Source organism: Persicobacter diffluens (assembly GCF_036244895.1).
Taxonomy (GTDB): domain Bacteria; phylum Bacteroidota; class Bacteroidia; order Cytophagales; family Cyclobacteriaceae; genus Persicobacter; species Persicobacter diffluens.
Genome location: NZ_BQKE01000001.1, coordinates 1,960,830 through 2,076,172 on the forward strand (window position 1 = coordinate 1,960,830; position 115,343 = coordinate 2,076,172).

General features: G+C 42.7%; 95 protein-coding genes and 1 riboswitch (2 of these 96 cut by a window edge). Of the genes, 52 read left to right on the forward strand and 43 right to left on the reverse strand.

Annotated features, from left to right (window positions below):
* The 10 genes from trpB to sdaAB all read right to left on the reverse strand — a co-directional run.
* A protein-coding gene (gene trpB, locus AAA970_RS08155) for a tryptophan synthase subunit beta (protein ID WP_338236702.1) crosses the window boundary here: on the reverse strand, window positions 1-371 show its beginning. 817 nt of this gene lie to the left of the window's left edge; only the first 371 of its 1,188 coding nucleotides appear in the window; its start codon is at window positions 369-371; its stop codon lies off the left edge, out of view.
* 1 nt (window position 372) lies between these two features.
* Window positions 373-1,020, reverse strand: a complete 648-nt coding sequence (locus AAA970_RS08160) for a phosphoribosylanthranilate isomerase (RefSeq protein ID WP_338236703.1) — start codon at window positions 1,018-1,020, stop codon at window positions 373-375.
* 6 nt (window positions 1,021-1,026) lie between these two features.
* On the reverse strand, window positions 1,027-1,812 hold the full coding sequence (gene trpC, locus AAA970_RS08165) for an indole-3-glycerol phosphate synthase TrpC (RefSeq protein ID WP_338236704.1): 786 nt from the start codon (window positions 1,810-1,812) through the stop codon (window positions 1,027-1,029).
* Window positions 1,813-1,884: 72 nt separating this feature from the next.
* Window positions 1,885-2,880, reverse strand: a complete 996-nt coding sequence (trpD, locus tag AAA970_RS08170; protein WP_338236705.1) for an anthranilate phosphoribosyltransferase — start codon at window positions 2,878-2,880, stop codon at window positions 1,885-1,887.
* 213 nt (window positions 2,881-3,093) lie between these two features.
* Entirely contained in the window at window positions 3,094-3,666 is a 573-nt protein-coding gene (locus AAA970_RS08175) for an anthranilate synthase component II (protein ID WP_338236706.1), read from the reverse strand.
* A gap of 38 nt (window positions 3,667-3,704) precedes the next feature.
* The gene (locus AAA970_RS08180) at window positions 3,705-5,126 is read right to left on the reverse strand and encodes an anthranilate synthase component I family protein (protein WP_338236707.1); all 1,422 of its coding nucleotides are present in this window, start codon (window positions 5,124-5,126) and stop codon (window positions 3,705-3,707) included.
* Between the two features lie 332 nt (window positions 5,127-5,458).
* Window positions 5,459-5,869 carry an META domain-containing protein gene (locus tag AAA970_RS08185; protein ID WP_338236708.1) on the reverse strand — a complete coding sequence of 137 codons (411 nt, stop codon included), beginning with the start codon at window positions 5,867-5,869 and terminating at the stop codon, window positions 5,459-5,461.
* Between the two features lie 249 nt (window positions 5,870-6,118).
* Window positions 6,119-7,447 carry an efflux RND transporter periplasmic adaptor subunit gene (locus AAA970_RS08190; RefSeq protein ID WP_338236709.1) on the reverse strand — a complete coding sequence of 443 codons (1,329 nt, stop codon included), beginning with the start codon at window positions 7,445-7,447 and terminating at the stop codon, window positions 6,119-6,121.
* A 24-nt stretch (window positions 7,448-7,471) separates the two neighbouring features.
* The gene (locus AAA970_RS08195) at window positions 7,472-8,971 is read right to left on the reverse strand and encodes a TolC family protein (RefSeq protein WP_338236710.1); all 1,500 of its coding nucleotides are present in this window, start codon (window positions 8,969-8,971) and stop codon (window positions 7,472-7,474) included.
* 19 nt (window positions 8,972-8,990) lie between these two features.
* The gene (gene sdaAB, locus AAA970_RS08200; protein ID WP_338236711.1) at window positions 8,991-9,665 is read right to left on the reverse strand and encodes an L-serine ammonia-lyase, iron-sulfur-dependent subunit beta; all 675 of its coding nucleotides are present in this window, start codon (window positions 9,663-9,665) and stop codon (window positions 8,991-8,993) included.
* A gap of 69 nt (window positions 9,666-9,734) precedes the next feature.
* Here sdaAB and AAA970_RS08205 point away from each other — a divergent pair, with 69 nt between their 5' ends.
* The 3 genes from AAA970_RS08205 (at window position 9,735) to AAA970_RS08215 (ending at window position 13,440) form a co-directional block, all read left to right on the forward strand.
* The gene (locus tag AAA970_RS08205) at window positions 9,735-10,541 is read left to right on the forward strand and encodes an aminotransferase class IV (RefSeq protein WP_338236712.1); all 807 of its coding nucleotides are present in this window, start codon (window positions 9,735-9,737) and stop codon (window positions 10,539-10,541) included.
* Between the two features lie 81 nt (window positions 10,542-10,622).
* Window positions 10,623-10,907 carry a hypothetical protein gene (locus AAA970_RS08210; RefSeq protein ID WP_338236713.1) on the forward strand — a complete coding sequence of 95 codons (285 nt, stop codon included), beginning with the start codon at window positions 10,623-10,625 and terminating at the stop codon, window positions 10,905-10,907.
* A 226-nt stretch (window positions 10,908-11,133) separates the two neighbouring features.
* A complete protein-coding gene (locus tag AAA970_RS08215) occupies window positions 11,134-13,440 on the forward strand; it encodes a patatin-like phospholipase family protein (protein ID WP_338236714.1) in 2,307 nt (768 codons plus the stop codon).
* Between the two features lie 257 nt (window positions 13,441-13,697).
* Here the strand turns inward: AAA970_RS08215 and AAA970_RS08220 are convergent, their stop codons facing one another.
* The 7 genes from AAA970_RS08220 to AAA970_RS08250 form a co-directional block, all read right to left on the reverse strand.
* Window positions 13,698-13,844, reverse strand: a complete 147-nt coding sequence (locus AAA970_RS08220; protein ID WP_338236715.1) for a hypothetical protein — start codon at window positions 13,842-13,844, stop codon at window positions 13,698-13,700.
* A gap of 72 nt (window positions 13,845-13,916) precedes the next feature.
* On the reverse strand, window positions 13,917-16,523 hold the full coding sequence (locus AAA970_RS08225; RefSeq protein WP_338236716.1) for a malectin domain-containing carbohydrate-binding protein: 2,607 nt from the start codon (window positions 16,521-16,523) through the stop codon (window positions 13,917-13,919).
* Window positions 16,524-16,633: 110 nt separating this feature from the next.
* Entirely contained in the window at window positions 16,634-17,875 is a 1,242-nt protein-coding gene (locus tag AAA970_RS08230) for a hypothetical protein (protein WP_338236717.1), read from the reverse strand.
* Window positions 17,872-18,492: a hypothetical protein gene (locus AAA970_RS08235; protein WP_338236718.1), complete on the reverse strand. Its 621-nt coding sequence runs from the start codon at window positions 18,490-18,492 to the stop codon at window positions 17,872-17,874. Before AAA970_RS08235 ends, AAA970_RS08230 begins: the two co-directional genes overlap by 4 nt.
* 705 nt (window positions 18,493-19,197) lie before the next feature.
* The gene (locus AAA970_RS08240) at window positions 19,198-19,683 is read right to left on the reverse strand and encodes a DUF4494 family protein (RefSeq protein WP_060686428.1); all 486 of its coding nucleotides are present in this window, start codon (window positions 19,681-19,683) and stop codon (window positions 19,198-19,200) included.
* Between the two features lie 69 nt (window positions 19,684-19,752).
* On the reverse strand, window positions 19,753-20,175 hold the full coding sequence (locus AAA970_RS08245; protein ID WP_338236719.1) for a DUF1573 domain-containing protein: 423 nt from the start codon (window positions 20,173-20,175) through the stop codon (window positions 19,753-19,755).
* Window positions 20,159-21,556, reverse strand: a complete 1,398-nt coding sequence (locus tag AAA970_RS08250) for an ATP-dependent DNA helicase (RefSeq protein ID WP_338236720.1) — start codon at window positions 21,554-21,556, stop codon at window positions 20,159-20,161. The genes AAA970_RS08245 and AAA970_RS08250 overlap by 17 nt, the downstream gene beginning before the upstream one ends.
* A 72-nt stretch (window positions 21,557-21,628) precedes the next feature.
* Here AAA970_RS08250 and AAA970_RS08255 point away from each other — a divergent pair, with 72 nt between their 5' ends.
* The 5 genes from AAA970_RS08255 (at window position 21,629) to AAA970_RS08275 (ending at window position 24,618) form a co-directional block, all read left to right on the forward strand.
* Window positions 21,629-22,120: an NUDIX domain-containing protein gene (locus AAA970_RS08255; RefSeq protein ID WP_338236721.1), complete on the forward strand. Its 492-nt coding sequence runs from the start codon at window positions 21,629-21,631 to the stop codon at window positions 22,118-22,120.
* 77 nt (window positions 22,121-22,197) lie between these two features.
* Complete coding sequence (locus AAA970_RS08260; RefSeq protein WP_338236722.1) at window positions 22,198-22,785, forward strand: hypothetical protein; 588 nt, start codon at window positions 22,198-22,200, stop codon at window positions 22,783-22,785.
* Between the two features lie 4 nt (window positions 22,786-22,789).
* A complete protein-coding gene (locus AAA970_RS08265) occupies window positions 22,790-23,683 on the forward strand; it encodes a DUF3822 family protein (RefSeq protein ID WP_338236723.1) in 894 nt (297 codons plus the stop codon).
* Window positions 23,684-23,716: 33 nt separating this feature from the next.
* Complete coding sequence (gene coaD, locus AAA970_RS08270) at window positions 23,717-24,172, forward strand: pantetheine-phosphate adenylyltransferase (protein WP_053405083.1); 456 nt, start codon at window positions 23,717-23,719, stop codon at window positions 24,170-24,172.
* Window positions 24,173-24,177: 5 nt separating this feature from the next.
* Entirely contained in the window at window positions 24,178-24,618 is a 441-nt protein-coding gene (locus AAA970_RS08275; RefSeq protein WP_053405084.1) for a hypothetical protein, read from the forward strand.
* Between the two features lie 270 nt (window positions 24,619-24,888).
* Here AAA970_RS08275 and AAA970_RS08280 read toward each other — a convergent pair whose 3' ends face one another.
* The 5 genes from AAA970_RS08280 to AAA970_RS08300 form a co-directional block, all read right to left on the reverse strand.
* Window positions 24,889-26,178, reverse strand: a complete 1,290-nt coding sequence (locus AAA970_RS08280; RefSeq protein WP_338236724.1) for a metallophosphoesterase — start codon at window positions 26,176-26,178, stop codon at window positions 24,889-24,891.
* Between the two features lie 268 nt (window positions 26,179-26,446).
* Window positions 26,447-29,893: an efflux RND transporter permease subunit gene (locus AAA970_RS08285; protein ID WP_338236725.1), complete on the reverse strand. Its 3,447-nt coding sequence runs from the start codon at window positions 29,891-29,893 to the stop codon at window positions 26,447-26,449.
* A 12-nt stretch (window positions 29,894-29,905) separates the two neighbouring features.
* On the reverse strand, window positions 29,906-31,069 hold the full coding sequence (locus AAA970_RS08290) for an efflux RND transporter periplasmic adaptor subunit (RefSeq protein ID WP_338236726.1): 1,164 nt from the start codon (window positions 31,067-31,069) through the stop codon (window positions 29,906-29,908).
* A gap of 17 nt (window positions 31,070-31,086) precedes the next feature.
* Window positions 31,087-32,454, reverse strand: a complete 1,368-nt coding sequence (locus tag AAA970_RS08295; protein ID WP_072159048.1) for a TolC family protein — start codon at window positions 32,452-32,454, stop codon at window positions 31,087-31,089.
* Window positions 32,451-33,071, reverse strand: a complete 621-nt coding sequence (locus AAA970_RS08300) for a TetR/AcrR family transcriptional regulator (RefSeq protein WP_338236727.1) — start codon at window positions 33,069-33,071, stop codon at window positions 32,451-32,453. The genes AAA970_RS08295 and AAA970_RS08300 overlap by 4 nt, the downstream gene beginning before the upstream one ends.
* A 348-nt stretch (window positions 33,072-33,419) precedes the next feature.
* Between AAA970_RS08300 and AAA970_RS08305 the strand changes: the two genes are divergently transcribed.
* The 7 genes from AAA970_RS08305 (at window position 33,420) to AAA970_RS08335 (ending at window position 44,695) form a co-directional block, all read left to right on the forward strand.
* Complete coding sequence (locus tag AAA970_RS08305) at window positions 33,420-34,205, forward strand: alpha/beta fold hydrolase (RefSeq protein ID WP_338236728.1); 786 nt, start codon at window positions 33,420-33,422, stop codon at window positions 34,203-34,205.
* A gap of 207 nt (window positions 34,206-34,412) precedes the next feature.
* Window positions 34,413-35,354: a ribose-phosphate pyrophosphokinase gene (locus AAA970_RS08310; RefSeq protein ID WP_053405091.1), complete on the forward strand. Its 942-nt coding sequence runs from the start codon at window positions 34,413-34,415 to the stop codon at window positions 35,352-35,354.
* 149 nt (window positions 35,355-35,503) lie between these two features.
* Window positions 35,504-36,082, forward strand: coding sequence for a 50S ribosomal protein L25/general stress protein Ctc (locus AAA970_RS08315; protein WP_338236729.1), 579 nt, complete (start codon window positions 35,504-35,506; stop codon window positions 36,080-36,082).
* A 125-nt stretch (window positions 36,083-36,207) separates the two neighbouring features.
* The gene (gene pth, locus AAA970_RS08320) at window positions 36,208-36,768 is read left to right on the forward strand and encodes an aminoacyl-tRNA hydrolase (RefSeq protein WP_053405093.1); all 561 of its coding nucleotides are present in this window, start codon (window positions 36,208-36,210) and stop codon (window positions 36,766-36,768) included.
* A gap of 311 nt (window positions 36,769-37,079) precedes the next feature.
* The gene (locus tag AAA970_RS08325) at window positions 37,080-41,648 is read left to right on the forward strand and encodes an Ig-like domain-containing protein (protein ID WP_338236730.1); all 4,569 of its coding nucleotides are present in this window, start codon (window positions 37,080-37,082) and stop codon (window positions 41,646-41,648) included.
* Between the two features lies 1 nt (window position 41,649).
* Window positions 41,650-42,561, forward strand: a complete 912-nt coding sequence (locus AAA970_RS08330; RefSeq protein WP_338236731.1) for a PorP/SprF family type IX secretion system membrane protein — start codon at window positions 41,650-41,652, stop codon at window positions 42,559-42,561.
* 1 nt (window position 42,562) lies between these two features.
* Window positions 42,563-44,695: an OmpA family protein gene (locus tag AAA970_RS08335; RefSeq protein ID WP_338236732.1), complete on the forward strand. Its 2,133-nt coding sequence runs from the start codon at window positions 42,563-42,565 to the stop codon at window positions 44,693-44,695.
* 79 nt (window positions 44,696-44,774) lie between these two features.
* Here the strand turns inward: AAA970_RS08335 and thiH are convergent, their stop codons facing one another.
* From thiH to AAA970_RS08375, 8 genes are all read right to left on the reverse strand, one after another.
* Window positions 44,775-45,893: a 2-iminoacetate synthase ThiH gene (gene thiH / locus AAA970_RS08340; RefSeq protein ID WP_338236733.1), complete on the reverse strand. Its 1,119-nt coding sequence runs from the start codon at window positions 45,891-45,893 to the stop codon at window positions 44,775-44,777.
* A gap of 3 nt (window positions 45,894-45,896) precedes the next feature.
* The gene (locus tag AAA970_RS08345; RefSeq protein WP_338236734.1) at window positions 45,897-46,664 is read right to left on the reverse strand and encodes a thiazole synthase; all 768 of its coding nucleotides are present in this window, start codon (window positions 46,662-46,664) and stop codon (window positions 45,897-45,899) included.
* Window positions 46,665-46,666: 2 nt separating this feature from the next.
* Window positions 46,667-47,317: a thiamine phosphate synthase gene (locus AAA970_RS08350; protein ID WP_338236735.1), complete on the reverse strand. Its 651-nt coding sequence runs from the start codon at window positions 47,315-47,317 to the stop codon at window positions 46,667-46,669.
* Window positions 47,314-48,057, reverse strand: a complete 744-nt coding sequence (locus AAA970_RS08355; RefSeq protein WP_338236736.1) for a hydroxymethylpyrimidine/phosphomethylpyrimidine kinase — start codon at window positions 48,055-48,057, stop codon at window positions 47,314-47,316. Before AAA970_RS08355 ends, AAA970_RS08350 begins: the two co-directional genes overlap by 4 nt.
* On the reverse strand, window positions 48,050-48,649 hold the full coding sequence (locus AAA970_RS08360; protein ID WP_338236737.1) for a thiamine phosphate synthase: 600 nt from the start codon (window positions 48,647-48,649) through the stop codon (window positions 48,050-48,052). The genes AAA970_RS08355 and AAA970_RS08360 overlap by 8 nt, the downstream gene beginning before the upstream one ends.
* A gap of 3 nt (window positions 48,650-48,652) precedes the next feature.
* Entirely contained in the window at window positions 48,653-50,515 is a 1,863-nt protein-coding gene (gene thiC / locus AAA970_RS08365; RefSeq protein WP_338236738.1) for a phosphomethylpyrimidine synthase ThiC, read from the reverse strand.
* A gap of 3 nt (window positions 50,516-50,518) precedes the next feature.
* A complete protein-coding gene (gene thiS, locus AAA970_RS08370; protein WP_053405101.1) occupies window positions 50,519-50,722 on the reverse strand; it encodes a sulfur carrier protein ThiS in 204 nt (67 codons plus the stop codon).
* Window positions 50,723-50,851: 129 nt separating this feature from the next.
* Window positions 50,852-50,944, reverse strand: a riboswitch (TPP riboswitch).
* 138 nt (window positions 50,945-51,082) lie between these two features.
* Window positions 51,083-51,826: a peptidoglycan recognition protein family protein gene (locus tag AAA970_RS08375; RefSeq protein WP_338236739.1), complete on the reverse strand. Its 744-nt coding sequence runs from the start codon at window positions 51,824-51,826 to the stop codon at window positions 51,083-51,085.
* 549 nt (window positions 51,827-52,375) lie between these two features.
* Between AAA970_RS08375 and AAA970_RS08380 the strand changes: the two genes are divergently transcribed.
* From AAA970_RS08380 to priA, 7 genes are all read left to right on the forward strand, one after another.
* Window positions 52,376-52,771 (forward strand): hypothetical protein, encoded by a 396-nt coding sequence (locus AAA970_RS08380; protein WP_338236740.1) that lies wholly within the window; start codon window positions 52,376-52,378, stop codon window positions 52,769-52,771.
* Between the two features lie 286 nt (window positions 52,772-53,057).
* Complete coding sequence (locus AAA970_RS08385; protein ID WP_338236741.1) at window positions 53,058-54,689, forward strand: S41 family peptidase; 1,632 nt, start codon at window positions 53,058-53,060, stop codon at window positions 54,687-54,689.
* Window positions 54,690-54,825: 136 nt separating this feature from the next.
* Window positions 54,826-55,812, forward strand: a complete 987-nt coding sequence (hutG, locus tag AAA970_RS08390) for a formimidoylglutamase (RefSeq protein ID WP_060686456.1) — start codon at window positions 54,826-54,828, stop codon at window positions 55,810-55,812.
* A 208-nt stretch (window positions 55,813-56,020) separates the two neighbouring features.
* The gene (locus AAA970_RS08395) at window positions 56,021-56,995 is read left to right on the forward strand and encodes a GSCFA domain-containing protein (protein WP_338236742.1); all 975 of its coding nucleotides are present in this window, start codon (window positions 56,021-56,023) and stop codon (window positions 56,993-56,995) included.
* A gap of 166 nt (window positions 56,996-57,161) precedes the next feature.
* Window positions 57,162-59,189: a thioredoxin domain-containing protein gene (locus tag AAA970_RS08400; RefSeq protein ID WP_338236743.1), complete on the forward strand. Its 2,028-nt coding sequence runs from the start codon at window positions 57,162-57,164 to the stop codon at window positions 59,187-59,189.
* Between the two features lie 267 nt (window positions 59,190-59,456).
* Window positions 59,457-60,146, forward strand: a complete 690-nt coding sequence (locus tag AAA970_RS08405) for a hypothetical protein (RefSeq protein ID WP_338236744.1) — start codon at window positions 59,457-59,459, stop codon at window positions 60,144-60,146.
* A gap of 68 nt (window positions 60,147-60,214) precedes the next feature.
* On the forward strand, window positions 60,215-62,713 hold the full coding sequence (gene priA, locus AAA970_RS08410; RefSeq protein WP_338236745.1) for a replication restart helicase PriA: 2,499 nt from the start codon (window positions 60,215-60,217) through the stop codon (window positions 62,711-62,713).
* 16 nt (window positions 62,714-62,729) lie between these two features.
* Here priA and AAA970_RS08415 read toward each other — a convergent pair whose 3' ends face one another.
* The 5 genes from AAA970_RS08415 to dnaG all read right to left on the reverse strand — a co-directional run bounded on the left by AAA970_RS08415 (window position 62,730) and on the right by dnaG (window position 69,102).
* A complete protein-coding gene (locus tag AAA970_RS08415) occupies window positions 62,730-63,158 on the reverse strand; it encodes a hypothetical protein (protein WP_338236746.1) in 429 nt (142 codons plus the stop codon).
* A 950-nt stretch (window positions 63,159-64,108) separates the two neighbouring features.
* Window positions 64,109-64,882, reverse strand: coding sequence for a 5'/3'-nucleotidase SurE (gene surE / locus AAA970_RS08420; protein WP_053405111.1), 774 nt, complete (start codon window positions 64,880-64,882; stop codon window positions 64,109-64,111).
* Window positions 64,883-64,981: 99 nt separating this feature from the next.
* The gene (locus AAA970_RS08425) at window positions 64,982-65,641 is read right to left on the reverse strand and encodes a hypothetical protein (protein ID WP_053405112.1); all 660 of its coding nucleotides are present in this window, start codon (window positions 65,639-65,641) and stop codon (window positions 64,982-64,984) included.
* 181 nt (window positions 65,642-65,822) lie between these two features.
* Window positions 65,823-67,043: a bifunctional 3,4-dihydroxy-2-butanone-4-phosphate synthase/GTP cyclohydrolase II gene (locus AAA970_RS08430; RefSeq protein WP_053405113.1), complete on the reverse strand. Its 1,221-nt coding sequence runs from the start codon at window positions 67,041-67,043 to the stop codon at window positions 65,823-65,825.
* Window positions 67,044-67,080: 37 nt separating this feature from the next.
* Window positions 67,081-69,102: a DNA primase gene (dnaG, locus tag AAA970_RS08435; RefSeq protein ID WP_338236747.1), complete on the reverse strand. Its 2,022-nt coding sequence runs from the start codon at window positions 69,100-69,102 to the stop codon at window positions 67,081-67,083.
* Between the two features lie 925 nt (window positions 69,103-70,027).
* On the opposite strand from dnaG, the gene AAA970_RS08440 reads away from it, so the two are divergent.
* The 6 genes from AAA970_RS08440 to AAA970_RS08465 all read left to right on the forward strand — a co-directional run bounded on the left by AAA970_RS08440 (window position 70,028) and on the right by AAA970_RS08465 (window position 77,868).
* On the forward strand, window positions 70,028-71,125 hold the full coding sequence (locus tag AAA970_RS08440; RefSeq protein ID WP_053406900.1) for an Mrp/NBP35 family ATP-binding protein: 1,098 nt from the start codon (window positions 70,028-70,030) through the stop codon (window positions 71,123-71,125).
* A 3-nt stretch (window positions 71,126-71,128) separates the two neighbouring features.
* The gene (locus AAA970_RS08445; protein ID WP_053405115.1) at window positions 71,129-71,386 is read left to right on the forward strand and encodes a NifU family protein; all 258 of its coding nucleotides are present in this window, start codon (window positions 71,129-71,131) and stop codon (window positions 71,384-71,386) included.
* 256 nt (window positions 71,387-71,642) lie between these two features.
* Complete coding sequence (locus AAA970_RS08450) at window positions 71,643-73,784, forward strand: M43 family zinc metalloprotease (protein WP_338236748.1); 2,142 nt, start codon at window positions 71,643-71,645, stop codon at window positions 73,782-73,784.
* Between the two features lie 109 nt (window positions 73,785-73,893).
* On the forward strand, window positions 73,894-74,979 hold the full coding sequence (locus tag AAA970_RS08455) for a D-alanine--D-alanine ligase family protein (protein WP_053405117.1): 1,086 nt from the start codon (window positions 73,894-73,896) through the stop codon (window positions 74,977-74,979).
* Between the two features lie 31 nt (window positions 74,980-75,010).
* Window positions 75,011-75,811, forward strand: a complete 801-nt coding sequence (locus AAA970_RS08460; protein WP_053405118.1) for a PASTA domain-containing protein — start codon at window positions 75,011-75,013, stop codon at window positions 75,809-75,811.
* A 140-nt stretch (window positions 75,812-75,951) separates the two neighbouring features.
* Entirely contained in the window at window positions 75,952-77,868 is a 1,917-nt protein-coding gene (locus AAA970_RS08465) for a T9SS type A sorting domain-containing protein (protein WP_338236749.1), read from the forward strand.
* A gap of 186 nt (window positions 77,869-78,054) precedes the next feature.
* Here the strand turns inward: AAA970_RS08465 and AAA970_RS08470 are convergent, their stop codons facing one another.
* Window positions 78,055-78,621, reverse strand: coding sequence for a DUF255 domain-containing protein (locus AAA970_RS08470; protein WP_063790803.1), 567 nt, complete (start codon window positions 78,619-78,621; stop codon window positions 78,055-78,057).
* A 103-nt stretch (window positions 78,622-78,724) separates the two neighbouring features.
* On the opposite strand from AAA970_RS08470, the gene AAA970_RS08475 reads away from it, so the two are divergent.
* Window positions 78,725-79,375 (forward strand): class I SAM-dependent methyltransferase, encoded by a 651-nt coding sequence (locus AAA970_RS08475; RefSeq protein ID WP_338236750.1) that lies wholly within the window; start codon window positions 78,725-78,727, stop codon window positions 79,373-79,375.
* Here the strand turns inward: AAA970_RS08475 and AAA970_RS08480 are convergent, their stop codons facing one another.
* Window positions 79,376-80,158, reverse strand: coding sequence for an SAM hydrolase/SAM-dependent halogenase family protein (locus AAA970_RS08480; RefSeq protein ID WP_053405121.1), 783 nt, complete (start codon window positions 80,156-80,158; stop codon window positions 79,376-79,378). It lies immediately after the preceding gene.
* 86 nt (window positions 80,159-80,244) lie between these two features.
* Between AAA970_RS08480 and AAA970_RS08485 the strand changes: the two genes are divergently transcribed.
* Complete coding sequence (locus tag AAA970_RS08485; protein ID WP_338236751.1) at window positions 80,245-81,201, forward strand: PhoH family protein; 957 nt, start codon at window positions 80,245-80,247, stop codon at window positions 81,199-81,201.
* A gap of 105 nt (window positions 81,202-81,306) precedes the next feature.
* On the forward strand, window positions 81,307-81,741 hold the full coding sequence (locus AAA970_RS08490; RefSeq protein WP_053405122.1) for a GNAT family N-acetyltransferase: 435 nt from the start codon (window positions 81,307-81,309) through the stop codon (window positions 81,739-81,741).
* A 27-nt stretch (window positions 81,742-81,768) separates the two neighbouring features.
* Here AAA970_RS08490 and AAA970_RS08495 read toward each other — a convergent pair whose 3' ends face one another.
* A complete protein-coding gene (locus AAA970_RS08495; RefSeq protein ID WP_338236752.1) occupies window positions 81,769-85,263 on the reverse strand; it encodes a PAS domain-containing hybrid sensor histidine kinase/response regulator in 3,495 nt (1,164 codons plus the stop codon).
* Between the two features lie 503 nt (window positions 85,264-85,766).
* Between AAA970_RS08495 and AAA970_RS08500 the strand changes: the two genes are divergently transcribed.
* A complete protein-coding gene (locus AAA970_RS08500) occupies window positions 85,767-86,969 on the forward strand; it encodes a ComEC/Rec2 family competence protein (RefSeq protein ID WP_338236753.1) in 1,203 nt (400 codons plus the stop codon).
* 637 nt (window positions 86,970-87,606) lie between these two features.
* Here AAA970_RS08500 and AAA970_RS08505 read toward each other — a convergent pair.
* Together AAA970_RS08505 and AAA970_RS08510 are read right to left on the reverse strand one after the other, a co-directional pair.
* Window positions 87,607-89,034, reverse strand: a complete 1,428-nt coding sequence (locus AAA970_RS08505; RefSeq protein ID WP_338236754.1) for a VWA domain-containing protein — start codon at window positions 89,032-89,034, stop codon at window positions 87,607-87,609.
* A complete protein-coding gene (locus AAA970_RS08510) occupies window positions 89,027-90,550 on the reverse strand; it encodes an AAA family ATPase (protein WP_053405126.1) in 1,524 nt (507 codons plus the stop codon). The genes AAA970_RS08505 and AAA970_RS08510 overlap by 8 nt, the downstream gene beginning before the upstream one ends.
* Before the next feature lie 421 nt (window positions 90,551-90,971).
* Between AAA970_RS08510 and AAA970_RS08515 the strand changes: the two genes are divergently transcribed.
* The 12 genes from AAA970_RS08515 to AAA970_RS08570 all read left to right on the forward strand — a co-directional run bounded on the left by AAA970_RS08515 (window position 90,972) and on the right by AAA970_RS08570 (window position 103,894).
* Window positions 90,972-91,631, forward strand: a complete 660-nt coding sequence (locus tag AAA970_RS08515; RefSeq protein ID WP_338236755.1) for a metal-dependent transcriptional regulator — start codon at window positions 90,972-90,974, stop codon at window positions 91,629-91,631.
* The gene (locus AAA970_RS08520) at window positions 91,615-92,541 is read left to right on the forward strand and encodes a metal ABC transporter solute-binding protein, Zn/Mn family (protein WP_338236756.1); all 927 of its coding nucleotides are present in this window, start codon (window positions 91,615-91,617) and stop codon (window positions 92,539-92,541) included. The genes AAA970_RS08515 and AAA970_RS08520 overlap by 17 nt, the downstream gene beginning before the upstream one ends.
* Window positions 92,541-93,338: a metal ABC transporter ATP-binding protein gene (locus AAA970_RS08525; protein WP_053405129.1), complete on the forward strand. Its 798-nt coding sequence runs from the start codon at window positions 92,541-92,543 to the stop codon at window positions 93,336-93,338. Before AAA970_RS08520 ends, AAA970_RS08525 begins: the two co-directional genes overlap by 1 nt.
* Window position 93,339: 1 nt before the next feature.
* Window positions 93,340-94,632 carry a metal ABC transporter permease gene (locus AAA970_RS08530; RefSeq protein ID WP_338236757.1) on the forward strand — a complete coding sequence of 431 codons (1,293 nt, stop codon included), beginning with the start codon at window positions 93,340-93,342 and terminating at the stop codon, window positions 94,630-94,632.
* A gap of 8 nt (window positions 94,633-94,640) precedes the next feature.
* Entirely contained in the window at window positions 94,641-95,540 is a 900-nt protein-coding gene (locus AAA970_RS08535) for a metal ABC transporter permease (protein ID WP_060686482.1), read from the forward strand.
* A gap of 156 nt (window positions 95,541-95,696) precedes the next feature.
* The gene (locus tag AAA970_RS08540) at window positions 95,697-96,125 is read left to right on the forward strand and encodes a thioredoxin family protein (protein WP_338236759.1); all 429 of its coding nucleotides are present in this window, start codon (window positions 95,697-95,699) and stop codon (window positions 96,123-96,125) included.
* A gap of 517 nt (window positions 96,126-96,642) precedes the next feature.
* Window positions 96,643-96,861 (forward strand): hypothetical protein, encoded by a 219-nt coding sequence (locus AAA970_RS08545; protein ID WP_338236760.1) that lies wholly within the window; start codon window positions 96,643-96,645, stop codon window positions 96,859-96,861.
* Between the two features lie 508 nt (window positions 96,862-97,369).
* Window positions 97,370-98,548, forward strand: a complete 1,179-nt coding sequence (locus AAA970_RS08550) for an RHS repeat domain-containing protein (RefSeq protein WP_338236761.1) — start codon at window positions 97,370-97,372, stop codon at window positions 98,546-98,548.
* Complete coding sequence (locus AAA970_RS08555) at window positions 98,545-99,294, forward strand: hypothetical protein (RefSeq protein WP_338236762.1); 750 nt, start codon at window positions 98,545-98,547, stop codon at window positions 99,292-99,294. The genes AAA970_RS08550 and AAA970_RS08555 overlap by 4 nt, the downstream gene beginning before the upstream one ends.
* A gap of 1,200 nt (window positions 99,295-100,494) precedes the next feature.
* Complete coding sequence (locus tag AAA970_RS08560; protein ID WP_338236763.1) at window positions 100,495-101,703, forward strand: RHS repeat-associated core domain-containing protein; 1,209 nt, start codon at window positions 100,495-100,497, stop codon at window positions 101,701-101,703.
* A 792-nt stretch (window positions 101,704-102,495) separates the two neighbouring features.
* Window positions 102,496-102,792 (forward strand): OmpH/Skp family outer membrane protein, encoded by a 297-nt coding sequence (locus AAA970_RS08565; RefSeq protein WP_338236764.1) that lies wholly within the window; start codon window positions 102,496-102,498, stop codon window positions 102,790-102,792.
* 388 nt (window positions 102,793-103,180) lie between these two features.
* Entirely contained in the window at window positions 103,181-103,894 is a 714-nt protein-coding gene (locus tag AAA970_RS08570) for a pseudouridine synthase (protein ID WP_338236765.1), read from the forward strand.
* Between the two features lie 370 nt (window positions 103,895-104,264).
* Here the strand turns inward: AAA970_RS08570 and AAA970_RS08575 are convergent, their stop codons facing one another.
* Window positions 104,265-104,873, reverse strand: a complete 609-nt coding sequence (locus tag AAA970_RS08575) for a tetratricopeptide repeat protein (protein WP_338236766.1) — start codon at window positions 104,871-104,873, stop codon at window positions 104,265-104,267.
* Between the two features lie 325 nt (window positions 104,874-105,198).
* Here AAA970_RS08575 and mnmE point away from each other — a divergent pair, with 325 nt between their 5' ends.
* From mnmE to AAA970_RS08610, 7 genes are all read left to right on the forward strand, one after another.
* Window positions 105,199-106,575 (forward strand): tRNA uridine-5-carboxymethylaminomethyl(34) synthesis GTPase MnmE, encoded by a 1,377-nt coding sequence (mnmE, locus tag AAA970_RS08580; protein ID WP_338237711.1) that lies wholly within the window; start codon window positions 105,199-105,201, stop codon window positions 106,573-106,575.
* 278 nt (window positions 106,576-106,853) lie between these two features.
* On the forward strand, window positions 106,854-107,228 hold the full coding sequence (locus AAA970_RS08585; protein ID WP_338236767.1) for a helix-turn-helix domain-containing protein: 375 nt from the start codon (window positions 106,854-106,856) through the stop codon (window positions 107,226-107,228).
* Window positions 107,218-108,135 carry a hypothetical protein gene (locus AAA970_RS08590; RefSeq protein WP_338236768.1) on the forward strand — a complete coding sequence of 306 codons (918 nt, stop codon included), beginning with the start codon at window positions 107,218-107,220 and terminating at the stop codon, window positions 108,133-108,135. The genes AAA970_RS08585 and AAA970_RS08590 overlap by 11 nt, the downstream gene beginning before the upstream one ends.
* Before the next feature lie 100 nt (window positions 108,136-108,235).
* Window positions 108,236-109,357 carry a tyrosine-type recombinase/integrase gene (locus AAA970_RS08595; RefSeq protein ID WP_338236769.1) on the forward strand — a complete coding sequence of 374 codons (1,122 nt, stop codon included), beginning with the start codon at window positions 108,236-108,238 and terminating at the stop codon, window positions 109,355-109,357.
* 8 nt (window positions 109,358-109,365) lie between these two features.
* Window positions 109,366-109,776 carry a helix-turn-helix domain-containing protein gene (locus AAA970_RS08600; protein ID WP_338236770.1) on the forward strand — a complete coding sequence of 137 codons (411 nt, stop codon included), beginning with the start codon at window positions 109,366-109,368 and terminating at the stop codon, window positions 109,774-109,776.
* A 173-nt stretch (window positions 109,777-109,949) separates the two neighbouring features.
* A complete protein-coding gene (locus AAA970_RS08605; protein WP_338236771.1) occupies window positions 109,950-111,305 on the forward strand; it encodes a DUF3987 domain-containing protein in 1,356 nt (451 codons plus the stop codon).
* A gap of 254 nt (window positions 111,306-111,559) precedes the next feature.
* Window positions 111,560-112,675 carry a DUF6371 domain-containing protein gene (locus AAA970_RS08610; protein WP_338236772.1) on the forward strand — a complete coding sequence of 372 codons (1,116 nt, stop codon included), beginning with the start codon at window positions 111,560-111,562 and terminating at the stop codon, window positions 112,673-112,675.
* Window positions 112,676-112,703: 28 nt separating this feature from the next.
* On the opposite strand, the gene AAA970_RS08615 is transcribed toward AAA970_RS08610, so the two are convergent.
* Window positions 112,704-113,129 carry a hypothetical protein gene (locus tag AAA970_RS08615; RefSeq protein WP_338236773.1) on the reverse strand — a complete coding sequence of 142 codons (426 nt, stop codon included), beginning with the start codon at window positions 113,127-113,129 and terminating at the stop codon, window positions 112,704-112,706.
* Between the two features lie 104 nt (window positions 113,130-113,233).
* On the opposite strand from AAA970_RS08615, the gene AAA970_RS08620 reads away from it, so the two are divergent.
* On the forward strand, window positions 113,234-114,148 hold the full coding sequence (locus tag AAA970_RS08620; RefSeq protein WP_338236774.1) for a restriction endonuclease: 915 nt from the start codon (window positions 113,234-113,236) through the stop codon (window positions 114,146-114,148).
* 86 nt (window positions 114,149-114,234) lie between these two features.
* Here AAA970_RS08620 and AAA970_RS08625 read toward each other — a convergent pair whose 3' ends face one another.
* Window positions 114,235-115,343: the 3' portion of a KAP family P-loop NTPase fold protein gene (locus AAA970_RS08625; RefSeq protein WP_338236775.1), read on the reverse strand. It continues 1,084 nt past the right edge of the window; 1,109 of the gene's 2,193 nt are visible here — the last part of the coding sequence; its start codon lies beyond the right edge, outside the window; it ends in the stop codon at window positions 114,235-114,237.

Sequence of the window (115,343 nt, forward strand, 5' to 3'; positions counted from 1 at the left end):
GCTGTCGCCACCCCATGCTGACCAGCACCGGTTTCGGCAATGATTTTTTGCTTACCCAAACGCTTCGCCAGCAAAATCTGCCCGATCGTATTATTCACCTTATGTGCGCCGGTATGATTCAAATCCTCCCGCTTTAAATAAACCTTTGCCCCCACCGACTCGGACAATCGCTTCGCGAAATACAGCGGTGTCGGACGGCCTACATAGTTTTTCAATAAATCCTTAAAGTCTGCCTGAAAATCAGGATCTGCCATAATCTGCAAATACGACTGCCGCAACTCCTCCACATTCGGATACAGCATTTCGGGAATATAGGCTCCGCCAAATTTGCCGTAATAGCCCTTCTCGCTCACTTCAAATGAAACTGCCATTTTATATATTTTCTTTATGTCTTAAAATCGTTTTTAACTCCATCAGCTTCCGCACATCTTTCATGGCCGGACTTAATTCAAACTTACTGTTGACGTCCAGCCCCACTGGTTTTGGCGTATTTATGCGTTTGGCGCGCTTAATATTTTTTAAACTCAGTCCACCGCTCAGCATATAGGGAATATCCTCCGGAATACGCTCCAGCAAATTCCAATCGAAAGTTTCCCCGCTACCGCCATGTTCCTTGGTTTTGGTATCGAAAAGGAATAGATCCACCACCTTGCGATAAGGCTCCAGCACCTCCGGATTGAAATTTTCATCCATCGGAAAATTCTTGATCACCTTCAGGCCTTTGGCTTTAATGGAAGCGCAGAATTCCGGTGTTTCCTTTCCATGCAATTGCAGATAATCAAATCTTCCGGTATCAATCAGTCGAACGGCCTCTTCAATGGTCGGATTCACCATTACGCCCACCGTGTAAGTATCTTCCTCCAGATAGCGGAAGCTTTCCAGCACCGCCTCCAAATCACTTACATGTCGTGGCGAAGGCTCATAAAAAATGAAGCCCATCAAATCCGGTTTCAAGGCCGCCACCTCCCGAATATTCTCAGGATCCCGCATGCCACAAACTTTCCAAAGTAATTTTCCCATGCTGTCCTATTCTTTTAGTTGTTGCATAAAATCCTGAATGGCTTGGCCCGGATTTTCGGTTTTCATAAAATTCTCCCCGATCAGGAAGCCGTCAAAACCGGCTGCCTTCAATTCCTTCAACTGGCTGACCTCATGCAATCCGCTTTCGGAAATTTTCACCGTCCCCGAAGGGAAGAAAGGCAATAGCTCCAGACTTTGGCGATAATCGGTGACAAAGGTTTTCAAGTTGCGGTTGTTTACGCCCACCACATCCATATCCTCATTCTGATACTTTAACAACTCCTCTTTATCATGAACCTCCAACAGCGTATTCAGTCCCAGACTTTTTGCAAAAGCGGCAAACTGATGACATTCCTCCACACTCAAAGCGGACGCAATCAGCAGGATAATATCCGCTCCATAGCCCTTGGCTTCCAAAATCTGATACTCATCAACGATGAATTCCTTTCTCAATACCGGAATATCCACCGCCCCGCGCACTGCCGACAAATCCGCTAAAGTTCCGCCGAAGAATGGCTCATCGGTCAGGCAGGAAATCGCCGCCGCACCCGCCGCCTCATAACCTTTAGCCGTTTCCACGGGCTTGGCCGAACCATTGATCAGTCCCTTGGAAGGCGACTGTCTTTTAAATTCTGAAATGATGCCATAAGGATGGCTTTTCAGTGAATCCGCCAGGGAAGGACAAACCCGCTCAAACAGCGGCATTTGCTCAATAGCCGTCGTACTGACTTTCGCCTTGGCCGCGGCCACTTCTTCCTTTTTGGCTAATATGATTTTATCTAAAATATTCACGTCGATTGCTTATTGTTAAAGGTGTTTTGGATTATAGCGTGCCGTTACGAAATTTGGCTTTTTAATGCGCGCTTACTGCGACAGCTCCACGAACTTTTTGAAGGAAGCCAGCGCCTTGCCCGACTCCAAAGATTCCCTCGCTTCGGCCATCGCCGTCTCCATGGATTTCTCCGGTGCCGCACATTTCAAACTCACCCCCGCATTGGCAATCACCACATCGGACTGCGCTTCCGTGCCACGACCTTCCAAAATATTCATGAAAATTGTCGCCGCATCTTTCACCGAATTCCCCCCATAAAGCGCCTCCGCCGGATGCTGATTAAAGCCCAACTGCTGTGCACTCAAGGTCTGCTCGCCCTGCTGATCAATTAGCTTCACCGCACCGGTCAGCGAGATTTCATCATAACCATCCAAAGCATGTAAAATGGTGAAATTCCGGTCACTGTTCTGATACAAATAGCCGTACAAACGCGCCAATCCCAGATTAAACACCCCATTCACCATATTTTTCGGAAATGCCGGATTCGTCAATGGCCCCAAAATATTGAAGAACGTTCTCACGCCCAGCTCCTTGCGCACCGGCGCCACATTCGCCATCGCAGGGTGAAACAAAGGCGCATGCAAAAAGCAAATCCCCGCCTCTTCCAGCAGTTGCTTCAGCTTGTCCTCCTCATTGGTAAACTTCACGCCCGCCTGCACCAGCACATTGGACGATCCACTCACCGAACTCACCGAATTGTTCCCGTGCTTGGCCACCCGCTGTCCGGCACCCGCCACCACAAAGGAACTCAAAGTCGAAATGTTGAAGGTATTTTTGCCGTCGCCACCCGTCCCTACAATATCAATAGGGTTAAATTCCGACAGCTCCACGCGGTTACACATCTCCAGCATAGCATCACGAAAACCCGCCAATTCCTCCACCGTAATCGGTCGCATCAGGTACACCGTCATAAAGGCCGCCATCTGCGAAGTATTGATTTCTCCCTTGGCAATCTGCGTCAGAATATGCTTTGCCGTCTCCTGATCCAATGCCTTATGGTCAAAAAGTCTGTTGAGAATCGATTTCATTATCTTTAAAAATTTTGATCGTTAATGATTTTTTGGGGCTTCCCTCCCATACGGTCGGTCGGGCTCGCGCCACTCGCTCTTTGGCCCCTGTCCTGAAATTTCATGGCCTTGGTCCTCATGCATTTCGCCAAAAGCATCCGAAGAAATTTGGAAGGAACCGGCCAAAGGAGCTCAGACAATGGCTTCATCCCTAAGCCTCCACTAGCACGAAGTTTACTTTACACCCAACCAGTTTTTCATCATGGCCATGCCGTGCTCAGTCAGGATCGATTCCGGATGGAACTGCACGCCCTGCACATCATGTTCCAGATGTCGAACCCCCATCACGCGCCCCTGCTCATCGGTAGCGGTTACGGCTAATGGCGCTTTCACCGTCTCGGGTTTCACTGTCCAGCTGTGATAACGACAAACCTTAAAGTCCTGTGGCAATCCGTCAAAAATGCCTTCCGCTGTTCCTACTTTAATCGGGTGGTCAATACCATGATACACTTCCGACATATTTTCCAGCTCCGCGCCATACACCTCGCTGATCGCCTGATGCCCCAAGCAAACCCCAAAAATGGATTTGCTGGCGCCATAGGTTTTGATCACCTCCAACAGGATGCCTGCTTCTTCCGGAATGCCCGGCCCCGGACTCAACAAAATTTTATCAAACTTTTCAATTTCCTCCAAAGCAATCTGATCATTGCGGTGCACTTCCAGCTGACCGGCAAAGCCCAACTCGCGAATCATATGCACCAAATTATAGGTGAAGGAATCGTAATTATCGAATACTAATATTTTCATCTGCTCGTTTCTTTTTCAAAACCCGAAGGTTATACTGCTTATCGTCCTACTTGCTCTGCCGTCTTAATCGCCTTTCTCAAAGCCGCCAGTTTATTATTCACCTCCTGCAATTCCGACTCCGGCACCGACTTGGCCACCACACCGGCTCCTGCCTGATAATACAGACGGTTCGCCTTAGACATAAAAGAGCGGATCATGATCGCATGGTTGAAATCCCCATTGAAGCCCATAAACCCGATCGCGCCACCGTAATAACCTCTTCGGTTCGGCTCATATTCGTTGATCAGCTTCATGGCCATATGCTTGGGCGCTCCGGAAAGTGTGCCCGCCGGAAAAGTATCCGCCGCCATCTGATAGCCTTCGCCCTGATCCTCCAATTTGCCCGTCACCTTAGAAACCAAGTGAATCACATGACTATAAAACTGTATTTCTTTAAAAACTTCTACCTTCACCTCATCCCCGTGACGGCTCAAATCGTTTCTGGCCAAATCCACCAGCATCACGTGTTCGGAATTTTCTTTAGGGTCGGCAAAAAGCTTGGTCGCCAATTCGGCATCGCTTTTATCATCTCCGGTACGGCGGAAAGTCCCGGCAATCGGGAAGATGGAAGCCTGCTGATCTTTAATCACCAACTGGGCCTCGGGCGAGGAACCAAAAATTTTAAAGCTTCCGAAATCAAAAAAGAATAAATAAGGAGAAGGGTTGATCGATCTCAACGCACGATACACATTAAATTCATCGCCCTGAAATCCGGTGCTGAATCTTCTGGATAATACAATCTGGAAAACATCGCCCCGCATGCAGTGACCAATTCCTTTCTTCACTACCTCCACATATTCCTCATCGGTGAAATTGGATTCCTCATCATGCTCCGAATTGAATAAGTAGGTCGGCAATGCCTGCGCCTTCATGATCGCAATGATGTTGTCCAGGCCAGCGCCATCATACATGCCTTCCGGCTCATGCTCGAAGACATACAAGTCGTTATTGAAATGGTTGATGGCGATCACATAACGATAAACACGGTAGATCATCTCCGGCGCATCGTAACCCGAAGGCTCATTTTCACTGAAATCCAAATCCTCATACAGCGTCACGGCATCATAGGCCATATAGCCGAATAGGCCATTGGAAATAAATTTCTGATCCTCCTGCTCCTCCACCTCAAAACCGGCCGCAAATTCTTTCAATTTAGCAATGGCTTCGCCCTTATTGCTGACATTAAATTCCTGTAAGGGACGATTGGGCTGCTGAACCGTGGCTATCCCATTCTGAACCTTAAATTCCGCCACAGGATCACAACACACATAGGAAAAACTGTTGTCCGTTCCGCGATAATCGGAACTCTCCAACAAAATACTTTCTGCATACACATCTCGCAGACGAAGATAAACACTCACCGGAGTTACGGTGTCTGCCAACAAGTGGCGATAACGGGTATTGAGCTTTATTCTCTCCATGGAAAAAATCCGGATTTTAGATCCTTATAATATTGCTTAATAATTTATTCAATTTTCATAGCACTACGGCCAAACCTTTCAAAAATTCGCATAAAAAAAAGGCTTACCGTTCTGATGAACAGCAAGCCTCTTTATATCGATTGGTTTAGTTTAGTACTAAGCGAGCGAAAACTTTGGCAATACACGGCTGTTCATCTTTCTTTCGTAAAGATGCCACCACCATGCTGTATGTACCATTGTTGTTTTCATATGTCGCTAAGGTATTGAATATTCTTTTATTTCAAAAAATATTTACAAAAAAATACGCAATTCCGATACTAAGCTCAAATTAATTATTGCTTTTCGAAGATCATTTCAACACCTTCTTCCGCATTGGTCAAAACCAATTTTCCTTTTTTCATCTCCAACTGATTGATTTTATACCAGTTTTTCAGGAAAATCACCTCTTCCGGTGGTTGTGCCATCATGGTAGAAGGCCCCATGCCGAATTTAATTTCAGCCCCCTTTAATTCGTAAGGACCGGAAACAGAATTCGCAGGACGTACCTGAAATTTATTCCCTTCACGGAAAATTAAAGGCACTGGTGGTACCGTTTCCAATTTATCAGCATCCTCTCCTTTGAAGGCTACCATTACCCACTCGCCTTCCAAAGCCGGAGCTTCGGCACTTTTACTTTGCTTTCCTGTGGTGCAGGCCATCATGACCACACCCAGCATCATCAACATCAAAAAGTTTCTCATCATGCTTATTTAATTATATATGCAGTTATGGATTACCCTTTACAAAAACTGTTCCAGCTGATCTAATAATAATGCTATAAATCCACTAAATATAACAGGGCTCACTTTTAAAATCTTTAAGTATCAAAAGATGAAACAGATATGGTAGACTTAAATTTTTAAAATAATGGAAATAAATTTTTCACGGGCCAAATCAGCATAAAAAAAGACGTCTCAATTAAGAAACGTCTTTTTTTAATGATTCAAGCGCGATTAAGATTCACCCTTTTTATCTTTATTTTCTTCTTTTAACCGGACGGCCTGCCCATCATTTAAACGACGCGCCACTAACTGATAAGGACCGGAAATCACCTCATCTCCCTCTTCCAGCCCTTCTAAAATTTCAATATAGTCAAAATCCGAAATGCCGGTTTTCACTTTAACTTTCACGGCTTTACCCTCTCTCATAACGAATACTACTTCTTCCACTTCCGTATTTTTCTTACTTCCGGAAGAGGCCTCAATCGTATCTTTGGCGGAACGTGTAGTGACTGCCGCTAGCGGGGCTATCACGATATTTTCCTTCACTGAAGTAATGATTTCCACCGAGGCGGTCATTCCGGGACGAAAAGGAAATTCCGCATCCTCTCCTTCCATCAAATCGGCATAGGAATCGTTCAACACCCGTATTTTAACTTCAAATTCTGTAATGGCATCTGCCGAAATTTTATCCTTGGCGGTATTGGCAATAGAAGTCACGATCCCCTCAAATTTCTTCCCCAAATAGGTATAAGAATCCACCGTGATGATGGCCGTATCCCCTTTATGCACCCGGATAATATCATTTTCATTCACATCTACTCGCGCTTCCATAGAAGAAAGATCCGCGATTCGCAGCATCTCCGTACCCGCCATGGTTTGGGTACCCACTACCCGCTCTCCTTTTTCAACATCCAGCTTGGTCACTTTCCCATGCATTGGAGAAACAATTTTGGTCAATCGCAAATTCTCCATGGCTTCATCCAAAGAAGCCTTGGAAGATTTAACGATAAACTGAGAAGCTTTCACATTTTCCTCACTGGCAATAAGATCTTCTTTAGCGGCCAAAAATTCTGCCTCCGCCCGCTGGAAATCGGCATCCGAAGCCACCTCTTCCTCATGCAGCTGTTTCTGACGTCCGAATTCCGCCTCTGAACGAACAAAATTGGCTTTGGACTTTGCCAGATTGGCCCTGGCCACCGCCAGATTAGCCATTTGCTGATTATAAGAAGCTCTCGCACGATCTACGGCAGAGATAAAGTTATCCGGACGAATTCTCAATAAAGGTTGGTCCTTTTTAACAGAATCTCCCTCCTGAATATCCAATTCAATAATTTCACCCGAAACTTCAGGGGAGATTTTCACTTCCACCACCGGCTGAATCATGCCTGAGGCACTCACCACTTCGGTTATCCGACCTAATTTCACCTTTCCGGTTTCCACCTCAAGGCCTTCTTCACTTCCAATCAAACCTGCTTGTTTCAGGCCCAGGACGCCAAGTACCAATACAACCACTATCAGGGAGAGGAAGCGCCAATCTGTAAATATTTTATTAATTTTCATGATGTTCGATTAATGTTGGAGTGATTAAAGGACGATGGGTTGACCAAGATAAAATTCTAAAAGCTTTAATTTATAGATATAGTCATATTTTGCACGCACCATTTCGGTATTGGCGGTAAAAAGACTATTGGAGGCAATTTGAAACTCTACACTGTTGGCGGCCCCGGTTTCAAATCTTGTCTCCACCACACGAAGATTTTCTTCCAGTGCCATCACGGATTTTTGGGCTGCATCATAAATTTTGACGGCAGAATAGGCCTCATTATAGGCTTGTTCAATATCCTGACGTAATTGTGTTTCTACTTCTACCACATTCAATGCGGCGATATTTTTCTGAATTTTCGCCCTTTGGTAATCGCCAGAGCGCTTGAATCCTTCGAAGATGGGAACGCTCAAATTTAATAAAACCTCATTAGACCAGTTGTTTCGGTATTGAGTTCCTAGATTAATCGTTCGAAATTCCCCTCGTTCAAAGGAGACTTCCTGTATGGGAATAACGGACGGCAAACCTACTTCGTCAGGAAGACCACTGGCATCAATAAAATACTGCTCAGATTCTTTAAAAGAAAACTCTCCTGATCCTTCAATGAGTTCTGTATTCTGATCGGAATAGTTCGTGTAGGAGCTTCCAGAAAGCGTAAGCAGAGGTAACATATTTCCTTTAGCGACTTTCATTCCCAGAATTGCACTCTCTTCTCGCTCTCGGGCGGCGCTTATCTGAGGTTGCGTTCCTAAAGCAATCCCATACACCTCTTCCACCGTTTTTTTAATCCATGGATATTTATTGGCGTCCAATTCCGGAATATCAATATCAAAACCCGTCTCAACAGGTTTTTGCATAGCCTGTTGCAATTGTAAAAGGGCAAAGCGCACGTTATTTTCTTGCTGGATCAATTCCGCTTCGTTACTTGCCAGAGTGGATTGCATCTGCAAAAGCTCCGTTCGGGCAATCGCTCCGACTTTCACTTGTTTTTCTAATTGTTCGACCTGAGTTTGGGTGGTGGCTACTTTATCTTGCGAATTACGTAAAACCTCTTTATTAAAAATAACATTCATGTAAAGCTGTGCCACCATCAGGGCTACATCATTTTTAGCGGTGGCCAATTCGCTATCTGCCACCTCCACATTGTTGCGTGCCTGCTTGATGCTATTATTGACCTGAAATCCGGCATAAATCGGAATGCTGGCATTAAAAAACAAACCGTTAGTCTGAATTCGTTGTTGCGTTGGAACGAACTGGTTGGTCGTCCGGTCAATCGAACGCCCCCAGGCATTACCATAGCGTCCTCCACCGGTGACCGAAGGCAATCGACTTCCTTTGGCCTGTTTCAAACCAATTTCTGCATCCTGCCTGTTGAGCATCTGCTGCTTAATGGACAAGCTGTTCGTCAACGCGTAATCCAAACATTGCTGCAAATCCCAGATGGAATTTTCCACCGCCGAATCTTTCAGCGGTTGGGCTTGCAGGAAAAGCGCACTACATGAAAGTAATAAAAGTAAAGGCAAACATTTCCAGGTCATCATATAATAGGTAGTTAAGAGTCTAATCAATGATCGGTACGTAAAGTACCTCTTTCACCCAATCCAGGCTCGCCAGATATTGGGTGGTCAACTCCCGCAGCGGGGAATCCATTTCAATCACCTGACAGGCCAGATCAGATTTCCCTCTTCGGGAGACCGTCATATTGGCAATGTTACAGTGATCATGCGATAAAACATTGGAGATAAAAGCAATGGATCCCGGCACGTCATCCGCCAAAATGATCAGCGTATGCAGGTTGGCGGAGAAATTAGCGGAAAATCCATTCACCTGTACGATGGTGATCACACCACCTCCACGGCTTTCTCCTACTACTTCCACTTCCTGTCCTCCGACACGCAGCAATAATTTGATGGTATTCGGGTGCATGGTGGAAGCATTCCCCACTGACTTAAAATGATACTCCAAACCAGCTGTCTCTGCATGGTCAAAAGCATTTTTTATGCGTTTATCATCGGTTTTAAAATCCAATAAACCTGCAATAATGGCACGATCGGAACCGTGGCCTTCATAAGTGCGGGCAAATGAATTATAAAAGGTGATCTCTGCATATTCAGGTTTTTCACCCAAAACACGGATTGCAGCACGGGCAATTCTCACAACGCCAGCGGTGTGGCTACTAGATGGCCCAATCATTACCGGGCCAATCATATCAAAAACACTACTTCTTTCTGCCATAATATCAATGAAAATCTTATTAATTTGGCCGATCTAAAACCTTTTTTATATAATCGGTAAAATAACGCTATGAAAGTCCTTTTTAATCATCAAATACTGGAAGCCCATCAAGTCAAAATTCCCTGGTACGACAGAGGGTTCCAGTATGCGGATGGCATTTTTGAAACAATCATCGTAAAAGGAGGAATAATTCAATTCTGGGATTACCATTTAGAAAGGTTAAAAAATGGACTTCAATGTTTGAAATTAGAAAATTCCCCTCAATCTACGCCCATTGATTGGAAGGAAAAAACCTTAGAATTATTAAAAAATAATCGATTGGAGGATGCGCGAATCAAGATCATGGTTTGGAGAAAATCAGGCGGTCTTTATACGCCTCAATCCATGGACTTTGATTTCCTGATCAGCAGCCAGCAATACAACGATTTATCAAACTCCTCCATTAACCAATGCGGCATCAGCCAGGAAGTACGGTTAGGCAGAAGCTCTTTCTCTCATTGCAAAACCATAAATGCCCTTCCCTATGTCATCGCAGGTATGGAACGAAAAGAAAATCAGTGGCAAGAAATTATCCTTTTAGACTACTTTGGCCACATCAGCGAATGTGGAAGTGCTAATATTTTCTGGATGAAAAACCAAACGGTATACACGCCCTCTTTGGAAAGTGGTTGTATCTCAGGGGTGAGACGAGCGGCCTTGGTGGATCAATTGCGAAAGGCAGATATCCCGGTAGTTGAAGGGCTGTTTGCTCCGGAAAGCCTGTTTGGTGCGGATGCCGTCTGGAAAACCAATGTGACCGGAATTGTCGCTATCACACAAATTGAAAACCACCTTTTCCAGCAAAACCTTCCCACCGTTATTAAAAACTTGTATTAATCCAAGGCCTTTCATTTCCGGCAAACGAATCGCGACAGGCATCGTTATTACTGATAGGAAAGGAAACTAACGCTAAGTATTATGCTCAATAAAGAAACTGCTTTAGTCTGGAAACTGGTCTGCATGGATGAAAAAACCATTCAGGACTGGAAAAAACAAGCCGCGGCTGTGGACAATGATGCGGAATTGTTAAGTAGCAAAATCCGGGACTGGCTGACCAATATGAGTCAGAAAGTAGACCGGGAAGCGGAAGATGTCGAACATCAATTTGTAGAAGAAATGGCACAGGTGGTAGACTGGGATTTAATTTCCCGATCTATTATTTATTCTTTACAACCTCCTGTACCCAAAGAAGAAATCAACTAAGCGGATTAAAGTGTATAAGATAAGTCTATCCCATTTTGGACTATAAAAAATGGAACCAATATACTGTTATTTTATCCCCTTGGATAGATTTATTGAACCTGTAAGTACATGCTAGGGGTGAAATAGGCAAGCCTGTTGTTCATTCAGCAGGCTTTTATTTTTTTTCTATTTTTTTGTAAAGCATTGGGAAAGCTTCGATATTTAAAAATGCAATCGAATAGCCCATATGCCAAAATATTATACCCTCCTTGTTTATTTCCTTTTCCTCCCCTTTATTCTTTTTGGAAAGGATAAAAACACCGCTGAGCGACCTAAAATAGGCCTGGTTTTAAGTGGCGGTGGCGCCAAAGGCCTCGCGCATATCGGTATCCTAAAGGCGATGGAAAATGCCGGTATCCGCCCGGATTACATCACCGGCACTTCTATGGGCTCACTAGTCGGTGGATTATACGCCATCGGTTACAGTGCAGATGAAATTGAAACGATCGTAAGTGGCGTAGACTGGGAAAAAGTACTTTCTAATAAAATTCCTTTTCGAAATGTGGTGGTGGAGGAAAAGCCCTATTACAATCGTTTTATGATTGACTTGGTTTTTGATGGAAAAAAACTCAGTCTTCCGGCAGGAGTGCTCCAAAGCCAACAAATCAACCAATTGCTTTCCACGCTCACACGAGGCGTTCACAATATTGAGTCCTTTGATGATTTCCCCATCCCCTTTCGCTGTGTCGCCTCGGATATTGTGAAAGGCGAAAAGGTCGTCCTGGACTCCGGTAACCTGGCGCTTTCCATGCGTGCTTCCATGGCGATACCGTCTATATTTACGCCCATTGAAATGGGAGACCGTATTTTAGTGGACGGTGGACTTATCCGGAATTTTCCGGTGGATGAGGTACTGGAAATGGGAGCAGACTATGTTATTGGGGTATTGGTAGCCCAGGATCTACTTGATCGAAAGAATTTAAAATCTGCCACCGGCATCCTTTACCAATCTGCCTGGATGAACGGCGTGTATGATACCCGGGAACAAACCAAAAAATGTGATATTTTAATCACTCCGGACCTTATGGCCTTCTCAGCGGCTTCCTTTAGCAAAACGCCTGAAATTCTGGAAATAGGCAAGGAATATGGCGCTTTATACGAGGATCAATTTCAGGCCCTAGCGGATAGTTTGGCAAAATTCCCTGAGCAAAATACTTTGAAAAAACCTCTACTGAAGGACGAATATAAAATTACCGAATTGGATTTGGGGCCAAATTTGAATCGTAATCAGGACTTATTGGAATCGACCATTAAAATGAAAAAATCTAATGAATGGTCCATTAATGAAATCAATAATGAGCTTACACGTCTGTATGGAACCCTGAAGTTCTCCAATCTGAATTTTGAAATTGAAGACACCGAAAAAAAAGATGGTGATGCGATAAAAATCATTGGGCAGGAAAGTCCTCCCGGTCGTTTATCTTTTAGCCCGAATTATTCCTCGGAATATCGCACCGGACTGGTGTTTAATTTTGCCATATACGATTTTCTGGCCCCTTCTTCCCGCTGGCTGGGGGAGCTCAATCTGTCAGAAAACCCCTATATCCATTTAAACTTCCTGAAGAATATTGGAAAAAGTAATCGCTTTGCTCTTTACGCTGACATTAATGCCATCCAAAACCCCCTTCCCCGATATAATGAAAAAGGCAATAAAACAGCCCTGATGACGGAAGCCATTTTTCAACCACGGGTGGGATTAAGGACGACCGGCACATTTAGACATACTTTTGGATTGGATTTTGGCGCGAAACTGGCCAATCAATCTCCCACCATTGCAGATGAAGCCCTTCGTATTGTCAATACACTGAGTTACACCAATATGGAGTATCGTTTTACCTACAGCTACAACAGTATAAACCGAAGGTACTACCCTACCTCCGGGGCCTGGGTAAACTTTAATACCATAGTGGGGGAAGGGGTCGAGCGGATTAAGTTTGACAATGAGGCGGTTAGTGATATAGTGGAAGAACAAGTCAATCTAAGCGAATTTGTCACCCTTTCTGAAATTGCTGTTTCAACTTTTGGATTTGACCAATATGTGCAATTCAATGATAACCTTTCGCTTCAAATTGGAGGGAATTTGGGCTTCTCCTACAATACCAATCAAAATTTATTGAATTCCCTTTACGTTGGAGGCTTTTACCCCAGAGAAGAGAACTCCATTCCTTTTTGGGGATTAAGCCTAAGAGAAATCCCGGTGGAGAACCTGGGAATTGCACGGCTGGGGATTCAATATGGTTTCCAGAACAAATTATTCCTCAAACTGATGGCTAATTATGGGAAGATGAAGCTGGTGGATTCCTTTTTAGTCTCAGACCTTAACCCACAGCCCGACCCATTTATTTTGGAACCTAATTCACAGGAATTTGAAGCTTTTGGGGTAGGTGGAGAAATTGGGTATTTAACGCCTTTTGGGCCGATCTCGTTTCAAAGTGGAAAAGTGATTGGCAACCGCCGCATCACCAGTAATATTATTATTGGTTTTTGGTTGTAAAGATAAAGAGCCACCTCCCCTTGGAAGGCAGCCCACCCTTAATCGACAATCATTAATCTTTGAGATTCCGGTTCTTTTCCATCGATCCGATACCGCACCATATAGGTACCATTTTCCTAACCATAGGGAAATAAGTTGACCCGAAGCAAGATATCCACCATTGAAGTGATTGGCAACCGCCGCATCACCAGCAATATTATTAATGGTTTTTGGTTGTAAAGATAAAGGGCCACCTTCCCTTGGAAGGCAGCCCACCCTTAATCGACAATCATTAATCTTTGAGATTCCGGTTCTTTCCCATCAATCCGGTACCGCACCATATAGGTGTCATTTCCCAGACCATAAGGAAATAAATTGACCTGGAGCTGGTTAGCCTCTATTGATGTGATTGGTAACCGCCGCATCACCAGCAATATTATTATTGGTTTTTGGCAGTAAAGATAAAGGGCCACCTCCCCTTGGAAGGCAGCCCACCCTTAATCGACAATCATTAATCTTTGAGATTCCTGTTCTTTCCCATCGATCCAGTACCGCACCATATAAGTGCCATTTTCCAGACCATAGGGAAATAAATTGACCTGGAGCAGGTTGTCCACCATTGAAAACAGGGAGGAATCCACTATTCGTACTTTACCATCCATGGACAGAATCTGCATAGCAAATTCGGATGGATCATTGATCTCTATATTAAAGTTTACATAATCCTTGGTAGGATTAGGGAACATAATGGCCTGATCTTCCAGAGAAAATTCCGCATTAATGGTTTGCAAAAAACCCAGGGTCCACAATTCATTCACAGGACTGGCATTGGTCACTCTGATCGCAGAAATCTTAGCATTATCCGCACAAAGGTTTGTTTCACCCCCATCTACATAAAAACGTAAATTCAATTCCTGGTCCTTTGCCTGCACAATGAACCTTTTCACCAGCGCCTGATGACTTCCCCCAGCTTCTCTGAAAATATCCAGGGCCTGAATAACCTGTTCGCCTTCAATGTCAACGTTAAAAAATCGGTTACCGGGCGCATCCCAGTACACTTCCGTAAAGTGCAACTCTACCTGATAAAAACGGTTTGTTTCAGCCGGAATCACATAAGAAAAATCTTTACCAAAACGTTCCGTCAAATACAATTGAGGGTCCTCCGTACCTTGAATCGCCACATTTCCTCCCAAACTAAATGGCCTCCCTCCTTCGAAATATTTATCCGCAGAAAACAAATCTCCGGAAGAAGCAATGTATCCATCCACCGCATTAGCATTGATCAAAGTACCTGATTGAGGCGGATCCTGATTGAAGCTTTTCACAAATTTCATAGCGGAAAGCTTTGGATTACCATCCACTCCAGAGGGAAGATTTACCGGTTTTTTAAATTTTATTCTCGTAATCCCCTCGGTGGCTTTGAAATTGAAATTTTCCACGGCAGCTTCAAAGGGCTTACCCGCCTTGCCGATAATATCATAATTTTCAAGAATCCTTTGATCGTTGAGGTATACATCAAACAATCTCTTCCCCACGGCTTGATGAAAGATCTCCGCAAAATAGAGCGTCAGCTCATAATTTTGCCCCACTTCCGTATTTAATCGGTATTCGAATTCACCGTAGCGCTCTGACCAAAACAGCTCATCCAAGTCCGTATTGCCAATCTCCGGCCTGGACATATCAGTATAACTCCCTCCCCCGCGCGCGAAATTGTCCGGTTCAAATAGTTCGAAATCATCCGTTAAAACAGGCTCAACGCCACTGGCATTTAGAAAGACTCCCTCCCTGATTTGTTCCGGAATGACCGTCACCGCATTGACCATGGCCAAGCCTGGGCTCCCCTCTTCCTGCACAAATCGAATGTCTAGCATATCATCCTCCGAAACCACTTCCAGCACTACCTGATGAGCAATCGCCCTACCTCCGGCCTCTTGAACTACATCAAAATTTTCATAAACCTCAAAGCCATCCAACCAAATATCAAAGACACGCTCTCCCACCGCATCATATTCTAACTCTGCAAATTCCAGAACAATCCGGTACCGAAGACCCGCTTCAACCGGGATTTTATAAGAAAAATCTTCCCCTTCCCGAAATTCCCGCAAAATACGATCCTCTATGGTTCCGGATATCAGCCGATAAGGGAGTTCTTTCAATGCTCCACCATAAAAAAATCGATCTTCCTCAAAGTGCTTTCCTTCGTCGGAGAAAAAATTCTGCAAAGAACCGGCATTCAGGTATAAGGGGGTTCTTAAATTCCGACTGTTACTTTCTTGAATTACCTCTATGGTGAAAGTATCTTCTATTACCTGATTACACTCACTCACCATCCGCATGGCGACTTCATGGGTTCCAATTCCAAATTTACTTCCGGATGGAATGGACGTCTCCACTATGGCTTCTTCAATGCCCCAATAGGCTTCCGCATCGTAGAAAACTGCTGTGCCTGAAGCGTCTCGGGTATATACTTTATAACCGCGAGGATAATAGGGTTCAAAGATTTTTTCTCCGATCACCTGTATGATCTGCACCCGCTCCGTGGTATTCCCATCATAATCATAGGCGGTCCAGGTGCGAAAAACGCGGGTGGTGTTGCAATCAACTTCCTCGGCTTTATCGGTATAACAAAGTCCACGAATCTCTGTACATTCATCCTCAGCAGTGGGCTTAAGGGTAACATCCGGTGAAACCGACAAATTCCAATGCTTGGGATCCAAGCGGGGAACATCAATATCTTCAGGAAAGGAGGTAAACACCGGTCCGGTATTATCATCAGAGGAAAAAATCTGAACGGTATAGTCCCCTTCAAGGTCTAATTGATCGGTAACTTTAAGGAAGTAATAACCATATGACAGGCCATCAAGGGAAGTCGTTCCCTCCAGGGGGTTACCCATTTCATCCACCCAATCATATTGATAGGGAGGCAATCCTCCTTTGACTTCTACTTCCACAAAACCGGATGCTTTTCCACAGGAAGAATTGCCAAAGGCTACCTGCTTAATGGTAATGGGTTCAATGCCTGCATAGGAGTGATAACTAAATGCAGGCCAACTAATGACGACAAAAAGAAATCGTACAAAAAACGAGCGTAAACTATTTTTCATGATGTCGATAAGTAATGATGCGATTAGGGTTATATGTATATAGACATTTATTCGCCTCCTTAAGATTATGCTTTAGGATAAAGGATAAATCTCCAATACAAAGTCTATTATTACCTGACCAAAAGAGTGATCTGCTCCCGTGGGGCGTAAACCAAAGTTCCTTTTGGAATAAAAAGGAAATCCCCGGGGATGACGTTAGAATAGAAAGTATCATCCACCAAATCTTCCTGATCAAAAAGAATTTTCCTTTTGCCCTGCCAAAAATCATAACAATAGAATCCACCGTTATCTTCCTTATTGATGACCTCCAGCAATACAGACGCATTTTTGAAATAGGAAAATACGCATTGCCCATCTTCAACCATCAAAAATGCTTTATGGGATTCACCGGAAAGATTATGGACGGATTGAAAATCCACCTGCATAGCCGACTCCTGATTACTGAAGGGTTGAGGAGGATAATAAGAAGGAAATAAAAAGCTTCCCTTAATCTGCTCCATACAAACATTAAAAAGGGCATTGAATTCAGTTGGGCTTATTCCCTGGCCAAAATAATGCAGAACCTGATGAACCAACATTTGATTAAGCTTAAGAGTAAAGCTTCCCAAATCTATCTGGCGCTGATGGTATTGCGCGAAAAAGCGTTCATAGACCAAACTACGCATAATCACTTTTCGGGCATACTTTTCCGCATGTTCCCCAATTCCATTATAGGCGCGAATTCCTTCAAATTTATTGTCAGCTCCATATTCTTTTTCAAGTTTCAAAAAATCAAAAGTAAAGCGAACCATATCGCGGACAGAACGAAAATGATGCTGCCCCTTGCGGTCAAAATAAAAATATTTGCTCCAAAAGGCCTTATCTTGTTGCAATAGAATACGAGCGGTGGGCTTGTACAATTGCCCAAGGCCAATACTATTCCCCCTATCACCTAAACTTTTAGGATTAAAAGCAGATTCGGTATAATGCATGGCCAGCACCACACTCAAAGGTGGTGCATCCTTTCCATATTGCTGATATGCGCGCCAGGCCTCTTCTTCATACAATTGCACTAAATCTGAAGGAACCATACCGACGCTGAAAGGATAATTCCGGTTCTTAAGTGCGTAGCAATGTCCTTCTCCTGATTCCCGGTAAAAAATCATTTTATTCGGAATAGTAAATTCCTGAGGAACACCATTTTCCTTAAGGGATTCATGCCTTTTTTTTAATGACTTTTCAAGGGCCCACTGTTGCTCTTCCTCTAATAATTCAAAGCGAAAGGTTTCCCCGGCAAACTTAAAGGCATTCGCCTTGGCCACCGGATAGCAACTTACTACAATTGATATTAAAAGTAGAAAACACCGCATCATTTTAAATTTGGAGTGAAAACAAAACTTAAACTAATGGCATTCTGATGACGATGCAGCGCATGCCCACTTACGGACTGTAATGCATTGGAATATATTTGTTGTTGATAAGTGAGTTCTACCGCTGATAATCCACTGAAAGCCCAACCCAGCCCCATATGGGAAAAAGCAGTCGCTGCCCAGGCCGCTGTATGACTATCCGGTGCAATGGCACGCATTTCATAGCCAGCTAAAAAATAAAGGGGCTGATCCGGAATAGGATGAATAACCAGTGTTAAAGGGACCCCAAACTGAAAGCTATTTTGGGTGATAGGCTTTTCGAAATTATCCACCACCAGAGGAATAATTTCATAGGACCGATAGGCCCCAAAACCAAAAAAACCTCCCGTTCTCAAAGCAAGCCGATCAGCCACATTCCACTGGTTCCCCATGGCAATGCCCATTCTTAATTGCCCCACCTGCCCTGCCAGGGATTCTGTCCAGGCAAAAGAATTGGCCACTGAAATCGCTCCCCAGGCACCTGAAGTGCTCCGGCAGAAGCCCTTTTGAAATTTGGCCCCACCTGCCATAAGCGGGCTACTCAAAAGAATAAGTAAGAAAAGTGGTAAATATTTCTTCATACGGCTAGGTTAGGTTGGTTTTCGAGCTAAAAACTACACACCTAACCACCTGAATGCGAATCAGTTTGACCCCTGATTTAGAAATTGACGAACAAGTAGGATTTCTTTATAAACGTTCATTTTTTCAAGAGTCTCTTTAAATAAAAGACGCTTGAGAACACCAATTTCACCATTCTATTGGTTTACCCCTATTATAAACACCAAATACGCATGTAAGCTATCGCCACCAACTTCATTCATTTACAGTTGATAACCTCCAAAAAACTATCAGGAACACTCTATTTCTTACCTTAAAATTGCTTTGTGGAAAAAAATCCATTTCTTAGCCTGAATTATTCATCGCTAAATTGAGAGCCCCTACTTGAAATACTTATCCTCCTTTTATTACAGGTATTTTTCTTTCATTTTAAAATGTCCAAATATGGGTATGCTTGCTTTCTCCTCTTTCATAAGCTACTTTGAAAAAAAATGGAAATAGGAAAAATTCCTTCATTTTTCCCGCCTTGCAGCTAAACGAGGATTGAAGCATGAATAATCCGGGTTAAAGCCTCAATAATCCTGGCTAATTTTAAGGACAAGAATTTTGGGCATAAAAAAAAAAGCTGCCAACTTTCTGTTGACAGCCTTTTTTGTAGTATTTCAAAGCCTGCATTCGGCTCTAAAAACGATATGTTTTAAAAACGCTCATCATTTTGAGCACCGGTTTTATTCCGCCTCTTCTGTTTTTTCCACAGGTTTAAAACCCTCAGGCACTCTTTGATCCGGACTTTTGTATTTGAATATTTCTACAATCGGAGTTTCTGCAATTTCCGGAATTTGAAAGGGCACCAACATAGAGGAAAGGCTCTCCTGAATACGCTCATAGGCCTCTTTTACGTTGGCTGCCGAAACGATCATCAAATTGGAAACTTTCTTCTCTTTTTTTGCTTCCTCATCAATCATCACATAGGTCACCTTACATTTGTGCCAATTGTCCGTATCCGGGTATTCAAAAACGTCCACAATTCTACTTTTGGACATATTGGTCACCTGAAACTCTCCACGAATCACAGAACCCAGCTCCTCATGGATACGAGATTCCGCTTCAGTAAAAGACAGGGCATCTACCAAATAGGCCTCAGAAATGTTTTTCAAAATACCTTTATCGTCTTCCTTGCGATATTTTACCTTACAAAGAAACCAGTTATTCATAAATATCTTTAATTAAAATGTATGCTTATTCAAGGGCATGCAAGATAGAAATTTTTCCCATCAATGAATTTAATTTTCCATTTCTTTCGGGACCACCTGTCCACTTAACCGCAAAACCTTATAGCCCTCCACCACATTACAAACCACCCGAATCAATTTATTTTGCCGCCCCACTTTGCCGGTTGAATTAAACTTCACTACAATTTTCGACTTCTCTCCGGAATAAATGGGGTCATGCGGCCATTCCGGAATGGTGCAACCGCAGGTACTCATCACCTTGGAAATAATGAGCGGCTCCCCGCCCTCATTCACCACCGCGAAGGCCACTTCTATTTCCTCTCCCTCGGTTATTTCACCGAAATCCACCACCTCATTTTCCCACTTGACTATTGGATGCTGCTGGGCAAAAACCGCCGAGCTGAAGACTAGCATCCAGAAAATAATCCATGCACTTTTCATGATGATCTTCTTTTGGTTAAAAGAACTTTTCATTAAAATTCATCAAAAACAATTCCTCACTGGCGCGGGTAACAGCCGTATAGAGCCAGCGTAGCCATTCTGCATTTACCTGATCTTCCCGCAGGTAGCCCTGGTCCACGAAAATGGCCGGCCATTGCCCACCCTGTGCCTTGTGACAGGTCAGGGCATAGGCAAATTTCACCTGCAGGGCATTCAAATAAGGATCCTTCCGAAGGGCCTCTCGGAATTTTATTTCAGAACTTTCGTCTTGATAATCCAACTTTACCGCTTGCTGCAATTGCTGAAATTGTTCCTCGGTCAATGCCGGGCTATGCGTATACAAGGTATCCAAACATACCATAGCATCAAAGGGTAATTGCCTCTCTACATCCAATAATCTTAACTGCAAAAGGGCAAATTTGAATCCGTATCGCTCCTCCAGGTTGATCACCTTCATCACTTCCACAAAATCCCCATTGGCCAGAAAACCGGCGGGCGCATCATCCGGAAGAATGGAATAATTGTTTTTAACAATCATCAGGAAATCACCCGCCTCAATCTCCTCCTCCGCGAAGCGGATCGCCCTTCGAATATATTGATTATACTGAACCGCCGAACGGTTGGACCGGCAAATAATGGCCGTTCCCTCCACCCCAAATTTGTCATAGGCGTATCGAAGACCATCCTCCAGCCGCTCGCCCGTCATTCGATAAATATCCTCATAGCCTCCCACCTGCAATTTTGGCTGGGCACTGGCCCTTTGAATTTCATAGCGTAAACGGGTGGCATTAGTCAAAATACCCGATCCCTCAGCCTGTCGTACTACCTCTGTCAACTCAAAACTATTGACTTTCAGTCCGTATTTCCCTTCCAGATGAAATGGCTTCAGTGCCGGGCTCTCCTGAAAGCCCACCGGAGGCAGCTGGGCTACATCTCCAACCAGCAAAAGCTTATTAGAGGGGTCCGCAAAAACAAATTGCAACAAATCAGCAAAAACACTGCTCCCACTGTAGTTCCCTTCATCACTTAGCATGGAAGCCTCATCTACTATGAACACGGTGCGCTTGGCATTATTTTTTTGAAGATCAAAACTTAACAGGCCACTCATTTCATCCACCACCTGTTTATAAATTAAACGGTGAATGGTAAAAGCACGACGGCCGGAATAATTGGCCATCACCTTAGCTGCCCGGCCCGTGGGTGCCATTAATAAGGAGCGATAGGCTATATAAGTGAGACTTTTGGTAATGGCAGACACCACCGAAGTCTTACCGGTACCGGCATAGCCTCTCAGGATAAACACCTGCTGTTGTTCATTGCTCATAAACTCATCCAGCAACTCAAAAACCAATTGCTGGCCGGAGGTAGGCTCATGCTGAAAATGGGTGGATAATAAGGAAGCGAATTTTGCCAAGGAAGAGGTATTTAATTAGTTTCACACAAATTTAGCGCAGAGCGCCGGCAAAACTAAAGATCCTGAAAAAAAATGACCACAGAAGAAGCTATTGTTAAAACCTTTGGAGGAAAGTTGCGCATTCGAGTGAGCGGACTGTTGATAGAAAATGATAAATGCCTGATGGTAGAACACCATAGCATCAATGAAGCAGGCAATTTTTGGGGGCCTCCGGGTGGCGGATTAAATTATGCCCAAAGCATAGATCAAGCACTCAAACAAGAATTCCTGGAAGAATGTGGAATTGAAATTAGCGTGAATCGATTTTTGTTTTTTAATGAATTTTTGGAACCACCTCTTCACGCCATCGAATTATTTTATGAAGTCAAAAAACTGTCTAGCAATATCAGAATGGGCTTCGACCCGGAATTAAGCGCTGATAATCAGATTATAAAAAAATTGGATTTTCTTAGGCTACAGCAAATACAACAACTACCAAAAGGATGTCGGCATTCGTTTTTCGACCAGGCTAACGACTGGTCAGGCATCCTTGGATTAAATGGTCATTTAAAAAATGATCTTTAAACGCCAAATAAATTGTTTTGTTCGTTGCCTTGTGACCGAATAAACCTTATAATTGCATAAAAAATTAGAGAATAATAATGAACGCGACTAGGATTTTAACACTTGTTTTTGGAGCTGTGGCCATTGGTCTTGCATACTTTCTTTTCTCAGATATCAAGGCCGATATCGATCTACAGAAAAAAATCAAGGTAACAGAAAAAGCGGTTATCGAACGTTTGAAAACCATTCGAGAGGCTGAAATCGCTTACCAATCCGTATACGGTGAGTATAGCGGTAACTGGGACACTTTGAAAGCTTTTGCGGATACTGGTTCTGTATTTATCATTCAGAAGACGGAGCACATTAAGCAATTGGCTTATGGTGCGGAAGAAGTAACCATTGAAGTGGATACTTTAGATAAAATTGCTTTGCGTGATACTATCTTCACTCCATCTAAATTCCCTAACTTCGATCCATCTAAATTGAACCGTATTCCTGGTTCTTCAAAAGATTTCTCTATTTGGGCTGGTCATGTAAAAAAGGGTAACAACGAAGTAGCGGTTTTCGAGGTGAAAGACATCGATCCGGTAGACCCTACTCGTAAAGAAAGCAACCAGATTTACAGCCGTAAGCCGTTAAGAATCGGTTCTAGAACTGACGTAACAACTGCAGGTAACTTCGAATAATAAATTGACTGCTATCAGTACACTGAATTACCAAGAAGTTCATCATATTCAAGACAGCGAGAAACTCGTTATTGATGACTTGCATCACTATGACCTGCTACTGCAGATTGGTCAGCGTGACGTGCAGGCGTGCATCATTGACAGCAGAGATTCTCGCTGTCTTCTTCTTGATGACTTCATTTTACAGGAAAGTGCGACGGAGGAAGATCATGTGGAGAAGATCCGTCAACTAATCGAGGCGCATCACTTATTGCCCGCCGGATTTTGGAAGCGTATTAAAGTGGCCTTTAAGACCAATACTTTTGCTTTAGTCCCTTCTAAGTTTTTCATCCCGGATCAGGCGCAAAATTACCTCTCTTTAGTAGCGCCGGTAGATCATCAAAAAAACCTGACTTTTAGTGCCGCCTGCATGGCCAATCAGGAGGTCATCAATGTTTTCTCTGCCTCACAATTATTGGTTGACTTTCTAAGAAACCAATATCCCCTGAAGGAATTAGAATTTTACCATCAGGGAAATGCAGTGATAAACGGAATTTTTGAAGGGTCGGAAGATCAACAGGATCAATTTCACCTTTTTGTGGATCGCTTTTATCTGCATATTGTTTACGTGAACAACCGTAAGCTGAAGTTCTATAACCAGTTCCCCATCAAAAGCTTTGACGATTACGGGCAATATGCTTATATGGTGATGCAGGAGCAGGAATTGAACCGCCAAGATACAGAAGTACAAATTCACGGATTTATTTCAGCAAATAGTGCTCACTTTGAGAAATTGAAACAAATATTCCCAAAACTAATTGCGGGGAAACGACCGAAAAACTTGTTTTACCCCTTTTATTTTGATGAATTAGCCGAGAACGCCTATTTCGATATTTTATCGATGAGCCTTTGCAAATAGTAAATTTGCAAAGGCTTTTTATTATTATTGAATATGAAAAAAATCGCCCTATTCCCTGGTTCTTTTGACCCTTTCACCAAAGGACATGAAGATATTGTCAGAAGAGGCTTAGGACTTTTTGATGAAGTGCATATCGCCATTGGGCATAACACCAAAAAGCAAAGACACTTTTCTCTGGATAAAATGATCCCAAAGATGGAGGCTCTTTTTGAAAAAGAACCTCGGATAAAAATCTTCGCTTATGAGGAATTAACGGCCAATTACGCCAAAAAAATCAAGGCGAATTTTATTTTAAGGGGCCTTCGGAACACCACAGATTTCGAATACGAGAACAGTATCGCCCAAGTCAACAAACACTTGAATGATCAGCTGGAAACGGTATTCCTGATTACCTCTCCAGAATTTGCGGCGATTAGCTCCAGCATCATCCGGGAAGTACACAAATACAATGGGGATGTTAGCGATTTTGTCCCATTTCCACTAGATTAGTTTTTATGAAATATTTACTCATCTCAACCTTATTCCTATTCACCGCTTTTTCTGTACCCAAAAACGACAAAGCTTTCGAAATTCATGGCAAACGCATTCAGGTGAATCATGAAATTGGACAAAAGTTTGTAGGGAAATACCAGGGAAAAACCGGAGGTTATTTAATTCTAAATGCCGATGGAAGCGGAACTTATAAATATGATTACGCCTTTGGTTCTTGCTCCAATGAACCCATTCAGATTTCCTGGGGCATGATCAAATCTGAAAATGGAAGCCCGGTGAGTTTCACCCGAAAATACGGAAAGTCCTACCCTATTTTCTTTCAAAGTCAGGATGGAAAAAGATTCAGAGGTTGCCAGGAGGAAGTACTGGAAGATTATTTACTGGTCTATAAAGATGGAAGCATTGAAGTTTCTACTTCTGATGACTGGAAAAAAATAAATTAAAAAAATCCCCAGCCAGCAATGGTTGGGGATTTCTTTTTTGCGCCGGTTTAAGCCGAATTATTCACCGCCAGATTCAGGCATTTTCTTTAATCAGCTAATTATCAGTATAGTACATTTGCGCCGACTGAATTATTTTTTTAAACCTAAATTTGGGCAAGTTTACTAACTCCTCATTCATCTGCTTCGCTGGAAAAAACTCGAAATAGAAAACTATTCCTTCATTTCTCCCGCCTTGCAGCTAAACGAAGATTGAAGCATAAATGATCCGGCTTAAGCCTGCTCACGCTTCAATTCCAAAATGGTAATTTCAGGCAATATCCCGATTCTTCCCGGGTAACCGATATAGCCAAAACCACGATTAACATATAAATACTGGTCTTTTTCCTGATAAAGATCCGCCCACTGTTTATAACGCCACTGCGCCGGGCTCCATCGGAAGTCGCCAATCTCCACCCCAAACTGAAAACCGTGGGTGTGCCCACTCAGGGTAAGGTCGATAGCGCTATAAGCTGGGCGCACCTGAGCATCCCAATGACTGGGATCGTGGGACAATAAAATTTTAGCCTCTGTTTCTTCCATTCCCCGATAAGCCTTTTCCAGATTACCGTATTGAGCAAAACCACCAGTTCCCCAATTCTGGACGCCGATCACACCGACTTCCGCCCCATCTACCTGAATGGTCCTATTTTCATCTAATAATAAATCCCAGCCCATTTCATGATGCGCGGTATGAAGTGCTTTCAGGTTTTCCTGTTTGGATTTTGGACTGGCCCAGCGATGGTAATCGCCATAATCGTGATTACCCATCACCGAATATACACCTAAATCTGCCTTTACTTTTTCAAAAATCGGCACATATTCCCTGGCTTCCCTGGCCTCATTATTAACTAAATCACCGGTAAAGAAAACCATATCGGGTTTTTCGGCCATAAGCATCTCCACGCCACCTTTTACAGCCGTTTTATTGAAGAAGGATCCGGTGTGAATATCTGACAATTGCGCCACCTTAATCCCATCAAATGCGGGAGGCAAGTTTTTAAGAACAACCGTCTTTTTCCGTACGCGATAGTCATGAGCGCCGGAGATAATCCCAAAACTCATTGTCGCGACGGGCACCCCTACGCCCACCAGACCTGCTTTGGAGAGAAACTCCCCTCGACTAATTCCCTGGCTATCAGACTCCTTTATTGGCGATGTCGATTCTCCTGATCCTGATAATTCGGGGGTGGATTGCAAAAACTGAGTCATCCAGCGAACCCCACGCAACACATCATCAAGTACTAAAAACAACGAACCGATCATTTTCGAAAAATAAGTGATGGACAGAACGGTTAAAAATGGCTGGCGGTTTTTAGCAACCCATAGCGGATCAGCAGTGGCCATAAGCACCACACTCCCAAGACAGAGAAAAGAAAACGCCCAATAAACGCCTTTTATCCATTTGGCCGCTTGTGCGGAAAAGGAATCAGATACCACTTTTACGGCCTGATAAATATAGAGATCTAAAAGTAGCATCACGCCCATAAACACTATCATGGGGAAAAACTTTGCTAAACTCATGGTGATAAATTTTAATTACAGGTCGATTGTCAACAAAATCTTACGTAAGGTACGGCTAAAAAATGCCATAAATGAGGTTATTTTACAGATGGAGCCAATCTTTTTTGGAGGGTAGAAAAAAAGGCCAGCGCACGCTTTCATAAAATTAAAACTGCAATAATCTACCTAAAACTACTCCAAAGTGCCCGGGATTAACCGAAGACATAAAAAAAGGGAGGGAATCTTTACGACTCCTCCCCTTACAATTTAATCAATCAACCTTTACAATCTAATATACTGTTGATTTAAGCTTTAGTTTAATATCCTCAATAATAATATACATTACAGGCACAATTACCAATGTAAGAAAGGTCGCGAAAGTCAATCCAAAAATGATCGTCCATGACATAGGCCCCCAAAAGATAACATTGTCCCCACCAATATAGAAGTCGGCATTAAAGTTGGATATCCAACCTAGGAAGTCAATATTAATACCTACTGCAAGAGGAATCAAACCTAAAACGGTGGTAATCGCAGTTAAAAGTACCGGACGTAAACGCGTTTTACCCGCCTCCACGACAGCTTCTCTCAATTGATCGCTTCGTAAGCTTTCGCCCTCTTTTAAACCAATTAATCTTTCCTGCTTTTTCAGGCCGATGAAATCAATCAATACGATCGCATTATTCACCACAATCCCTGCCAGGGAAATGATCCCAATCATCGTCATGATAATAATGAAATCCATTTGAAAGACTACCAGCCCCAGGAATACGCCAATGGTAGAAAATACCACAGAGGTGATGATAATAAACGGTGCAGTAACCTGATTAAACTGTGCCACAATGATCAAAAAGATCATAAACACCGCAATCATTAAAGCGCCGGAAAGAAATCCCATCTCTTCCGCCTGCTTTTCCTGTTCTCCCCCAAATTTCACTTCATAGCCTTCCGGAATATACATATCCGCCACCAAGGCCCGGATCTGATCATTTATTTTGGTCGCATTATAACCATCCAAAACATTGGAGGACAAGGTCACCACCCGATCCAAATCCTTTCGCTTAATGGAGCCATAAGTAGAGCTCAATTCAATGGTGGCCACCGCAGATATGGGTACCTGGCGGATTTTTCCATCGGATTGATTCCGGAAAGTGATGTTTTGATTCATCAAAGCCTCAATATCATAACGATAATTTTTATCCAGTCTGAGCTGAATCTCATAATCGTCCTCGCCCTGTTTGTATTTGGAAATTTCCTTTCCAAACAAAGCCGTCCTGATTTCAGAAGCAATGGAGACCGTCGACAAGCCAAAACGGCGTGCTTTTTCGCGGTCAATGTTCACTAATAATTCAGGCTTACCACGCTCTAAATCTGACTTTAACTTTTCAATGCCCATAATGCCCGCCGTGGCAATTTCATTGGTCAGATCATCGGACAAGCCAATAAGCTTTTCAAACTTAGGGCCTGAAATTTCAATACTGATCGGCTTACCTGTCGGTGGACCATTCTGATCCTGATCTACCGTAATGGAAACTCCCGGAGCACCATCAATTCCATCCCTGATGTCATTCATAATCGTTCTGGTGCTCACCCCTCCTCGATCAGCAAAATCCACAAAATTGATCGTGATACGTGCCTTATGCGGAGTAGATGCACCACCAACCGACATTTCGCCGGGATCACTGGTTCCCTCCCCCACATTGGAAATAATCGACTCCACAATTGCGCCATAAGGTTTCACCAAAGCCGCAACCTGTTTTTCAATCTTCTTGCCGGTAACATTGGTGGTTTCAATGTCTGTCCCTACCGGATATTCGATAAATACATTGACATATTTAGGATCGCCGGTCGGGAAGAATTCCACATTGGGTGTAAAAACCCCCATCAGTGCAAAAGAGAAAATCAACATGCCGACGGTTCCAAAGAAGAAAGCGTAGGGACCTCTGCCCGTTACCGCTTTTCGTAAAGTACCTTCATACAAATTCTCCAGCCAAGGAAGGAATATCGCCTGAAAACGTTCACTTAAAGGAGTTAAAACATAAACATTTAAAAGCAGTACACCACCGGCCATTCCTAAAAGATTCCCAAGGGTATTGAAGAATTTGCCATCCGCATCGGAACCATGCATGGCCACCATTTTTAAAGCGAAAACAGCCAAACCGGCCACTATTAACCCCACTCCCCAAAAGTTCACTTTACGATAATTCAGTTGCATGCCTTCTCCCTGCACTTTCATAAAATGGGCAATGAATACCGGGTTAATGACCAAAGCCACAAAAAGGGATGAGCCCAGGGTGATCATCAGGGTGATCGGCAAATACTTCATAAATTCCCCCATCATGCCCGGCCAGAAAGCCAAAGGCAGGAAGGCCGCTAAGGTAGTGGCCGTAGAAGAAATAATTGGCAAAGCCACCTCTCCCACTCCTTTTTTAGCAGCATCAAAGGGCTGTAGCCCTTCTTCCATCATCCGGTAAACATTTTCCACCACCACGATACCATTATCCACCAACATTCCCAATGCCATAATCAGGGAGAATAACACAATCATATTGATCGTTACGCCCATGATACCGAGAATCAAAAAAGATAAAAACATGGAAAGTGGAATGGCCATTCCCACAAATAACGCATTACGCGTACCCAGGAAAAACAATAGCACCAAGACCACCAGAATTACCCCGGAAATGATATTGTTCTCCAGACTATTCACCTGCGTACGGGTCTCTTTGGACTGGTCTCCCGTCATGACAATGTTTAAGTCCTCCGGAAAAACATTTTTTTGCGCATAGGCCAGAACTTTATTGATCTTTTCGGTCGCGGCTAACAGGTTCTCTCCGGAACGTTTCACCACGTCAACCATCACCACCGACTCCTCGCCCAAGCGCGCAAAAGACTCCGGATCTTTATAATCAAATTCCACGGTGGCCACATCTCGCAGATAAACTATATTTCCGTTTTCCGCTTTCACCACTACATCCAGTAAATTTTCCGGTTCCGAGAATTCCCCTAAAATCCGAATATTCCGGCGCACACCATCGGAAAGGGCATCTCCCCCGGAAATATTGACATTTTCATTCGCCACCGCCATTTCGATGTCTCCAAAGGACACCATGCGGGCAGCCATCAGATAAGGATTACAGTTAATCTTAACCTCGCGCTCCCCTACACCACGAATTTCAACTTTAGAGATTTCACGAAATTTTTCAATTTCATCCTCCAGGTACTCTGCATACTCATTCAACTGCACCATTGGGTAATCCCCGGACAGGTTGATATTCAAAATGGGAAATTCGGAGAAATTAAGTTCGAATACATCCGGCTCAAACTTTAAATCTGTAGGTAATTCAGAGCGGGCTTTATCCACCGCATCCTTCACTTTCACCAAAGCATCCTTCACATCCGTTCCGGTCACAAATTCGATGATAATGGTCGAATAGCCCTGAACAGAGGTAGACTTGATGTTATCAATATTCTCCACCGTATTGATTTCCTTTTCCAAAGGACGGGTAATCAGGTTCTCAATATCTGCGGGAGAGTTACCGGAATAGATCGTCCCGACGTAAATGGTCGGCATCTCTACCTCCGGGAAGTTTTCCTTGGGCAGGTTGACGTATTGATAAATCCCGGCAATGGCAATAATCAAAGTCATCACCATCACTGTCGCACTATTATTCAAGGAGAGAGAGGTTAAGCCAAACTCCTTGGTAATTTTATTTTTTTGCTTATTTTCTTCCATGATCAGGTGCGTTTATTCTCCACTGTCTGCAGTTGGGCGAATAATGGAAAGAATTGTATTCTCTGCAGCATCACGATAACCTTCGGTAATCAAAACATCCCCGGTTTCCAGCCCGGTAGCAATCTCCGTTTGGCCACGGAAGGTCTTGCCTAACTCCACACGGGCTTTTTTCGCCACTTCTTTCCCTTCATCTTTGCCGACGATAAAAACAAAGTGCCCTTCATTATCTTTTTGGATCAATTTGGTGGGGACCACCACCGCTGAGTCATTGGTGTAATCCGTGGCCTCAATCACCGCTAATAGATTGGGCTTCATTAATTCATCCATTTCTTTCAGCTTGACCTCCAAAGAAAATGTCCGGTTATTTTTATTGATGACCTGACCTACGCTGCTTATGGTAGAGGTCAGAGATTTGTCCAGAGAAGGAAAGTTCACGGTGACCTCATCTCCCCTGTGGAATTTCCCCAAATAGCGCTCTGAAACTTCCGCAGTAATATACATATCAGAATTCCCCGTTAATCGCATCAGTGGCATTCCCGGCTGTACAATCTCTCCCGTTTTGGCCAATACCTGATCCACCTGCCCAGAAAATGGCGCTTTAATATAGGCCATGTCCAATTGGGAATTCAAAGTAGCGAGTTTACGCTGTAGGCTTTCAAAATTGTTTTTAGCCTCCAAATACTGGACCTCCGAACCTACATTCTTGTCCCATAGGGATTTCCGTTTCGTGTACATCTTTTCTGCAAACTCCAATGAAGTTTTCACCTCCGCAATGGAGTTTTCCAACTGTTCAGCATCCAGATGCATCAAAAGCTGCCCTTTTTTTACTCTTGCTCCTTCATAAGCATGTATTTCCAACAACCGCCCCATCATTTCTCCGGAAAGCATCACATTCTTACGCGACTGCACTTCTCCCCGAATATCAATTTTATGCTGAAACTCCGTAGGGTTTACCGGTAAGGTGGCTACATTCAAACGATTTCCGCTGGCATTGAAGGCATCCGGATCTATTTTCAAGATCTCCTGCTCCAAAGCACGAATTTCTTCCTTTTTACTCACCAGCTCTTCTCTGAGACCGGCTAATTCCGCTTTTTTTCCTTCCAGGGAATCCTCATTGGAACCGCAGGCGGCCATGGCGGCCAGCATTCCCAGGGTCAAATAAGTAGTATATTTCATGATAGTTGATATTTCGGTTATCGGTTGTAAAGGCGGCCAACGGATTTTTCCAGGTTCACCTTATTCAATAAGGCATCGTATAGCGCATTGAAGTAATTGACTTGAGCAGTGACATAGGAATTATTGGCATCTACCAGCTCCAGATTCGTTCCTACGCCTTCCTGAAATTTCAAACGCGTGGTTTCATAAACATCCTCTGCCAAATCCACATTTTCCTGCTCAATATTCAGTTGATCAATAGCCGTAAGTAAATTCGCCTTGGACTGGAAAATTTCATTATCGATGGCCTGCATGGTCATGTTCCGGTCAATTTCGATTTGCTGCAATTTGATTTTCACCTGTTGTGCTTTATGGCGCTTCATTAAACCATCAAAAATGGGAATCTTCATTTGTAAACCCACAATACCATAGCCAAACCAGCTTTCTGAAAAATCACCAAGATCGCTAATTCCATCCACCCCGGCATTATATCCCATATTACCTATGGCGTATAAATTGGGCAGGTATTGCGCATTGACGTTTTTGAGTTCATAACGGCCTAATTCTTCCCGCACATCGAGAATCTGCATTTCCACACGGTCTCTGGGATCGAAAGCCAGATCCGCATCCAGAATGGTCGCGTCAAAATTTATATTGTGAATGGTATCGGTTACCACCACCGGTTGGTTAACATCCAGCCCCATATTAAATGTGAGTAGACGCACAGACAATTCAATCAGTCTTTGAGAACTTTTCAGCGAAGCCCGCACATTATTATAAGAAACTTTGATGCGATCCACATCGATTTTTTCGGCAAATCCCTCCTCATACATTGCCTGCGTTTCCGTCAGAAGCGTATCCAGCCGACCCAGATTTTGCTCCACCAGATTGAGTCTTTCCTTGTTTATTAATACCAGGTAGTACGCTTTCTTGACCGATTCCACTACATCGATCTCCTGACGATACAAATCTTTTTCTGATAATTCCACATAAGTTCGGGCGGCCTCCAGGCCTACAAAAAATGACCCGTCAAAAATCAACTGACTCACGGTAATGCCGGCAGCAGCATCATAGGGCACCCCAAACTGCACCGGAACATTCCCCTCAGCAGGATTACCGTCCTCATCCGGAGGAAGAAAAAATGCTGCAGGAACAAAGGAAGTCCTGATCGCAAAATTATAGTTCGCATCAATTTGCCCGTTGACCTGCGGCAGCCCAATCGACAGCGTTTCTTTTACTTTATAATCGGAAGCATGTACTTCCAGCGCCGCCTTCTGAACGTTTTGGTTATTTTTTAAGGCAATTTGAATGCATTGCTCAAGGGTCACCGGTTGGCCGGAAAGGTTTTCCTCCGCCCGGACGAGTGGCCCAAAAAGCAAAAGGAGCAACATAAGCGGTAGTCTCATGATTTATTGTTATGGTTTTCTGTATTGTTTTTTAGTTCCTGATAGATCTTTCTTCCCTGACCGGTGAGGATTCCATGCATAAAGTGATCGAAGAGCTGATCGCAAACATGATTGTATTCAAACTCTGCCCGGGGAAAAATATCCGGTTTAAAAATGTATTCGAATTGCTCCATCCGAAGCTTAGCAATGATTTGTGGATCCAAATCTTCCCGAAAATACCCCTCTTTCATTCCCTGCCGAAAAAAATCCGCTATGGAATGGGAGATGCAATGCTTTTTAAATGAAAGGTAATGCTCAAATACCTTGGGGTAATACCGTTCCATCTCAAAAATCACAATCGGATTTGTTTGAGAATGCATATTGCGGACATACTCCGAAATATTATAAAAAGCCTCCACCGCATTATCGGCCTCCCGAATGGTTTCCTCAATTAAAAGTTCCTGCTTTTTCAGTTCCTGATCCAAAGCAGCCGTTAGCAAGGCTTCTTTATTCGGGAAAAACTGATAAAGTGTCTTTTTGGAAATTCCTAAAGGCCTTGCGATTTCATCCATGGTGACCGACCTAATCCCTATTCTACTGAAAAGGTCATAGGCCAACTCAATAATGCGATCTTGCATAATCAGGATTTTGATTTGATTTGGATTAATAAAGCATTAAAGAAACGCTCGAAACTATGGGATTTTACAGCGTTTCCAAAGTTTTTGTTTTAGTTTTGTAGATAAAGTTTCTCTATAAGCTGATTTTATCACCAAAACCAATAAAACCCTGCCATTAGCGCAAATCCACCTGCCCTTACCGGATGAAGGTAATTTAATGTACATTTAATCTTTTGCCTAATGATAAAAGTTATGTTATTGGAAATTATAGGTTAAAAATCCCCTCATAACCTACTTCGGTATAACACTTTAAAATACCGGTTCGTGTGAGGGTTGGTAATTCCAAATGCATAGCATAACTTTGTTCGGATGACTCATTTACACTTTGAGAAAAAAGGAAGCGGAAAGAAAATTTTTATCACCTTCCATGGCTTCGGACAAAGCGCACAAGCCTTTGAAGGGCTGGAAACATTTTTTCCGCATTACACCTTTTATCATTTCGATCTTTTTTTCCATGGTAAAAGCCAGTTACACCGGGATAAAGAAGAAGTCAATCAAAGCTTATGGAAAGATTTATTGACTGAATTTCTGGAAAAAGAAGAAATAGATCGCTTTGATATAATGGGCTTCAGCATGGGCGGGAAATTTGCCCTGATGACTACCGTCCTCTTCCCGGAGAAGATTGATCAGATCACCCTTTTAGCTCCGGATGGCATTAAAACCAATTTCTGGTATTCCATGAGTACGCAGCCAAAATTTTTTCGTAATATTTTTCGATATACCGTACATCATCCCAAACCTTTCTTCCGCTCCATCAAATTTTTGCAAAAGGTAAAACTCCTGCATCCCTCTGTGGTTCGTTTTGCCAATAGCCAGATGCGATCCAGAAGGCAAAGAAGGCAGGTATACCTTTCCTGGGTCAAATTCAGAAACATCAAACCCCGCTTAACTTTGCTCGCCAGCAATATTAACAATCATGGCATAAAAGTAAAATTTATAATAGGGCTTCATGACAAAATCATCCCCCGGGAAAACCTCCAGCCACTGCTAAAATATTTGAAATCTGATCCTGAAATAGTATTACTTGATGCCGGACATCATCATTTAATCGCTTCCTACATTGCTCATTTGCATCAGATACAAAAAAAGCCTTAACCAGCCATCCGGTGAAAGCAGAAAGAGGTCCTTAGCCATTTATTTGGGCGAAAAATGGTATTTTTCTCTGACAGCCTGCATAAATTTAATATTTTTCTTACCTTTGCAGCGCTATTGATAACACAAAGGATCAATCTGCTGATGATCTTGTTTTTATACAAATTCAGCTTCAGGTGATCCCCATCCCTTGAACATATTCATTCAAAAATGTCTGCGGTAAAAATCTTCTCCGGTACTGAATCCAAATATTTAGCTGAAAAAATCGCCCATCAGTATGGCACTGATTTAGGTGATGTTAAGATCAGCAAATTTAGCGATGGTGAAATGTGCCCTGCTTTCCAAGAGTCCGTTCGTGGCTGTGATGTTTTCATCATTCAATCTACTTTCGCTCCTTCTGACAACATCATGGAGGTATTGTTAATGGTAGATGCAGCGCGTCGAGCTTCAGCAAAATATGTAACAGTAGTTGCTCCCTATTTTGGCTATGCACGTCAGGATAGAAAAGACAAGCCAAGAGTTCCAATCGCAGCGAAATTAGTAGCCAATTTGCTTACCGCTGCGGGTGCGGATCGTATCATGACTTGTGATTTGCACGCCGGACAAATTCAGGCTTTCTTCGATATCCCTGTGGATCACCTGGAAGGTGCTTCTGTTTTTGTTCCTTATATTGCTTCCTTAGGTTTAGAGAACTTATTGTTCGCTGCTCCTGATGTGGGAGGAACCAAGCGTGCACGTGATTTGGCGAAAATCTTCCGTTCTAATATGGTGATCTGCGACAAGCATCGCGAGCGTGCCAACGAAGTTGCTTCCATGCAGGTGATTGGTGACGTTACTGGTGCAGATGTAATCATTGTGGATGACATCATCGATACAGGAGGGACCCTATGCAAAGCAGCAGACATCCTGATTGAAAAAGGTGCTAATTCGGTTCGTGCCGTTATTACTCACCCTATTCTTTCCGGTAAAGCATACGAAAATATCCAAAACTCTAAATTAACAGAGTTGGTGGTCACCGATACTATTCCACTGCGTCAGCAATCGGATAAAATCAAAGTATTGTCAGTAGGAGAATTGTTTGGAAAAGCGATTCGTAAAATCCACGACAATGAGTCGATCTCCTCTCTTTTCATTAAAGGATTGTCGATCTAATCGGATCTGAAAAATATCTCCAGAAAACCACAGGTATTTTTATTAAATCCTGTGGTTTTTTATTGGAAACTTACGATATTTGCGAGCCTGTTTGAAAGCGCTATGTTTTTAAGCAGTTTCATATTTTATAATTTTAACAATTTATTATCATGCAAACTATTGAGGTTGTAGGGTTTAAAAGAGCGAACCTTGGTAAAAAAGATGCAAAAGATCTTCGTTTAGAAGGTAATGTTCCTGCTGTACTTTACGGTGGAGAAGAGCAAGTTCACTTCCACGCTCCTGCGTACTTATTCCGTGACTTGATCTACACTCCAAACGTATACTTCGTAACTTTGAACATCGAAGGAACTGAGTACAAAGCGGTTTTGCAAGACGCACAATTCCACCCAGTATCAGAGAACTTGATGCACGCTGACTTCTTGTTGTTGAACGACGAGAAAGAATTGAAAATGGAAGTTCCTGTTATTTTCGAAGGTCAGTCTCCTGGTGTAGCAGTTGGTGGTCGTTTGGTAACTAAATTGCGTAAGATCAAAGTGAAAGCTTTGCCAAAAGATATGCCTGAGAACATCAAAGTGAACATCTCTGGTTTAGAATTAGGTAAATCTATCAAAGTAGGTGAAGTTCCAATTGAAGGTGTTGAGGTATTGAACAACCCATCAATTTCTATTGCAACTGTAGAAATTCCACGTGCATTGCGTTCGAAGCAATCACAAGAGGATGCAGAATAATTTTTCTGCACTTAAAAATATTAATCCCTCCGGTATCGGAGGGATTTTTTTTGTTCAAAAAATTTCAGTCCGGTAGTGAAATAGCACTATTTTTGAAAAAATCTTCGAAAATCATTTAATCTAACATGAAATATCTCATCGTAGGATTGGGCAATATTGGGCCTGAATACGAACTCACTCGTCATAACATCGGCTTCCTAACTTTGGATCGACTGGCAGATGCCAAAGGAGTAGAATTCAAATCGGATCGATTGGCGTTTAAAACTGAATACAAATTCAAGGGAAGACACATTCACCTGATCAAACCCACTACTTATATGAATTTAAGCGGGAAAGCCATGCGCCATTGGATGAATGAGCTAAAAGTTCCAAAGGAAAATGTTTTGGTAATTGTGGATGATTTAGCACTTCCTTTCGGAAAATTAAGAATGCGGGCTAAAGGTTCTTCTGCTGGTCACAATGGCTTAAAAAACATTGAAGAGTTAACCGGTGGACAAAATTATGCCCGATTGAAATTTGGCATTGGTGATGAATTTTCAAAAGGGAAGCAAGTGGATTATGTTCTTGGCAAATTCTCAGAAGGTGAATTCGCCGAACTACCCATTGTAATGGACAGGGCTATTGAAATGATTCACGGTTTTTGCAGCATCGGCATTGGCAGAACGATGAATCAATATAATGACTAAGAAGGAAGCCCCAAGGCTTCCTTTTTTATTCAAAGCCCGATTACCCAAATGACGCATACTTAATTCAGGGTTGAGGAGGAAGGTGGCTTAATTCCCATAATTCGAGCGTATTTCACCGAAACAGATGAATAAGCAGAAAGCAAGCTCAGCCAAATTGGGTTTAACCGGAAAGCCCTTAGTATAAGCAAGACAGGGAAAGGTAATTCATAAAAATTGAAATTTTTCTTCAAAAGGCACATCAGCCAATAACATCTCCACCTCAACCTAAGCCCCTCAAATACTCGTTGTTAGGAATGCTAACCTAACACAGTATGATTTTTATAAGCTCAATAGCCCCAAGGCCAATACTTTATTGGCTTCTTTGCGTTTTTTTGCTTTCCAGCCCACTCAGTGGCCATTCCCAAGAAAATCAAAACCTTTCGGGAATTATCAATGAATATGGAGAAGTGCTGGGCATCAATACCCAAAAATGCAAATTAAAAATCACCAATCCGGAAGGCTTCGCTGCCGGGGACAAGATTATTATCCATCAATCCAAAGGCGCAGAGATCATCCGAACGGAATCTGAGGCCTATGGAAATATTGACCAACTCAACAATGCCGGGAATTTCGAAATGGGAACGGTATTGGCCGTACAGGGAGACTCTCTCTTCCTCACCCATAAACTTCTGCGGGATTATGACCCCGGTTTCGGGCTCCAAATTGTTGGAATTTCCCCCCTTCAAAATGCAACCATAAGCAGTGAAGTCACGGCTCAACCATGGAATGGAACCACTGGTGGCATTGTGTTTATTAAGGCTACCGGTACCCTCACGCTAAATGCGGACATAGAAGTGGACTCCCTGGGCTATTTGGGTGGACGAATTACCCGCGGCACCAGCCAGGACAATGTGAACACCTATGGAATATCAGGCAGAAACAGTGTCTTAGGTGCTGAAAAAGGCGAATCGATGGCCTACCCTTTTGACAAAGATGGTTTGAATTATAATTATGGAAGAGGTAAACTAGTGGCAGGAGGCGGTGGAGGAAACAACCATAATGCCGGTGGTGGCGGTGGTGCTAATTACGGAGCAGGAGGAGAAGGCGGTCGTGCCTTACAAACTGACCGAAGAATTACGAATGATAATGACAATACGGGTACTGTGCCCGGAGATTTAATTGGAGGAAAAGGAGGATTAGCCTTAAGCGCTCTTTATTCCAGTCCCTCCTTTAATAAAATATTCTTTGGTGGTGGCGGAGGAAGTGGCCATCAAAATTCAGGAAATTCTGATTTTAAAAATCGTCGACATTCCGCTGGGAAAGCAGGAGGTGGAATCGTCATTTTGAGTGTGGAAAGCTTGGTCACTAATGGAAAGGCCATTCATGCTAATGGGGGCTCCTACCCCCTTGCGGCTGATGTAAGATTAGATGAAAGCAATCTGTCCACGATCGATAACGCTTCTGGCGCCGGAGGTGCCGGAGGTACTGTGGTCATTGAAACCAAGGGAATTATTGGCACACTAGAGGTGGAACTAAATGGCGGACAAGGCGGCCATACCTATAAGGGAAATGCACTGGACGCCTATGGCCCTGGCGGTGGAGGGGGAGGGGGAGTCCTCTCCCTGGCGCGTTCAGAGTTTATTTCCAACATCAATGCCTCCTATATTGGAGGGGAAGCCGGGACCATCCATCAGGGCTCACAACTTTTTGATCTTGACAATCATTATGGAGCCTTAGGAGGTACACAGGGAGGCTTTGCCGTAGGTATTACCATTTTAGAAGGTACCATTCCCTGCAATAACGCCCCGGAAGCCAACGACGATTTTGGAACTACCGGTGCCAGCACCCCTATTTCATTAAATTTTCTCCAAAATGACCACTCGCTGCTACCCGTTACTTTTGAAATATTAAATCATTTCAATTACGGCAATCTGAATATCACCGACAGCATGCTGACCTACAGCCCAGTGGATAATTTTATAGGAAATGACACCTTGGATTACCAAATATGTGTGGGAACAGGAGAAAATGCCACCTGTGATCCCGCAAAAGTAGTGATCACCGTCATTCCACTGGAAGCCCCAAAACTGAAGGATAAATCCTATTCCTTAACAGAATTTGGACCTATCGAGATCAACCTTTCAGAATTGGTGGATGAAATACCAGCCAACTATAGATTAACCGTTTGCGAGGATCCCGTTTCCGGTACTGTCAATATTATCGATAATAATATTATCCAATACCTGCCTAATTACACCACCACTTCAGGTCAGGATTTGATCTGCTATCAGCTTTGTGTGAATGAAGGAACCGCTGATGAAGCCTGTTCAGAGGCACAAATCATCATCCCCTTTGAATATGAAATCACGGTCGCGGCGCAAAATGATGAAAGCCAGATTCCGCAAAATGGGACTGTCTTAATCGATTGTATTGCCAATGATATCATTCCTGATGACGGCTTTAGCCTGAGCTTATGTGATGAAACCACCACCTTAGGTACCGCCACCATTACCGCAGACAATAAAATCAACTATAGCCCTCCTACCGGCTATACTGGCACAGACATTATCTGTTATACGCTATGCAATAGTGACAATTCCATTTGCCAGAGTGCCGTCATTCAGGTGGTTATTTCCGGGCCGGATCCGGCTCAACTCACTGATGACTTCCTGACCACTCATTACAATACGGCCTTATCCGCTGATGTGATCATCAATGATATTATCCCGCAAGGTTATGATGCGCCCACGCTTTGTTCCACACCCATTAACGGAACTGCCTCATTTTCCGGTAACAATTTACTCTATACGCCCAATAATGGATTTATTGGGAGGGAATTAATTTGTTACCAAGTTTGTGAAAGTGGCAATGCAAATAATTGTTACACCGGAAATGTAGTGATTGATGTTTCTCTAGACCCCAATCAAATCCCACAGCTTTACCCCATTTCCATTGATGGACTTCCTAATAATGTGGATTTAGTATTTAATTTGCTCGATCCGGTTTACAACTTTATTCTTCCGCCAAATTTCTCAATAACCATCATCAGTCAACCTGCTCAGGGAAGTACTACTGTAGACAATAGCGCAGGCACCATCACCTATAACCCGGAAGGAAGCAATCCGGGGCTGGCTCAAATTGTCTACCGGATCTGCAATACTGATCCGGATTATAGCGATACGGTCTATTGTACTGAAAATGTACTGGCGATCAACATAATTCCACCAGCGGTGGATTTAGTCGCCGAAGTGGATGCCACCGTCATCAATCAGGGAGACACCGCCATTCTTGACCTGATCGCCAACGACATCATCAATGGCTCTCCCCTGGCCAGCATCCAACTCATTACCGGTACCAATAATGGAATCGTCACTTTAAATGGAAGTGAACTCCAATTTATTCCCAATGGGGATTTTATCGGTACGGAGATTTTAACCTATGGCATTTGCAATGAAAATGGAGATTGTGACGAAGCCCTCATCCTTATTGGGGTAAACCCCGTCACCAATGTAGTCGCCAATGAAGACTTTGTCAGTACCCCTGCCCGAAAGGTAGTATCAGTAAATCCATTGGCCAATGATAATTTCCCGAATCAGGTAAACATATCGATCTGTACAGACTACCCTCCTCAGCATGGAGAGGTACAGTTCAATGCCGATGGAAGCTTTATTTATACCCCTGATGACAACTTCTTCGGCACAGATGTATTCTGCTATGAAATCTGTGATCAGGACATAATGACCAATTGTGACAAAGCTTTTGTTTTCATCACAGTTGAAGCGCCCATAGATTTAAATGCCCATACAGATGAAGTCAGCTTACCGGTAGGCGGAACTATTCAGATTCCGGTATGGCAAAATGACCAAATATTGGAGAAAGACATTTCTTCTATCTCCCTATGTTCCACGCCCTCAGAAGGTACTGCCAAAGTGGAGGGCAACCATATTCTATACACCGCCAGTGAAACTATATCGAGTCAACCCATCCTATTCTGTTACCAAATTTGCGATGTTTTTGGCAGATGCGCTAACGCCTATGTGGTCGTCAGTTTAGTCGGCGAACCAGAAGACTACCTCTTGCAGGATGATGTGGTGCAACTCCCTCCATCCACCACCTCCACTATTAATGTCTTAGAGAATGATGAGCTACCCGCCTCCTTCTCTCTCATCCTCTGTTCTACAGATTTCCCCGGAAGCATCAGAATTCTTCCCAGCCTGGAAATGGAGTACACCCCGGAAGAAAATTTCACCGGAGAAGTATCGGTATGCTATGAAGTATGCGAGCAAGTCAGGGGGCAATCCATACAATGCCGGACCGCCCAGTTAAGGATATTGATTGACGATGGTTTAGTGGCTAATGACATCAGTTACAATACTACTTTGAACACCGCAATCAATATTAGACCATGGGAAAACGACAACTACTTTGGGCAGGAGAACGGAGATTTGCCTGCTTACTTTGAAATCATTCAAAGACCTGAAAATGGAGGCTTATTCCCCTCCTCTGACTTCATAACCTATACACCTGATACCGCTTTTTATGGCACAGATGAATTTACTTATCGAATTTGCCTGGCGCCGGATAGCGACCTCTGTGACTCAGCTCGTGTGACGATTGTGATTGAAAACACCGTTAACATCACCATTTACAATGCCCTTTCTCCCAATGGGGATGAAATGAACGAAGTGTTCTTCATTGAAAACCTGGAAAACTACCCGAACAACAGCCTATTGATTTTTAATCGTTGGGGGGAAAGAGTGTTTTCCACCGAAGGCTATCTCAATGATTGGGCAGGAACAGATGACAGTGGCAGGTCATTGCCTGACGGCACCTATTATTATGTGCTCAGGATCATTAGTGCAAACAAAGAATTTTCTGGTTTCATTTCCATCCAACGTTAATATGAAAAGCTTAATCCTACTTCCCTGCTTGTTGTTGTGTTCGCTTTTCGCCTTTGGACAACAGGAACCCATGTACACCCAGTACTTGTTCAATGGCTTGATGTATAATCCTGCCTATGCGGGCAGCCGGGCATCCCTATCCGGCATATTATTATTCCGGCAGCAATGGACAGGGCTCGAAGGTGCTCCTTCCACCCAAACGCTGAGCGCCCATGGCCAGGCGACCAAAAGAATGGGACTTGGTGTCAACCTATACAATGACATGATCGGAGTAAACCGCACCACCGGAATGAATGGCAATTACAGCTATTCTATCCCCTTCAATAATAAGCATCGGATCCGACTTGGCGTTTCTGCCGGCATTATTCAGTATAACAATGACTGGGACAAATTAAATATTAAAGACCCCGATGACCCCATGTTCGGCTTGAATAAAGAGTCCTTTTTCCTCCCTACCATTGGGATGGGCGCATATTACAGTAGTGATGTCCTCTTTGTTGGGGTTTCCTTACCTCAAATGCTCCAACACCGGCTGGATAAAGAAAACCCACAGGCAGAAGCCAAATTATTTAATCACCTGTACCTTACACTGGGTGGAATCATTCCATTAGGGATGCGCTTTAAACTCAAGCCCTCTACCCTGCTGAAAAAAGTAAGTGACCGCCCCTTTCAGGCGGATCTCAACCTGACCGGTATCATTGATGATTTGATCTGGCTAGGCTTTACCTATCGTACCAACGATGGTATCGCGGCCATGATTGAACTCCATCCTACCACCAACTGGTGGTTTGGCTATGCCTATGATTATCCCATCACCAAACTCAATGGGCAGCAAAATGGCTCCCATGAGTTTTTTATCGGTGTTGATCTGTACAGAAAGCAAGAAACCATTTTGAGCCCAAGATACTTTTAGCATGAAATTCTTATTCACTATCCTGCTGTTGCTCTTAAGCTCAAGCCTAACCATCGCGCAAAAAAGCGTTTTGGTAAAAGCCAATGAGCATTTCGAACGCCATGAATATACGGCTGCCATCGAGAACTACGAAAAGTACCTCCAAAACCATAATAGCACTAAGGTTTCCATTCGTTTAGCAGAAGCCTATATGGCGACCAAACGGTACCCCGAAGCCTTGGAGAGCTATCGATTATTGATCAAGCTGCATCCTACTGAGGGGAAATTGCTTTTGCCGTATGCCGAACTTTTGATGAACCAAAAGAAATATAAAAATGCGCGGGCAGCTTACAAAAGGTATCTACAGATGCATCCGGAGGATAAAAAAAGTATCCGACATAAAATGGAAGCCTGCAGTAATTTCGAAAGCCTACAAAGTAACCATTTAGCTGTTAGAGCCGAGCAGGCGGCCTTCAATTCGGAATATAATGACTTTTCCCCCCTTATGATGGATCAACAATTAATTTGGTGCTCCTCAAGGCCACACCATAAGCAAAAGTACCTTTGGGATAATCAGCACTTCATCAACCTTTTTGGTGGCGAATGGGATCCTTCCATGAATGTCAATGGAATTACCGCATTACCCAAAAAGATAAATGCCAAAACCCATGAAGGGCCCGCCACTTATGATCCGGAAAACCAAAGGCTATATTTCACCAGAAATGCAGACAAAGAAAACGCAAAGCGACACCTGGAAATCTTTTATACAGATCAAACTGAAAGAGGCTGGACCAAACCTAAATCCATGGGATTCCATCGAAAAGGCCATTCTGAAGGTCACCCTACATTAAGCCCGGACGGAAATTCGATGGTTTTTACTGCCGATTTTAAAGGCGGATTAGGTGGTACCGACCTGTATATCAGCCAGCGAACGCCCTATGGACAATGGCAACAGCCCAAAAATTTGGGGGAAGCTGTAAATTCTCCCGGCGATGAAATGTTTCCCTATTGGGGGCCTGATGATTATTTATATTTCTCCTCCGACTTTTATCCTGGACTGGGCGGGCTGGATTTATTTCGGGTAAAAATAATGGAAAATGAATATGGCACGATCGAACATTTAGGTGCTCCATTCAACTCTGAAAAGGATGACTTTGGAATCTACCTCATTGATGCTAGCGAAAAGAACTTCAAAGGATACTTCTCCTCTAATCGGGCGGATGAAAGAGGCAACGATGACATTTACCATTTTCATAAAATCTTCATTGACCTGAATGTCCTCGTTTTGGACAAGACAACGGAAAAACCCATCCGAAATTCTACGGTTGGACTTCGCAATCAAACCAAAAACCTGGATGAGGGAACTACAGATCAGTGGGGCGAGTATTATGCGCAGCTCAGTCCGGAGGAAATTTACCGGATTACCGTCGATCATCCTGAATATGCTGCCTACCATGAAGCATTCAATACCCAAAACTTGGAGGATCATACTACTTTGGAAAAGGTGATTTATCTTGAACAGGGATTCACTCCTCGACTCCAAGGGACGGTGGTGTCTAAAGAAACCGATCAGCTGTTATCCCCCGCGCAGGTAAGTTTAAGAAATTTACACACGGAGGAAGAAATTCGGCTGAATAGTCCTGATGGAAATTTTTCCTTTGTGATTGATCCGGGTACCGACTATATCCTCTCCGCCAAAACCAATGGCTACCTGACTTATTCGGAAGAGTTTTATGTAGCGGAAAATATTCAACAGGATTTGATCAAGAAATTGCCATTGGAACGATTGGAGCAGGATAAAATCTTAGACATCGAGAATATCTACTACGATTTTGACCGATCCAATATCACCTCACAAGCCTCCACTACCCTGGATAAGGTGGTCATCATCCTGCGGGATAATCCGGATATTGTGATTGAATTAAGCTCCCATACCGATGCGCGGGGGACTGATCAATACAATCGAAAACTATCCGCCGAACGTGCCAAAGCGGCCATGGAATACATCAGCGGAAAGGGCATTGAACCCTTCCGAATGGTCTATAAATACTATGGAGAAACACAACCTAAAATTCCCTGTGCCCCGGGCCAAGATTGCGATGAGGAAGTACATGCGATTAACCGAAGGACAGAATTTAAGATTATTGGTTTTTAAAAATAAAGAAACACTGTGTTAGGCGTTCCCAAAATTGGGGACTAAAAAAGGAGGCTTTAAACGGCCTCCTTTGTTCTTTTTATTTCACATCGTAAGCAATATCCCAGTCTTTCCAGACCGTTTCATAGCCATTTCGCTCCAGCATCTCCTCAATCAGCGCAGGTGATCTCTCATCCGAAATTTCAAATTGCTCCAGCGATTGTGGTTCTACCACATAGCCTCCCGGATTGGTTTTGGAACCAGCACTCATCGCTGTGATTCCCAACTTACAAACATGATCGCGGAATTTTTCACTTTCCCGTGTCGATAAGCTCAATTCCACCTCCTCATCAAAAATCCGATAAGCACAAATCAATTGCACCAATTCCCGATCCGACATTTCCACCTTCGGATCCAAACCGCCACTGAAAGGACGTAAGCGTGGAAAGGAAATGGAGTATTTCGCGCGCCAGTAAGTTTTCTCCAGATATTCCAAATGCAGGGCATTGAAAAAACAATCCGTTCTCCAGTCTTCCAGCCCAATCAATACGCCAAGCCCAATCTTATGAATACCGGCTTTCCCCAGGCGATCCGGAGTTCTTAAGCGATATTCGAAATTGGATTTTTTTCCCTTTGGGTGATGCTTTTTATAATCTTCCTGATGGTAAGTTTCCTGATAAATATAAACCGTATTCAAGCCCTCGGCAATCAGCTCCTCATACTCTTCCTGATCCATCGGCTGTACTTCCATGGACAAATGGGCAAAATGCGGACGCAGCAATTGCATGGCATTTTTGATATAAGGCACCCCAACGGTTCTGTTGGCTTCTCCGGTCACCAAAAGCAAATGTTCAAAACCCATTTCCTTGATGTGATCAGCTTCTTTCAGAATTTCTGCATCAGTCAGCGTTCGTCGGGGAATTTTATTATCCAGACTAAAACCACAATAAGTACAAATATTCTGACACTCATTGGAAAGATAAAGCGGCACATAAAGCTGCATCGTTTTCCCAAATCGCTTTTGAGTAATCTGATGACTGAGCTGCGCCATCTGCTCCAAATAAGGGGCTGCTGCCGGTGAAATCAAGGCCTTAAAATCTTCCAAATCCCGCTTTGATTTCCCTAAGGCATGCTCCACATCCTTGGCCGTTTTTGAATAGATGCTTTGCTTTACCTCCTCCCAATCATGCTGATGAAATAATTGACTGAATGTACTCATGACTTATAATTCATCTAAAAAGGAAGTCAAAGGACTACTCGCTTCTGCCACTTGCAAGGGCTTTGCTAGGCGCGCTTCATAGGCCATTCTTCCGGATTCCACGGCCAGTTTGAACGCTTTTCCCATAGCCACGGGATCTCCCGCCACGGCTATTGCTGTATTGACCAATACCGCATCTGCCCCCAATTCCATGGCTGCTGCGGCATGGGAAGGAGCCCCAATACCTGCATCTACTACCACCGGTACATTGGCCTGCTCAATGATAATCTCCAAAAAGTCCAACGCTTTCAAGCCCTTGTTGGAACCTATTGGAGCGGCTAGAGGCATTACGGCTGCTGTACCGACCTCCTCCAAACGCTTACACAATACCGGATCAGCATGACAATAAGGCAAAACGATAAAACCCTTCTTTACCAATTCTTCAGCAGCCTTCAGGGTTTCAATCGGATCCGGCAATAAATATTTCGGATCCGGATGAATTTCCAGTTTCAGCCAATTGGTCCCTAATGCTTCACGGGCCAGTTCTGCTGCAAAGACCGCCTCTTTGGCGGTACGAACACCGGAGGTATTTGGCAATAAATTGATATGATCGTGATTCAGATGGCTCAGAATATCATCCTGCTGATCATTCACATTCACGCGCTTCAGGGCCATTGTCACTAATTCTGAGCCGGAAGCTAAAAGGGCATCTTCCATTTCTTTAGAAGAGGCGAATTTTCCAGTGCCGGTAAACAAGCGGGACTGAAACGTTTTATATGCAATTTTTAACATGCTTATAAGGATTTGGAAGAGATCGTATGTGAAGAAAAATGTTGGTCGATTTTTTCAATCAGAAGTTCAGGTTGCGCTGCATTCAATAAAGCAGAAGAAAGTGAAACACCATGCACACCCACTTGGGATAAGGAAAGAAAATCATCCGCTGTCAAACCTCCGATAGCAAATACCGGAATATCCAGTCCTTCGGATTTCATCTGCTCGATGATGGACTGATAGCCCTCGAAGCCAAGAACAGGACTCAGATTTTTCTTGGTAGTCGTGAACCGCATCGGGCCAACACCTACATAATCCGCTCCGGCGGCCACATGCATTTTGATATCCTCAAAGGTATTGGCCGTTCCGCCGATGACCACCTCAGGGCCTAAAAGTGCCCGAGCCTCGCTCACCGGCATATCGGTCAGCCCCAAGTGTACGGAGGGAATCCCCAACTCCTTTACAATGCTCGGGTGATCATTCAACGTCAGCAAAACATTATTTTCCTTGCACAAATCCATAGCCGCCTTTGCGCCGGTCATTATTTCTGCTTCGGATACTGCTTTCAGTCTTAGCTGTACCCAATCGGCTCCGGCTTTAATGGCTTTTCGAATGGAATTCAGGTTTTCTTCCACTCCATTGCCCTGACTGATGAAGATTAAGTTCGTTTTCATGAAGTTTTTTGATGATAGGCTAAAATTCCAGGATTACTCTCCATGCATTGTTCCAAATACTGTTTCGCCAGTTGACAAGCTTTTTCAAGGGAATGACCTTTCGCCAGATGAGCAGTAATCGCCGCGCTTAAAATACAGCCTGTACCATGCTTGTCCGGCAATTTTCCTTTGTCAGAAGTGATTTTCACTACACCTCCATGTACTAGGTAAAGCAGATCAGTACCCAAGTCTGCGCCACTCGCATGTCCGCCCTTGAGAAGAATATTAGTGGCCAGCGGTAGATCAAAATTCAAATCCAGTTTATTCGCTTCCGGTTGATTAGGCGTCAGCAAAAAAAGATGTGGCAAAATCCGTTCTTGGAAGAAATCCTCACCTTCTGCATGAAATTCAAAGCCAGCAGAAGCCGAAAGAATCGGATCCAGGATCAATCGGGCGGTTGGCAACACTTCTTTGAGGTGCAGGATGATTTCCAATAAAAAGGGCCAGGACTTTACCAATCCAATTTTCACAAATTGAATTTCTTGTCCAGCAATCACAACATCAATCTGCCTTTTCACTTCCTCGACAGTGAGCCAGTGCGCACTTTGAAACTGATGGCCATTCTGAACCGTCCAACATGTCATTGCTGTCAGCCCCAGACACTCCAACTGCTCAAAGGTTTTGGCATCCGCCAATATGCCCGCTCCGCCGGAAGGGTCATAACCTGCAATACTCAAAACAACCGGTCTTGGCTCATTCATGGATTTGGTTTTTAATTTGCTCAAAATTTTCCAAGGGATCGAAATCGCCCTTCCAGACTGCTCCCATCAAGGCACAGGACTTAAATCCCATCTCCCGGATTTGACGAATCTGATTTTTCCCAATGCCTCCCAAGGCAGTACAATGTGGTACCTGCTCCAAGGCACTGCTAAAAAAAACGGCATCTTTAGCCTGATAATTGACCTTTGAAATACTCGGAAATACCGGACTTACCAAAACTGCATCGGCCCAGGACTTGACCGCAATTAATTCCGCTCCATTATGTGCTCCCGCGGAGAATTTCCGCCCCTCAGATTTTTCTTCTTCAATAAAATCCGATACATCGGAAGCGCACATTTGACCTTTTAGATGATAGCCGATATATTCAAAAGTTTCCTCCGGGATTTCATGTAAATGCACAAAAATCCGCGAATGGAAACACTCCGGCAATTGCTCCAGAAAACGGGCAAACACCTTCAGTTCAAAATCATCTTTGCGATAATGGTAATAATCCAAAGCCCGGTCAAAAAAGTCCGCTACCATAGCAGCCTCTTCCCTGACCGGAACTTCCGGAGAGATTAGCCTCCATTCCATGGATTAGGAATAGATTTCTTTTCCGTTATTTTCAAACTGCTGAGACTTCTCCTTCATGCCCTGCTCAATAGCCTCCACGGTATTCAAGCCATTTTCATCCGCATAATCGCGAACCTCCTGGGTGATTTTCATTGAGCAGAAATTCGGTCCACACATGGAGCAGAAGTGCGCTACTTTCGCTCCTTCAGCAGGTAAAGTTTCATCATGATATTCACGGGCAGTGTCCGGATCCAAGGCCAGATTAAACTGGTCTTCCCAACGGAATTCAAAGCGGGCCTTACTCATGGCGTTATCTCGGATATAGGCTCCCGGATGTCCCTTGGCTAAATCAGCGGCGTGGGCAGCAATTTTATAGGTAATAACTCCATCCTTCACGTCCTTTTTATTCGGCAATCCCAAATGCTCTTTCGGCGTAACATAACACAACATCGCCGTGCCGTACCAACCAATCTGAGCCGCACCAATAGCGGAAGTAATGTGGTCATAACCCGGCGCAATATCCGTTACCAAGGGTCCTAAAGTATAGAATGGCGCTTCAAAACAATCACGCAACTCTTTCTTCATATTCTCGCGAATCATCTGCATCGGCACGTGACCTGGTCCTTCAATCATCACCTGACAGTCATGTTCCCAGGCACGCTTGGTCAATTCACCCAAGGTCTCCAATTCCGCAAACTGAGCCGCATCATTAGCATCCGCCAATGCGCCCGGACGTAACCCATCACCCAAAGAGAAAGCCACATCGTAGGCCTTCATGATTTCACAAATCTCATCGAAATGCGTATAAATGAAGTTTTCTTTATGATGCGCCAAACACCATTTGGCCATGATCGAACCCCCACGTGATACAATTCCGGTCAAACGCTTCGCCGTCAATGGAATGTAACGCAACAATACGCCAGCATGCAAGGTGAAATAATCCACTCCCTGCTCTGCCTGTTCAATCAAAGTATCACGGAACAGCTCCCAAGTCAAATCCTCTGCTTTACCATTAACTTTCTCCAAAGCCTGGTAAATTGGCACCGTACCGATCGGCACCGGAGAGTTACGGATAATCCATTCGCGGGTCTCATGAATATTCTTTCCGGTAGACAAATCCATTACGGTGTCGGCACCCCAACGAATCGCCCAAACAGCTTTCTCGACTTCCTCCTCAATGGAACTGGTTACCGCAGAGTTACCAATATTCGCATTGATCTTCACCAAAAAATTACGACCAATAATCATCGGCTCCGTCTCCGGGTGATTAACGTTGGCTGGGATAATCGCACGACCGGCGGCAATCTCCTTACGAACAAACTCGGGCGTAATTTCCCCCTTAGGTGTCAAGGCTCCAAAGCTTTCTCCCGGATGCTCCACCCCTCGGTCTTTTACTTCCTGTAGCTTTTGGTTTTCACGAATGGCTACATACTCCATTTCAGGGGTAATAATCCCTTGCTTGGCATAGTACATTTGCGTTACAGGGGTATCACCTTTTGCCACCAATGGCTTTCTCAAATGCTGGAAACGAAAAGCATCCAAATTTTCATTGGCCAAACGCTCTTTTCCATAATCGGAAGTAATACCTTCCAGTGCTTTAACATCCTCACGATCCTGAATCCATTGTTCACGAATGGGCTCCAATCCTTTGCGAACATCAATTTCAATCTCCGTATCGGTATACGCTCCGGAAGTATCATAGACCGTTACAGGCTGGTTCGGAACTTTTTTCTCCGTACCAAAAACTTTGGTATCAGTCAAAGAAATTTCACGCATCGGCACACGGATATCCTGATGGATTTTTCCTTCAACATAGATCTTTTTAGATGCCGGAAATGGTGCACGAGTAATCGTGGACTGGGTGGGTGTGGTTTCTTGTTTTTTCATGTGTTATCCTCCTTGGGTGGCGCGAATGACCATCACTTGATCTTGGTTTTTTAGCTGATAAGTTTCCCAATCCGAGCGTGGAACGACGGATTGATTAACGGCTACAGCGATGCCTCTGGCTTCCGCCAAACTTTCTGTTTGTAAAAATCCAAGAAGTGAAATGGATGATTCACACTCCTTTGCTGTATCATTGAGGTAGATTGTCATACCTGTTTTTTAATAATTCAGATTAAAATCGAAGCTATTCCGACGAAATCTGTAAAAAAAGTACATGATAAGGGCGAATTTTCAACCCCTAATTCTTTAGGTATGACCTCACAAGGAGGGATTCACTATGAAATGAAAATCACTTTTCCCTTCGGCAGTATTAACTGCATCAGGTTCATAGGGTATAATCTCAGCCAAACAGGGGCACCCCTAAAGTTTCCTAAAGGTAAATAAAAAAAACTCAATCCTGCAAATAAAAAAAGGAAAGGAAAAACGATTAACGTTTTCTCCTTCCCTCTGTACAAAATATAACGCATCTATAAAAAATTATATCCTTTTAAGTAAGAAAAATATTCTTTTCTATGCCCCTTTGGCCTGTGGTTTAAAGGAAGCGACTGCCAGGCAATTTTTTATTTTTTTCCAGGAGACTTCCCCCATCAAACCATCCGGTAACAATTGATTATCGACCTGAAACTGTAATACCGCTTTTCGACATTCCGGGGACCAAAGACCATCGATACGACCATGATAATAACCTAAGCTGGAAAGCGCCTTTTGTAAGGTAATCATCAGTTTTGGGTCCTCATTATTGACCAAATCGGTAATTTGACCGCTTTTTAGAAAAGTGATCCATTCTTGCAAATAATAACCCGGACAGGGACCTTCTCTAAAATCATGGTGGCCAAAAACCTTTTGTAAACTAATCCTGTATTCCCTACACAGATATTGAATCAGTTCTCCTAAGGCCAGCAATTGCTGACTACTTGGCTGTTGTCCACCCCGGTAATTTAATCCATTAAAATTTCCCAGCACTACTATACCAATACTAGTGGTATTTTCTCCTTTGGTATGCCAGACAATATCGGAGACATCATTGCATTGTACAATTTTTCCATCGGATTCAATGGCAAAATGGTAACAAATTCTGGGGCATCCCTGCAGGCAAATATGATTGGAAGAAATGTGATATTGATTAAGGGCTTTCGTATCTGAAGCCGTCATGGACTGGTGCAAAATAATTTTGTCAATTACGGAAAGAGGGCGGTTCGTCCAGCTACGGTGGGGGTGACGATCCAATGATAGTACCTGATCGACTATATGCATAATGGGGGAGTTGGTGATACGGCAATTTAAAAATCAAACAGAAGGTAACCTTTTCAGCATCAGTATTTTCTTACCTAAGTAAGTTTTAGTTAAAAATTACAATCTTTAATAAGCAAGCTGAAAAAATTACCAACCGCCATTTTGATTTTTTCCCATTAATATTGCAGCGATGATCATGGGTTTCCTAAATAAACAGATCCGGTCATATTTGATTTGGTTATTTATCCCGTATTATTTGTGCTAAGTTCCTCATTTCATCTTCTTCTTGGATATTACCCATAAAGAAGAAAATCCCTTCATTTTCCCTCCTTCAGCTAAACAAACATTTGAACAGGTAACCTCTAGCCTAAGCAGATCAAAATAACTGGCTACTCTTCCACTGAGAGCATGCAAACAAACGCCAAAACAAAGGCCGTTGAAACATCACTTCAAAGATATGCAGGCAATCTTTTTCGCCCTATATTCCCTTCAGGAGCAATTATTCCTTAAAAAATGCAATCTTTTCATTCAGGGCTTTACGTATATGCTAATACAGAAAACCCCCTCAGTATGAACAACGCAAAAATCCATCTCCCCGACCTCGACTTCGATTTCAAATTATGGAAAGAAACCCTTGCCTTTTGGAAAAGGACTGGTGAGCTTCATTTATTGAGACTAAGTGACCTTCATAAACTAGGTAAAATATCCAGTGAGTCCTATGGTTCTTTACGCTGGGAGTATGAGCAACAGCTGGACAAGATTGTAGCACTCCTTGCCAAAATAAAAGTGCAGGAAGATGAAATGGCCTATTATCATAAAGATTACCCCATCAATATGGGGCATCAGCACTATAAGGATTATCTCAGTATTAGGGACCGAATGCGACAATTAGAATCCTACACCAAAGATCTGGAAGAAGAATTCGATTACATTAACCGAAAAGTAGTCCTTCCCCATCTACATTAAGTTTATATTTTAAAACACATTTCATTAACTTTCAACCCAATAACAGCCATTGCAAAGGTTAAAATATAGAATTGTTTACTAATCGATAAACTTTTCGCAAATAATGCGTAAAACTAGAAGGGGTATGCTGCACAATATCCCATTAAAGTAGCATTAAATCACGACCATTTGATGCTTTGCACTTTGGATATTGCCGATAAATTCACAAATTGTTCGAGTTTTTTAATTCGGATGAGGGCTTAGCCAAGACTAAATCTTAAATACTACAACCTATTTTCTTTGGATAATGAGTAAAACAAAAAATTCAAAATTTCACATTAAACTACCTTTGTTTATTGCCATGGGATTGGCTGCGGGGATATTGATTGGGGCTACCATGGCCGGAAATGAATCGCCAAAGAATAATTCGCTTATCAGTAGTATCCACAAATTCTCGAACATCGTCAGCTATATTCAGCGTGATTATGTAGATGAGGTGGATACGGAAGATTTAGTGGAAACCGCTATTGCGAAAATGCTGGAAAAGCTCGATCCACACAGCGTTTATATCGCTGCCAAAGATTTGGAGTTATCCAAGTCACAATTGGAGGGTAAATTTTACGGGATCGGAATCGAGTTTAATATTCTGAGAGACACCCTTTATGTGGTGGCTCCTTTGAGTGGTGGCCCTTCCGAAAAATTAGGCATTCGCAGTGGAGATAAAATTGTAGAGGTGGACGGAGAAAATGTTGCCAGTACTGGTATTTCCAATCGCGATGTGATCAATATCCTACGTGGAGAGAAAGGCACAAAAGTAAGCGTGAAAATCTATCGTAAAAATGCCCCAGAGCTATTGGCCTTTGACATTATTCGTGATAAAATTCCTCAAAATTCTGTGGATGTATCTTATATGGTAGACGATGAAATTGGTTACCTAAAAGTAAGTCGTTTCTCCGCCACTACCTACCAGGAGTTTTATGAGGCCATGAAAAGCCTTAAAGAACAAGGCATGACCAAATTAATTTTGGATCTACAGGGAAATCCTGGTGGTTATATGGATCGCGCAGTGAACATGGTGGATGAAATCCTGAAAGACGGCGACATGATCGTTTACACCAAAGGGAAAGAAAAACGTTACAATGTCCAGTATGTAGCGAAACGCAAAGGCATGTTCGAAGAAGGAAAAGTGATTGTCCTTTTAGATGAAGGTTCTGCTTCTGCTTCAGAGATTGTTTCGGGTGCTATTCAGGACAATGACCGCGGTTTGGTGATCGGAAGAAGATCCTTCGGAAAAGGCTTGGTACAAATGCCTATTCCTTTGAATGATGGCTCAGAATTGAGATTAACGATTTCCAGATACTATACGCCTAGTGGCCGCTCCATTCAGAAACCATATGATAAAGAACATATGGAAGATTACTATATGGACCGCATTAACCGCTACGAACATGGAGAGTTCTTCCATGCGGATAGTATTAAAATGAATGATTCGCTAAAATATGAAACAGCTCACGGGCGAATAGTTTACGGTGGCGGAGGTATTATGCCGGATTATTTCGTTCCTTTGGATACCACCATGCACAGTAATTATTTCACCAAATTGTTTTACAGCAATGCCCTTCGGGAATACACCATTAAGTATTACGAAAAGAATCAAAACAAGCTGAAGTCCATGGATTACCAAGATTTCAAAACAAATTTTGAGGTGAGTGATGCCATGCTGAAGGACCTGGTAAAAACAGCCAAAGAACTGGATGTGGCTTACAATGAAGAAGAATTTGAAATCTCAAAACCATTGATCAAACTACGAATAAAGGCGCAGCTCGCCCGAAGTGTTTGGGACAATGAAGGCTTCTTCCCGATATTCAATGAAACCAATGAAGTCTTCCAGCAAGCCCTTAAGATCATGGAAGATGATCAGGCCTGGTCGAAATTATAATTAACCAAAAGGTTGTTCCCCGGAGCAACCTTTTTTGTTTTTAATATCAAAATGCAAGCAATTGCATCTCCTGTTAGTACTATTTTTTTTACCTTTGAGGAGAGTAATTTCCCACTCAATCTAATCCAATAATATCATGAGCTATACCATTCCCGATCTACATCAGTGGCACGGAAGAATAGATACTGAAGATGGCGAACTGGGCCATCGTTGGCACCAAATTGTTGAAGCTTTAAACCTGGAAGAAGCTTCTGACTTAAAAGAAGGTAATCAAAGATTTGCTTTCCTGGGCTTCAGAAGTGATGAAGGTGTCAAAAGGAATAAAGGAAGAATAGGTGCTGTAAAAGGCCCGGAAACTCTTCGCAGAGTAATGAGCAGTACCGCGGTTCACTTTGATGAGCAAAAAGTGAAATTATTGGAGGCTGGAGATGTTTCTTGTGTAAACCATAAAATGGAGGAAGCACAAGAAGAGTTAGGAAAGCGGGTGAAACAACTCCTGGAGAGAAAAACACTCCCTATTGTCTTAGGTGGTGGGCATGAAATTTCCTATGGACATTATCTGGGGCTGCATAATTGGGTAAAGAAACATCATCCCGGAAAAAAAATTGGAATCATCAATTTTGATGCCCACTTTGACTTGAGAGTTCCTAGTCCGGAGCCATCGTCAGGAACACCTTTTAATCAGATTTCGCAATTATGCGAAAAAGACGACACCTCTTTCCTGTATCAGGTGATGGGCATCAACCCGGCCGCCAATACCAGAAAACTTTTCCAAATTGCGGAGGAATTAAAGGTGCATCACGTCCCTTATTATGAAATGCACATCAGCCATATTCATGAATTGGCCCATGCGCTGCTCAAATTCATTAATCGATGCGATTTCATTTATATGACCATTGACATGGATGTTTTCTCGGCCCCATTTGCACCAGGCGTCAGTGCATTAAATTCCTGTGGAACTTTCCCGGAGGTAATTTCTGCCATGATCCGAAGGGTAGCAAAGTCAGACAAATTATTAAGTATGGACATCGCCGAACTTAACCCTAAATTCGACATTGATGACCGTACAGCAAAACTAGCGAGCCACCTGATCTACGAATTAATCAATGCTAAATGTGAGTAAGAACAGGCTTAACAGCCAAAACCTATCTGGAAAATAAAAAGGTATTCAAAATCCTATCCGGTGGCGTAACTTTTAACATGCCGTAAATAATTAAAATAACTGAGGCTGCTTCTTTAAGGCAGCCTCAGTTATTTCTACTCAGGATTTAAACCATCGGTTTTAGTTGGGAAAGGATTTTGGTAAATTGGTCAAAAATTAATGCGCAAAAATGTTTTTCACCACCTTCCAGCCGGAATCCTTCCCTACGCCTATCCAACATACGGACAAAATCCTTAGCCTCGGATCGTGCTTCGCCAATGCCACAGGAAACAGACTTGTTGAAGGTGGCATGCAGGTTTTAGCGAACCCCTTTGGCACGATCTACAATCCCAAATCGTTGAATCAAATCCTTAAAAATTCGATTCACCTCCAGGCTCCAAATGAAAACTTAATCATTGAATCCCAGTCTGTCTGGAGGCACTATCAGTACCATTCCGATATTTCAGCTTTAAACTCACAGGATTTATTGGAAGAAATCAGCAATAAACAAAATCAGGTGCATCAGTTTCTAAAATCTGCCAATTGGTTGATGATCACCTGGGGGACTGCCTGGGGCTACGAATTAATCGACGAACAGGCCTGGGTGGGAAATTGCCACAAACAACCCGCGAAAAAATTCAAAAAAATAGCGCTTTCCGTGGAAGAAATAGTAAACGACTTCCAACTAACCTATCAGGAATTAAGGCGACTTAATCCGGAATTAAAAATCATTTTCACCCTCTCCCCTGTCCGGCATTTAAAAGATGGCTTCACTGAGAATTCCCTGAGCAAAGCCACGCTTAGGCTGGCTATGGCAGAAATTATTAAAAGGCAGCAGCAGATCTTTTATTTTCCATCCTATGAAATTCTGTTGGATGAACTGCGCGACTACCGGTTTTTCGCCGAAGACATGATCCATCCAAGTCAAACAGCCGAAGCTTATATCTTTAATAAGTTTGTGGAAAGCCAATGCGACCCGGCATGTCAAAAAACATTAGAACGGATCCAAAAGCTTAAAAAAGCGGCCCAACACCGCCCTTTTCATATTGAAGGCCGGGAGCATCAAAAATTCCTGCATAAGACTATTGCCAAAATGGAACAACAAGCCTCCTACATCTCCTTAGAAAAGGAAATACAGGCACTGAAAAGTCAATTAAGGGAATAAAGTAATCCAAAAGACAAATCGGCCTATTGCTTTTGTTACGGTTGCTTTTACTTCCGGGAAATTGGATATTTTGAAATAATATTCTTCCGGTTTAGAAATTCATAAGTGCAACAATGATGTACTCATGCTCCTATTTCTTACCGGCTCATTCCTACATCCGCAAACCATGAAACCATCCCATAGCAACCGACTTATCGACTCCACCAGCCCCTACCTCTTACAACATGCCCATAATCCGGTCAACTGGTATCCCTGGGGTCCGGAAGCACTGAATAGGGCTACAAATGAAAACAAACCCATTTTAGTCTCCATTGGGTATTCTGCCTGCCACTGGTGTCATGTAATGGAAAGAGAGTCTTTTGAAAATGATGCCATAGCCGAAATCATGAATGAATATTTCATCTGCATTAAAGTGGATCGGGAGGAGCGCCCCGATGTGGATCAGCTTTATATGGATGCTGTACAGGCCATGGGAAAACAAGGAGGCTGGCCGCTAAATGTATTTCTTACTCCGGAACAGCAACCATTCTTCGGTGGCACCTATTTCCCTCCACAACAATGGGAACATTTATTAGAGAAAATTCACCAAGCCTGGTTTGAAAAACAAGCGGAAATTAATCAGTCTGCCAATCGGTTGGCAGAACGCCTGGGCTTGTCTGATATCGATAAATTCGGATTAAAGCCCGGAGAAGACCCGGAAGACATCCGGCAATGGATTGATCAACTGGCACAGGACATCCTCTCGGAAGTAGATTGGGAAAAGGGCGGCATGAATCGGGCACCGAAATTTCCGATGCCTGTCATTTGGGACTTTCTGTTAGATTACAGCCTTCTTCAGAAAAACCAGCAAGCCACAAAAGCGGTAAAGTTGGTTCTGAATCAAATGGCTTATGGAGGAATTTATGACCAATTAGGGGGAGGCTTCTCCAGATACTCCGTAGATGCAGACTGGTTTGCGCCACATTTTGAAAAAATGCTCTATGACAATGCTCAATTACTCAGCCTGTATAGCAAGGCTTATAGAACAGAAGGAAATGAGGAGTATAAAAGAATCATCACCGAAACATTGAATTGGCTGGAAAGAGAGATGAAGTCTCCAGAGGGTGGATATTATGCGGCTTTGGATGCAGACAGTGAAGGGGTGGAAGGTCTTTTCTACACTTGGTCAGCAGCAGAGTTGAAAAGCCTTTTGGGAAATCAATACGCCGTTTTCGCCCAATATTACCAAATAGAAGAGCATGGAAATTTTGAAGGGAGAAACATCCTATTTCCACAAAAATCCATCAAAGTATTTGAAGAAACAGTACCAAATGCTTCCGCAATAATTGAAAATTGCCACCAAAAGTTGTGGGAAATTAGAAATGAAAGAAGCCGGCCCGCCACGGATGATAAAATATTAGCCGCCTGGAATGGCTTATTACTCAAAGGTCTGGCTGATGCCTGGCTGGTAAGCCAAAAGCCGGAAGACAAGGACAACGCCATTGCCCTTGGAGCATTCATTAGTGGCAAAATGATAAAAGAAGACGGAAGCCTATGGCGTTCTTTTAAAAATGGACATGGAAGTATTGAGGCATTTCTGGAAGATTATGCCGCGGTAATTGAAGGATTTATTCACCTTTATCAAATCACCTTCAATGAGAAATGGCTATTGCAATCCGAACAATTGACCAAGTATGTACTGCAAAATTTCGCTCAAAAAGACAGCCCTTATTTAAACTTCACCAACATCTTACACCATGATTTGATTGTCCAAAAAGCAGAGTTTTTCGATAATGTGATTCCTGCTTCCAACTCTATCATGGCCTTTAATTTATATTATTTGGGAACTGCCCTAGACCGGCCAGACTGGACAAAGCGCGCCTGGGAAATGCTTTCCTATACCCGAAAAATTGCCGATCAAAATGCGCAATATATAGCGAATTGGTCAAGATTATGGCTATTCAAACTCCATCCCTCCCCTGAAATTATTTGCCTTGGAGAACAAGCACTTCAACATGGAATCCAGTGGCAATTGGATTACCTGCCCAACCAAATAATACAGGCCTCTATCCATAATAGTACTTTACCATTATTTTATGGCAAAACCTTAAAAAATGAACAAAGCACTATTTTTGTATGCCTGAACAACCAATGCCAATCACCTGCTAATGAACTAAAACAGGCCAAATCACAATTAAAAAGCCTGATTCCTTAATATTTTTATAAAAAAAAGGGTGGAAATGATTTTTATATCCTTTTCGCTCCGCTATTTTTGAAAATAATGCTTTTTCGTCTAAAATTACTACAGCACAATAATGGACAAACGCGAACTAATTTTAAATTATTTCATTTTTAATTATGACTGTTCAATCTATTAATGGTGTTTGGTGTAATTTTTGGGCAGTTAAACACGTTGAAAAACACCCAGTAATTCATCGTCTAATAAAAGGAATTTAAGTTGGCAAACTATTTTAAAGGGACTATGACAAAGATGACCGATGAGGAGTTGGATCAGGTCATCGCCCAAAAAGAAAACTTCTCTGAAATGTATATTGATGCAGCAGTAGAAGAAATTCAACTAAGAAAAAACCCTCCTAAACCTTCTACCCCATCCGTAACCATTGAAAATGGGGAGAAAATCAGAAGGATAGAATTAAATAAAGATCAGGTTAAGAATTTAGTTCAAAAGAAGCAAATCAGGTTGGTTCCAAGCCTTTATTCAAAGGTTTCCATTGCAGTAGCATCTTTGATCATTCACCCATTGTTAGGTATTATTTTATTCACCTCCAATTTGAGGTACGCAGGCAAAAGAGAAGGAATGAATATGACCTGGATATTGGTGCTGGGCTATATAGTTGCTGCTAACCTCATGACACTGGCTCTAAAGCATTGGTTCCCGGTTGCGGAAGATGCCTTGATGCAGTTTTCTATGAATGAAGCTGCAGAATCCGTTATGAGTGGTAATATAGGAGCGATTTCTCCTTTAATTCCGGCTGCTATTGGTGGTTTTTTATTAAACGTGGTCATTACCATTTTGCTCGTAAAAGTATTTTGGGAAAAATTTCTGGGGAAAAAATTCATCTACCAGAAGAAATCAGCCTGGGGAACAGTCATTATTTATATGTTGATTTTAGTTCTTTCCTTTCAATTATTCGGTTTTGGTATTCTATAAAAGAATTAAATGATAAATTTGAAGGTAGTCGATTTTCGACTACCTTTTTTTGTGCTTAAAGCTTTAGAATGTCCCTATTTCCGATAGAAGAAACCCCGATTACATATGCTGATGTTATGGTGCCACTGGCCGTACCGAACCTTTTTACCTATAAGGTTCCGGAAGATTTCGTGCCTTTTCTGGAAATAGGCTTTCGGGTGATTGTCCCTTTTGGTAGTAAAATCACCACCGGCATTGTAGCGAAAATACATGATCAGGCACCAGCCTACAAAACCAAGTATATTGACAATATTTTAGACGGACGTCCGGTAGTCTCCCCACAGCAGATTAAGCTGATGCACTGGATGGCGGACTATTATATGTGTACCATAGGTGAAGTGCTGATTGCGACCCTTCCGGCGGGGATGAAAATATCCTCAGATTCCAAGATTCAGCTGCACCCTGACTATGATCCGGAATGGTCAGGTGTGGAGTTAAATGAAAAAGAACGATTGTTGGTGGAGCACTTGCTCGAACAACCTCATGTGGATTTTAAGGAATTACCGGAAATCATTGGCATCAAATCGCCCTCCAAGGTTATTAAATCTCTGGTAGAAAAGCAGGCCATCATTCTGTTCGAACAGGTAAAAGATAAGTATTCCCCTAAAAAGGAGAAATATGTTCGCTTAAAAGAACATTGGGCGGAAGAGACTGCCCTGCAACAATTATTTGGCTTACTGGAAAAAAAAGAAAAACAGCAGGAGGTGATTATGCGCTACCTGCAGGCGGTGAATATTTTTGACCAGCCAGAACTCAATGAAATTGGCCTGAGTAAGAAGAGTTTGACGGCTCAGGAGGTCTCCCCTTCTGCCATAAAAACACTTGTGAAAAACCAAATACTGGAAGAGTTTAATGTGGAAATTTCCCGCATTGGCCATACCAGCAAAACCATCCCGGATCAGGTGGAATTAACACCCGCTCAGCAAAAGGCCAAGGCGGAAATTAATCAGGGATTTGAAAATAACCAGCCGGTACTATTACATGGAATTACCGGATCAGGAAAAACGGAGCTCTACATTTCCATGATTCAGGAAGCCCTCGACTCAGGGGTTCAGGTGCTTTTGGCATTACCGGAAATTGCCTTAACGACCCAAATTGTAGACCGCCTCTCCAAATATTTTGGAGATCAAATGGGCGTTTACCACTCCAAATATTCCGATAATGAACGTGTGGAAGTATGGAAAGGTGTGGTCAATGGCACTATCCAATTTGTGGTAGGCGTGCGTTCGTCGCTCTTATTACCTTTTGATCATTTGGGCCTAATCATCGTGGATGAATGTCATGAAACCTCCTTTAAACAATATGATCCGGCACCAAGATATTATGGGGCGGATTTAGCGCTTGTGTTGGGGCACTTACATCAGGCGAGGCTTGTGATGGGATCAGCAACCCCTTCATTCGAACAGTTTTATCTGGCCGAAAAAGGGAAATATAAATTGGTGCAGCTTACCGAACGCTTTGGGCAGGCACAACTTCCCGAAATTCAATTGGTTGATATCAGCCGCGAACGGAAAGCGAAAACCATGCAGGGCCCCTATTCCTCTGTTTTGGTAAAAGCGCTGGAAGAAGCGCTAAAAAAAGGAGAACAAGCGATTATTTTCCAAAACCGAAGAGGTTATGCTCCGGTCCTGATTTGCGAAGACTGTGGAACGGTTCATCAATGTCCGAACTGTGCGGTCTCTTTAACCAAACACCAGTTCCAAAATGAATTAAAATGCCATTATTGTGGATACAAAGCTGCTGTGCCGCATGAGTGCTTTGCCTGTGGTTCAAAGGATTTGGTAGATCAGGGATTTGGAACACAGAAGCTTGAAGAAAGTCTCCAACAAATTTTTCCGGAGATTAGCATTCAAAGGATGGATCTGGATACTACCCGCAATAAATACAGCTACCAAACCATTATTGATGATTTTGAAAAACAAAAAATTCAAGTGCTGATCGGCACACAGATGGTGACCAAAGGACTGGATTTTGAAGGCGTAAGTCTGGTGGGCATCGTAGATGCGGATCGCATGCTGGGATTCCCGGATTTCCGATCCAATGAACGTGCCTACCAAATGATGACCCAGGTTGGTGGTCGGGCAGGTCGAAGAGCCGAACGTAAAGGGAAGGTGATTATTCAATCACGAGATTTAGCACAAGCCACTTTACACACTGTGGTGGAACAAAACTATACCGGGCTTTATAAAAATGAAATTGCCGAACGGGAAGAATTCCACTACCCTCCTTTCAGAAGGCTAATCAAAATCGTGGTAAAACACCGCGAGGAAAGGGTTTGTCAACAAGCGGCTGTTTATTTAAATGCGGTACTACAAGAATGGCTGGGAACCCATCGAGCATTAGGAGCGCAAAGCCCGGCCGTATCCAAAATCCGAAATGAATACATCCGGGAAATTATCGTAAAACTAGAACGTGAAAATATTGACCTTAAAAAAGCAAAACGGTTAATGCAACAAGCCATTATAGAAACTGAAAAACAGGCCGCCTTTAAAAAAGTAAGGATCTACTGTGATGTAGACCCTTATTAATCGGTTGTTGAGTGCGCTATATTTTTATGATTTTATCTAAAATAAATTTCTCTCTGGAATTATTATCAAAAATTGTCAGCCGATCATTGACCACAAAGATTGACCAACCCGTTCCGCCGCCATTTCTTTCTCTATTCAGACGATGACTGGTATTAAACACCTCCGGAAGTCCGCTAATATATAATTGGTTGGTATTCGGATCTGACTGCCAGACACCGGCACCCTCGACATTGTTGCCATCTGCAATCAAAACCCCATTTTGACTAATGGTCACGACCATACTCAGATAAAGGGTATCCATTTGGTTGTAACTATCAATCTGAATTTCATTAACCGCCCATTGTCCATAAATGGCTGAACCGTCACCAATTTGAGATAACTGGGATTGTACTTCATATTCAGAAATATCTCGGACCGCGGGGGGCACATCTTCCGTACAACTCATAAGAATAATTGGAAGAAACAGTAAAAGGAAGTAGAATATTTTTATCATAGGTGGAATAGCATTATATAATGCTATACGAATCGGAGCTAACCTAATGTTATGGTAATATTATGCAGCTAATACATGGACAATATTTTTTATGACGAACATCAATTTTTTGCGTTGAATTCTCCATAAACAAAAAACTATTCCCTTTTTTCTTACATCCTGCTTTTCAAAAAGTAATAAGTACCGCTAAATACCCAAAATGCAATAATAATATCAGAAAATAAAACTACGCCACCCATAGATACTTCCTCTTTACCCAAACACTTATACCCCTAAAATTCTGCAACTTACCCAAAGCCCCACCACTTTGGTTAAGGGGAAATTCACCAAATTTCTTTTCACATTTTTCAAACCTTCCCCCACAGACACAGCGGAGTCGGGCATTCTTCTAACAAGATAATAAGCAGGTGGAATCCCAAAATTTAATATAAATAAGTCCGATGCCATTCAAAAACATACCTTTAAAAGCAGAATCCAAAAAAAAGCCAATGGAAATTCCATTGGCCCTTAGCTTGTAAGAAAAACCTTAAAAAGGAAATATTTACGATGATTGGCGACCTAATTTCCCCTAGCATATTTCTGCTTGACCCCAACATCTGAATGCTTAAATCCTCGTTGAGGTACAAGGCAAAAAAATGAAGGAGAGGTTTCCTATTTCAGGTTTTTCCCAACGAAGCAGGTGAAGGAGGCGTAAACATGCTCCCCCAAATTTAGGCTAATAAAAAATCCGCTATACCAATACAAACGCATCGATATTGAGACTTTCAGCAGAACCATCTAAATCTAGCAGTGGATGATACAGGTTAAGAAATGCTAGGAGGAAGGCACTTCAATTTGAAATTTATCCGACTACCCTCTCGACGCAAATAACTATTTACGCTACAAAATTAAGGGAGCTAAAATTATAATCCCCACTCATTAATAATATTCACGGCATGGTAGGCACTTAAGTCAAATTGCGTAGGAACTACTGCCACATAATTATTATCTATAGCCCAAACGTCATTATCCACGCCTTTGTCCAAATTCTTAAATTGTCCGGCCATCCAATAATAGGTTCGTCCCATCGGATCATTTCGTTTATCAAATTCCTCCTGCCAACGTGCTCTTGCCTGACGACAAACCTTAATGCCTTTAATAGGCTCATCCTGCTTCATCGGGAAGTTCACATTCAGGGCGATTTCTTTAGGCAGGCCATTTTCCAAGACTTTCTCTGTGATGATCTGTACATACTTTTTCACATGAGAAAAATCCGCATCCCAACCGTATTCACATAATGAAAAACCAATGGCCGGAATCCCTTCCACAGCCCCTTCAATGGCTGCCGACATGGTACCGGAATATAAAACCGAGATGGAAGTATTTGCGCCGTGGTTGATTCCACTGACCACCAAATCCAATTTTCGGCCTTTCAAAACTTCCGATTTAGCTATCTTCACACAATCCGCAGGGGTACCGGAACATGAAAAAGCTTTCACTCCTTCAAATAAATGTTCCTCATTTACCCGAATTACTTCGCCGATGGTAATGGCGTGGCCCATTCCTGATTGTGGAGAATCAGGGGCAACCACTACGACTTCTCCAATTTCCTGCATTGTTTCCACCAATACACGGATACCCGGAGAGGTAATACCGTCATCGTTGGTCACCAAAATAAGTGGTTTATTCTTTGACATTAGATTTTTTGTTTAATCATTTACAAGCTTGGCAATTTATATCTTTTTTATACAGTTCGACAATTTCCCATAAAAAAAGGGAATCGAAATTCCCTGTTTTTAAGATTTTGCTTTTTTATCCCCTGAGGCCAACTCATTATAATAATCAGTAATGCGAATCAGGTCATTTCGATCATTATACTTCAGGCGGTTGTCTTTCACAAAGCGCTTGATTTCGTTGGAATACCGCCGCATAATATGAAGAAGGGTCTTCTTTTTGAAATCAAAGAACATCACTTTTCCTTTGATATCCAGATAGTAGTAATCATAGGATAACTTCCGCTGTGTGGAATAATAGGTGTTTTGGTTATACCCATAATAGCCATAATTATATTGCGGTAAAGTTTCCTGTACTATTTCCTCCCTGGACATCAGCGTCAGCGGCCCCTCATGAAGCACTTCAAATAATACCGGAATTTTATAATTTGACCGTACCCGATAGGGAATGGAGAAAAATTCCCGATAATCCTCCACGGTGGAATCATATATTTCAAAATAGAGAATTTTCCTGGAAGAGAAAGTTCTGATTCGGTTTTCAGCGTTAATTAATACCGCATCATTACCAAAATCATACTTTAACGCTCCTGCAAGGGTATCTCCATTCAATAAAACCAATTCGCCCAAATGCCACATTTCTGAGGGAAATTGCCGATTGGATTGGGCTTGAAGGCACAGGTTAAAACTAAAGAAAAAAACAAAAAGCAGGAGTTTATTTATCATGGTCAGGTTTTGTTTGCAATATAATGATTGAACGCAATCCCTTTGGTAAAAGATCAGCAACCGCAATCCAATTTAAAAAAATATCAGTAGGAGAATCAATTCTAAAGCCGAAAAACCCCAAACTATATACAAACAGATAGAATTTCATCCAAAAAAAAGGTGCCACAACGGGCACCTTGCTTTATTCTCCTTTAAGGATCTGATGATCCATTTTGTCTCTTTTAGTTTTCAAATACTCTTCATTGTATTTGTTCGGCTCTACCTCAATTGGCACCCGATCAACAATCTCCAGACCATAACCGATTAAGCCGGTACGTTTCATAGGGTTATTGGAAATCAATTTGATTTTGGATACATTCAAATCTCTTAAAATCTGAGCACCGACACCATAATCACGCTGATCTGATTTAAAACCTAATTTGACATTGGCTTCTACCGTGTCCAAACCCTGCTCCTGCAATTGGTAGGCTTTCAGTTTATTTACCAATCCGATACCACGACCTTCCTGATTCATATAAACCACCACTCCTTTTCCGGCCTTCTCAACCGCTTCCATCGCACGGTGCAATTGTTCCCCACAATCGCAACGGCAGGAACCAAAAATATCTCCGGTTACACAAGAAGAGTGGACACGCACCAAAATGGGTTCATCCTTTTCCCATTCTCCCTTCACCAGTGCCAAATGATTTTCCCCTGTGGTTTTCTGCTTGTAACAAACCATGCGGAAATCCCCCCACTCGGTGGGCATGTGCACTTCCACTTCTCTTTCGATCAGACTATCGTGACGCATGCGATAAGCAATCAAATCTTCGATTGACACCAACTTCAGGCTATGCTTATCGGCAATTTTTCGAAGCTGAGGCAAACGCGCCATGGATCCGTCTTCATTCAAAATCTCCACCAAAGCTCCTGCCGGGCGGTAGCCTGCCAATCTCGCCAAATCAATGGTAGCCTCGGTATGCCCGGCTCTTCTCAGTACGCCACCATTTCGGGCTTTTAATGGGAAGATATGTCCGGGACGGCCTAATTCTTCCGGCTTGGTTTCAGGATTCACCAATGCCTGCACGGTCTTGGCGCGATCATGGGCAGAAATTCCGGTGGTACAACCATGGCCAATCAAATCAACAGATACGGTAAAGGCAGTCTCATATTCCGCGGTATTTTTCCCCACCATCATATGTAGTCCTAACTCTTCACAACGCTCCTCTGTAATGGAAGCGCAAATCAATCCACGACCATGAGTCGCCATAAAATTGATTACCTCCGGGGTAATGGCCTCCGCAGCACAAATAAAGTCCCCTTCATTTTCGCGGTCTTCATCATCCACAACAATGATGACCTCCCCTTTTTTGATGGCTGCAATGCCTTCTTCAATCGGGTCCAAAAGTCGTTCGTCCTTCATATCTGTATTCCTTGTTTTTCTTCTAAATCAGTTTCGATTAAATTTTGTAGCGAATCTGGCGGGTTTCATCCTGTGCCTGCTTTTTCATCTGCTGCAACTCCACCATCATCTGAAGGGTCTCCATCATGCCTTCCTCATTAGCCTGCGCCTGATTTTGTTCCAATTGCTGTTCCAATTGCTTTTCCATCAAACTAAAATGGGCCACTTTTAAATTAATGATTGCTTTATACAGATTGTTTCCCAAATTATCTTGTTCCATGGGCACATTAATTTGGTGACGATCCATCCACTGGCTCAAACTGTATTTCATTTCTACCAGCTCTTCCAAAACTTCCAGTGCTTCCCCTTCCACCGCTGTCAGCATCGCCTGCGGGCTAATATCCTGCTCTAAGCTCATGCGATGAAAATATACATTTACGATTTGCGCATGTCGCATTTCATAAATATCCAGACTGGAAATTTCTTCCTGTATATAATCTGCTACTCGCCTGCCGGCTTCTATTTCCAATATTCCATAAACGAGCAACATCCTCACCACCTCGCGCTCATGCAACATCAGTAAGTTGATATCACGATCCCCGAGAGCGACCTGCTCCACCGTTTGGGACTGCCCAAGCTCCGGATACATTTCCTCCGGTGGGAGAAAAGCCTCCGGTGGTAAATCCTGGTCCGGAATATAACCGGGCACCTGGCTGGGCATAGGAGGCTGACTACCAGCCGAAGGGTAATTTCTATGCGCTCGTTTCTGCTGCTCTTCAAAGATGCCCTGCAATTCCTGCTGCAAAGCTTCTTCCGCAATTCCCAGTTTTTGTGCGGATGCTTTTAAGTAAACATCTCGTTTAATGGCATCGGGAATTTGCGCTACGGCCTCCAAAATTTCTCTGGCGGCCTTGGTTTTTTTCAGGGGATCATCTCCAACATCAGCCAACAACACCTCCGTAATAAAGGAAATAAAGTCGGTTTGATGGTCTTTCAAATATTCCCCAAATGCATTCGGTCCAATTTTCCGAATATAACTGTCCGGATCCTCCCCTTCCGGGAATGCCACGGCCTGCACATCCAGCCCACCGGCCAAAATCATAGAAATTCCGCGCAGGGAAGCTTTCACTCCGGCGGCATCTCCATCATAGAGTACGGTGATGTTATTGGTAAACCTTTTGATCAGTCGGATTTGATCTTCGGTCAAAGAAGTTCCGGAGGAAGCCACCACATTTTCTACTCCCGCCATATGCATGGAGATCACATCGGTGTAACCCTCCACCAGATAACAATTATCCTCCTTTCGGATACGGTCCTTGGCCTGGTAAATACCATATAATACCCGGGACTTATGATAAATTTCCGTCTCGGGGGAGTTCAGGTATTTGGCTTCTTTTTTATTATTGGAAAGCGTACGCGCTCCAAAAGCAATCACCTTTCCGGAAAGGTCATGCACCGGAAACATTACCCGCGCCCGGAAGCGGTCGAAGATTTTCTTTCCATCTTCCTTGACGATCACCAGTCCTGCGCCTTCCATCTCTGGAGTAGTGAAATCAACTTTTTTTGCTGAATTATAAAATGCTTCCCATTTGTCCAGGGAGTAACCCAACTCAAAAGTTTTGATAATCTCATCCGTCAGCCCTCTTTCCCGCAAATAGCTATATCCTATGGCGCGGCCTTCTTTATTCTCCCACAGTTGTTGGGCAAATAACTCTTTGGCGTAATGCATGACGGAATGAAGACGCTCGCGGAAAGATATTTTCTCTTTCACCTCTTCTGTCAGCTTGGTCTCCTCGATCGGAATACCATACTTCTGGGCCAAATGACGAATAGCTTCCGGAAATTCCATCCCTTCCAATTCCATCACGAAGCGAATAGAGTCACCGGTTTTTCCACAGCCAAAGCATTTATAAATCCCTTTACCTGGTGCAACTGAAAAGGAGGGCGTTTTTTCTTCATGAAATGGACAGCAAGCCCACATATTGTTCCCCTTTTTTTTCAGTGGAACATAATCGCCGACCACTTCGACGATATCCATGCGATCCTTCACTTGCTGTACAGTATTTTGACTAATGCCCAATTTGGTTCAGAATTTATTACAAATAACAGTAGAGCAAATTTACGCATTTCTCCTTCTTAATTCCTATCCAGCAGCTGAGGATAATCCAAAATATATGGGAATAAAGACAGCGTTCTCCCAAAAATCTACCAAAAAGTCATTTCCGCAGCATTTAGAAGATAGCTAATACCGGAGTCTTCAAGCAAAAGAAAGGGAGAAAAACTATCTTAAAACCCACCTTACTCCCGTTTACTATTCACTGATAGATTCAATAAAGCTTCTTAGGAGCCGGTCGGATTAATATAAGCAAATCCGACGAAATTTTATTTGGAACATCAGTTTACATTGGAAGAAGACACTTTTTTAATCCTCTCTATATGGGATTTAGAGCTGAATTGAATTAGCTGAAAAATGGGCTGTTGGAATAATATTTTGTGATTCTAGTGAAATCACATATAATCCAACAAGCTCTTAGACAACTTATTTTCACCCCAAATAAGACTGCGCCGCTAATTTTTCAAATGCCCAAATTTGGGCATGTTGGCTATCTCCCCATTCATCTGCTTCCTTAATGAAAACTCAAAACAGAAAACTATTCCTCCATTTTGCCGCCAAGCAGCTAATCGGGGAATTAAACGCACATAATTCGGCTTAAGAAATACCCACAATATTTAAAAAACTATTTTGAGTCTCTGGGCATCATTAAACCCACCTACGGCATCCGCATATCCCCAACCCTTTAACCCTAAAGGATTTCACCTTCAAAAACCCCTTATCGTTTTGGTTCTGCAAACATTGTCAGCCAGATTTCCTCAACAGGAGGTTTAATATCATTATATCCGCTAAATTGATTTTTTTTAATTAATTTGCGGAGGTTACAGGTGAAGATTATCCCAAGCTATTGCTTTTCCTCACCTCGGTCAATACCGAAAATTCCCTAGAGATAATGACTATTACTAAAGACCAAATATTAAAAGCCCTCGGCACTGTAGAGGATCCGGATCTGAAAAAAGATCTGGTAACCCTTGGCATGATTAAGGAGCTGGAGATTGAAAATAATACGGTAAAATTTCAGGTGGTATTAACCACTCCCGCCTGTCCGTTAAAAGAACAGATCAGAAAAAGCTGTATTGAGGCGATTCATGAGCAGGTCAATGCTGATTTGGAAGTAATTCCGGAGATGACCCACGACGTGACCGCCGCGCAGGCTGCAACACCATTATTACCTCAGGTTAAAAATATTATTGCAGTGGCATCCGGTAAAGGTGGCGTAGGAAAATCTACGGTGTCTACGAACTTAGCGGTAGCCCTGGCGCGTACCGGTGCTAAAGTAGGATTCCTGGATGCTGACATTTACGGACCATCCGCCCCGACCATGTTTAATTGTGAGCATGAACAACCGGGTATGGAAAAAGAAGGGGAAAAAACCTGGATTATTCCGATTGAGCAATATGGTGTAAAAATCATGTCTATTGGGTTTTTAACCCCACCAGATAGTCCGATGATTTGGAGAGGTCCTATGGCGACCTCCGCGATTCGTCAGTTTTTAGGAGACACCAAATGGGGCGAGTTAGATTATATGGTGGTAGATTTACCTCCGGGAACCAGCGATATCCATTTGTCACTAATACAAAATGTGGCCGTTACCGGTGCTGTGGTGGTAACCACCCCACAAAAAGTGGCCATAATGGATGCTCAAAAAGGTTTGGCGATGTTCCAACAGCCTCAAATCAATGTACCGGTTTTAGGAATGATTGAAAATATGGCCTACTTCACGCCAAAAGAATTGCCGGAAAATAAGTATTATATTTTCGGAAAAGATGGTGGAAAAGAAATGGCTGAGCGATTCAAGGTACCATTTTTGGGAGAAATTCCTATTGTTCAGGAAATTCGTGAAAGTGGAGACAATGGATATCCAGCGGTACTGAAAGACAGTATTACCTCCGAAGCTTTTGATCAACTGGCGAAGGAAGTTGCCCGACAGGTAGCCATGAGAAACGCGACCATGGACAAAACAGAACGAGTAAAAATTACACAAGTATAGATAATGAATATTCAGGAGCTACAGCAGCAGGTAGAAACGGCCCTCGATAGCATCAGGCCTTATCTGGAATCCGATGGTGGAAATGTCAGAATTTTGGAAATCACGGAAGATTTTATCGTGAAATTGGAACTTTTGGGTGCTTGCGGAAGCTGCCCCATGTCCACCATGACCATGAAAGCCGGCATTGAAGAAGCCATTAAAAAACAAGTTCCGGAAATTAAAGAAGTAGTAGCGGTAAATATGACCCCACTACCGAATTAATTCCTGCTTATAAATTAGAGCGTGTTTAAAAGCCAAAATTGGCAGCGAAAATAGGAAGTATTGCAGAAGCGATACTTGATTATTTAGTGAGCATAGCATCGCTATTGTGGAGAAATTATCCTTAATCGCTTCCAATAATTCGAATTTGCAGCCGGATGGTGTGCTTTTTAACACGCTCTTCATAGAACGGCCATACCTTACTGCTTATGCTGCGGAAATGTATGGCCATTTTTTTATTTAGTTTATTGACTATATTTTGAAAAAAGTCCTAATCATCCTATTGTTTTTCTTTGCTCATTGGTCTTACGCCCAAACGGATCGATGTGGAGCGGTGAATCATCATCGGGATGACCACCGAATGGCACCTGTTCAGGGCTTCGAATCCTGGATGTTGGAGAAACAACGTGTATTGGCCGAACAATTCCCCCAACGAAATGCAGCCGATCCCATGGAAATTCCGGTAGTTTTTCACATTATTCATAATGGCGAAGCGATTGGCAGTGGAAAAAATATCTCTGACGAACAAATCCTAAGTCAGCTGGAAGTTTTGAATGAGGATTTCCAAAGACAAAATGAAGATGCCATAAATACCCGCCAGCAGTTTTTGAGCGTTGCTGCTGACTTCGGAATTAAATTCGTTATGGCGAAACAGGATCCGGAGGGAAATGCCACCAACGGTATTACCCGCACGCAAACTGATATTACTTCTTTTGGCATTAATTCCTCCGCACAAACAGCCCTAAAATCTCTGAGTTACTGGAACTCGGAGGATTATTTGAATATTTGGGTAGCCAACCTTTCCGGTCAGCTGTTAGGATATGCTTCCTGGCCGGAAACTGACATTCCGGGACCTGGCGCCCCTTCCGCCCCTACAGAAGATGGCGTAGTGATTGATTTTACCGTTTGCGGATCCAACGCCAAAGGCAATTTCCCTACCATCGACCCCACTTATAACTTGGGTAGAACTTTAAGCCACGAAATCGGTCATTTTTTCGGACTGCTTCACATCTGGGGCGATGGAGGCTGTGGGGTTGATGATTTTTGTGGTGACACTCCGGATCAGTCAAGTCAGACTACAACCTCCTGTGATCAGCTTCAAGATAATCCACCCTTTTCATGCGAAACCCTTGATCAGTATGAAAACTTCATGGATTATACCCCGGATGCCTGTATGAATATGTTTACCGCAGATCAGAAATCCCGGGTAGAGGTAGTGCTGGAATTTAGCCCAAGACGCGCCTCCTTACTGAGTTCTCCGGGACTTGTCGAACCGAATTTTGAAGATAATGCGATCCGATTAGTCGCCATCCCTTCTCCAAAATCCGTAAGCTGCGCTGCTGCCATGCCCCTGGTGCTTGAAGTGAGAAATGTTGGGACCAATGAGGTAAACTCCATGATGGTGGAATTAACTTTTGGCGAGTATGAAGCCCAAAATACGATTGAAAACCTCAAGCTTGCACCGGGCGAAAACAAGATACTGAGTACCACTTTATTGGGGCTACCAGAAGGAGAAAAAGAATTAACGGCCATAGTTACCCGGGTAAATAATGAAGACAATGATGCCATTGTAGTGGGGCGCCTGAAGAAAACAATATTGGTGGATCAGAGTGAAGCGGAGATGCCCTTTTATACTGCTTTTAATTCTGCTTCCATAGTGTCGGAAGGTTGGATTCCTTTCCCGGAAAACTCAAATAATCAATGGGAAGGCGGCCAAACCACTGATCAGGAATGGGCTGCCCTGCTTCGATCAGGAAGCACCATGGTGAATCACTTGATATCTCCCCTCATTTTACTTTCGGAAACAGACTCCTTAACCATCACCTTTGAGACGCAGCGTACCGTTTCGGGCACTAGTGAAACCGACTTAAATTTATGGATATCCAATGACTGCGGTGCATCAGAAACATTAATTTACAGCGCAAACAGTTCGGACTTGAAGCCATCAGAAGAGCATAAAAAATGGGTACGTCATTATGTGGACATCAGCCCATTCCAGGAGCAGGAGGTTCGATTAGATTTTGCCTGCGCCAACCCCAATGGAGGTACTTTATATTTAAGAGAATTCCGAATTTTTGAAAAAGGAAAACATCAGCTCAAAGCAGAATTGGAAGAGTCCATCATCCTGGATCCCCAAAAAGATGATATACTTCCTAGGTTCGTACTTTCTACCAGTGGCAGTTTACCCATACAATATGCGCTGGTATACGAATTGGAAGAAGAAGGCCCCATCTACCTTAAATTAATGGCAATGGATGGCCGCCTGCTCCAGCAATATCAAAAACAAAATACTTTACAGGGCTCCATCCCTATCGATCTCAACAATTTAGCCTCCGGCTATTACCTGCTGGAAATAAATTCCTTAAAGGGCAGAACGGTCAAACGTTTATTTCAGCCTTAAACAAAATGGCTTGCCAAATGCCGGCAAGCCATTTTTTATGCTTCTTTTTCAGAAATTTTGTCAATTAAATCCCTATTTTTGGATGTTCGAGATATAGATATTTAATTCAATGAAGGAAAAATTAAACGTAGGGGTACTTTTTGGTGGTCGTTCTGTAGAACATGAGATTTCATTGAAATCCGCGACCAATGTGCTGAAAAATATTGATCAGTCGCAATTCAATATCTTCCCTATTGGAATTGATAAAGTGGGAGCCTGGCATTTAGGGCTCACCCCGGATCAACAATTCCCCAAGGAAAATAATGTACAGATTAATATGAATCCTGCGGATCCATTCCTGTTGAATAAGGATACGGGTGAAGAAATCCGCCTGGACGTAGTCTTCCCGGTACTTCATGGTACGGATGGAGAAGATGGCAGCGTACAGGGATTGTTGAAAATTCTTCGCATTCCGGTAGTAGGCGTGGACGTTTTGCCTGCGGCAATCACCATGTCCAAAGTCGCTACCAAGCATTTATTAGAGGCCAATGGCGTTCCGGTGGCCAAATATGTAGTCAGTAGAATCGAAGAGCGCGACCAACTGAGCCTGGACATTTTAGAAAAAAAATTAGGCCTTCCCTGTATCGCCAAGCCGGCAAATCTGGGGTCTTCCGTTGGCGTCAACAAAATCTCTGATCAGGCTTCCTTTGAAAAAGCCATTGAAGAAGGTTTTAAATATGACAACCTGCTGTTGATTGAAGAATTTGTTGTCGGAAAAGAATTTGAATGCGGCATTATAGGAAATGAAATTCCTAAAGCCACTGTTGCCGGAGAGGTGAAGGTGAACAGCAAGCATGAATTTTACACTTTCGAGGCCAAATATGTAGATCCGGAAGGAGCCATCATTCAGGTTCCTGCCGAAATTCCGGAAGAGGTGCATCACCGCATCATGAAATATTGTGAGGACTCCTACAAAGCCTTGCATTGTAATGGGTTTGCGCGTGCGGATGTTTTCTACACCGAAGACGATCGTATTTTATTAAATGAGATCAATGCCATTCCCGGCTTTACGGATATTTCCATGTTCCCTTCTCTGTGGGCACATGCAGGATTGGCTTATACCGACCTGATCACCAAATTAATTGATTTGGCCATGGAACGCGCCAGCAAAATGGCAGAACAGGAAACGCATTTTGAATCAGCTTTCACCAAATAAATAGCCCAGCTTTTAATACAAGAATTTTAATATGTCTTTTTTTAAACCTAAATCATTCCTAGACCTTATTCTTCATTGGGTACTGATCGGAATAATCGGAACAGGCTTTGTGGGTGGATTTTTCTATCTGTATTTGCCCAATGTTACCGAACATGGCGAAACGGTCACCGTGCCAAATGTGATGGAAAGAAATTATCAGGAATTGGAAGCCGAATTAGGCGCTCGCTCTCTTCGATATGAAATTGAATTAGATTCCGGGTTTTCAGCAGATTTACCTCCTTTGGCAGTCATCAAGCAATTCCCGGAAGCAGGTACCAAAGTTAAATCGAACAGAAAGATTTACATTACGCTAAATGCCAGCAACCCTCCTAAAGTTAAAATGCCTCATTTGATTGATGGCTCTTTGACAAACGCTCAAATCGTACTGAACTCTTATGATTTAAAAATGGGAGAAATCAAATACGAACCGGATTTAGCCGAAAACGCCGTTTTGCGCCAGGAGTATAAGGGCAGTCCGGTAGAAGCCGGCACTTTAATCGCCAAGGGTTCTACCATTGATTTGGTGGTTGGAGATGGCTATGGAAAGCGAACTTTCGAACTGGAAAATTATGTTGGCCGTCCGCTGGATGAGGTAGAACTTGCCATTAAAGGCTCTTCTCTAAAAGTAGGATTTGTAAAACCAAGAGATCGAAATGATTCATTGAACTATGTAGTTATCCGACAGCGTCCATTGGAAGACACCCAGGTTCGCGTAGGACAGGAAATTGATCTTTGGGTAGAACTGGCTCCCGAACCGGAGGAAGATGCACCAGCAACAGAAGATATTTTCTAAAAAACACTGAAGCCCCTTTCGAAAAACAAAGGGGCTTTTTCTTTTATAAGGATAAAGATTTAAATTAGTCTTTATTTTATACGTTACCGGCACCTTGTGCTCCCATAAACAGGAACACCGATGAGCCTAACCATCAACCCATGTCAAAACGGATTTTCATTCTTTTTATATTAGGGTACTTTTTATTCCCCACAGCAAAAGCCCAGCTGGTTCAACTTCCGCTTCAGCGGGACTTAAGTCAACAAAATTTTAGAATTACGGCATCGGAGGATACCCTACCGAAACTCCCCTTTTTTGATGATGTTTCCCAGGCCAGCTTCCTTCCTGATACCAGCTGGTGGAAAAACACCAATACCGTCACGGTAAGATCAGGAATTGATATCAACAGCCTGAGTTATCAGGTCATGGTTTTTGATGGTCTAAAAGCCGATGGCACGCCCTACAACACTACCAACCCCACCACTTATGGGCCAACAGACAGCCTGGTCTCCTGCCCGATCAATATGCTGGAGGTAGCTGATAGTGAAGTTGCAGACACCTATTTAACCTTCTTTTTACAAAAAGGAGGACAAGCCAATCCGCCCAATGCACGAGACATTTTACGCTTGTCTTTCTTCGATAAAGACAGTGAGTGGGAAGAAGTATGGGAAATAAACGGAGATGACGAAAGCATGCCCGATACTGAAACCTTTTATATGTTCGCTATTCCCTTTGAATCTCGTTACATCCATGAAGGCTTCAAATTCAAATTCCAGGCTTTTGGGAACCAATCCGGCTCTTTTGACAACTGGATTATGAATTATGTCCATCTGGATAAAAGAAGAGGCCTGGAAAATCCCGATAATCCAACGGCCAATGATCGGGCCTATATCGACCGGGCACTAACGCGCCGCCCATCCAGCCCCTTTGCGCCTTACACCATGCTGCCCATGAAGCAATACCTGGAAGACCCCGAGGGCTTTACGGCAGTATCCCATGCGGAAATGTACAATCTGAATAATAGCGAACAGCTCGTTTCGTTTAACTTTACCATTTCAGATACTACCACCAACTCGGTGTTGGATAAACCCGATGAGGCAACGCTTTTGCCCATTATCCCCGCATTCGGAACCTTAGACATTACCTCTTCGGCCATCAACACCAATAACCTTTTGGCAGGAGATCCGGACTCTCTTTATATGGAATTAGAATATTCCATCAGTACCAATGACGACTTTTTGGTGCGCTGGCAGGAAAATGGCGTAGACGTCATTGCCGAAGACATTAACCTTCGGATGAACGACACCACCCGAAGCATAGTCGTCATTGATAATATATTGGCTTACGATGATGGAGAGGCCGAATATGCCGCAGGTATTGCCCAGCAAGCCGGGCAGTTGGCGTACGAGTTCAATATTCCTACGGAAGATATCATGACTGGCATCTCTATTGCCTGGAGAAACGAAGCTTATGGACAGGGCGGAGCCTCCTTCACCCTTAAAATCTGGGAGGACCTGGAAGAGGAGCCCATTTATGAACAAGCCACGATCACCATTGCGGGAAGTCCTGAAAATCCCTATTCCTTTTATTCCATTGGCTACCTGCCCATAAGCGGAAAATTTTATGTAGGCTATGAGCAAAACACCAATAACCGATTAGCCATTGGACTGGATAAAGACAATGATGCCTCTGCCTTTATGTATTTCAACACGAAAGGCATCTGGGAATCTAATATTTTGGAGGATGAAGAAACGGGTGAAACTGTAGCCGGTGTCGAAGGAGCTTTAATGATCCGACCTACCTTCCTTAAAATCAATGAGGAGATACCGGTGGATAATGAAAAAGCTCGTGAACAGGTGAAGCTCTACCCTAACCCAAATCGCGGATCATTTCACATCAATTATCCGGTAGAAGCCATTCAAATTTCAGATATGGCGGGACGAAGCATACCGCATCAACTGATCAACAATTTTTCGGATAGCCAGGTCATTTTAGATCAGGTAAAAGCAGGCTTATACATCGTACGTTACCGGATTGCCGGGGAATGGCAAAACCAAAAAATGATCATTCAGCCTTAAAGGGGATTAAACCGGGATATTCATACCTAAAGCCTTGTTTAGCCAGAAGGCAGGAATAATGAAGAAATAGTTCCCTATTTCATTTTTTTCGACGAACCCTAACTCTAATTTTAAGCACAAGTTTTTTTGGCACAAAAAAAAGGACCATCCATCAGGACGGTCCTTTTTTTATCAAAATAACAACCTCTAGAAAGGCGCTGGATTTTTCTTCACAAACTCTTCAAAATTAGATTCCGTATTCTTGTATTGTTCCTGAGATATGAAATTGGCCAACTGGTAAAAATCTTTAGCATCTCGGTAGCCCGGAACCGGAATCGGAGTCAATTTTTGTGCTTCCCCCGGCACCATAAAAACAATGGTCGGGTAGCTCATTTTCCCACCGGTAAGTGCCGCCGCCAATTCATGATATCCTTTTCTTCCATTTGGGACAAATTTGAAAGTGTGACCATCGTATTCGATCTCTTCCCTCTGCTCGGCATCAAACTTCACGGCATAGAAATTTTCATTGATGAATTTCGCGACCTCCGCATGTTCGAATGTAGTTTTGTCCATCTTCTTACACCATCCACACCAGTCCGTGAATAAGTCAATCACGATTTTTTTCGGTTTTTTCTCTTGGGCTTTCACCGCTTCTTCAAAAGTCATCCATTGAATTTCACCTCCTTTGGAAGCTTTTTCACCATTTCCGGCAAAGGCTAAATGGCCATTGGCTATAAAAATCAGGGCGAAAACCCACATCAAATTTCTTTTCATAAATATATTTAGTTTGTATTGGCTTTAAAAATTTGGCAATCTTTTGATATTATTGTCCTCTGCTTGTTTATAACGCAATTTCACTTAATATTTCTTAAATTTTATGTCGTTTAATTTACTAAATCGATCTTTTTACGACGAAATGAAGATCCAAAAACTTCAGGAGTTTGCAAAACTGACCGGATTTAGTGATGGCACTGACATCCAAACCCTTTATCCAATGCTCCAAAATGCCCAAACCATCGTTGAACTAGGCTCAGGCTATGGTAGAGGCCTGGCTTTTTTAAAGCAAAAAGGATTCCTAGGAAAACTCATTGGAATAGAACGCGCTCCCCACTTCGTTTCTTATGCTAATGAACAATTAGCGGGCCACTCGCAAAGCCACTGCCAGGATTTGATGGAAGACATTCAAATCCCACATTGCGATGCCCTGCTTTGGCTTTGGTCGGGCTTAATGGAATTTTCTGCCGACGAACAAGCCAACCGCATTCATTATTTCAGCCAATTTTTAAGACCGGAAGGAAAATTTTTCATAGATCTTCCCTTTCAGGAAGTCTCCATTGTTGGAGAATATCAGGATGAAAAATCATTAATCCTCCAGCAGCCCTGGGGAAAGCTTTATGCTTTTCAACCCAATGATTTAGACATGGATCGCTTTGCCTTAAAGGCACAGCTTAAAGTGCTCTCTCCCATAATTTACGCTACCTCTAAAGGCTACCAGAGAAAAATCTACATCTTTCAAAAGCCCGCCTAATTAGCTTTCTTTCTTCTCAAATTGAATACTGATTAAGCTTTCAAACTCCAGACCTAATAACTGAGCGGCATTTCCCTTATGGATCCCCACCTCCAGCACATTCTGACTGTTAAAGATCAGAAAAATATCACCCGGCTCCACCTCTGCAATGGAACCATGCACATGCTGAAACTGCTCTCGTGCCACCCGGATATTATAAGTCATTTTGGACGCCCGTGTTTCGAAATCTTCTCTTTTGATATTGGTAATTAAATTCCCATAGGCATCCACATGCAATACATGGCCAATGATCAGATCCGCCCCCACCCTGGGTTTTCGGCTCACGAAACGCTTTAAATCTGAAGTATAAGTACCCACCGCGGGCAATCCCGAACCGGAAGCCAGTTTTGCCACTGCTTCAGCACAGATATCCTTAAGTGGAAAAGGAGACTTTTCCTCCCCCACTTCGGTAAGCTCTACCATGCCTTTGGGTGCTTCCGCACTAATTTGGCTGAGCAAACCATTATCGGGGCCCACGAAAAAGTGACCTTCGAGTTTCACCGCAATATGTCGTGTATTTTCATTCGCAAAGGAGTCCACCCCAAAGAGGTGAATGGTTCCTTCGGGAAAATCACGAAAAACCGCCCCAAGCACATGCGAACCATGAATAATATCAAATGGTTTGATTGCGTGGGTAATATCTATTATCTGTGCTGCCGGGAAAAATTTCAAAATTTTTGCCTTTACTGCAGCCACGTAGTGATCGCTTACACCAAAATCTGACAAGAAAGTTATCAGTGCCATATATGAATCAAAAAAATCATTAGCTTTGTATGAATGGCAAAAATACGGCAATAGACGTGATTCGCAAATTTTAAATCCAATAGCATTTGATAGAAAAGATAATAAGCCTGGAGGGCAACTCTCCGGTAGAGATTTTGGGAGTTGCTAATCAGAATCTGAATGAAATAAGCAATGCCTTTCCTCAAGCTCAAATTGTATCCAGGGGAAATGAAATCCGCATAAAAGGTTCAGGAAAGGACATCTTGAGGATCAATGATTTACTTCATATTTTAATCAATCATCAAAAAAAATATGGGAAAATCAATCCGGAAGTCGTGAAGGATTACCTCACCGAGGAGCAGACTCCTGTTACTGATACGCAGAATGATGTAGTCCTTTTTGGTACGAAGGGCCTCACCATTAAGGCACGTACAGAAAACCAAAAAACTTTGGTGGAAGCGGTACGAAAGAATGATTTAGTGTTTGCCTTAGGACCTGCCGGTACGGGAAAAACCTATATTTCGGTGGCGATGGCGGTGAAAGCATTAAAAAATAAAGAAGTCAAGAAGATCATCATCACCCGCCCGGCAGTGGAAGCGGGAGAAAATTTGGGATTCTTGCCTGGTGATTTACAGGAAAAGCTGGATCCATATTTACGCCCGATTTATGATGCCCTGAATGAGATGATTCCGGCTGAAAAGCTGAAACTATACCAGGAAAACGGAACCATCGAAATCGCTCCGCTGGCCTATATGCGTGGACGAACCCTGAAGGATGCCTTTATTCTTTTGGACGAAGCCCAAAATACCACCCCAATGCAGATCAAAATGTTTTTGACACGTATGGGGCAAAACTCTAAGGTAATTATTACCGGAGACGAAAGCCAGGTGGACCTTCCCAAGAATCAAAAATCCGGACTCAGAGAATCTCTGAAAATTCTGGGTGGAATTACCGGCATTGGCGTTGTGCGTTTACAAGCCTCTGATGTGATTCGCCATAAACTGGTTAAACATATTATTCGCGCCTACGATAAGTTTGAAAGCCGAAATAACGACGAAAAGTAAAAATTACAATTTTTTCTATTGGAAATCTACTTTCGATTTCCGACTTTAAATATTTATTAATAATAAATACCACCTACGTCACATTGATTTTTTTAGTATCAGCGTATGATAAAGGTTAAAAAAGTAAGCAGTCCGGAAGGTATTATTGAGGCACTCAATATTAGAGAAAGAGTCTTTGTAGATGAGCGCCAGGGAAAGTTTGAAGAAGAGATAGACGAATTTGAGCAGGTGTCTGAACACTTTTTAGCCAAGGATGAAAATGGCAGAAGTTGTGGATCCGCTCGATGGCGATTTGCAGAAATGGGCATTGTATTGGAAAAATTTGCGGTTCTTTCTGAATACAGAGGAAAAGGCGTGGGCAAGGCACTCTCCCTTGAGGTGCTGTTGGACATTAGTAAAAACCCCAATACAGAAGGTTTTCCGATCTATTTATATGCATCTCCGGAGTCCGTAGCTTTATATCAAACCCTTGGGTTTAACAAAAAAGAAGAGTACAAAATCATCAGTAAAAAAGAACACGTATTGATGATCAAAGAATAAAAAGCGGCAAAATTTGCTGCTTTTTTTTTAGTCCTTAATGCGCTGACGAAGACTCCGCAATACGCGATCATAGGCCATTCTGAATTTTCGTTGCAGTTCTTTCCGGATCGGTTGCTCGTGATCATAAGCTGCCAGCACTTCCACATCTAAACTCCTGATTTCATACATTTGCAGCACATCAATGGAACTGTTGAGTTTGTGCATAATTTTCCGATAAGGACGCTCTTCCCCTTTTTCCAAACTTGTCAGCAGTGCTTTCCTACATTTCTCCATTTCCATCAAAACTAGAGAAAGGAATTTTTCATATTCAGCTGCCGAAGAAAAAACAGCACTTAGCTGATCATACTCAATAAATCTTTCTTTTGAAAAATAGCGATTTCTCTCCTCTGCAGATAACTCTTCCTTAAAAGCACATCCATAATTTAAAAAGGCCAAATAAATCTGTGTGGCTTTGAAGGGCTTTAATAAAATGTCATTCATCCCACTGGCCATCACTTCGGATTCGATCAAGGAGGGATTGGATGCGGTCATCGCCAAAATGGGAATATGCTTGAAATACGGCCCGCCCATCTCACGAATCCTCTCCGCCGTTTGAAAGCCACTTATAGCGGGCAATTGAAGATCCATCAAAATCAAATCAAAATCATGCTGACTTTTGAGTAATGCCAAGGCCGCCTCCCCGGAATCTGCCACGGTTAAACCCACGGATTGCTTGTCGCACAATCCCTGCATCAGGAATTGATTAGTGGTGACATCCTCCACATACAGCACCTGGAGCCCCTTTAATTTCTGCCAGGAATAATCCACTTCCTGCGTGGACACCAATTCCCCCCTGGCATGCTCAATAGGTAACCGGACTTCAAAAGTCGTCCCCTCCCCTTCTTTACTTCTGACGATGATTTTCCCACCCAGCAACTCTACCAGTTCCTTGGTAATGGTCAAACCAAGCCCGGTGCCTCCATACAAACGGCTCGTATTTTGTGAAGCTTGTAAAAATGGTTCAAATATCTCCTCCAATTTATGCGCCGGAATTCCAATGCCGTCATCCCGGACAATAATACTTAACTCCGGAGCAGGAATATCGACAAAATCAACCGTTAACGATATTAATCCATTCTTAGTGAATTTATTAGCATTCCCCACCAAATTCAATAAAATTTGATTGATACGCAGCGCATCACTATGTAAGAATTTAGGAACAGACGGCTTTACTTCTAAATTTAAAACATTGTGATTTTCCCTCGTCTGGTAATTCATACTTTTCTCCAAAACCAGCAGTAAATCCCGAAAATTAAAATCCCTGAGTTCGGCCTGCACCTTACCGGATTCTACTTTGGATAAATCCAGGAGATCATCCGATAACCGCCGCATCATTTTGGCAGCCAAATGAATATGCTGGAAGGCCTCCTTTTGATCATTTTTCCCCTCTGCATTCAAAATCATTTCACTGATTCCCAAGATGCCATTTAACGGATTCCTTAACTCATGGATGACCTTCGAAAGGAATCGATTATTATCAGATTGAAATTGGTCAATCTGATCTTCAAGATGTCTGACCTTCTTTTTTAATTTGACCAATTCCTGTTGTGGCCGCAATGTAATTTGAACCCATTCTTCCTGAACAGGGTGAACAATATAGTGCGTCTGATAAGTACGTTTCTGATGATGCACATTTTCCAAATCTACTTCAAATATCCCTTCTCGCTGATCTGTTTGGATGGACTTTCTGATCGCCTCCAAGAAATGAGGTTTTTGACCAATAAAAAGGTCCCGCGAGCCAAATTCATTCTCATAGGCAGTATTCCTTTCAACCAAATGATCATTTTGATCAATGATGACCATAGGATCGGAATAGACAGGAATTTGATCAGGCTTTGTTGGAGCCTCAGGAAATAGAATGAAGCCCCTAAGCTCTAATTGCCCTTTGATATTATATGAAATTTGACATCGATAAATCGTACTCACTTCTTGCTGATGAGGAATTTTTATGCTCAAATCCCCCTCAATCATCTCTTGCTCATTGCCGATGGCCTGACTTAATGTTCCCCTGAATTCCTGTAACATTTCAGTAGAAAGATAAGATTTCCATGCTGGCAGTGGACGTAAAAAATCAGTTCCCGGCAAAGGGCTATGTAGTAGGTCAGCCAATACATCATTCACCCTCAGCCCCTGACCTAAGCTAAAATCCCAAAAACCAAGCTTCAGGGGAGCTGCATGCTGATATTGTATTCGCCTGTCTTTTAAGAAGTTTTCTTGAACGGCGAAACGCTCGGAAATATCAAGCGCCAACAAAAATACTTTTTCCCCTAAAGGCTCCTCTCCCATTTTAAAAGGAACTAAACGCAGCTGAATATTGGCATAATAACCATTTGCCCGGCGCAACCTCACTCCTCGCTCAGCAACAGTATTCAAGGAATTTTTTATCAATAAACCTTTCCACCAGCTTTGATCATCAGCATGAAAAATTTGCCGGAGAAAATTAACAAAACCTTTCCTGACCTCTTTTTCATCATAGCCTAAATGAACCAGTAAGTTCCGGTTTTGAAATTTAATCTGCTTCTCCTTTAAGTCCAGTACCCCAAAGTGCCCCGGAACAAAGTCCAAAACCTGCTTCAAAAAACTGAGGTTTTGACGATGCTGATTTTCAATGAATGTTTTTTGAGAAATGTCTGTGACCTCAACCAAATGCAAATGATGTGCATAGGCCTGAGCCGCATAAAACTTCCATTCCAAATGTTTAGTTTCCTGCTGGCCGATCAGCGGGATAGAGGTACAAAATCGAATAATGGGATCCACCCCATCCTCCTGCCTCATCCCCAATAAAGTCTTGACGACATCTTTGCGATACGCTACCGGTAAAAAATCAAAAATCAGCTGCCCTTTCAAGGGCTTCCGTTTACCAAAGACTTCCAAAGCCTCTGGGTTAATCTGTTCGATCATCCCCTGATCATTAATCAACAACAGGGCATTATTACTTATGCCGGCATGCAATCCATATTCGGCAATGGTAGGCGATTTTGCTCTTTCTCTATAGTATTGGGAAAGAAGCCGCTCAGATAGTAATTGAAAGGGAAAAGCAGTGGTGTTTTCAGGAATAATAGACGCTTGTTGTTGCTCGGTAAACACGATTAACAAAAACGCTTCGTCCCCACATTTGGGAAGAAAAATCACTTGATTAGGAAACAATTGATCGAATTTCGGATCAAAATCAAGCGATTGAAAACAGGTACCTGTTTTATCGCCTCCCGAAAAAATTGACCATGGCATAAAATCCTTCTGCGCCTCCGATAAAGCGTTCCAAAAAGCTTCGGCCAACTCGGTTTGCTCCGTCAGCGTGGTGAAGTGCGTCAGGCACTGTTCTTTTTCTTGATATAATACCAAGGCGCTTCCTACTACTTGATATTGACCCGGAGGAAACAGCAGGTGAGTCAAAAAACGCAATATCTCATCTCGATCAGGACTGCTTTCCAAAAACTGAAAAACCTTATCGCAATCGACAGATGGAGATACCTTAAACATCATACTGAACTTTAATAATATAAAATCACTGAAGCATGATCCGCTTATCTCTTCAAAGTTGAACCTTTTTTCGTTCACAAACTTCCAAAAAAGCACTCAAAACGCACTCGCGATAATTCTAATGCTTCAAACCATGAGTAGATGATTTTTATTAAATAAAAACTAAGAATCCCTCTACTATTTTGAATAAACCTAGCTTGATTTTACTTAACGCAGGATTAATTCTTGGAATCCTCGCAAGCCAACTTACTCAAAATGAGCGAGACATTCGCTTTTTTATTATTTTGATTATTATTCTTACACCAATATTATATTTAGGCTGTAATCAAAATATCCGGCATTTCTCCCTAAAAATATTCCTATCTGCACTTTTAGGATATGGCCAGGGGCAGCTTTTGCCCCCACAGCCAGGGCAAAAAACAGCACATGAAGAGCAAAAAATCACATGGGTAAAAGGGTATTTAAACTCAATTCCATCCGCTTCCAGCCCTTCCTACAGTAGACTTATGAGTGATTACACCCAAAAGAATGGTACCTGGGAAAAACAGGAGACCATTTACTACCTAAAAAAAATACCGGATAGTTTAAAATCTGACTTTGGGCGTTATGGTGATTATCTGGTGGAGGTAAAACCTTCAAACTGGGGTAGCCTGATCGCTTTTCAAGCCCAAGAACCACCTCTGTTACATTACAAATCATTACAGGTCATTCTTCAAAAACGTATCCAACCCTATTTATCCGCAGGATCTCTTGGACTTTTAGCCCCACTTTGCTGGGGCGGCAGTACCGCAGAAAGCCCCAAAATAAAGGAAGTATATAAAAAAGTAGGCTTAGCCCATGTTTTGGCAGTTTCCGGCATGCATGTAGGCTTACTCTTTGGTTTACTCTTTTTTCTCTTCCGTATTACCTTAAAACGAAAGCAGCAGTTATGGTGGAAAATGGGCCTGGTGGCCACTGCTCTGCTGGCTTTCACTTTCCTTACCGGAGGGCGACCGAGTGTGCTTCGGGCCACTGGAATGGCCTTTCTTTTTTTATTATCGATTAAATGGAGAAAAAACTACCGCTTAATAAACGCCCTGCTTTGGACTACTTTCTTCTTATTGGCCTTTCAGCCTCAACTACTGTTTTCATTAAGTTTCCAACTGTCTAGCTTAGCTGTTTTGGGCATTGCCAATTGGTATTCTCCCATTATGAACTTAATTCCAAAATTTAGGGGAAAGTCAGTACTATCGGTATTCGTTATAGGTTTGTGTGCACAAATGCTGACTTTCCCGCTCCTCATTTTTCATTTTGAGGGAATTTCTAAAGTGGGGTTTTTTACGAATTATTTGGCAACGCTCTCCATACCCTTATTTTTTATTGGAGGATGGTTGATGGAAGCACTCACTTTTTTCCCTCCCGCGGCGGAATTTTTTGGAAAATGGTTTTCCTTGCTCATTGAAAAACATAACCTGCTCCTCGCCCAAATCGCAGCATGGCCGAATAGTTATCAAGCTCAATTATCCTTTCCTTTATGGCTTATTCCCTGTTATTGGGTTTTCATCATTTCCTTAAGTTCCTTTTGGCAATATCGATTAAAAAAAATGCTTTGGCTGGCGGGAATTTCCTTTATCATTGGCAATGGGGTGTATTATATTCATCAATGGGAAAAAGAGACTTCATCAACTGAAGAGCGGATTATAATGCTACAAGAGTTGGCTGAAAATTAGAATTCTGGATTTATCAATCTCCTTCCTTTATCTCAACCCGTGGAAATGAAGCAAATAGAGTGGAAATAAGGCGGAGATGACTGCTCTTCGATAAAGGAACCCATGACTTTGCGCCCATTGATCAAGGCCGGCTTGTTGGAATGGGAAAAAACAACTGAATGCATCACCCGATCCACCCCAAAAAGAATTCGTGAAAATTTGTGCAATTCGCGGTTAAATATTCTAACGACTAGGACAGCTCTCGAAAATCGCTTTTCATTTTTTCTTGATAAAAAACGAAACAAAAAAATCAAGGCTGTGATCAATGTTGGCGGGCCAAGGAACCTGCTGACGGAATCCATCAAGGCGACATTTGGAGAGGACGGAAAACTGGTAAATTGCTACAGAAATGTCGCTGTGATGCCTTCTTGTCGCCAGCAGAACCCATGGCTTTCCGCCCATTGATCAAGGCCGGCTTGCTGTAATGGAAAGTTCCGTACTGACCTACACCCCAAAAAGCAACCATAAAATAATTCGTGAAAATTTGTGAAATCTGTGAAATCTGTGGCAAAAAAATCCTTTCCTACTTCTCTCCCAAAATAATTCGTGAAAATTCGCGGTTAAAAATCATCTCTCCAATAATGTCCTTCAACCCGCCTTAGGAAAATGAAGTTCGCAATTCATTCACCATGCTTTCAAAGCCATCCCCATTCATAGGATTGTACCGCCAATTCGCCGTAAAACTTGGGAAATTCACCTTTTCATAGGCCGTTCCTGCGATGATGATAGAAAAAAAACGGTTTCCTTTGGTTTTGGCACTTAAGAGGCGCGAACGTAACATCGGATCCAGCATAGGCACCTTACCGTCAGTGAGCATGATCAAATCTGCTTTATGAAATTTACCATCCTTCATGAGTTCCAGGGCCCGATCCAAAGCTACTCCGGCATCGGTACCACCATGAAAAGACATGGACAAAAATTTTAATAACACCTCAATATCATCGCCCACGCCATCCATTTCCAGGACTTCAATCTGCTTTGAAAAAGCCACCACATAACAAGGCCGATGATCCATCATCGCCCTTTTTAACATGGCCAGCGCAATAACTTTCGCAGCCTCCTCCACCTTTCCCATCATAGAGGCAGAGGTATCTACACATAATATAATGGGCCCTTTTTTATCTTCTCCTTTAGCTTTGGGCTTCTTTTGCTTGGGCTGCCCCTCCTCCTGTGCGTCCGCAATCAAGTCAAACTCTAATAATTTCTTTTCAGCATATCGTTGATAGAAAAGATCCTCTGTTTCCTCATCTCCCAATAAAGCCACCTCAGCAGGAAGCACATAGGGCAAATCATCCCCCTGGGTAATGCCTTTAATTTCTTCCTTGTCTTTTTTAGGGTTTTTGATCAAAGATTTAATTTCCACTTCCTCCACTTCTTTAAAAGTAGATCGGGCCATTTCACGATCCATTCGCCCAAAAGCAGCAACTAATTCATCCAATTTTTTATGATTGGACATTTGACTCTCATATTTAGCCAATAAACCAAAAGGAACATCTTTCCAAACTCCACTCTCAGAGGACCAATGCGGTATCAGATTTTGCTTTAAAGTCTGGATCAGATTATTGGTATTCTTCGTAAACTCTCCCTTTTTAGAAATATTACCCTTCAATTTCCTCACTTCCAGCGTTCCCAAAACACGACGTTGCATATCAAATACGGAAGAGGAAAAAAGCTTATTCAGAAAATCTAAAAACTTGTACAACAATTCAGAGGAAACTACTCGCCAACGGTTTCTCCTTTTAATTCCATTTTCAATGCTATGCATGGACTTGGCATCCAGCTGATGCAAAATTTCCAATAGCACATAATTCTGAAACTCTGCATGGCTCACCATATATTCCTTCAGGCCGGGCATGGACAAAATTTCATCCAAGGGGTCAGTCAAATTCGCAGATAACTGCCCCCCGGTATAGGGCGTCCCGTTACAGACCGCCCGCATATACTCCACCAAATCGGTGCGCTTTTGCTCCGTCCCAAACCTTCCAAAAACTTTAAATTCCTCAATTTGCGTTTTAAAATCAGCCATACTGCATGCCTATCTTCTCCACTTCAGTTTTTCGAGCCACTAATTCCTTTAAAATCATTTGCAGGTTAAAATCCATGGCCTGCGCCTGCTTTTTGGTCAGGAAAATCGAGGACATCGGATGATCTTTTCCCTGTTCCCGCATTTCCGAAAGGATGATCGCCACCTTATCCAAGTAATTTAAGATCTCTTCTTTTTGGCGATTCAAAATTTCGACTACCTCCGGACCTATTTTAATCCTTATATGTTTTTCTACGGTTTCCTCGACATTAACAAGCGAAAATTTACGAAAATGACCGCCCACCTCCACCTCAATTTCGGTATTGGAGATTTTGGAAACTTTAAAAGTTTGTTCACCTCCTGCTGAGCTGTAAAGCTGCACATCCTGCACACCACCGCCTAAAAGCTCAAAATCCTCTGCCAGTATATTTTTGTGAAAGCCGGGGAATTCCATAATGGTATGATATTTCCCATTGACCAACTGAGGGACATTTTCCACCATTTTTTTAACCTCAAAAGCAGTCTTCATCACTTCCTCACGGAAAGAATCAATTTGCGCTTCCACCAGGTGTAATTTAAATTCTGTAGGAAAGCCCACCTTAAAAATGGCCTGCGAAACCCATTTTTTGGTTTCTTCAATTTCTGAAGGCTTACTCCATAAGCATGGCGAAATAAGCAAACAATCAGCCAGATTCACCTCACTGCGACCATTCAAAAAGGCGGCGGTTTTTAACAAACGAGCAATTTTTGACCATCTCCGGTCAGAGACATATAGTGGGGTTTCATCTTCCTTGGCCTCCTGCGCAAATTTGGCAATGGTTTTACGGATAGTAGTGATGGTTTTCAAAATGTTCTTTGGGATAGTAACTTCATGTATCGCCAAATCCCATTCCGCAATTTCCTCCTGCGTAATCACCAATTCCTCCTCCAGATCCACCGTATTCGATGTATGTCGCTCGGTGATCATCCGATAGAAATTATCCTCATCCAGAATCCTGTCCACAAAACACCGGATCAGAAAACGATCCCATAAAGCTTCCAAGCCACTATTTTCTTCCGGCAATTCATTCGAGGCAGAAAACAAGGCCTGTAACTTCACCTTAATTTCAGAATCACCATTCCGATAAATCTTCTCATTCAAAACGGTCAAAAGAGCATTTTGAATCGCCGGCCCCGCCTTCCAAATTTCATCCAAAAAGACCACCGTAGCGCCCGGCAGATAGCCTTCCGTCATCCGCTCATATTTGTCCTCTTTACTTAGCTTTTTGATGGAAATCGGCCCAAAGATCTCGTCCGGAGTAGAGAAACGGTTCATCAGATATTCAAAAGATCGCCCTTCCTTAAAAGCATGTTTCAGACGCTTGGCCACCATACTTTTCCCCACGCCCGGAGGGCCTAACATAAAAATGCTCTCTCCCGCAATAGCAGAAAGTACCCCCAACATGGTGACTTCCTCTTTTTCAAACATCCCCTCTCCAATACTCTCCAGAATCCTTTTGATCCGGTCTCGAATTAACATATACAATATACTATAGCGTGAAAAAAAAGAGCACCTACTTTCATAACCACTCCATATACAAAGGTTCAATGAGAAGCCTCAGAAAATTAGTTTAAATATGCCCATAAATAATTTGGGCGGGTAAATATTCAAAAATCCATTTTCTCAAAAACAGACTTTTGTCATTGTTTTTCAAATTTTGTCCTCCCGGGAAGCACAACCGCATTTTTCAGCGGCCAAACTTGCATTTATTGCGAGCTGAAGGTAAATATTCACTCCCAAAATCCAAGGCATCCCGCTTTATTTAAAATAATCATTTTTTAGAAACTGATCAATGTCAGTTTTTATAAAAAACAAAATCACTCCATTATTTTTCATAAAATATTTTTTTAGACAAGTCTAAAACTTAAATTTACCGCTACAAATATATTTACCGAGGACTATGGAGCTAAGTTTTGTTGAAGAAAATTATTTGAAAGCCATATACCAGTTGGAACTGGAAAACCCCAGCGGCGTAAGTACCACTGCCCTGGCAGAAAAAACAAAAACCAAACCTGCTTCGGTGAGCGACATGCTGAAAAAGCTTGCCCAGAAAGAATTGATCTTTTACAAAAAATATCAGGGCGCCAAACTCTCCAAAAGCGGGCTTCAGGCTGCCTTATTGGTCATTCGCAAGCACCGACTGTGGGAAGTTTTCCTGGTAGAGCACCTCAGCTTTTCCTGGGATGAAGTGCATGAGGTCGCCGAACAACTGGAGCACATTAAATCCAAGCTACTCATTCAACGCCTGGATCAATTTTTAGGCTTCCCTAAAGAAGATCCGCATGGTGATCCCATTCCGAATGAGAATGGAGAGATTATTGAAATTCCCAAAATTCTGCTTTCTGATTTTACCACTGGGAAAAAGGCCCAAATTAGCGCAGTAAAAGAAAGTAGCCCTTTGTTTTTGCAATATTTGGATAAAATCAAAGCAGGCATTGGTTCGAATATCATCATTCAGGAGCGAATAGCATTTGATAATTCTCTGGAAATCCTGCTGGACGGTCGTACCCTGTATATCTCTGAAGAAGTGGCCAAAAACATTTATGTTACAGAAGACTAAATACCTCCTTTTCTCCCTTTACCTGGGGATGCTCTTAACGTTCAGCAGCTGCGACCGCAATCCGCAAATGAATAACGGTAAGCCCAACATTGTCTGTACCACGGGCATGATTGGCGATGCCTTAAAACATTTGGTGAAAGATTCCGCCAATGTGATCAGTCTTATGGGCCCGGGCGTGGATCCGCATTTATACAAAGCCACCCATGGCGACATTGACCGGCTGGCGCGTGCGGATGTCATCTTTTACAACGGCTTGCATCTGGAAGGCAAAATGGGCGAAGTGCTACACAAGCTGGAACGCACCCGCCCTGTGGTGGCCGTAGCGAAATCTATTCCTGAAAATGCCCTGCTAAGCGTTGAGGACACGGAAGTACACGACCCCCACATTTGGTTCGATTTAATGCTCTGGGATCAGGCTGTAGCCGAATCTGCCATTGCCCTTCGGGAAATTTACCCCGATTGGACCGACATGATCAACGCCAATGAACAAGCCTACCGGCAGGAAATCCAAGTGTTGCATCAGGAGGTTAAACGGCAAATCGCCACCATTCCGCAAAAGCAACGGGTGATGATTACCGCCCATGATGCCTTCGGCTATTTCGGCAAGGCCTATGATATTGAAGTCAGAGGGCTACAAGGCATCTCCACCCTATCGGAATTTGGATTGAGAGGACGCGTAGAATTGGTCAATTATATCATTGACAAAGGCATCAAAGCCATTTTCGTAGAATCTTCCGTTTCGCCCAAAGCTATAGAATCCGTGGTCGAGGCCTGTCAGCAAAAAGGCCATGATTTGAAAATCGGAGGTAGCTTGTACAGCGATGCCATGGGCGCTCCCGGTACCGCAGAGGGCACTTACCTGGGGATGGTTCGGGCCAATGTTCACACCATTGTAAATGCATTGAAATAATGAAAAAGAAAATACTACAAGCCGATAATCCGGTAACGGAAGTCCATGACCTGACCGTAACCTATGACCGGAAGCCTGTGCTTTGGGACATTGACCTGACACTGCCGAAGGGCTCCGTGATCGGGGTTATGGGGCCGAATGGTGCAGGAAAATCCACCCTGATCAAAGCCATGATGGGTTTACTGCCACTGGCCTCCGGCTATGTGAAAATGTTCGATGAAAAGCTGGACGATGTCCGGGAACAGGTAAGCTACGTGCCGCAAAGAGGGACGGTGGACTGGGATTTTCCGGCTTTGGTAAAGGATGTGGTATTAATGGGCCGCTATTCCAAAATCGGCTTATTTAAAAGACCACGACAGTCCGATAAGGAAATTGCCATGGACTGTTTGCGTAAGGTAAATATGGAAGCTTTTGCCGAACGGCAGATTTCTCAGCTTTCCGGCGGTCAACAGCAAAGAGTATTCCTGGCTCGCGCACTGGCGCAACATGCCGATCTTTATTTTATGGATGAACCCTTCGTGGGCGTGGATATGGCGACCGAAAAAGCCATCGTAGACCTGCTGCAGGAAATGTCGGCAAAAGGCAAAACAGTAGTGGTCGTGCATCACGATCTGCAAACTGCCCGTCAGTATTTCGACTGGATCGTATTGCTCAATACCCGTCTGGTGGCTTCCGGCCCCACCAAGGAAGTCCTGACCGACGAATTACTAGCCGAGACTTATGGCGGAAAGCTGACCCTGCTCAATGAAGTTTCGCAAGAGATCAAGAATAAAGAATTTCCAAACCGGGAGGAATAATATGGAAGCATTACTGGAGTTTTTATCCTTTCAGGATCCATCAGTACGGATGGTAACGCTGGGTGCGGTAATCCTGACCGCCTCCTCTGCCTTGGTGGGAAGTTTTACCTTCCTGAAAAAGAAAGCCCTCATTGGCGATGCAGTAGCACATGCCGTCTTGCCTGGCGTCTGCCTGGCTTTTCTGCTATCCGGAGAAAAGAATCCCCTGTTACTGATCATCGGTGCCTTCATCACCGGCTGGCTTTCACTGAACATCATTGACTTTGTCACTAATGAATCCAAAATCAAGGAGGATACCGCCATCGCATTGGTGTTATCCGTCTTCTTCGGATTTGGTATTCTGTTGCTGACTTTCATTCAGCATGGAGATTATGCCGAGCAATCCGGACTGGATCATTTCCTCTTCGGACAGGCAGCCTCTTTGGTGGGAGAAGATTTGATCATCTTCCTATCCGTCGGGCTTTTGCTCATAGCCCTGATCCTGTTGTTTTTTAAGGAACTTACACTTATTTCCTTTGATCGCCAATTTGCACAAACTTCCGGCTTGCCCGTAAAATGGCTGGAGCTTTTGCTCACCTCCATGACCGTGCTGGCTGTCGTCATTGGCATACAGGCCGTTGGGGTAGTTTTAATGGCCGCCATGCTGATCACTCCTCCGGCAGCGGCAAGATACTGGACCGATTACCTGCCACGGATGGTTTTGCTGGCCGCGGTCTTCGGTGCTTTCTCCGGATTTTCCGGTGCATTGATTTCTTACGTCTCCCCTGCTATGCCCACCGGCCCGTGGATTGTGATGGTCGCTACCACCATCGCATTATTATCCATACTATTTGCACCGGCAAGAGGCATCATTTTCAAAATGAAAAGACAGCAGGAGAATCAATTAAAAATCCTGACCGAAAATATCCTGAAATCCTTTTATCATTTAGGTCAAAAGCATCAGGACATGAAGCATCGTTATAGTTTTGACGAAATTCACAGTATTCGACCTTCCATCCCCAAACCCCGCCTCAAGAAGGGATTAAGAGTTTTGGAAAAAGAAGGATTTCTCCGAAAGAAGGAAAATAGCTATCGCCTGAGTGCAGAGGGCACAGAAAAAGGGAAACGCGTAGTGAAGCTTCACCGCCTGTGGGAAGTATACCTGACCGAATACCTTTATCTGGATCCGGACCATGTGCATGATTCTGCCGAAACCATGGAACACGTCATTACGCCGGAACTGGAAAAGAAGCTGGAAGAAATGCTCAACTATCCGGATCGTGATCCGCACGATGAAGAAATTCCTTATACCTGATAAATATTATGAACGATTTACTGATCATACTCACTGCCAGCTTTGTGGCCATCTCCTGCAGTTTGCTCGGCTGTTTTCTGGTATTAAGGAAAATGACCATGGTGGCCGATGCCATTTCCCATGCCGTTTTGCCGGGCATTGTCATCGCCTTTTTACTTTCCGGCAGCCGGGACTCCATGGTAATGCTGGCCGGCGCCGCCGCTTTCGGCATCCTCACCACCTTTTTAATCGAATTATTCCACCTCAAGGGCGGCCTGCAGTCCGATGCCTCTATTGGCGTGACCTTCACCTGGCTGTTTGCCCTGGGCGTCATCCTGATCTCCGTTTTCGCCGGACAGGTGGACCTGGACCAGGATTGTGTGCTTTATGGAGAAATCGCCTACGTTCCTATTGATTTGTGGATCACCAAAAGCGGTACCATCATGGGGCCCAGAGCACTCTGGATCTCCGCCATCGTCATGCTACTCATCATCGCATTTATTCTATTGGCTTATAAAGAACTATACCTGACGACCTTCGACCCGGCCTTTGCAGCCGCCATCGGCATATCCACCACATTGTGGCATTATTTGCTGATGTCCATGGTTTCACTGGTGTCCGTAGCTTCCTTCGAGTCCGTCGGGGCTATTTTGGTGGTTGCCCTGATTGTGACGCCACCAGCCACCGCCTATCTGCTCACCCGGGAATTGAAAAAAATGCTGATCCTGTCGGTCATCATCGGTGTGATCACTTCGGTGGGAGGATTTTATCTGGCCTACGCACTCGATGGTTCCATTGCCGGCGCCATGGCCACTGTTGGCGGCATCCTTTTCGGGCTGGCCTTTTTGTTCTCTCCAACCGACGGCTACATCAGCCGATTCAGGCGAAAGACCAATAAAGCCGCCATGATCAATGCATTGCAGGAATAGTGAATTTTTAACATTCACAAACGCCAATAATTTCCCAAAAATGATGAAATGCCGTTGTTATGTTACACAGGCGACTTAAATTTCAAGCCATTTTTACCGCTCCACCGTAATAAAAATAAAAACTAACGATTGACTATGTTAAAAAAGACATTTTGGATGATCCTATTTCTGGTAGCTGTACAGCTGACCGCTTTCGCCGGAAGGGACAATGAGGGAGAAATTAAGTGGGTGAGTTTCGAAGAGGCAATTGAAATGGCCGAGCAAGATCCCTCCAAAAACATCATGATTGACTTTTATACCTCCTGGTGTGGCTATTGTAAAAAGATGGACAAAACCACCTTCAAAGATAAGGATGTAGTCAATGCCGTAAATGCCAGTTTTTATGCCGTAAAAGTAAATGCCGAATCAAAAGATCGCATTACCTACAAAGGAGAAAACCTGACCTATGCCGATTTAGCTCGAAAATTCCGTGTACCAGGCTACCCCACCATCCTGCTTTTAAAATCTGATCTGGACAAAAAAGCAGTCGAACCCGGCTATAAAAGCGCCAAGCAATTTACCCGCATGCTCGAGGACTTTGACTAAAAATAAAATAATAATCCCAAGGCCGGCACTTTCCATTTCGGAAGGTGCTTTTTTTTGGACTCTTTTTTTGGGGGACTGCTGCCGCTTAGACGTCAGCACCGGGCTGGCGCGGCTCACCTCATCGGCCTTTTGGGCCGCTGTGGTTCAAACAAGCCCGCTTCATCCCTGCCCCAATACCCTTTTTCAATACCAGATCCGCACCAGAAGTGAGGTTCATCTGTATTTCAAAACATTCCAGGAGCATTCGCTCCTTATCCCTTCCAGATGGAAACATATTTTATTGCAAAAAATATCCCCCACTGGCGCAGGTTACATCGACAAAACAGGGCTTTTTCACAAAAAGCTAGATCAGCCATTCAATACCTTATATTGAATAATTAATCGTTTCTTTTTCATTTTTTCTTGATAAAAAACGAAACAAAAAAATCAAGGCTGTGATCAATGTTGGCGGGACAAATAACCTGCTGACGGAATCCATCAAGGCGACATTTGCAGATGACGCAAAACTGGTAAAGTATTGCAGAAATGTCGCTGTGATGCCTTCTGGTCGTCAGCAGAACCTTTGTCTATCCGCCCATTGATCAAGGCCGGACTGTTGATGCGGAAGATTTTATACCATAATGTCAATACTGTAAAAAGTAGTGAGATCACCTTATGCCAACATAAGATTGATATTCCGGCAAAGTGCCTGCCGAGGGAATATAAACTGCATTATTTGGCCCTACACTGGTCGTAGTCTTCGCTAGCTGAACTTTAATATCTTGTAAGAATGTAGCGCGGCGACTACGACCCAGTCCTCGGAATTTGGTGGTTCGTCTTTTAAGGCTCGTAAACATGCTGTACCACAAAAGATCAAAGGGGTATTTGATGAGCAAATATACTTTACACCAAAATAGCGGGACAAACCAACGCTGGTTAGTTGAGTTTAATCTTTTTAAAGTCGGAAATCGCCCATAGTGGTCATAGATTCAATCTACGACCCAAAAAAATTGGAACCTCCACTCTTTTTCTCTTCCAGATTGAACCATAATCCATTTATTACGAAAAATACGCTTTAAGATTAAAGAAAAGAGAAAGCACAAGCCGGCGTCTAATTAAAAACCAATTGGATCCTGCGCAGCTATAATTTGAATGGGTACTTTTAATCATCAGCCCCCCTATTGTATTTCAGGCACAAAGGCTCCTCCATATGGAGTCGAAGATGGAATTTACGATCAGGCGATTTCCCCGCCCAAATAACTAGCGTGAATAGTCATAATTCCAGTGCCTTAAGGAATTCCGTAAAAGTTGCTGGTGACGTAAAAATCACTTATCAATATAATTCATTGGGGCATAGAAGTAAAAAAGTTTCATATGACCTGCTTGGTAATATTGAAAAAGAAACGGCTTATACCCGGGATGCCTCAGGAAAACTATTAAGCATATACAGTGGCCCTACTTCAGGTAATCTAAAACAGGTAGAGATCCCGATTTACGGGGCCAGCCGTTTGGGAATGTTGGTGATGGATGATAACTTTGAACAGGAGCAATATGAATTAAAAGACCATTTGGGTAATATAAGAACCATAGTAAAACATCCAACTGACACGGCACCATCAATAACCCTAGGTTATAGTGATTATTATCCTTTTGGTTTAAGAATGGTCAGGTATACAAACCCCGGTTACCGTTTTGGATTTCAGGGAGATTTTGCCGAGGATGATACCGAGGAAAATGGTTTTAATGTCTTTGAGGCAAGATTGTATGATCCTGTTTTAGGGAGATGGACAACAGTAGATCCGGCCAGGCAATTTGCCAGTGGGTATGTGGGAATGGGGAACGATCCCATAGGAAGCATAGATACTGATGGTAGAGAATCTGGCGACCCAAGAGGAAATGCATTTTTCTCAGGGTTGTATAATATTTTTACATCTTTAGGTTTTAGAGAGTCAAAATCAAACACAAAACAAACAATGAAAGAAATTCATGATGTAATTGCTAATCCAGACCCACCAATTGACACTCAACCAGTTGGAATGCTATTTATTGATAAGACTAAGCCTGAAAATGAGATAGGTTTAGATTTAGGGTGGAGAGCCGAACATACAGAAATCCTGGACTATACATTACTTAAATATCTTATGAAGATACCCAACCCCAAGTTTTCAATACCACCGTCCAGAAGTATTATCTCCGAAAATACCAAAACTGCAGGTAAGTTTTTAGATCCTGCGCAGACATCTCAATCCATAACAGAAAATTGGATTGAAAGTTCTCCGTACTATGAAGGATTTTTAACACAAGATTCATTAACATTCTTTGCTAAACCTGATTCAATTTTACTAAGAGAAATCGTAACTAGAAAAGATACAATTCATATAGTAGTCAAAACATCTCATAATGGATTCATATCAATTGGACATTTAAATGATACAATCAGATGATAAAAATTTATTGGGCTTTATGCATATTATTTTTTATCGGGTGCAAACCTAAATTAAAAAAAGTTGAGAATGTTATAATAAATGGTTATGAGTCAAAATTTTTTTCTAGCAAAGCTATAAAAGGACTGGCTTATGAATACGATAATGATTCTATAGCTTTTATTTCAAATGATGGTACATTTTCCTCATATTGGAAACAATACGAAAGCAATGACACACTAATAGTTGAAAAACACGAATACTATAGGAAAAATGAAAATTATTTTCTTGTAAGTAAAGCAATAAATAATGATATTTTCCGCAATGTGGAATATTTCACTAAAGACAGCGTGTACCTTGGTGGTTTTGAATTTCATAATTTAGACCTTGTCAAAAGCGATTACAAAGGTGAATATTTAGAAGGAAGAAGAGTAATTCTCTCTTATGCCATTAATTCTACGGATTCAGTAACATATAATTTTGAAATAATAAATAAAATGGCAAACAATTTTGGAATAGAAATATTTCGTGATGCGGAGTTCAAGGACTACACTGATGCATCATTATCGGATTTACTTTTTCAAAAATTTGACTATAAAAATTCCATAAAACTAACATGGCCCAAGAATTATTTTAAAGATGATGTTTTTCCACTTCATATGCGAATAATTGAATACAATGATGCCAACCTTGTAAAAGCTGACCTTATATATAAAATTAACCTAATGATCCCTGAACAGGATACTTTGGTATTAATTCATCCGTAGTGAATTAATACTGCCACGCCCTGAAATAAATTGACATCTTATCAACTTTATAACCCCACCTATCTGGTTGAATTATTTATAAATCTTAGTAGGGGTAGAGCCTCTCGCTGGTCATCTTCTTGGCTAACCATACTTCAAAGATTTTGTAGGGAACTGGCACAGCGAAACGACTAAGTCCACGGAATCTTGGCTTTGGCCCTTCCACTAGTTTTAGAGAAACACTATCCACGAGATTCTATAGGTCGTCTGGAAAGGTAGGAAGTCAAATAACTTTTAAAAGAGAAAATTTTAATAATTAATTCATAGACCTTTGAGCAAATTATCAACACATTAAATGGTCTTTGGTAGAAATTTACCCTAACAACAATTATAAACAGCTGTAGCTTTAAAAAGGAACAAACTGTTTTCAATATAATTTATTTCCCTCGCTGGTCTTAGTCTTCGCTTGCTGAACTTCAATGCCTTGTAAGGATGTAACGCGGCGACAACGACCGAGTACGCGGAATCTTGGCTTTAACTCTTCCGTTAATTTTGAAGAAGTACTATCCATCGAATTCTATAGGTAATCTGGATAGGTAAGTAGTCTAATAACTTTTAAAAGAGAAAATTTTAATAATTAATTCATAGACCTTTGAGCAAATTATCAACACATTAAATGGTCTTTGGTAGAAATTTACCTACACTGGTCGTAGTCTTCGCTAGCTGAACTTTAATATCTTGTAAGAATGTAGCGCGGCGACTACGACCCAGTCCTCGGAATTTGGTGGTTCGTCTTTTAAGGCTCGTAAACATGCTGTACCACAAAAGATCAAAGGGGTATTTGATGAGCAAATATACTTTACTCCAAAATAGCGGGACAAACCAACACTGGTTAGTTGAGTTTAATCTTTTTAAAGTCGGAAATCGCCCATAGTGGTCATAGATTCAATCTACGACCCAAAAAAATTGGAACCTCCACTCTTTTTCTCTTCCAGATTGAACCATAATCCATTTATTACGAAAAATACGCTTTAAGATTAAAGAAAAGAGAAAGCACAAGCCGGCGTCTAATTAAAAACCAATTGGATCCTGCGCAGCTATAATTTGAATGGGTACTTTTAATCATCAGCCCCCCTATTGTATTTCAGGCACAAAGGCTCCTCCATATGGAGTCGAAGATGGAATTTACGATCAGGCGATTTCCCCGCCCAAATAACTAGCGTGAATAGTCATAATTCCAGTGCCTTAAGGAATTCCGTAAAAGTTGCTGGTGACGTAAAAATCACTTATCAATATAATTCATTGGGGCATAGAAGTAAAAAAGTAGCATATGACCTGCTTGGTAATATTGAAAAAGAAACGGCTTATTCCCGTGATGCCTCTGGAAAACTATTAAGCATATACAGTGGCCCTGCTTCAGGTAATCTAAAACAGGTAGAAATCCCGATTTACGGGGCAAGCCGTTTGGGAATGTTGGTAATTGGAGCTACTTTTGAACAGGAGCAATATGAATTAAAAGACCATTTGGGTAACATAAGAACTATACTAAAACATCCAACTGACTCGGTACCATCTATAACGCTGGGTTATAGTGATTATTATCCTTTTGGTCTACGAATGGCCAGGTATACAAACCCCGGTTACCGTTTTGGCTATCAGGGAGATTTTGCTGAAGATGATACCGGGGAAAATGGTTTTAATGTCTTTGAGGCAAGATTGTATGATCCGGTTTTAGGAAGATGGACAACAGTAGATCCGGCGAGGCAGTATGCCAGTGGGTATGTAGGGATGGGGAATGATCCGGTGAATGGAGTGGATCCGGATGGGAGGTTTCAATGGAAAACACAGGCTTATATAGCAGCCTTCCTAATGGGAGGAGGTGGTCAAGTTGGATATGCTGAGGATTTAGGAGAGTATTATGTAGGCTACCAGACTGAATTAGATGGCGGGATCCAATATACTAGGCATGTCGATTTAACACTAGAAACAAAATTTTCTTTTGATCTTTCAATTGGAGTCCAAATTGGTGAATATATAAGTGGTATAGAAGGTTTTGAATTAAATTTAGCTTCATGGACATTACAGGATTATGAGGTCACGGCAGATTATTCCTTTAAAAATGGCTTTAGTAACATCAAATCAAAAGCAATATGGATAGGGGAAGACACTAAGGTAAAGCAAAAAATCTCTGCAGATATTTCTCTCTTTGGAATTATGGGGGGAGGAGCAGAGTTAGAACATTCATTTTGGCATTCAAACCCTTATGGCACTGAGGAAATGAAAGGTTCAATTAATGGCTCTTTTTTAGGAATAAACTCGAAACGAGTCTATGACTTTAATAAAAAAAGTGTTGAAAACGTAATGTCTGCTGGATTCGGGGGATCTGCAATGTTGGGATTCTCAGTTGGAGGTGAAATTAAAATAAAATAATTAATACAATATGGAGGTGATAATAAATTTTACGACAATAGCAATCGCAATATTTTCTTTTTTTTATTCCAAATACTCTCATTACAAATTTGAAAATATATTGAATAGCATGCTAGAAAAAGGAGAGATTTCTGATGATGTTTATTATCATTATTTAAAAGTAGCAAATGAATTCCCTGTAAAAATGATAACGATGTGTTTTTTTCCTAAACCCAAATATCTAGATAATAATCCTAGATATGAAAAATTTTATAATGTACACATCAATATATGTAGGTTGTGTATTGGATATTTTTTAATATTTGTTATTTGTGTAATATCATATGCCATTTACGGAACGATAATAGAGTACTAAACTTAATGTCACATCCTGAAATAAGTTGCAGCTTATTAACTAAATAGACTTACCTTGCTAGTTGTACTATTTTGAGATCACAGTTGGGATGGAGTCCCACCGGTCATAGCCTTTTCTTTCTGAACTTCAATACCTTGTAAGGATGTAGCGCGGCGACTACGACCGAGGCCACGGAATCTTGGCTTTGACCCTTCCGCTTATTTTGAAGAAGCACTATCCATCGAATTCCATAGATAATCTGGATAGGTAAGTAGTCTAATAACTTTTAAAAGAGAAAATTTAAATAATTAATTCATAGACCTTTGAGCAAATTATCAACACATTAAATGGTCTTTGGTAGAAATTTACCCTAACAACAATTATAAACAGCAGTAGCTTTAAAAAAGAATAAACTGTTTTCAATATAATTTATTTCTTTAATAAAATTTTTAATAAGAATGAATAATAAACTAGCAGTGGGAATTGGCCTATTGGCTTTATGTAATATAATTACATTTGGATATTTTTTCCAACAACAACCCAAATGGGCTTATGTAGATAACGTTCGCATTATGAACGAGTATAAAGGAATGATTAGCGCGCGTAAAGATTTTGAGGTAAAGGTAGCCTCCTTAACCGCTAATATGGATACATTAAGAACAGAATTTCATCAGTTGCTTATGGCGCATGATGCTAAGGTGAGTAAGATGTCTGCTGCGGAAAAGAAAAGTTCTGAAGCTCCCCTTTGGTCGTAAACCCCAACAACAATCCAAAAACTTTAGAGCGTCCGATCCTTTCCCCTTGCGGATTCATCCACAATCCATCCATTACGGAAAACACACTTTAAGATTATGCAAGAGCATGAACAAGCCGGCATCAGCCCAAAATTCGCCAAAACCTATTCGCTCATAATATAAAGGAGTACTCGCCCCCCTGGACTTTCCTTCTGAATTTCAAGAACTAAGACTCCATGCATGTGGAGTCGGAAATTGACCCTACGACCAAATAGTCAAAAAAGACAAAGATTTTCCCCCACTCGTCTGAAGAAAAATAACACTGCCCGCACACCATTATTCGCCTCCTATTCTGAGCAAATCACCGGCATTCCCTATCTTTGCATTTAGTAAAATCCACTTTCTGCTCATGCGCCTCGATAAATTTCTTTGTCAAAGTACCGTTTTAGACCGCCCCACTGCTCATGAATGCATCATCAGCGAACGGGTAAAAGTGGGAAGAGCGGTGATCACTTTAGCCGACACGCAGGTACATCCGGAAGAAAAAGTTTATCTGGATGATGTGCTGCTTAAATTACGCCCTTTTCGTTATTTTCTGATCCATAAGCCGGCCCAGACGGTTTGCTCGAACAAAGACGAGCACTACCCGTCTGTATTTACCTCGGTCGGTTTGGAGGCGGAGAACCTCCACATTGTCGGGCGATTGGATGCTGACACCACGGGTTTGGTGCTGGCCACGGATGATGGGCAGTGGTCCTTCCTGATCATGCATCCGGACTATAAATGTCCGAAGACTTATCGGGTACAATTGCAAAAACCCATTGATGCTGTTGCTATTGAAAAGCTGGAGAAGGGCATTCAGCTGCAGGGAGAAAAGCAGGCCACGGCACCGGCAAAAGTAGAAATCATTCATGAGAAAGAAGTTTTGCTCACCATCACCGAAGGAAAATTCCATCAGGTGAAACGAATGTTTGCGGCCGTGAAAAATAAGGTAGTGCAATTACATCGGGAGCGTATCGGTCCGGTGGAACTGGATATAGCAGAGGGTGATTATCGAGCACTCACAGCCGCGGAAGTCCGGCTGTTGGTGGCGGAGAAAAACAGGCCTCAAAAGAAAAAATAGATCAGGCTTTCCATATAGCCGACCAAATCTAGGCCAGATTATTCATGCTTCAATCTTCATTTAGCTAATGGGCGGGGAAAACGAGGGAATAGTTCTTTTATTCGAGCTATTTCCCTGAAAGTAGACGAATGAGGAAAAAGCAAACTTGCCCAAATATGGCTATTAGAAACCAAGAATAAACACCTGAAAAGACTGAGGGTGACCACTTTGTGCAAGATCAATAAATCAAGCGGTGAATAATTCGGCTTAATGACCCGCTATCACCGACTACTTCCACAAAGGATGCTTCCTCCTAAATCCCCACCTTTACAGCAAAGCATCCTGTAGCTTGGGGAAATTTCCGGAGCATTTTTGGTTCATGCTATTCTGTTTAAAAAGTACTTTTAATGCCATCCATAAATTTCATTTTGCTTTTGAGTGTACCAATCCATTCTCTTATCATATTCCGGTTTTCAGGAAAGTCGACCAATACTTCCTCAAGTTGAATTAAGGTTGACAAGGCTTTCTCATAATCAGAGATACATTCATAATATTGTGCTACCGTCATATAATAGGTAGTAACTTCCGCCCCATGGAATATATGCCGATCGGGATACAAATCTTCCAGCTCAAGTGTTTCGCCTAATAAATCATGAATTTCATCAAAGTAGTGGTCTTCCATATCGAGTTTGGCCGCTTCTACTCTGGCAAAAAGGTAGTCGGGAAAACGTTCCATCATAACATCCACCACATTAATTGCCATACTCTTTTGCTCCAAAAGCTGATAAGCTGAAAATAAATAGTTGTAGGCGGAGGGGTAGTTTGGATGTTTGTGAATAAACTTTCTCAGACGCTGCAAGAATCGACTGTCAGCTTTTGCATTTTCCCCTAAATGGTATAATTGCATACCAAAGTTTTCTAATTCTATCTGAATATAGGAAGATGGCTGAACCCCTACCGGATAAACCGGTTTATCGGTTATGTTTTCGATTTTTATCATAGCTCTGAAAAACAATAAAATAACACAAAAAAACGAGCAAGTGAAGACCTATAGTAAATTAAAAATCTCCCATGGGTGCTGGGCCAGGGATAGAGGCAGCGGCGCAGCCGGTTGTTGGAGCTCCTTTTTGCAGCCTAAGGGCGTAGCGGCTCGCAAAAAGAGCGACTGCCGAAAGCCCGACCGCGCCTGGGCGGTGGCCCCCTTTTTTAAAAAATTAAAGCGCAGGCCATTCTATTGGACATACAGCCGACGAAACTGATTATTGGTGAAGGGGGAGCGGAAAAAATTCCCTACCTTTGTGGCGAAATTAACAGGAGAAGTAAATATGAATCCAATAGCGGCTATGGACGACACCATCGTGGCATTGGCGACTCCGCAGGGAGTAGGTGCCATCGCAGTGATCAGGTTGTCGGGAAATGAAGCGATCAGTATAGTCAATGAGGTATTTAAAGGTAGGGACCTGAGCAAGCAGGAGAGCCATACCATCCACTTTGGAACCATTCGCGATGGGGAGAAGATTCTGGATGAGGTTTTGGTATCGCTTTTTATTGCTCCGAAATCTTTCACCAAGGAAAATGTGGTGGAAATTTCTACTCACGGCTCCCCTTTCATCATCAAGCAGATGATTCAGCTGTTTTTGAGAAAGGGTGCACGATTGGCTCGTGCCGGTGAGTTTACCAAACGTGCCTTTATGAACGGACAGTTCGATTTGGCGCAGGCAGAAGCAGTGGCAGACCTGATTCATTCGGATTCGGAAGCGGCCCATGCGGCGGCCATGAATCAGATGCGTGGTGGCTTTTCGGCGGAAATTGCGGCTTTGCGTGAACAACTGATTCACTTTGCCTCTATGATTGAACTGGAACTGGACTTCTCTGAAGAAGATGTAGAATTTGCGGATCGTCAGCAATTGCAGGGATTGGTAGATCGCCTGCAGGAGGTGATCAAGAAGCTGGTAGATTCTTTTGATCTGGGAAATGTGATCAAGAATGGCGTACCGACGGTGATTGCGGGTAAGCCGAATGCCGGAAAGTCTACCCTGCTGAATGCGCTGTTGAATGAGGAAAAAGCAATTGTTTCCGATATCGCCGGAACGACGCGTGACTTTATTGAGGATGAGATTCATCTGGAAGGTTTGTCTTTCCGCTTTATCGATACTGCCGGACTTCGGGAAACGGAGGACAAGGTAGAAGCGATTGGCGTGGAGCGAACCCGTGAGAAAATGAAGCAGGCAGCAGTGATCATTTATCTGTTTGATTTGGCAGAAGAAAGACTGGAGGATATTCAGGCGGAAGTCGCTAAACTGCAGGAAGGCACTATCCCCTTCATTAAAGTGGGCAATAAGATGGACAAGGCGAAACCTGAAATCCTGGAAGCCCTGCAACAGGAAGAAGGCTGGATTTTCATTTCTGCCGGACAAAAGGAAAACCTAGAAGAGCTGAAAGATCAGCTGGTGTCTAAAGTGAATATGCAAGAGATTAAGGCTGGCAATACGGTGGTGACCAACGCCCGCCACTATGAATCCCTGATCCGTACGCAACAGGCGCTGGACAATGTGACCAATGCGATTGTTGCCCAAATACCGGGTGACCTGATGGCGATGGACATCCGCGAAGCCTTGCATTATCTGGGAGAAATCTCCGGAACGGTAACGACGGATGATCTGCTGGAAAATATTTTTAGCAAGTTTTGTATCGGGAAGTAATATAGGATAACACCTAAAAATAGTCCAACCGAAGCCCCGCTATCTAGCTGATAGCGGGGCTTTTACGTTTATTCAAAATTTGCTTAACTGGAATAATCCACTACTTTTGAGACACATTCACGTCCCTCGGGAAGTGAATTACTCTCCCGAGGGACGGTGATCTCTCTTTTCTTGGGCGAGTTCTTTGAACAACCATGGACGTCAGTGAACACAAGGGGGGTGAGTTCTTTGAACATCAGTGAACAGTAATAGACAATAATGAACAAACAGGGAGAGAAATGAAATTGCAAAAAAATTGCCTGTACTGTAACACTGAATTTACCGCCAGAGCCACCACCACTAAATACTGTAGTCACAAATGCAACCAACGCCATTACAAACAAAAACAGCGGGACAAGAACATTGAGAAAGCCCTTTCGGAGAATAACCTGCGGGTACTGTCGGCTATCCGGGCCAAAGACAGAGGGCAATCCGTGCAACCCGTGCAGCAAGAGGAGTTTCTGAATGTGCCGCAGGCATGTGAATTTCTGGGCGTAAGCAGAGGAACTCTTTATAATTTAATCAATAAAAATTGTGTTAAAATCAATAAATTAGGAAGAAGGACAATTGTAAAAAAATCAGAACTACTAAACCTCTTTGAATATGAAAACTGATCCATTCATACCGGCCGAAGCGGAATTAGAGGCTTTGTTTCAGATGAAAAGAGCCGAATTTATTGGCGCCCTTGCCCAGGATTTTCTGGTATTCATGGATGCTGAAGAAAATGAGTTTAACTCATTTAGTCATATTTTGGAGAGTTTCAATAATAAAATATGGCCGGAATATAACGCGCCACTATTGGAATCACAGGAAGGGGCGAAAGTACGACGGAATCAATTTCTTACGACGCTCTTCCATAACCTTAGCCGCCTGTTATCAGCATACAAAGCTGAAATTAAATGGACCGGACTTTTAAAAAGAGGGCTCCCAGATCTTCAAAAAAATTACCAGGAGCAACATGAGCGGCTCCAAAACTGTGATTATCTCACAGAATGGCTTGAGGAAAAGGACACCGTAAAATGGATCACTTTGCTGGCAAAGTTCACGGTGCTAAAAGAATTAAGGGATAATCCTAAGATTGAAACCTACCAACCCTTCCTGCAGCATTTGCAGGACTTAGGGCAGCAAGAAATGGTACAGGCCATTAGGCAAATCAATAGCCCAGATGAAGCAAAGAGAACTGATGAAGAACTGGAAAATAGCTGCGGAGCCACTACCGAAATTCCGGTTGTAGCCCACCTGATGCACTATTTTTCCTTTCATGAAGCTATTCGGAGTGAAGCCAGGGAACAATTCGACCAAACAGACCTAGCCAGGTTTCTATCCATTACCTATAATCTGAAAACTAATAAATCCGGCTATAATGACGCCCTCTACAAGGCCCTGAAGGCAGGTCCGCCCTTCTTCGGTAAATCACCCAAAACGATTATGGAGTATTTCACCCGCTACCTTGAACCCAAAATCAATAAGTACCATCCGGAACTTAGAAAGAAGATCAAAGGGACGTATCAGCATGAATAAAAAATCAAAAAAATGAATGTTTTAGATTATTTGGGACAGTCCCAAGGGTGTCCCAAGCATTGATTCAGAGTAATTTAAGATATAACAAAGTATAAATATTATGACCGAATTAATGTTCTCCTGCTTATTAAGGAAAAAGCCCATTACCAATGGCAAGCGCTACTCTCTCCTACTGGACATCCATATGGAGGGCGTTAGATACAAGGAATACCTGAAGCTTCATCTGTATGCTCAACCCAAAGACAAGATGGAAAGAGCATACAATAAACAAATCATGCGGAAGGCAGAAGCCATGCGAAAAGAGCGGGTTAAAGCCTTAAAAGAAGCCATGATTGTGGATAAACCTAAAAAGCGCGACATTCTCTTTCTGGAATACTTCACCGAACAAATGATGAAACGCCAGACCCCGGCCACCAACAAAAGCTGGGAAAGTGCATTGGGTACTTTGCTTCAAATTCAATGGGTACATGACATCCTGCTCATCCACTTTGGCTATGAGGAACTCACTAAAGTTCGGGAGTACCTGCTCAATGAAGCGTTGACTTTAAAAGGCAACCCGAGACCCATATCAAAGAATACAGCTTCCTCCTATTTCAGCAAGGTAAAAGTTACCATAAAGGAAGCCTTCCTGGAAGGGATTATCCCAACGGATTTGGCCAAAAGGGTGCCGGCTATCAAAGAAGAGGAAGTATTTAAAGACTATTTGAATATTCATGAACTTCGGGCACTGGCCAAAACACCTATGGAGCACACCGACATTCGCAATGCCTGTCTGTTCTGCGCGCTGACCGGCCTTCGGGTATCGAATTTAAAGCGACTGCAATGGAAACACGTCATCACTAATCTGAATGGCCATACCTATATTCAGTTTGAACAAGTGAAACGCAAGAACATTCAACAAAACCCATTGAACCAAGAAGCTATAGAATTACTTGGTGAACGTAAACTTCCGGAAGATAAAGTTTTCCCGAATTTGTCGTACAGCTCCTGGAACAATATGAGAATCAAACAATGGGTCCTCAGAGCCGGCATCACCAAGGACATTACCTTTCACTCCTTCAGACATACCTATGCCTCCAATTTATATCAATCTACAGGAGATGTTTACCTTACGCAGCGTCTGCTGGGGCACAAAAGCATTAGTAACACCCTGCGATACACCAAACACAGCCTTGAACAGGGCCATGAGGCCATGGAGAAATTCCCATCAATCCTTAAATAATAATCTATATGAAAGACGAAAATTCAAATCCCTCGAACGCCTTATTTAGCTTTAATGAGGAAATGTTCAAAAGCCAGATCAAAAAATGGGTCAAAGAAGCCCTACAGGAAATGAATGGCTCTCCTGAGGCTATTGCCTCCAAACTGGACCAAAACGGACTTCTTAATACCAGAGAAGCCTGTAAATACCTTAATGTATCAGCGGGAGGACTCAAAAAGTTGATCGATGAAGGCTTTGTGGTTCCGGCCACCATTGGTAGAAAAAAACTGTTTCGTGCTACTCAATTATTGGCCGCACTGGACGCCAAACGAGAAGCAGAAAAACAACGCCTGGAAGATAAGAATGCCCGCATTACCAAAGCCAAGGATTATATAAATCTATATAAAAACAGCATCCAGGGTAAAAAACCTCAGGCATAAAAAAAAGAGCCCTGGAAAACCCAAAGACCCCTTACACTCATTCAAGTATACGGAAAATTTTGCTTTCCGGCAATTATTTCTAGTGGTCTTTGGGTGAAAAATCAAGTATTCACCAGACAAAACGCCCTGTTTTACAGGGTGCAGGGATTGTTTTGTCAAAATTTCACCACTTAATGGAAAGTTTAAACAATATTCATGATTTTGAGAACATATCTAATCCGTTACAAACAATCGGAAAGATTAATAAATTCCCCATCGGATTGTTCCCCTCACCCATCGAAAATGCATTAATTACCATCAATCATTCCCTGGGATTTGACAAAAATTACCTTGCTCTGGGCGCCCTTACCACCACCAGCGCGCTGATTGGGAACCATGGTCATATTAAAGTAAAAGATGGCTGGGTAACCCCTTGCAATATTTGGGGCATTGTAATCGGCTCATCCTCCCTAAAAAAATCCCCCACGCTTAAAATGTGTACTTCTCCTTTGTCCCGCTTGAACCAAAAAGCGCATGAGGAGTATGAAAAAGATCTTGAAAAATGGAAACTTGACTTAGCGGATATTGAAGATAAACAGGAAAGAGAACGCTTTTTAATTGAGCACCCGGAACCGGGAGTAAAACAGTTTATCATCAAAGACATCAATCAGGAAGCACTTGTAAAACGCTTTAAGGACAATCCCAGAGGCCTGCTACTCTTCAATTCAGAAATTTTAGGGTGGATCAACTCCATGGACCGCTACAGTAAAGCCGGAGATCAACAGTATTATCTGAGTCTGTTTGATGGCGACACCATTAATGTGGATCGTGCTAAAACGCACATTTGCGTGCAGCATCCTTTTCTGAGTGTATTGGGCGGTGTGCAGCCCTCAAAACTGCACGATCTTTTTGGCGAGGGAAGAAAAGATGATGGATTCATGTATCGTTTCCTCTTTACTTTTCCTGAAAGTAATGATTTCACTAAGCTTAATAAAAATAATTGTCCTGAAGCCCTGGAGGTGTATAAGGAGTATCTTTCACAGATCGATCACATCAGCAGGACTATTGATCTTTTCACGCCCTTTTCGCTAAATCCAAATGCCTTTGAACTCATGGCTCAAAAGCACGATGAACTTCTCCGGCAGGCCAAAGGTTCGGAGCACTTAAACTCCCTTCACGGTAAACTTATCGGATACCTCCCCAAGCTTGCGCTGAACTATGAATTCCTACACCTGAACCATCACAACATCCAAAAAAGAGAGATAAGTCTGGAAGCCATGAACAGAGCCGTATTAACCATTGACTTCTTTCTTTTGCAAGCCAACCGCGCTTATGCGGAGGTAAATTCTAAAATCAACTTGCAGGGAGAAGAATTAGAAATTTATCACGCCCTGCCCATTGAATTCAGAACCCAAAACCTATTGGAACTCGTTCAGGCACACCACCTGCCATCCAGAAATTATGAAAGGAAGATCGGAAAAGGCGGATCATGGATAAAAGAGGGCCTGGTGAAAGCAATTTCCAGAGGAATTTATAAAAAATTAAAATAGACCCTTGGCGGAAGTGGCGGAAGCGGCGGAAACCTCCCTGACAGCATACGAGAGGGGTTTTTAAGCCCATTTTTCCGCCAATCATCTTGGGGAAGTGGCGGAAAGAAAATGCACAAAAGATCGATTTCCCGCCACTTCCTCCATACTTTCCGCCAATCAGCAGGCCTAAAAAACAGTGCTCCAACCTCCGGAAGGCGGTTTTTAAAGGCTTTCCGCCACTTCCGCCGCTTCCGCCACACCTTAAATTTTCAAAAATGAGAAATTTCAATCACCATATTGGACTGGACCTGCCACAAGCGGGACATGTGAAAAAAAAAATCGCCTGCCCTTCCTGTGGCAAAAAGGCCAAATTTGTTCGCTATTATAATTTCGAAAAAGATGAATACCTACCCGAACAATATGGCCGATGCGACCGACAGGAAAGCTGCGGCTATCATTTAATCCCTGAAAAATCCTTCTGGATAAAAAAACCGGACCCTCCTATTCTGAAGCGTGCTGCAAACGAGGAAACGCCCAAAAAATTCATCCCAAAACCCAAGCATACCCTGCCGACTCATTTATGTCACAGTAGTCTGCATGGGCAGGACAACTTTACAAAAGGTATTCAGCAACTATTCGGTAATCGAGCTGCACAAAAGGTATTGAATAACTTCCTGATCGGAACCTCACCCCTGTGGCAAGGAGCAACTATTTTTTGGCAAATGGACGCTGACCTCCGCCTAAAAGCTGGCAAAGTGATGCAATACGGACAGGATTTGAAAAGGGTAAAAACTAACGGGCATTCCAGGATTAATTGGGTGCATAGCCTTCTGAAAAAAGAGGATAAACTGAATCCCAATTTTGAGCTGGAACAGTGTTTCTTCGGAGAGCATCAGCTCCATCAAATTGGGACACATGATGAGATCGTCATTACTGAAAGCGCTAAGAATGCCGTTTTGGGCTGGCTTTGGATGCCACAATATATCTGGCTTTCTTCGGAAGGAGCCAATGGACTGAAGATTGAAAAATGCAGCCCCTTATTAGGCAGAACCGTTTACCTGCTACCCGATTTTTCAGAACAGTGCCGTGCAGACTGGTATGAAAAAGGACATGAAATAGCCCAACATCTCCATATCAACTTTCGCCTGCTCCAGATAGGCGAAACCATCAATGACGGTTCTGACATCGCAGACCTCATTCTGAATGACGCTCAGGTTTGTGACAGGATTCAGTATATCAACAAAAGCATTGATGTAGATTATTTCAAAGCGCTATGTCCACCGGGGCGCCCCATTGAGGATCAATTCCTATTTTTTATTAAATACTTTAAAGGAGATGAAGCGAAAGCATATGATGTCCTCAGCCAAATATACTCTTCCCCTCCCTTTTAAGGTATTGTCCCAAAATAGGCGAGCTAATTCAGTCGCCATCATTACCCTGCTTCCCCTGAAAAGTTATCAATTGAGTACTGTATTTCCCCGAAGTGCAAAATTTGCACTTCGGGAGGAGAGGCTCCCAGCGCCCTTTTTCGACTATTTTAGGGACATCAAGAATAAAGTGATGTGCTTGGTAAATCCTTCTTGTTATTCTGTAACCACCAACCAAAAACCCTTGTAATACACTGATGAAATCATTGGGACCGATACTATGATACTCCCAATCAAAATCTATTAGTTTTTTAAAAAATGGACTATTAGTAATCAATGGGTTTTGTTTTTCCCCGAAGTGCAAATTTTGCACTTCGGGAAGGAGAGGCTCACGGCGCACTTTTTTGTCTATTTTAAGCGCATCGGAGGTATTCGACCACTCCAAAATTCGAAAAAAATCCATAAACGGAGTACCCATAAAGTTGGTAAACGACCAAACTTTACCAGATCCAGCAAACTAAAGTCATTTTTTCTCACTATTATTCTTATTAATTTACTTTTTTAAGTTTTAATTTTTTGCAAATGCCCATCCCTAAACACGATGAAATCCGCTTGCCCGCTCTAAAGCTTTTGGATCTCAAAGGCCAGCTGACCAATAAAGACTTTGAATTGCCGCTGGCCAAAACCTTTAATCTCAGCGAAGAAGAAATCAATCAGGAATATGCATCCGGAAACGGCAAGGTTTTTCTGGACCGCATTTCATGGGCACTTTCACACCTGCGGATTGCGGGCTTATTATCCAAGCCCAAAAGAGGCATATATGTCATTAATGAGGCCGGAAGATTGGCTTTGCAACAGCCTGATGACCTGCATCAAATAGTGGAAAAAGCCGTTAGGGAAAGAGCAAAAGAAAGAAAAGCATTAAAGGCTCCCAATCCATCGTCAGTAAACATCATTGAGGAAGAAAGCAAAACGCCAAAAGAAGCACTGGAGCTGGCTTTTCAAAATATTAAAGAGAGCATTTATGAGGAGATCCTGAATACCATTTTAGAAAAATCCCCCACTGCCTTTGAAAAGATTGTCGTAAAGCTTTTAGAAAAAATGGGCTATGGCGGGACGGTAAAAAATGCTGGTCAGGTTACCCAAGCCACTAATGATGGTGGGATTGATGGGATCATCAAAGAGGATGTTTTAGGGCTGGGGCGCATTCATATACAGGCAAAACGTTACGCACCTGAAAACAGCGTAGGTCGAGAGGAAATTCAAAAATTTGTAGGTGCCCTTGCTGGTGTAGGTGCTAATAAAGGTGTTTTTATTACGACTTCTTCCTTTACCAAAGGTGCTATTGAATTCGCTGAAGTAGCCAATCATGTAACCCTTGTATTGATTGACGGCCGACAACTGGCACAATACATTTATGATTTCGGCTTTGGTATGCAGAATGAACAAACCCTCTATATCCGTAAAATGGATAGTGATTATTGGGATGGGATTTAGGTTATCAGTATTTATGCCAAAGCTTTGAGAATGGAGATATAGACAAAAATGAGCTCCCCAATAGTCTAAGGAGCTCATTTTAATAACTATTCATCTGCCAATTCAGTATCAAGAGTAATCCCCTGTTCTGCACAAAAATGCTTAAACTGGCGAAGTAAGTTTAAATCTGTCTGCCCCTCACCCTTGGTAATTCGTTCATCGCCCACACCAAAAAATACCACCTCTTCCGAATCAATATCAACCACGTGATTAATAATTCTTAATAAAACCTGAGAGGGAGTATAACCTTTTATCTCTTCAAACCACCCACTCTCCAAATTGTACCTATATTGACGACCATTCGTACGAATGGCATTTTCGAAGTTTCTTAAAAAGCTTTTTACCCTATTTTCGGAATCCTCCTCAAAACTTTTCTCTAAAATTCTCGATAACCGTTCAGAATCCTGTTGTCTCATCGTCTGACAAATAAATTTATTGAGGTTTGAATCCCCTTCATAGGCAATATAAAAAGGAGGGTCTCCACTTTCATCAACATACCTATTCATAAGGATTACTGAAATATCATTTAGTTGCCTCTCTGAGATAAACTGCTCTCCGTAATTATAGCTTGATTTAATCCAATTAAAAATATGCCAAGAAACCTCTTTAAAAGAACTGCTCAGTAATTCCTCCAGAAAAGTAAAGTCCTCATCCGAAAGTACCTTATCTGCTCTACTTTTAAAACAATCGTGGATGAAACTATAAACTCGCGATCGTTCGGAATACTCCCCCACATTTCCCCAAAAACCCAACTCAAAAAGACAAAGACTTCGAATAAGCTTCTTACCCTTTTCCCAATCCTCGACTATCGCGCCCTGACATCTATACAAATGGTGAATTAATTCCTTTTGTTTTGATGGATAAATCAAATCCAACAGTTTGCCCTTCGTGTCTTCTTCTGATAACGCCTCCATTTCTAGTAAAAAGAGGTCAAAATCGGCATCAGCCAATTCCCCTTTTGCGATATTATATGAAAAGTATCGATCAAAATACCTCGATTGAGAAATGCTTTTTTCATAGCTTGACTCACCAAAGGATATAGAAAACTGATTTCCTGAAATATTCTTTCGAAAATTGGGGAATAGGAACTTCAAAAGCTTAATAGATAAACTTTCCTGTTCTTCAGAGTAATTCATTTCTAACCGTAACTGCCGAC

Coding starts and splice junctions, on each gene's coding strand:
- AAA970_RS08555 (WP_338236762.1), top strand. CDS start 98,545: ATGATAAAAATTTATTGGGCTTTATGCATATTATTTTTTATCGGGTGC.
- AAA970_RS08615 (WP_338236773.1), bottom strand. CDS start 113,129: ATGGGTACTCCGTTTATGGATTTTTTTCGAATTTTGGAGTGGTCGAAT.
- AAA970_RS08380 (WP_338236740.1), top strand. CDS start 52,376: ATGAACAACGCAAAAATCCATCTCCCCGACCTCGACTTCGATTTCAAA.
- AAA970_RS08520 (WP_338236756.1), top strand. CDS start 91,615: ATGTTACAGAAGACTAAATACCTCCTTTTCTCCCTTTACCTGGGGATG.
- trpD (WP_338236705.1), bottom strand. CDS start 2,880: ATGAAATCGATTCTCAACAGACTTTTTGACCATAAGGCATTGGATCAG.
- AAA970_RS08415 (WP_338236746.1), bottom strand. CDS start 63,158: ATGAGTTGTACGGAAGATGTGCCCCCCGCGGTCCGAGATATTTCTGAA.
- AAA970_RS08495 (WP_338236752.1), bottom strand. CDS start 85,263: ATGATGTTTAAGGTATCTCCATCTGTCGATTGCGATAAGGTTTTTCAG.
- sdaAB (WP_338236711.1), bottom strand. CDS start 9,665: ATGGCAGAAAGAAGTAGTGTTTTTGATATGATTGGCCCGGTAATGATT.
- AAA970_RS08335 (WP_338236732.1), top strand. CDS start 42,563: ATGAAATTCTTATTCACTATCCTGCTGTTGCTCTTAAGCTCAAGCCTA.
- AAA970_RS08255 (WP_338236721.1), top strand. CDS start 21,629: ATGACCACAGAAGAAGCTATTGTTAAAACCTTTGGAGGAAAGTTGCGC.
- surE (WP_053405111.1), bottom strand. CDS start 64,882: ATGTCAAAGAATAAACCACTTATTTTGGTGACCAACGATGACGGTATT.
- AAA970_RS08240 (WP_060686428.1), bottom strand. CDS start 19,683: ATGAATAACTGGTTTCTTTGTAAGGTAAAATATCGCAAGGAAGACGAT.
- AAA970_RS08275 (WP_053405084.1), top strand. CDS start 24,178: ATGAAATATTTACTCATCTCAACCTTATTCCTATTCACCGCTTTTTCT.
- AAA970_RS08350 (WP_338236735.1), bottom strand. CDS start 47,317: ATGAAAACGAACTTAATCTTCATCAGTCAGGGCAATGGAGTGGAAGAA.
- AAA970_RS08290 (WP_338236726.1), bottom strand. CDS start 31,069: ATGAAATATACTACTTATTTGACCCTGGGAATGCTGGCCGCCATGGCC.
- AAA970_RS08540 (WP_338236759.1), top strand. CDS start 95,697: ATGATCCTATTTCTGGTAGCTGTACAGCTGACCGCTTTCGCCGGAAGG.
- AAA970_RS08235 (WP_338236718.1), bottom strand. CDS start 18,492: ATGAAGAAATATTTACCACTTTTCTTACTTATTCTTTTGAGTAGCCCG.
- AAA970_RS08395 (WP_338236742.1), top strand. CDS start 56,021: ATGTTTTTCACCACCTTCCAGCCGGAATCCTTCCCTACGCCTATCCAA.
- AAA970_RS08530 (WP_338236757.1), top strand. CDS start 93,340: ATGGAAGCATTACTGGAGTTTTTATCCTTTCAGGATCCATCAGTACGG.
- AAA970_RS08505 (WP_338236754.1), bottom strand. CDS start 89,034: ATGGCTGATTTTAAAACGCAAATTGAGGAATTTAAAGTTTTTGGAAGG.
- AAA970_RS08460 (WP_053405118.1), top strand. CDS start 75,011: ATGTCTTTTTTTAAACCTAAATCATTCCTAGACCTTATTCTTCATTGG.
- AAA970_RS08500 (WP_338236753.1), top strand. CDS start 85,767: ATGAGTGATTACACCCAAAAGAATGGTACCTGGGAAAAACAGGAGACC.
- AAA970_RS08295 (WP_072159048.1), bottom strand. CDS start 32,454: ATGAGACTACCGCTTATGTTGCTCCTTTTGCTTTTTGGGCCACTCGTC.
- AAA970_RS08185 (WP_338236708.1), bottom strand. CDS start 5,869: ATGATGAGAAACTTTTTGATGTTGATGATGCTGGGTGTGGTCATGATG.
- thiS (WP_053405101.1), bottom strand. CDS start 50,722: ATGACAATCTACCTCAATGATACAGCAAAGGAGTGTGAATCATCCATT.
- AAA970_RS08305 (WP_338236728.1), top strand. CDS start 33,420: ATGACTCATTTACACTTTGAGAAAAAAGGAAGCGGAAAGAAAATTTTT.
- AAA970_RS08205 (WP_338236712.1), top strand. CDS start 9,735: ATGAAAGTCCTTTTTAATCATCAAATACTGGAAGCCCATCAAGTCAAA.
- AAA970_RS08525 (WP_053405129.1), top strand. CDS start 92,541: ATGAAAAAGAAAATACTACAAGCCGATAATCCGGTAACGGAAGTCCAT.
- AAA970_RS08330 (WP_338236731.1), top strand. CDS start 41,650: ATGAAAAGCTTAATCCTACTTCCCTGCTTGTTGTTGTGTTCGCTTTTC.
- AAA970_RS08475 (WP_338236750.1), top strand. CDS start 78,725: ATGTCGTTTAATTTACTAAATCGATCTTTTTACGACGAAATGAAGATC.
- AAA970_RS08175 (WP_338236706.1), bottom strand. CDS start 3,666: ATGAAAATATTAGTATTCGATAATTACGATTCCTTCACCTATAATTTG.
- mnmE (WP_338237711.1), top strand. CDS start 105,199: ATGAATCCAATAGCGGCTATGGACGACACCATCGTGGCATTGGCGACT.
- AAA970_RS08570 (WP_338236765.1), top strand. CDS start 103,181: ATGCGCCTCGATAAATTTCTTTGTCAAAGTACCGTTTTAGACCGCCCC.
- AAA970_RS08215 (WP_338236714.1), top strand. CDS start 11,134: ATGCCAAAATATTATACCCTCCTTGTTTATTTCCTTTTCCTCCCCTTT.
- AAA970_RS08595 (WP_338236769.1), top strand. CDS start 108,236: ATGACCGAATTAATGTTCTCCTGCTTATTAAGGAAAAAGCCCATTACC.
- AAA970_RS08230 (WP_338236717.1), bottom strand. CDS start 17,875: ATGATGCGGTGTTTTCTACTTTTAATATCAATTGTAGTAAGTTGCTAT.
- AAA970_RS08195 (WP_338236710.1), bottom strand. CDS start 8,971: ATGATGACCTGGAAATGTTTGCCTTTACTTTTATTACTTTCATGTAGT.
- AAA970_RS08315 (WP_338236729.1), top strand. CDS start 35,504: ATGCAAACTATTGAGGTTGTAGGGTTTAAAAGAGCGAACCTTGGTAAA.
- AAA970_RS08590 (WP_338236768.1), top strand. CDS start 107,218: ATGAAAACTGATCCATTCATACCGGCCGAAGCGGAATTAGAGGCTTTG.
- AAA970_RS08400 (WP_338236743.1), top strand. CDS start 57,162: ATGAAACCATCCCATAGCAACCGACTTATCGACTCCACCAGCCCCTAC.
- AAA970_RS08605 (WP_338236771.1), top strand. CDS start 109,950: ATGGAAAGTTTAAACAATATTCATGATTTTGAGAACATATCTAATCCG.
- AAA970_RS08285 (WP_338236725.1), bottom strand. CDS start 29,893: ATGGAAGAAAATAAGCAAAAAAATAAAATTACCAAGGAGTTTGGCTTA.
- AAA970_RS08425 (WP_053405112.1), bottom strand. CDS start 65,641: ATGATAAATAAACTCCTGCTTTTTGTTTTTTTCTTTAGTTTTAACCTG.
- priA (WP_338236745.1), top strand. CDS start 60,215: ATGTCCCTATTTCCGATAGAAGAAACCCCGATTACATATGCTGATGTT.
- AAA970_RS08610 (WP_338236772.1), top strand. CDS start 111,560: ATGAGAAATTTCAATCACCATATTGGACTGGACCTGCCACAAGCGGGA.
- thiC (WP_338236738.1), bottom strand. CDS start 50,515: ATGAAAAAACAAGAAACCACACCCACCCAGTCCACGATTACTCGTGCA.
- AAA970_RS08565 (WP_338236764.1), top strand. CDS start 102,496: ATGAATAATAAACTAGCAGTGGGAATTGGCCTATTGGCTTTATGTAAT.
- AAA970_RS08345 (WP_338236734.1), bottom strand. CDS start 46,664: ATGTTAAAAATTGCATATAAAACGTTTCAGTCCCGCTTGTTTACCGGC.
- AAA970_RS08440 (WP_053406900.1), top strand. CDS start 70,028: ATGACTATTACTAAAGACCAAATATTAAAAGCCCTCGGCACTGTAGAG.
- AAA970_RS08245 (WP_338236719.1), bottom strand. CDS start 20,175: ATGAAAAGTTCTTTTAACCAAAAGAAGATCATCATGAAAAGTGCATGG.
- AAA970_RS08480 (WP_053405121.1), bottom strand. CDS start 80,158: ATGGCACTGATAACTTTCTTGTCAGATTTTGGTGTAAGCGATCACTAC.
- AAA970_RS08355 (WP_338236736.1), bottom strand. CDS start 48,057: ATGAATGAGCCAAGACCGGTTGTTTTGAGTATTGCAGGTTATGACCCT.
- AAA970_RS08430 (WP_053405113.1), bottom strand. CDS start 67,043: ATGAAGGACGAACGACTTTTGGACCCGATTGAAGAAGGCATTGCAGCC.
- AAA970_RS08180 (WP_338236707.1), bottom strand. CDS start 5,126: ATGGAGAGAATAAAGCTCAATACCCGTTATCGCCACTTGTTGGCAGAC.
- AAA970_RS08510 (WP_053405126.1), bottom strand. CDS start 90,550: ATGTTAATTCGAGACCGGATCAAAAGGATTCTGGAGAGTATTGGAGAG.
- AAA970_RS08300 (WP_338236727.1), bottom strand. CDS start 33,071: ATGCAAGATCGCATTATTGAGTTGGCCTATGACCTTTTCAGTAGAATA.
- AAA970_RS08445 (WP_053405115.1), top strand. CDS start 71,129: ATGAATATTCAGGAGCTACAGCAGCAGGTAGAAACGGCCCTCGATAGC.
- AAA970_RS08575 (WP_338236766.1), bottom strand. CDS start 104,873: ATGATAAAAATCGAAAACATAACCGATAAACCGGTTTATCCGGTAGGG.
- AAA970_RS08260 (WP_338236722.1), top strand. CDS start 22,198: ATGAACGCGACTAGGATTTTAACACTTGTTTTTGGAGCTGTGGCCATT.
- thiH (WP_338236733.1), bottom strand. CDS start 45,893: ATGAGTACATTCAGTCAATTATTTCATCAGCATGATTGGGAGGAGGTA.
- AAA970_RS08360 (WP_338236737.1), bottom strand. CDS start 48,649: ATGGAATGGAGGCTAATCTCTCCGGAAGTTCCGGTCAGGGAAGAGGCT.
- AAA970_RS08385 (WP_338236741.1), top strand. CDS start 53,058: ATGAGTAAAACAAAAAATTCAAAATTTCACATTAAACTACCTTTGTTT.
- AAA970_RS08470 (WP_063790803.1), bottom strand. CDS start 78,621: ATGAAAAGAAATTTGATGTGGGTTTTCGCCCTGATTTTTATAGCCAAT.
- AAA970_RS08620 (WP_338236774.1), top strand. CDS start 113,234: ATGCCCATCCCTAAACACGATGAAATCCGCTTGCCCGCTCTAAAGCTT.
- AAA970_RS08160 (WP_338236703.1), bottom strand. CDS start 1,020: ATGGGAAAATTACTTTGGAAAGTTTGTGGCATGCGGGATCCTGAGAAT.
- AAA970_RS08515 (WP_338236755.1), top strand. CDS start 90,972: ATGGAGCTAAGTTTTGTTGAAGAAAATTATTTGAAAGCCATATACCAG.
- AAA970_RS08280 (WP_338236724.1), bottom strand. CDS start 26,178: ATGAGTTTAGCAAAGTTTTTCCCCATGATAGTGTTTATGGGCGTGATG.
- AAA970_RS08220 (WP_338236715.1), bottom strand. CDS start 13,844: ATGCGGCGGTTACCAATCACATCAATAGAGGCTAACCAGCTCCAGGTC.
- AAA970_RS08210 (WP_338236713.1), top strand. CDS start 10,623: ATGCTCAATAAAGAAACTGCTTTAGTCTGGAAACTGGTCTGCATGGAT.
- AAA970_RS08490 (WP_053405122.1), top strand. CDS start 81,307: ATGATAAAGGTTAAAAAAGTAAGCAGTCCGGAAGGTATTATTGAGGCA.
- AAA970_RS08225 (WP_338236716.1), bottom strand. CDS start 16,523: ATGAAAAATAGTTTACGCTCGTTTTTTGTACGATTTCTTTTTGTCGTC.
- AAA970_RS08190 (WP_338236709.1), bottom strand. CDS start 7,447: ATGAAAATTAATAAAATATTTACAGATTGGCGCTTCCTCTCCCTGATA.
- AAA970_RS08465 (WP_338236749.1), top strand. CDS start 75,952: ATGTCAAAACGGATTTTCATTCTTTTTATATTAGGGTACTTTTTATTC.
- AAA970_RS08375 (WP_338236739.1), bottom strand. CDS start 51,826: ATGCATATAGTCGATCAGGTACTATCATTGGATCGTCACCCCCACCGT.
- hutG (WP_060686456.1), top strand. CDS start 54,826: ATGAGCTATACCATTCCCGATCTACATCAGTGGCACGGAAGAATAGAT.
- AAA970_RS08600 (WP_338236770.1), top strand. CDS start 109,366: ATGAAAGACGAAAATTCAAATCCCTCGAACGCCTTATTTAGCTTTAAT.
- pth (WP_053405093.1), top strand. CDS start 36,208: ATGAAATATCTCATCGTAGGATTGGGCAATATTGGGCCTGAATACGAA.
- AAA970_RS08405 (WP_338236744.1), top strand. CDS start 59,457: ATGACAAAGATGACCGATGAGGAGTTGGATCAGGTCATCGCCCAAAAA.
- AAA970_RS08455 (WP_053405117.1), top strand. CDS start 73,894: ATGAAGGAAAAATTAAACGTAGGGGTACTTTTTGGTGGTCGTTCTGTA.
- AAA970_RS08535 (WP_060686482.1), top strand. CDS start 94,641: ATGAACGATTTACTGATCATACTCACTGCCAGCTTTGTGGCCATCTCC.
- AAA970_RS08325 (WP_338236730.1), top strand. CDS start 37,080: ATGATTTTTATAAGCTCAATAGCCCCAAGGCCAATACTTTATTGGCTT.
- coaD (WP_053405083.1), top strand. CDS start 23,717: ATGAAAAAAATCGCCCTATTCCCTGGTTCTTTTGACCCTTTCACCAAA.
- AAA970_RS08585 (WP_338236767.1), top strand. CDS start 106,854: ATGAAATTGCAAAAAAATTGCCTGTACTGTAACACTGAATTTACCGCC.
- AAA970_RS08310 (WP_053405091.1), top strand. CDS start 34,413: ATGTCTGCGGTAAAAATCTTCTCCGGTACTGAATCCAAATATTTAGCT.